Annotated in this window: 101 protein-coding genes and 5 pseudogenes (2 of these 106 only partly in view); 61 read left to right on the forward strand and 45 right to left on the reverse strand. The window is 73.0% G+C overall.

Annotated elements, in window-relative coordinates; genetic code table 11:
* The 10 genes and pseudogenes from EKH77_RS25585 to EKH77_RS25630 all read left to right on the forward strand — a co-directional run.
* On the forward strand, positions 1–353 hold the 3' portion of the coding sequence (locus EKH77_RS25585) for a TetR/AcrR family transcriptional regulator (protein ID WP_126916648.1). Its footprint begins 229 nt before the window's first position; the window shows 353 of its 582 coding nt (coding positions 230–582); its start codon lies off the left edge, out of view; it ends in the stop codon at positions 351–353.
* Positions 354–367: 14 nt separating this feature from the next.
* Positions 368–964, forward strand: a complete 597-nt coding sequence (locus tag EKH77_RS25590; protein WP_126916649.1) for a DUF4865 family protein — start codon at positions 368–370, stop codon at positions 962–964.
* 121 nt (positions 965–1,085) lie between these two features.
* Entirely contained in the window at positions 1,086–2,321 is a 1,236-nt protein-coding gene (locus EKH77_RS25595; RefSeq protein ID WP_126916650.1) for a cytochrome P450 family protein, read from the forward strand.
* Positions 2,322–2,486: 165 nt separating this feature from the next.
* A complete protein-coding gene (locus EKH77_RS25600; protein WP_126916651.1) occupies positions 2,487–3,233 on the forward strand; it encodes a GntR family transcriptional regulator in 747 nt (248 codons plus the stop codon).
* Between the two features lie 323 nt (positions 3,234–3,556).
* Positions 3,557–4,537, forward strand: coding sequence for a sugar ABC transporter substrate-binding protein (locus tag EKH77_RS25605; protein ID WP_206279920.1), 981 nt, complete (start codon positions 3,557–3,559; stop codon positions 4,535–4,537).
* Entirely contained in the window at positions 4,534–5,574 is a 1,041-nt protein-coding gene (locus EKH77_RS25610; protein ID WP_126916653.1) for an ABC transporter permease, read from the forward strand. Before EKH77_RS25605 ends, EKH77_RS25610 begins: the two co-directional genes overlap by 4 nt.
* Positions 5,541–6,430 (forward strand): annotated as a pseudogene (locus EKH77_RS25615) (ATP-binding cassette domain-containing protein). The gene EKH77_RS25610 and the pseudogene EKH77_RS25615 overlap by 34 nt, the downstream one beginning before the upstream one ends.
* Positions 6,431–6,625: 195 nt before the next feature.
* Positions 6,626–7,747, forward strand: coding sequence for an ROK family glucokinase (locus EKH77_RS25620; protein WP_126916654.1), 1,122 nt, complete (start codon positions 6,626–6,628; stop codon positions 7,745–7,747).
* 5 nt (positions 7,748–7,752) lie between these two features.
* Positions 7,753–8,313: a hypothetical protein gene (locus EKH77_RS25625; protein ID WP_126916655.1), complete on the forward strand. Its 561-nt coding sequence runs from the start codon at positions 7,753–7,755 to the stop codon at positions 8,311–8,313.
* Positions 8,314–8,564: 251 nt separating this feature from the next.
* On the forward strand, positions 8,565–8,762 hold the full coding sequence (locus tag EKH77_RS25630; RefSeq protein WP_240667526.1) for a hypothetical protein: 198 nt from the start codon (positions 8,565–8,567) through the stop codon (positions 8,760–8,762).
* A 154-nt stretch (positions 8,763–8,916) separates the two neighbouring features.
* On the opposite strand, the gene EKH77_RS25635 is transcribed toward EKH77_RS25630, so the two are convergent.
* Positions 8,917–9,450, reverse strand: coding sequence for a GNAT family N-acetyltransferase (locus tag EKH77_RS25635; RefSeq protein WP_126916656.1), 534 nt, complete (start codon positions 9,448–9,450; stop codon positions 8,917–8,919).
* Between the two features lie 189 nt (positions 9,451–9,639).
* Between EKH77_RS25635 and EKH77_RS25640 the strand changes: the two are divergent.
* From EKH77_RS25640 to EKH77_RS25655, 4 genes and pseudogenes are all read left to right on the forward strand, one after another.
* Positions 9,640–10,400: pseudogene (locus EKH77_RS25640) on the forward strand (alpha/beta fold hydrolase); the annotation flags it as partial.
* A gap of 138 nt (positions 10,401–10,538) precedes the next feature.
* Positions 10,539–11,606, forward strand: coding sequence for a carboxymuconolactone decarboxylase family protein (locus EKH77_RS34590; protein ID WP_126918287.1), 1,068 nt, complete (start codon positions 10,539–10,541; stop codon positions 11,604–11,606).
* Positions 11,607–11,673: 67 nt separating this feature from the next.
* Positions 11,674–12,321: an MBL fold metallo-hydrolase gene (locus EKH77_RS25650; protein ID WP_126916657.1), complete on the forward strand. Its 648-nt coding sequence runs from the start codon at positions 11,674–11,676 to the stop codon at positions 12,319–12,321.
* Positions 12,322–12,437: 116 nt separating this feature from the next.
* On the forward strand, positions 12,438–13,217 hold the full coding sequence (locus EKH77_RS25655) for an exodeoxyribonuclease III (protein ID WP_126916658.1): 780 nt from the start codon (positions 12,438–12,440) through the stop codon (positions 13,215–13,217).
* A 74-nt stretch (positions 13,218–13,291) separates the two neighbouring features.
* Here EKH77_RS25655 and EKH77_RS25660 read toward each other — a convergent pair whose 3' ends face one another.
* Complete coding sequence (locus EKH77_RS25660; protein ID WP_240667527.1) at positions 13,292–15,274, reverse strand: SGNH/GDSL hydrolase family protein; 1,983 nt, start codon at positions 15,272–15,274, stop codon at positions 13,292–13,294.
* A 153-nt stretch (positions 15,275–15,427) separates the two neighbouring features.
* Here EKH77_RS25660 and EKH77_RS25665 point away from each other — a divergent pair, with 153 nt between their 5' ends.
* Entirely contained in the window at positions 15,428–15,868 is a 441-nt protein-coding gene (locus tag EKH77_RS25665) for a DUF6278 family protein (RefSeq protein ID WP_126916659.1), read from the forward strand.
* A 103-nt stretch (positions 15,869–15,971) separates the two neighbouring features.
* Here the strand turns inward: EKH77_RS25665 and EKH77_RS25670 are convergent, their stop codons facing one another.
* A complete protein-coding gene (locus tag EKH77_RS25670) occupies positions 15,972–16,817 on the reverse strand; it encodes a GntR family transcriptional regulator (RefSeq protein ID WP_126916660.1) in 846 nt (281 codons plus the stop codon).
* A 222-nt stretch (positions 16,818–17,039) separates the two neighbouring features.
* Between EKH77_RS25670 and EKH77_RS25675 the strand changes: the two genes are divergently transcribed.
* The 5 genes from EKH77_RS25675 to EKH77_RS25695 are packed head-to-tail and all read left to right on the forward strand — an operon-like array spanning position 17,040 to position 22,484.
* Entirely contained in the window at positions 17,040–17,819 is a 780-nt protein-coding gene (locus tag EKH77_RS25675; RefSeq protein ID WP_126916661.1) for an amino acid ABC transporter ATP-binding protein, read from the forward strand.
* A 16-nt stretch (positions 17,820–17,835) separates the two neighbouring features.
* Positions 17,836–18,753, forward strand: coding sequence for a glutamate ABC transporter substrate-binding protein (locus EKH77_RS25680; RefSeq protein ID WP_126916662.1), 918 nt, complete (start codon positions 17,836–17,838; stop codon positions 18,751–18,753).
* Between the two features lie 17 nt (positions 18,754–18,770).
* Positions 18,771–19,415 carry an amino acid ABC transporter permease gene (locus EKH77_RS25685; protein WP_126916663.1) on the forward strand — a complete coding sequence of 215 codons (645 nt, stop codon included), beginning with the start codon at positions 18,771–18,773 and terminating at the stop codon, positions 19,413–19,415.
* Positions 19,412–20,290 (forward strand): amino acid ABC transporter permease, encoded by an 879-nt coding sequence (locus EKH77_RS25690; RefSeq protein ID WP_126916664.1) that lies wholly within the window; start codon positions 19,412–19,414, stop codon positions 20,288–20,290. Before EKH77_RS25685 ends, EKH77_RS25690 begins: the two co-directional genes overlap by 4 nt.
* Before the next feature lie 34 nt (positions 20,291–20,324).
* A complete protein-coding gene (locus EKH77_RS25695; RefSeq protein ID WP_126916665.1) occupies positions 20,325–22,484 on the forward strand; it encodes an NB-ARC domain-containing protein in 2,160 nt (719 codons plus the stop codon).
* On the opposite strand, the gene EKH77_RS25700 is transcribed toward EKH77_RS25695, so the two are convergent.
* The 12 genes from EKH77_RS25700 to EKH77_RS25750 form a co-directional block, all read right to left on the reverse strand.
* Entirely contained in the window at positions 22,439–23,629 is a 1,191-nt protein-coding gene (locus EKH77_RS25700) for a globin domain-containing protein (protein ID WP_126916666.1), read from the reverse strand. The two genes, EKH77_RS25695 and EKH77_RS25700, sit on opposite strands and share 46 nt — an antisense overlap.
* 93 nt (positions 23,630–23,722) lie before the next feature.
* Positions 23,723–24,175, reverse strand: a complete 453-nt coding sequence (locus EKH77_RS25705) for an RrF2 family transcriptional regulator (protein ID WP_126916667.1) — start codon at positions 24,173–24,175, stop codon at positions 23,723–23,725.
* A 111-nt stretch (positions 24,176–24,286) separates the two neighbouring features.
* The gene (locus tag EKH77_RS25710) at positions 24,287–24,577 is read right to left on the reverse strand and encodes a hypothetical protein (protein ID WP_126916668.1); all 291 of its coding nucleotides are present in this window, start codon (positions 24,575–24,577) and stop codon (positions 24,287–24,289) included.
* 54 nt (positions 24,578–24,631) lie between these two features.
* A complete protein-coding gene (locus tag EKH77_RS33975) occupies positions 24,632–25,222 on the reverse strand; it encodes an NADPH-dependent FMN reductase (protein WP_240667528.1) in 591 nt (196 codons plus the stop codon).
* Between the two features lie 37 nt (positions 25,223–25,259).
* Positions 25,260–26,471 (reverse strand): FAD-dependent monooxygenase, encoded by a 1,212-nt coding sequence (locus EKH77_RS25715; protein ID WP_240667529.1) that lies wholly within the window; start codon positions 26,469–26,471, stop codon positions 25,260–25,262.
* A gap of 5 nt (positions 26,472–26,476) precedes the next feature.
* Complete coding sequence (locus EKH77_RS25720) at positions 26,477–27,913, reverse strand: dihydroorotase (protein ID WP_126916669.1); 1,437 nt, start codon at positions 27,911–27,913, stop codon at positions 26,477–26,479.
* On the reverse strand, positions 27,901–29,046 hold the full coding sequence (locus EKH77_RS25725) for an acyl-CoA dehydrogenase family protein (RefSeq protein ID WP_240667530.1): 1,146 nt from the start codon (positions 29,044–29,046) through the stop codon (positions 27,901–27,903). The genes EKH77_RS25720 and EKH77_RS25725 overlap by 13 nt, the downstream gene beginning before the upstream one ends.
* Positions 29,016–30,071 (reverse strand): PrpF domain-containing protein, encoded by a 1,056-nt coding sequence (locus EKH77_RS25730; protein WP_126916670.1) that lies wholly within the window; start codon positions 30,069–30,071, stop codon positions 29,016–29,018. Before EKH77_RS25730 ends, EKH77_RS25725 begins: the two co-directional genes overlap by 31 nt.
* Positions 30,068–31,891 (reverse strand): asparagine synthase (glutamine-hydrolyzing), encoded by a 1,824-nt coding sequence (asnB, locus tag EKH77_RS25735; RefSeq protein ID WP_126916671.1) that lies wholly within the window; start codon positions 31,889–31,891, stop codon positions 30,068–30,070. Before asnB ends, EKH77_RS25730 begins: the two co-directional genes overlap by 4 nt.
* A 90-nt stretch (positions 31,892–31,981) precedes the next feature.
* A complete protein-coding gene (locus EKH77_RS25740; RefSeq protein WP_126916672.1) occupies positions 31,982–32,947 on the reverse strand; it encodes a PLP-dependent cysteine synthase family protein in 966 nt (321 codons plus the stop codon).
* Positions 32,948–33,032: 85 nt separating this feature from the next.
* Entirely contained in the window at positions 33,033–33,845 is an 813-nt protein-coding gene (locus tag EKH77_RS25745) for an HpcH/HpaI aldolase family protein (RefSeq protein WP_126916673.1), read from the reverse strand.
* Positions 33,842–34,720 (reverse strand): TauD/TfdA dioxygenase family protein, encoded by an 879-nt coding sequence (locus EKH77_RS25750; protein WP_126916674.1) that lies wholly within the window; start codon positions 34,718–34,720, stop codon positions 33,842–33,844. Before EKH77_RS25750 ends, EKH77_RS25745 begins: the two co-directional genes overlap by 4 nt.
* A 452-nt stretch (positions 34,721–35,172) precedes the next feature.
* On the opposite strand from EKH77_RS25750, the gene EKH77_RS25755 reads away from it, so the two are divergent.
* From EKH77_RS25755 to EKH77_RS25770, 4 genes are read left to right on the forward strand one after another with little or no spacing between them, the layout of a single operon-like run.
* Positions 35,173–36,516, forward strand: a complete 1,344-nt coding sequence (locus tag EKH77_RS25755; RefSeq protein WP_126916675.1) for an MFS transporter — start codon at positions 35,173–35,175, stop codon at positions 36,514–36,516.
* Positions 36,517–36,521: 5 nt separating this feature from the next.
* Positions 36,522–37,130 (forward strand): serine O-acetyltransferase EpsC, encoded by a 609-nt coding sequence (gene epsC / locus EKH77_RS25760; RefSeq protein WP_126916676.1) that lies wholly within the window; start codon positions 36,522–36,524, stop codon positions 37,128–37,130.
* 50 nt (positions 37,131–37,180) lie between these two features.
* Positions 37,181–38,149: a PLP-dependent cysteine synthase family protein gene (locus tag EKH77_RS25765; protein WP_126916677.1), complete on the forward strand. Its 969-nt coding sequence runs from the start codon at positions 37,181–37,183 to the stop codon at positions 38,147–38,149.
* A 39-nt stretch (positions 38,150–38,188) separates the two neighbouring features.
* The gene (locus EKH77_RS25770) at positions 38,189–39,421 is read left to right on the forward strand and encodes a NikS protein (protein ID WP_126916678.1); all 1,233 of its coding nucleotides are present in this window, start codon (positions 38,189–38,191) and stop codon (positions 39,419–39,421) included.
* A gap of 103 nt (positions 39,422–39,524) precedes the next feature.
* On the opposite strand, the gene EKH77_RS25775 is transcribed toward EKH77_RS25770, so the two are convergent.
* On the reverse strand, positions 39,525–40,751 hold the full coding sequence (locus tag EKH77_RS25775) for an IS701 family transposase (RefSeq protein WP_240667531.1): 1,227 nt from the start codon (positions 40,749–40,751) through the stop codon (positions 39,525–39,527).
* Between the two features lie 240 nt (positions 40,752–40,991).
* On the opposite strand from EKH77_RS25775, the gene EKH77_RS25780 reads away from it, so the two are divergent.
* Positions 40,992–41,573: a TetR/AcrR family transcriptional regulator gene (locus EKH77_RS25780; RefSeq protein ID WP_164737859.1), complete on the forward strand. Its 582-nt coding sequence runs from the start codon at positions 40,992–40,994 to the stop codon at positions 41,571–41,573.
* Positions 41,574–41,658: 85 nt separating this feature from the next.
* On the opposite strand, the gene EKH77_RS25785 is transcribed toward EKH77_RS25780, so the two are convergent.
* Both EKH77_RS25785 and EKH77_RS25790 read right to left on the reverse strand, forming a co-directional pair.
* Positions 41,659–42,597 carry an NAD-dependent epimerase/dehydratase family protein gene (locus EKH77_RS25785; RefSeq protein WP_126916680.1) on the reverse strand — a complete coding sequence of 313 codons (939 nt, stop codon included), beginning with the start codon at positions 42,595–42,597 and terminating at the stop codon, positions 41,659–41,661.
* Positions 42,594–43,223, reverse strand: coding sequence for a ScbR family autoregulator-binding transcription factor (locus EKH77_RS25790; RefSeq protein WP_126916681.1), 630 nt, complete (start codon positions 43,221–43,223; stop codon positions 42,594–42,596). Before EKH77_RS25790 ends, EKH77_RS25785 begins: the two co-directional genes overlap by 4 nt.
* A 109-nt stretch (positions 43,224–43,332) precedes the next feature.
* On the opposite strand from EKH77_RS25790, the gene EKH77_RS25795 reads away from it, so the two are divergent.
* The gene (locus EKH77_RS25795) at positions 43,333–44,292 is read left to right on the forward strand and encodes a ScbA/BarX family gamma-butyrolactone biosynthesis protein (protein WP_126916682.1); all 960 of its coding nucleotides are present in this window, start codon (positions 43,333–43,335) and stop codon (positions 44,290–44,292) included.
* A gap of 56 nt (positions 44,293–44,348) precedes the next feature.
* Here the strand turns inward: EKH77_RS25795 and EKH77_RS25800 are convergent, their stop codons facing one another.
* From EKH77_RS25800 to EKH77_RS25820, 5 genes are read right to left on the reverse strand one after another with little or no spacing between them, the layout of a single operon-like run.
* Complete coding sequence (locus tag EKH77_RS25800) at positions 44,349–45,776, reverse strand: MATE family efflux transporter (protein WP_126916683.1); 1,428 nt, start codon at positions 45,774–45,776, stop codon at positions 44,349–44,351.
* Positions 45,776–46,840: a cysteine synthase family protein gene (locus tag EKH77_RS25805; RefSeq protein ID WP_126916684.1), complete on the reverse strand. Its 1,065-nt coding sequence runs from the start codon at positions 46,838–46,840 to the stop codon at positions 45,776–45,778. The genes EKH77_RS25800 and EKH77_RS25805 overlap by 1 nt, the downstream gene beginning before the upstream one ends.
* Positions 46,841–46,884: 44 nt before the next feature.
* Positions 46,885–48,267, reverse strand: coding sequence for a Y4yA family PLP-dependent enzyme (locus EKH77_RS25810; protein WP_240667532.1), 1,383 nt, complete (start codon positions 48,265–48,267; stop codon positions 46,885–46,887).
* Between the two features lie 11 nt (positions 48,268–48,278).
* Entirely contained in the window at positions 48,279–49,310 is a 1,032-nt protein-coding gene (locus EKH77_RS25815) for an ornithine cyclodeaminase family protein (RefSeq protein ID WP_126916685.1), read from the reverse strand.
* A gap of 34 nt (positions 49,311–49,344) precedes the next feature.
* Complete coding sequence (locus tag EKH77_RS25820; protein ID WP_126916686.1) at positions 49,345–50,388, reverse strand: TauD/TfdA family dioxygenase; 1,044 nt, start codon at positions 50,386–50,388, stop codon at positions 49,345–49,347.
* Positions 50,389–50,741: 353 nt separating this feature from the next.
* On the opposite strand from EKH77_RS25820, the gene EKH77_RS25825 reads away from it, so the two are divergent.
* The 9 genes from EKH77_RS25825 (at position 50,742) to EKH77_RS25860 (ending at position 59,880) form a co-directional block, all read left to right on the forward strand.
* Complete coding sequence (locus EKH77_RS25825) at positions 50,742–52,268, forward strand: ABC transporter substrate-binding protein (protein WP_126918291.1); 1,527 nt, start codon at positions 50,742–50,744, stop codon at positions 52,266–52,268.
* On the forward strand, positions 52,265–53,206 hold the full coding sequence (locus tag EKH77_RS25830; RefSeq protein ID WP_240667534.1) for an ABC transporter permease: 942 nt from the start codon (positions 52,265–52,267) through the stop codon (positions 53,204–53,206). The genes EKH77_RS25825 and EKH77_RS25830 overlap by 4 nt, the downstream gene beginning before the upstream one ends.
* The gene (locus EKH77_RS34595) at positions 53,203–53,367 is read left to right on the forward strand and encodes a hypothetical protein (RefSeq protein ID WP_346429072.1); all 165 of its coding nucleotides are present in this window, start codon (positions 53,203–53,205) and stop codon (positions 53,365–53,367) included. The genes EKH77_RS25830 and EKH77_RS34595 overlap by 4 nt, the downstream gene beginning before the upstream one ends.
* Before the next feature lie 47 nt (positions 53,368–53,414).
* Positions 53,415–53,999 carry an ABC transporter permease subunit gene (locus EKH77_RS25835; protein WP_346429073.1) on the forward strand — a complete coding sequence of 195 codons (585 nt, stop codon included), beginning with the start codon at positions 53,415–53,417 and terminating at the stop codon, positions 53,997–53,999.
* Positions 53,996–55,519 (forward strand): ABC transporter ATP-binding protein, encoded by a 1,524-nt coding sequence (locus tag EKH77_RS25840; protein WP_126916687.1) that lies wholly within the window; start codon positions 53,996–53,998, stop codon positions 55,517–55,519. The genes EKH77_RS25835 and EKH77_RS25840 overlap by 4 nt, the downstream gene beginning before the upstream one ends.
* A gap of 98 nt (positions 55,520–55,617) precedes the next feature.
* Positions 55,618–56,532 (forward strand): SGNH/GDSL hydrolase family protein, encoded by a 915-nt coding sequence (locus EKH77_RS25845; protein ID WP_206279922.1) that lies wholly within the window; start codon positions 55,618–55,620, stop codon positions 56,530–56,532.
* Positions 56,533–56,890: 358 nt separating this feature from the next.
* Positions 56,891–58,759 carry a gamma-glutamyltransferase gene (gene ggt, locus EKH77_RS25850; RefSeq protein WP_126916688.1) on the forward strand — a complete coding sequence of 623 codons (1,869 nt, stop codon included), beginning with the start codon at positions 56,891–56,893 and terminating at the stop codon, positions 58,757–58,759.
* 78 nt (positions 58,760–58,837) lie between these two features.
* Positions 58,838–59,485 carry a hypothetical protein gene (locus EKH77_RS25855; RefSeq protein WP_126916689.1) on the forward strand — a complete coding sequence of 216 codons (648 nt, stop codon included), beginning with the start codon at positions 58,838–58,840 and terminating at the stop codon, positions 59,483–59,485.
* The gene (locus EKH77_RS25860) at positions 59,443–59,880 is read left to right on the forward strand and encodes a hypothetical protein (protein ID WP_126916690.1); all 438 of its coding nucleotides are present in this window, start codon (positions 59,443–59,445) and stop codon (positions 59,878–59,880) included. Before EKH77_RS25855 ends, EKH77_RS25860 begins: the two co-directional genes overlap by 43 nt.
* 9 nt (positions 59,881–59,889) lie before the next feature.
* On the opposite strand, the gene EKH77_RS25865 is transcribed toward EKH77_RS25860, so the two are convergent.
* Positions 59,890–60,453, reverse strand: a complete 564-nt coding sequence (locus EKH77_RS25865; protein ID WP_126916691.1) for an isochorismatase family protein — start codon at positions 60,451–60,453, stop codon at positions 59,890–59,892.
* A gap of 171 nt (positions 60,454–60,624) precedes the next feature.
* Here EKH77_RS25865 and EKH77_RS25870 point away from each other — a divergent pair, with 171 nt between their 5' ends.
* The 5 genes and pseudogenes from EKH77_RS25870 (at position 60,625) to EKH77_RS25890 (ending at position 66,461) form a co-directional block, all read left to right on the forward strand.
* Positions 60,625–61,467 (forward strand): nitrilase-related carbon-nitrogen hydrolase, encoded by an 843-nt coding sequence (locus EKH77_RS25870; protein WP_126916692.1) that lies wholly within the window; start codon positions 60,625–60,627, stop codon positions 61,465–61,467.
* Positions 61,464–62,779: pseudogene (locus EKH77_RS25875) on the forward strand (aspartate aminotransferase family protein). The gene EKH77_RS25870 and the pseudogene EKH77_RS25875 overlap by 4 nt, the downstream one beginning before the upstream one ends.
* A complete protein-coding gene (hydA, locus tag EKH77_RS25880; protein ID WP_126916693.1) occupies positions 62,776–64,176 on the forward strand; it encodes a dihydropyrimidinase in 1,401 nt (466 codons plus the stop codon). Before EKH77_RS25875 ends, hydA begins: the two are co-directional and overlap by 4 nt.
* 21 nt (positions 64,177–64,197) lie before the next feature.
* A complete protein-coding gene (locus EKH77_RS25885; RefSeq protein ID WP_126916694.1) occupies positions 64,198–65,199 on the forward strand; it encodes a TIGR03842 family LLM class F420-dependent oxidoreductase in 1,002 nt (333 codons plus the stop codon).
* 176 nt (positions 65,200–65,375) lie between these two features.
* Positions 65,376–66,461 carry an RICIN domain-containing protein gene (locus EKH77_RS25890; RefSeq protein WP_126916695.1) on the forward strand — a complete coding sequence of 362 codons (1,086 nt, stop codon included), beginning with the start codon at positions 65,376–65,378 and terminating at the stop codon, positions 66,459–66,461.
* A gap of 97 nt (positions 66,462–66,558) precedes the next feature.
* Here EKH77_RS25890 and EKH77_RS25895 read toward each other — a convergent pair whose 3' ends face one another.
* Positions 66,559–67,614, reverse strand: coding sequence for a lipoate--protein ligase family protein (locus tag EKH77_RS25895; protein WP_164737971.1), 1,056 nt, complete (start codon positions 67,612–67,614; stop codon positions 66,559–66,561).
* A 159-nt stretch (positions 67,615–67,773) separates the two neighbouring features.
* Between EKH77_RS25895 and EKH77_RS25900 the strand changes: the two genes are divergently transcribed.
* The 3 genes from EKH77_RS25900 to EKH77_RS25910 all read left to right on the forward strand — a co-directional run bounded on the left by EKH77_RS25900 (position 67,774) and on the right by EKH77_RS25910 (position 71,920).
* On the forward strand, positions 67,774–69,519 hold the full coding sequence (locus tag EKH77_RS25900) for a gamma-glutamyltransferase family protein (RefSeq protein WP_126918294.1): 1,746 nt from the start codon (positions 67,774–67,776) through the stop codon (positions 69,517–69,519).
* A gap of 95 nt (positions 69,520–69,614) precedes the next feature.
* Entirely contained in the window at positions 69,615–70,463 is an 849-nt protein-coding gene (locus tag EKH77_RS25905) for an inositol monophosphatase family protein (protein WP_126916697.1), read from the forward strand.
* A 50-nt stretch (positions 70,464–70,513) separates the two neighbouring features.
* The gene (locus tag EKH77_RS25910) at positions 70,514–71,920 is read left to right on the forward strand and encodes a phytoene desaturase family protein (protein WP_126918295.1); all 1,407 of its coding nucleotides are present in this window, start codon (positions 70,514–70,516) and stop codon (positions 71,918–71,920) included.
* A 13-nt stretch (positions 71,921–71,933) separates the two neighbouring features.
* On the opposite strand, the gene EKH77_RS25915 is transcribed toward EKH77_RS25910, so the two are convergent.
* The 7 genes and pseudogenes from EKH77_RS25915 to EKH77_RS25935 all read right to left on the reverse strand — a co-directional run bounded on the left by EKH77_RS25915 (position 71,934) and on the right by EKH77_RS25935 (position 75,873).
* On the reverse strand, positions 71,934–72,788 hold the full coding sequence (locus tag EKH77_RS25915; protein WP_126916698.1) for an SDR family NAD(P)-dependent oxidoreductase: 855 nt from the start codon (positions 72,786–72,788) through the stop codon (positions 71,934–71,936).
* Complete coding sequence (locus EKH77_RS25920) at positions 72,775–74,334, reverse strand: class I adenylate-forming enzyme family protein (RefSeq protein WP_240667801.1); 1,560 nt, start codon at positions 74,332–74,334, stop codon at positions 72,775–72,777. Before EKH77_RS25920 ends, EKH77_RS25915 begins: the two co-directional genes overlap by 14 nt.
* Before the next feature lies 1 nt (position 74,335).
* Positions 74,336–74,878: a hypothetical protein gene (locus EKH77_RS25925; RefSeq protein WP_126916700.1), complete on the reverse strand. Its 543-nt coding sequence runs from the start codon at positions 74,876–74,878 to the stop codon at positions 74,336–74,338.
* 149 nt (positions 74,879–75,027) lie between these two features.
* Positions 75,028–75,135: a hypothetical protein gene (locus EKH77_RS34820; protein WP_430981036.1), complete on the reverse strand. Its 108-nt coding sequence runs from the start codon at positions 75,133–75,135 to the stop codon at positions 75,028–75,030.
* A pseudogene (locus EKH77_RS34825) lies at positions 75,132–75,246 on the reverse strand (Clp protease N-terminal domain-containing protein); the annotation flags it as partial. The gene EKH77_RS34820 and the pseudogene EKH77_RS34825, both read right to left, overlap by 4 nt.
* A gap of 216 nt (positions 75,247–75,462) precedes the next feature.
* A pseudogene (locus EKH77_RS33985) lies at positions 75,463–75,633 on the reverse strand (Clp protease N-terminal domain-containing protein); the annotation flags it as partial.
* Between the two features lie 6 nt (positions 75,634–75,639).
* Positions 75,640–75,873, reverse strand: a complete 234-nt coding sequence (locus EKH77_RS25935; protein ID WP_126916702.1) for a hypothetical protein — start codon at positions 75,871–75,873, stop codon at positions 75,640–75,642.
* A gap of 125 nt (positions 75,874–75,998) precedes the next feature.
* Here EKH77_RS25935 and EKH77_RS25940 point away from each other — a divergent pair, with 125 nt between their 5' ends.
* The gene (locus EKH77_RS25940; protein WP_126916703.1) at positions 75,999–77,480 is read left to right on the forward strand and encodes a DNA-3-methyladenine glycosylase 2 family protein; all 1,482 of its coding nucleotides are present in this window, start codon (positions 75,999–76,001) and stop codon (positions 77,478–77,480) included.
* 37 nt (positions 77,481–77,517) lie between these two features.
* Positions 77,518–78,024, forward strand: a complete 507-nt coding sequence (locus tag EKH77_RS25945; protein ID WP_126916704.1) for a methylated-DNA--[protein]-cysteine S-methyltransferase — start codon at positions 77,518–77,520, stop codon at positions 78,022–78,024.
* 87 nt (positions 78,025–78,111) lie between these two features.
* Here the strand turns inward: EKH77_RS25945 and EKH77_RS25950 are convergent, their stop codons facing one another.
* Positions 78,112–78,852 carry an SIR2 family NAD-dependent protein deacylase gene (locus EKH77_RS25950; RefSeq protein ID WP_126916705.1) on the reverse strand — a complete coding sequence of 247 codons (741 nt, stop codon included), beginning with the start codon at positions 78,850–78,852 and terminating at the stop codon, positions 78,112–78,114.
* Between the two features lie 73 nt (positions 78,853–78,925).
* Positions 78,926–80,611, reverse strand: a complete 1,686-nt coding sequence (locus tag EKH77_RS25955; protein ID WP_126916706.1) for a BCCT family transporter — start codon at positions 80,609–80,611, stop codon at positions 78,926–78,928.
* Positions 80,612–80,866: 255 nt separating this feature from the next.
* Between EKH77_RS25955 and uppS the strand changes: the two genes are divergently transcribed.
* The 4 genes from uppS (at position 80,867) to EKH77_RS25975 (ending at position 85,114) form a co-directional block, all read left to right on the forward strand.
* Positions 80,867–81,601, forward strand: a complete 735-nt coding sequence (gene uppS, locus EKH77_RS25960; RefSeq protein ID WP_126916707.1) for a polyprenyl diphosphate synthase — start codon at positions 80,867–80,869, stop codon at positions 81,599–81,601.
* A gap of 313 nt (positions 81,602–81,914) precedes the next feature.
* On the forward strand, positions 81,915–82,859 hold the full coding sequence (locus tag EKH77_RS25965; RefSeq protein WP_126916708.1) for a terpene synthase family protein: 945 nt from the start codon (positions 81,915–81,917) through the stop codon (positions 82,857–82,859).
* Positions 82,860–82,905: 46 nt separating this feature from the next.
* Positions 82,906–83,925, forward strand: coding sequence for an aromatic ring-hydroxylating oxygenase subunit alpha (locus tag EKH77_RS25970; protein WP_164737860.1), 1,020 nt, complete (start codon positions 82,906–82,908; stop codon positions 83,923–83,925).
* Positions 83,926–83,992: 67 nt separating this feature from the next.
* Entirely contained in the window at positions 83,993–85,114 is a 1,122-nt protein-coding gene (locus tag EKH77_RS25975; RefSeq protein WP_126916710.1) for a glycerate kinase, read from the forward strand.
* 139 nt (positions 85,115–85,253) lie between these two features.
* On the opposite strand, the gene pssA is transcribed toward EKH77_RS25975, so the two are convergent.
* The 9 genes from pssA to EKH77_RS26020 form a co-directional block, all read right to left on the reverse strand.
* Entirely contained in the window at positions 85,254–86,111 is an 858-nt protein-coding gene (gene pssA, locus EKH77_RS25980; protein ID WP_206279923.1) for a CDP-diacylglycerol--serine O-phosphatidyltransferase, read from the reverse strand.
* Entirely contained in the window at positions 86,098–86,754 is a 657-nt protein-coding gene (locus tag EKH77_RS25985) for a phosphatidylserine decarboxylase (protein ID WP_126916711.1), read from the reverse strand. The genes pssA and EKH77_RS25985 overlap by 14 nt, the downstream gene beginning before the upstream one ends.
* 201 nt (positions 86,755–86,955) lie before the next feature.
* Complete coding sequence (locus tag EKH77_RS25990) at positions 86,956–88,161, reverse strand: acyl-CoA dehydrogenase family protein (RefSeq protein ID WP_126916712.1); 1,206 nt, start codon at positions 88,159–88,161, stop codon at positions 86,956–86,958.
* Position 88,162: 1 nt separating this feature from the next.
* Entirely contained in the window at positions 88,163–88,675 is a 513-nt protein-coding gene (locus EKH77_RS25995) for a MaoC family dehydratase (RefSeq protein ID WP_126916713.1), read from the reverse strand.
* 3 nt (positions 88,676–88,678) lie between these two features.
* On the reverse strand, positions 88,679–89,650 hold the full coding sequence (locus tag EKH77_RS26000) for an HpcH/HpaI aldolase/citrate lyase family protein (protein ID WP_126916714.1): 972 nt from the start codon (positions 89,648–89,650) through the stop codon (positions 88,679–88,681).
* The gene (locus EKH77_RS26005) at positions 89,647–91,659 is read right to left on the reverse strand and encodes a protein meaA (RefSeq protein WP_126916715.1); all 2,013 of its coding nucleotides are present in this window, start codon (positions 91,657–91,659) and stop codon (positions 89,647–89,649) included. Before EKH77_RS26005 ends, EKH77_RS26000 begins: the two co-directional genes overlap by 4 nt.
* A 9-nt stretch (positions 91,660–91,668) precedes the next feature.
* Positions 91,669–93,006, reverse strand: coding sequence for a crotonyl-CoA carboxylase/reductase (gene ccrA / locus EKH77_RS26010; RefSeq protein ID WP_126916716.1), 1,338 nt, complete (start codon positions 93,004–93,006; stop codon positions 91,669–91,671).
* A 372-nt stretch (positions 93,007–93,378) separates the two neighbouring features.
* Positions 93,379–94,230: a TetR family transcriptional regulator gene (locus EKH77_RS26015; protein WP_126916717.1), complete on the reverse strand. Its 852-nt coding sequence runs from the start codon at positions 94,228–94,230 to the stop codon at positions 93,379–93,381.
* A 100-nt stretch (positions 94,231–94,330) separates the two neighbouring features.
* Positions 94,331–96,148 (reverse strand): 3-hydroxyacyl-CoA dehydrogenase family protein, encoded by a 1,818-nt coding sequence (locus EKH77_RS26020; RefSeq protein WP_126916718.1) that lies wholly within the window; start codon positions 96,146–96,148, stop codon positions 94,331–94,333.
* Between the two features lie 332 nt (positions 96,149–96,480).
* Between EKH77_RS26020 and EKH77_RS26025 the strand changes: the two genes are divergently transcribed.
* Complete coding sequence (locus EKH77_RS26025; protein ID WP_126916719.1) at positions 96,481–97,116, forward strand: HEAT repeat domain-containing protein; 636 nt, start codon at positions 96,481–96,483, stop codon at positions 97,114–97,116.
* Here EKH77_RS26025 and EKH77_RS26030 read toward each other — a convergent pair.
* Positions 97,086–97,625, reverse strand: coding sequence for a GNAT family N-acetyltransferase (locus EKH77_RS26030; protein WP_126916720.1), 540 nt, complete (start codon positions 97,623–97,625; stop codon positions 97,086–97,088). The two genes, EKH77_RS26025 and EKH77_RS26030, sit on opposite strands and share 31 nt — an antisense overlap.
* A gap of 132 nt (positions 97,626–97,757) precedes the next feature.
* Between EKH77_RS26030 and EKH77_RS26035 the strand changes: the two genes are divergently transcribed.
* The 7 genes from EKH77_RS26035 to EKH77_RS26065 all read left to right on the forward strand — a co-directional run bounded on the left by EKH77_RS26035 (position 97,758) and on the right by EKH77_RS26065 (position 107,993).
* A complete protein-coding gene (locus EKH77_RS26035; RefSeq protein WP_126916721.1) occupies positions 97,758–98,216 on the forward strand; it encodes an SRPBCC family protein in 459 nt (152 codons plus the stop codon).
* A 210-nt stretch (positions 98,217–98,426) separates the two neighbouring features.
* On the forward strand, positions 98,427–100,829 hold the full coding sequence (locus EKH77_RS26040) for an MFS transporter (RefSeq protein ID WP_430981010.1): 2,403 nt from the start codon (positions 98,427–98,429) through the stop codon (positions 100,827–100,829).
* Between the two features lie 226 nt (positions 100,830–101,055).
* Positions 101,056–103,500: an ATP-binding SpoIIE family protein phosphatase gene (locus tag EKH77_RS26045; RefSeq protein ID WP_126916722.1), complete on the forward strand. Its 2,445-nt coding sequence runs from the start codon at positions 101,056–101,058 to the stop codon at positions 103,498–103,500.
* The gene (locus EKH77_RS26050) at positions 103,497–104,240 is read left to right on the forward strand and encodes a class I SAM-dependent methyltransferase (protein WP_126916723.1); all 744 of its coding nucleotides are present in this window, start codon (positions 103,497–103,499) and stop codon (positions 104,238–104,240) included. Before EKH77_RS26045 ends, EKH77_RS26050 begins: the two co-directional genes overlap by 4 nt.
* A 106-nt stretch (positions 104,241–104,346) precedes the next feature.
* On the forward strand, positions 104,347–104,565 hold the full coding sequence (locus tag EKH77_RS26055; RefSeq protein WP_126916724.1) for a hypothetical protein: 219 nt from the start codon (positions 104,347–104,349) through the stop codon (positions 104,563–104,565).
* Positions 104,555–105,913: a M20/M25/M40 family metallo-hydrolase gene (locus EKH77_RS26060; protein WP_126916725.1), complete on the forward strand. Its 1,359-nt coding sequence runs from the start codon at positions 104,555–104,557 to the stop codon at positions 105,911–105,913. The genes EKH77_RS26055 and EKH77_RS26060 overlap by 11 nt, the downstream gene beginning before the upstream one ends.
* 82 nt (positions 105,914–105,995) lie before the next feature.
* Positions 105,996–107,993, forward strand: coding sequence for a prolyl oligopeptidase family serine peptidase (locus EKH77_RS26065; protein WP_126916726.1), 1,998 nt, complete (start codon positions 105,996–105,998; stop codon positions 107,991–107,993).
* Between the two features lie 57 nt (positions 107,994–108,050).
* Here the strand turns inward: EKH77_RS26065 and EKH77_RS26070 are convergent, their stop codons facing one another.
* Positions 108,051–108,857: an ABC transporter ATP-binding protein gene (locus EKH77_RS26070; RefSeq protein WP_126916727.1), complete on the reverse strand. Its 807-nt coding sequence runs from the start codon at positions 108,855–108,857 to the stop codon at positions 108,051–108,053.
* A 161-nt stretch (positions 108,858–109,018) separates the two neighbouring features.
* On the opposite strand from EKH77_RS26070, the gene EKH77_RS26075 reads away from it, so the two are divergent.
* From EKH77_RS26075 to EKH77_RS26090, 4 genes are all read left to right on the forward strand, one after another.
* Entirely contained in the window at positions 109,019–109,813 is a 795-nt protein-coding gene (locus EKH77_RS26075) for a 2,3-dihydro-2,3-dihydroxybenzoate dehydrogenase (RefSeq protein ID WP_206279924.1), read from the forward strand.
* A gap of 211 nt (positions 109,814–110,024) precedes the next feature.
* A complete protein-coding gene (dhbC, locus tag EKH77_RS26080) occupies positions 110,025–111,212 on the forward strand; it encodes an isochorismate synthase DhbC (protein WP_126918298.1) in 1,188 nt (395 codons plus the stop codon).
* Positions 111,209–112,867 carry a (2,3-dihydroxybenzoyl)adenylate synthase gene (locus tag EKH77_RS26085; protein ID WP_126916729.1) on the forward strand — a complete coding sequence of 553 codons (1,659 nt, stop codon included), beginning with the start codon at positions 111,209–111,211 and terminating at the stop codon, positions 112,865–112,867. The genes dhbC and EKH77_RS26085 overlap by 4 nt, the downstream gene beginning before the upstream one ends.
* 53 nt (positions 112,868–112,920) lie before the next feature.
* Positions 112,921–113,065 carry the start of an isochorismatase family protein gene (locus EKH77_RS26090; RefSeq protein ID WP_126916730.1) on the forward strand. The gene runs 488 nt beyond the window's last position, so 145 of the gene's 633 nt are visible here — the first part of the coding sequence; the start codon lies at positions 112,921–112,923; the stop codon falls past the right edge of the window.

A 113,065-nucleotide genomic window follows, 5' to 3' on the forward strand; every position in this document is an offset into this window, starting at 1 on the left:
AGCGCGTCACGGCGTATCTGCGGCGCGAGCGCGAGGTCCTCAAGGGCTGCCCCATCGGCCGGCTCACCCAGGACCCCGACGTCATGGCCGATCCCGTGCTGCGCGCACCGGTCGACGAGACCTTCGCCTGGCTGCGGGCCCGGATCGCGGACGTGCTGGCCGAGGGCCGGGACCGTGGTGAGCTCGACGCCGGGCTCGACCCCGCCGACACCGCCTCGACCGTGGTGGCCGTCCTCCAGGGCGGCTACGTCCTCGCCCGTGCCGCCGGATCGGAGGAGCCCTTCCGGCGAGCCGTCGACGGCGTCCTGGGGCTGCTCGCAGCGCACACCACCACCGGGCACCGAGCCGACTGAGGAGAAGAGCCGCCATGTACGCGATGCAGTACGAGATCACCCTGCCCGCCGACTACGACATGACCATCATCCGGGAGCGGGTGGCGGCCCGGGCCCACGTCCTCGACGACCGGGCGGGGCTGGGGCTGAAGGCCTACGTCATCAGGGAACGCGGGGTCGACGGCTCGCCGGTCAACCAGTACGCCCCCTTCTACCTGTGGGACGGCGTCGGCGCGATGGGGGAGTTCCTGGTCGGCGGCGGGGGATTCCAGGGCATCGTCGCCTCCTTCGGCCGCCCGGCCGTCCACCACTGGACCGGCATCGCCTGCCACGCGGGCCCGGCCCGCTCCGCCGCGCCGCGCGCGGCCTCCCGGCTGCTGACCCCGATGCCCGCCGACGCCGACCCCGAGTCCGTGGTGGCGGACGCGCTCGGCGAGCTGGACGAGCTCGCCGGCCGGGCCGGGGCGCACACCACCGCGCTGGCCTTCGACCCCCGCCACTGGCAGCTGCTGCGCTTCACGCTGTGGGAGCACGCCGTTCCGCCGGGCGAGGACGAGCGCGCCGAGCGCTATGAGGTGCTCCACCTGTCACACCCCCACCTGAAGGAGCTCCCCGAGGGCCGCCACTGGTGACGGTCCGTCGGTTACGCGCCAATCACCGCTGTGACGCCTCGGCTTGACGGTGTGCCGGACTCGTCCGCACGGCCGATGGCGGCCGGCCCTACCCGCGCGTAGGGTGAGTGAGTCGAACAACATGCCGACGCGCCGGGGGGTAGCCGTGACAGCAGTGGCCGAAGAGCGGGACGGGGTAGTCGATCTGGCGGCGATGGGCGCGCAACTGGCCCGGGACCCCTACCGGGTCTACGCCGCCCTGCGCGAGCGGGGCCCGGTCCACCGGGTACGGATGCCGGAGGGGGCGGTCTGCTGGCTCGTCGTCGGCTACGACGAGGTACGCGCCGTCCTCAACGACCCCACCCTCTCCAAGGACTGGAGGAACGCGGCCCCCGACATGGCCCTGCCGCCCGTCGCCGCCGGCCCGCACATGCTCATCGCCGACCAGCCGAACCACACCCGGTTGCGGAAGCTGGTCGCCAAGGAGTTCACCGCGCGCCGCGTCGAGGCCATGGCGCCCCGCGTCCAGCAGCTCACCGACGAGCTCCTCGACGCCATGCTGGCCGCCCCGGACCGCCGCGCCGACCTCGTCGAGGCGCTGTCCTTCCCGCTGCCCATGAGCGTCATCTGCGAGCTGCTCGGCGTGCCCGACCTCGACCGGGCGGCCTTCCGCCACTGGTCGAACACCGCCATCGGCGCCGAGCCGCCCCAGGCGAAGCTCAAGGCCGCCGAGGAGGTCGGGGTCTATCTGAGGGACCTCGTCGCCGCCAAGCGGGAGAAGCCCGGCGACGATCTGCTCAGCGCCCTGATCCGCGCCACCGACGAGGACGGCGACCGGCTCTCGTCCGAGGAGCTCCTCGGCATGGCCTGGATCCTGCTGGTCGCCGGCCACGAGACGACCGTCAACCTCATATCGAACGGCGTCCTCGCCCTGCTGCGCCACCCCGGCCAGCTCGCCGACCTGCGCGCCGACTTCGGGCTCCTCGAAGGCGCCGTCGAGGAGATGCTGCGCTATGACGGCCCCGTCGAGACCTCCACCTTCCGTTTCACCACCGAACCCCTGGACATCGGCGGCACCGTCATACCCGGGGGCGGTGAGCTCGTCCTCGCCGCCCTGTCCGACGCCGACCGCGACCCGGCCCGCTTCGAGGAGTCCGGCCGCTTCGACATCCACCGCGACGCCCGCGGCCACGTCGCCTTCGGCCACGGCATCCACTACTGCGTGGGCGCGCCCCTGGCGAGGCTGGAGGCGAGGGTGGCCATCCGCTCCCTGCTGGAGCGCTGCCCCGACCTGGCCCTCGACACCCACCCCGACGCCCTCACCTGGCGCGAGGGCCTCCTGATGCGAGGCCCGCATCACTTGCCGGTGCGTTTCTGAGGAGGGCTGCGCCCGAAGGGGCGCGGGGAACTGCGCGATCAGCCCTCACCGGCGCGCGGGTGGATCGAAACCCGGGAAGCCCGGAAGCCCGGGGGTGGTCCGGATGTCCGGACATAAAGACCACCGGACTACCGGTCATCAGGCCACCCCGGCTACGCTCCAACCGTGGCGCACCAACCCCTCCAGTTCACCCTCGACCGGGGCAGCCCGGTCCCGCTCTACTTCCAGCTCTCCCAGCAGCTGGAGGCCGCCATCGAGCGGGGCGAGCTCGCCCCCGGCAGCCTGCTCGGCAACGAGATCGAGCTCGCGGGACGGCTGGGCCTGTCCCGGCCCACGGTCCGCCAGGCCATCCAGTCGCTCGTCGACAAGGGCCTGCTCGTCCGCCGCCGGGGCGTGGGCACCCAGGTCGTGCACAGCCAGGTCAAGCGCCCCCTGGAGCTCAGCAGCCTCTACGACGACCTCGAGGAGGCCGGCCAGAAGCCCGCCACCCGGGTGCTGCGCCGCGTCGTCGAGCCCGCCACGGCCCGGGTCGCCGCCGCCCTCGGCGTCGCCGAGGGGGCCGACGTCCTCCTGGTGGAGCGGCTGCGCCTGGCGCACGGCGAGCCGATGGCCGCCCTGCGCAACCACCTGCCCGTCGGGCTGCTCGACCTCGACGACGAGGCGCTGGAGCGCACCGGGCTCTACCGGCTGATGCGCATGGCCGGCATCACCCTCCACAGCGCCCGGCAGACGATCGGGGCGCGCGCCGCGAGCCTCGCCGAGGGCGAGCTGCTGGCCGAGCCGGAGGGGGCGCCGCTGCTGACGATGGAGCGGACGACCTTCGACGACACCGGCCGCGCGGTCGAGTTCGCGTCGCACCTCTACCGGGCGTCACGCTACGCGTTCGACTTCCAGCTCCTGGCGCGCTCATAGCGCCCTCGACCTGTCCTGTCGTAAGAATGTTCTGACAAAGTCTTGACGGGATGTGGCGAACGCCACTAGAACTCCACCCACGTCGTGAGCGACGCACGTGCGGCCGCCGGGCCGCAGATGACGGTCGACCCGCAGGTGCGCCGCACGGGCGGAGAAGCGAACAATGCAACAGGAGACCAGCCCCGGCGCCCCCGCCGACAGCGGTGACGGATGGTGACGGATACTTGGGCGGTTGGGCCCGTGGGATAGGGGTCCGGCCGCACCGTGACAGACAGTGAGAAGGGCAAGTCCTCGTGGCAAGGGTTCGGACAGGCGTACGCGCGGTGAGTGCCGTGCTGGCAGCGGTGCTCGGCGCCACACTCGCTGGATGCAGCAGCACGGGCGGCAAGCGCGCCGAGGAGCGGGCCGCCAAGGCCGCCCAGGGGCGGGCCGCGGTCGACACCCCCCGGTGGACCTTCGCGATGGTCACCCACTCGGGCGATGGCGACACCTTCTGGGACATCGTGCAGAACGGTGCCAAGCAGGCGGCGGCCAAGGACAACATCAAATTCCTCTACGCCCACGACGTCGAGGGCAACAAGCAGGCGCAGAACGTCCAGGCCATGATCGACCAGAAGGTCGACGGCCTGATCGTCACGCTCGCCAAGCCCGACGCCATGAAGGACGTCGTGGCCAAGGCGGTGAAGGCCGGCATCCCGGTGATCACCGTGAACTCGGGCTCCGACAAGTCCAAGGAGTTCGGCGCGCTCACCCACATCGGCCAGGACGAGGTCATCGCCGGCGAGGCCGTCGGCGAGCAGCTCAACCAGCGCGGCAAGAAGAAGGCTGTCTGCGTCCTGCACGAGCAGGGCAACGTCGGTCACGAGCAGCGCTGCGAAGGTGTGAAGAAGGCCTTCAAGGGCGAGGTGCAGAACCTCTACGTCGAGGGCACCAACATGCCCAGCGTGCAGTCCTCCATCGAGGCGAAGCTCCAGTCCGACAAGGACATCGACGCCGTCGTCACCCTCGGCGCCCCCTTCGCCCCCACCGCCGTGAAGGCCGCCCAGCAGGCCGGCGGCAAGGTTGAGGTCGACACCTTCGACCTCAACGCCAAGGTCGCCGAGGCACTCCAGAACGGCTCCCTCGGCTTCGCCGTCGACCAGGACCCCTATCTCCAGGGCTACGAGGCCGTCGACCTGCTCTGGCTCTACCGGTACAACCGCGACATGCTCGGCGGCGGCCGGCCGGTCCTCACCGGCCCGCAGATCGTCACCAAGGACGACGCGAAGACCCTCGCCGAGTACACGAAGCGGGGCACCCGATGAGTACAGCCACAACCGCACGGGCCGACGAGCGGCTCGTCCACCGCGGCGTGCTCCGCCGGATGCTCGGCCGCCCCGAGCTCGGCGCGGTCGTCGGCGCGGCGGCGGTCTTCCTCTTCTTCTCGTTCGTCGCCGACAGCTTCCTGCGCGCGTCCAGCCTCTCCACGGTGCTGTACGCGTCCTCGACGATCGGCATCATGGCCGTCCCCGTCGCCCTGCTGATGATCGGCGGCGAGTTCGACCTGTCGACCGGTGTGATGGTCACGACCTCCGCCCTGGTCTCGTCGATGTTCAGCTACCAGATGACGGCGAACGTCTGGGTCGGCGTCGGGGTCTCCCTCCTGACGACCCTGGCCATCGGCTTCTTCAACGGCTTCATGCTCACCCGCACCAAACTGCCGAGCTTCATCATCACGCTCGGCACGTTCCTCATGCTCACCGGCCTGAATCTGGGCTTCACCAAGCTCATCAGCGGCACCGTCTCCACCAAGACCATCGGTGACATGGAGGGCTTCGGCTCCGCCCACGCCGTCTTCGCCTCCCACCTCACCGTCGGCGGCGTCGACCTGCAGGTGACGATCCTCTGGTGGTTCGCCCTCGTAGCCCTGGCCACCTGGATCCTGCTGCGCACCCGCGTCGGCAACTGGATCTTCGCCGTCGGCGGCGGCTCCGACGCCGCCCGGGCCGTCGGCGTCCCTGTCAACAAGACCAAGATCGGCCTCTATATGGCCGTCGCCTTCTGCGCCTGGATCTCCGGCCAGCACCTCCTGATGTCCTACGACGTGGTGCAGTCCGGCGAGGGCGTCGGCAACGAGTTCCTCTACATCATCGCGGCCGTCATCGGCGGCTGCCTCATGACCGGCGGCTACGGCTCCGCCATCGGCTCGGCGGTCGGCGCCTTCATCTTCGGCATGACCAGCAAGGGCATCGTGTACGCGCAGTGGAACCCGGACTGGTTCAAGTTCTTCCTCGGCGCCATGCTGCTCCTCGCGACCCTGCTCAACGCATGGGTCCGCAAGCGCGCGGAGGCGAGCAAGTGACCGCACTCGTCAAGCTCACCGACGTGAGCAAGTTCTACGGCAACATCCGGGCGCTCGAGGGCGTCTCCCTGGAGGTCCACCCGGGCGAGATCACCTGCGTCCTCGGTGACAACGGCGCCGGCAAGTCGACCCTCATCAAGATCATCGCGGGCCTCCACCAGCACGACACCGGCGCCTTCGAGATCGACGGCGAGGAGACCCGGCTGGCCTCCCCCGCGAGGCCCTCGACCGCGGCATCGCCACGGTCTACCAGGACCTCGCCGTCGTCCCCCTGATGCCGGTCTGGCGCAACTTCTTCCTCGGCTCCGAGCCGACGACGGGCACGGGCCCCTTCAAGCGCCTCGATGTGCGGAAGATGCGCGAGACCACCCGCGCCGAGCTCCTGCGCATGGGCATCGACCTGCGCGACGTCGACCAGCCGATCGGCACCCTCTCCGGCGGCGAGCGCCAGTGCGTGGCCATCGCCCGCGCCGTGTACTTCGGCGCGAAGGTCCTCGTCCTGGACGAGCCCACGGCGGCGCTCGGCGTCAAGCAGTCCGGCGTCGTCCTCAAGTACGTCGCGGCCGCGCGGGACGCCGGCCTCGGCGTGGTCTTGATCACGCACAACCCCCACCACGCCTACCTCGTCGGCGACCGTTTCGTCCTCCTCAAGCGGGGCGCCATGGCGGGCAGCCACTCGAAGTCCGGGATCGCGCTCGACGAGCTCACCCGGCAGATGGCGGGCGGCAGCGAGCTCGACCAGCTCAGCCACGAACTGGAGCGGGCCCCGGGCCCGGACGTGATCGGCGGCAGAAGGATCGAGCCGGAACCGGAGGAGCGGCCGGAGGAGGCGGAGAAGCCGGACAAGGACGGCTGACCCACTCGTGGGACGAAGGGCGGGCGCGGACGGCGGGAACCGTACGCGCCCGCCCTCCGTCCTTACGGGACGATTGCCCACAACCGGGTGACCAGCGCCGTTGTGCGTCGTGACCCGTCAGTGAGGCACAATCGGCCACGACCGCATCCACGAGGCCCACGGCCTCACGAGACCACCGCAGGGGCTACGACCGCGATGAGCATGTACCGCGAGCGGGTACACCGGGGCAGCGCCACAGCGACCGTGCTCCGCACGGTCGGCACACGCGAGCGGCGTTCGCACCTCACCGCCCCGCGCGTCCCCACGGTCGGCATCGACATCGGCGGCACCAAGGTGATGGCGGGCGTCGTGGACGCCGACGGCAACATCCTGGAGAAGCTCCGCACCGAGACTCCGGACAAGTCCAAGAGTCCCAAGGTCGTCGAGGACACCATCGTCGAGCTCGTGCTCGACCTCTCCGACCGCCACGACGTCCACGCCGTGGGCATCGGCGCCGCCGGCTGGGTCGACGCCGACCGCAACCGCGTCCTCTTCGCCCCCCACCTGTCCTGGCGCAACGAACCGCTGCGCGACCGCCTCGCCGGCCGTCTCGCCGTGCCCGTCATGGTCGACAACGACGCCAACACCGCCGCCTGGGCCGAATGGCGCTTCGGCGCCGGCCGGGGCGAGGACCACCTCGTCATGATCACCCTCGGTACGGGCATCGGCGGCGCCATCCTCGAGGACGGCCAGGTCAAGCGCGGCAAGTTCGGGGTCGCCGGCGAGTTCGGCCATATGCAGGTCGTCCCCGGCGGCCACCGCTGCCCCTGCGGCAACCGCGGCTGCTGGGAGCAGTACAGCTCCGGCAACGCGCTCGTCCGCGAGGCCCGGGAGCTCGCCGCGGCCGAGTCCCCGGTGGCGTACGGGATCATGGACCGCGTCGGCGGCAACGTCAAGGAGATCACCGGCCCGCTGATCACCGAGCTGGCCCGCTCCGGGGACGCCATGTGCGTCGAGCTCCTCCAGGACATCGGCCAGTGGCTCGGCGTCGGCATCGCCAACCTCGCCGCCGCCCTCGACCCCTCGTGCTTCGTCATCGGCGGTGGCGTCAGCGCCGCCGACGACCTGCTGATCGGCCCCGCCCGCGACGCCTTCCGCCGCCACCTCACCGGCCGCGGCTACCGCCCCGAGGCCCGCATCGTCAAGGCCCAGCTCGGCCCCGAGGCCGGCATGGTCGGCGCCGCCGACCTCGCCCGCCTCGTCGCCCGCCGCTTCCGCCGCGCCAACCGCCGCCGGGTCGAGCGCTACGAGCGCTACGCACGGGCCGGCCGGGGGTGACCGCCGTGCAGCCCGAACAGCTCACCACCCCCGGCGAACCGCTGGGCCCGCCCCGGCGCGCCCCCCGCTGGGTCAAACCCCTGATCATCTTCCTGCTCGTCGCCATCCCCGCCGGATACCTCTACATCTCCGCGATGCAGAGCCGCGGTGGCAGCGAGTCCAAGCGTGAGGAAGCGGCTCAGACGGGGCTGGAGTCCGGCTGGCCGTCGCGCCTGCAGCGCCGCATCTACGGGATGACGGTGCCGCCGGGCGCCGCGTACGTGGCCCACTACGAGACCAACTCGTGGAAGTCCAGCTCGCTGTACCTCCAGTTCACCACCACCGGCGACAGGCTCGACCACTGGCTGGAGCAGCTCGGCACCTCCTCCGCCGAACTCCAGCCCGGCAAGGTGACCATCGACAAGGACGAGGCGGACGTCGTCGGCTGGAAGTTCGGCCCCGACGACCACCACTGGCGGGGCACGGCCGTCTCCCACGACAAGCCCGAGCCGAACTTCGAGATCGTCGTCAACTGGGACAACCCCAACCGCCCCCGCGCGTATGTGATCTCCACGACGACTCCGTGACGACGAGTCCGTGACGACGGCCCGTCCGGGGCCCTGATGAGCGCGTATGCTGCCGCTGCCGCTGCCGCTGCCGCTGCCGCTGCCGCTGCCGCGAATGGAGATCCGCACAGCCTCTGACGAGGACTGGCCGGGCGTGTACCGGCTCCACTCCGTGATCATGGCCGAGGGCAGGACGTACGCGTTTCCCGAGGGGCAGACCCTCGAGGAGGCGCGGCCGTGGTGGATGGAGCGCCAAGGGCCTCGTGAAACGAGTGCGCGACGGAGAGGACCGGCGCACCGTCAAGATCCACCTCACCGACCACGGGCACGAGGTCACACGGGCCGTCTTCACCGACCACCTGGCGAACTACGCGCGACTGCTCGCCGACGTGGACCGTGACCTGGTCGAGCAGGCCGCCGAGGGCCTCCGGCCGGTGCTGGAAGCCCTCGGGGACACCACCCTCAACTGACGCCCGCCCGGCACACGGCCGACGAGAAGAGGTCTGCGAACGTCAGCGCTCGGCTCGATGCCGAGATCGGGTGTCGCGTCCCGTCGCGATCAACGCACCAGGGGGCGTAGGGACAGTGGCCGGCCGTCTCGCGGTGATCGACGGCTCGGCCGGTTCACGCCTGGAACTCGGTGAGATCGATGGCGTGAACGAGCAGCGGGTAGCCGTACACGGGGTGTGCCGTCTCCCGCTCGGGCACCATGCCGAGCTTGCGGATGACGTTCTCGGAGGCGTCGTCCCCCACCCGGCTGATGCTGATGACGCGGTCCAGGCCGCGCTCCTGGAGCGCGAACTCCAGCGTGGCGTGCGCGGCTTCGGACGCGTATCCCTGCCCCCAGAACTGTGAGCCGAGCCGCCAGCTGATCGCCACGGCGGGCATCACCTCCGGCAGGAACTCGGGCACGGACAGTCCCGTGAAGCCGATCAGCTCCCCCGAGGCCAGCAGCTCGACGGCGAAGAGTCCGAAGCCCTCCTCGTCCCACTCCTCCTCCCACCGCTCGATGTCCTCGGCCGTGTCCTCCAGATCGCGCACCGAGCCGTCGTCGATCCAGTGCATGACCCGAGGGTCCGCGTTGATGTCCGCCATGGGCGCGAGGTCGTCGTCGTGCCAGCTGCGGAGGAGGAGGCGGGGGGTGCGGATCTCGGTCATGGGGTCCATCCTGCCGAAGACGAGCACCTCACCGGTAATCCGGCACCCGCCCACCCGCGCCGCCGCTCCCGTGCCCGCGCCCCCGAAGGCGCGGGCACTGATGGCGCATCGGACTGGTCCGCTATCAGTTCTGGCAGGTGTCCCCACCCCCCACCGTGGCAGCGATGTGAGATGTGGGAGCGTGAGCGGGTGAGCGAGACGATGAACAAAACCCTGCAATACCGCTCTGACGGGCCGGAAGACGCCCCGGTCCTGGTCCTGGGCCCGGCCCTCGGTACTACATGGCACATGTGGGACCGGCAGATACCCGAGCTGACCCGCCGTGGGCGGGTCATTCGCTTCGACCTGCCGGGACACGGTGGCGCCCCGCGCAACCCGCTGCCACGATCGGTGAGCTCACCGACCGGCTGCTGGCGACGCTCGACGCGCTCGGTGTCGACCGCTTCGCGTACGTGGGCTGCTGTGTCTCCGGTGCCATCGGTACCGACCTCGCCCTGCGCCACCCGCGGCGGCTCCTCTCGCTCGCCGTCGTCGGCTCCGCCGCGCACTTCGAGGCCGCGCCGCGCGGCGGGATGCGCGCCGCCGACGTCAGGGCCGGCGGCCTCGAGCCGGTGGCCCGGACGGCACCCGAACGCTGGTTCACCCCCGCGTTCGCGGGCGCCCAGCCGGCGATCGTCGACTGGGCCGTCCAGATGGTCCGGACGACCGACATGGCCTGCTACGAGGCGGCGTGCGAGGCACTCGCCGCGTTCGACGTCCGCGCCGAGCTGGGCCGCATCGACCTGCCGGCGCTGGTCATCGTCGGCGCGGACGACCAGGTGACCCCGGCCGCCGACGCCCGCGTCCTCGTCGCGGGCATCCACGACGCCCGCCTCGCCGTCGTCCCGGGAGCCCGCCACCTCGTCCCGGTGGAACAGCCAACGGCCGTGACGGACCTTTTGGCCCGGCACTTGCCGGGGCCGCAGGGCGGGCAGGGCCCGGCGGGTGGCGCGCAGGGTCCCCAGGGGCCGGTAGCCCGGTCGGCTTCGGGCCCCGCCTCCGCCTCCGCCTCCGTCCCGGCTGCGGCCCCGGCCTCGTCCGAGCCCGCCATGGCGGAGAGCCCGGAGGCGAACCCGTACCGGACAACGGGCCCGACGGAGGCGGCTGGCGCGTCCGGCAGCGGGAATCCGTACGCGGACGGCGGGCGTGGGGTGGACCGCGCTGGCGGAGACAGTCGCTCCGGCGACGGCGCCCTGGCGGGCACCGGAACCCCGATCGGCAGCGCAAGCCCGTACGCGGACGGTGGGCGTGGTGGGGATCGCGCTGGCGGAGTTGGTCGCTCCGGTGATGGGGCCCCCGGTGAGGGGGATACCCACGGTGGCGCGGCTCGTGCGGTCGACAGCGGAAACCCGTACAACGACACCGTCCGGATCACGGAACGCGCTGCCGGAGGCGGCCGGGCCGGGGGCGGTGGGGCGTCGTACGCCGACACCGTGCGCATCGGTGCCCGTGGCGCCGGTGGCGCCGGAGGGCCGGTGCCTGACGAGGGCCGTGTCACCGGCCCTGACGCGGCCCGCCCTTCCGTCGGCGGCGACCCGCAGCACCCCACCACCCCGGACGCGGAACGCGCTGGCGGAGTCGGTCGCTCCGGCGATAGGGCCCCCGGTGAGGGGGATACCCCGGCCGGGCCGCGACGGGTCGTCGACAGCGGGAATCCGCACGCGGACGCCGCGCCGAGCGCGGGCCGCGCCGGCGGAAGCGGCGGGCAGGACCCAGCACGCCATGCCGACCCCGCCGGAGGCGGCGACCCGCACGCGCGTGGTCTGCGGCTGCGCCGCGAGGTGCTCGGCGCGGGCGACGCGCTCGCGCGGCACCTCGACCCCGGCGACTTCTCCGCCGACTACGAGGACCTCGTCACCCGAGTCGCCTGGGGCGACGTCTGGTCGCGGCCCGGGCTCGACCGGCGGACCCGGTTCCTCCTCACGCTCACCGCGCTGACCGCCGGTGGCCACCTCGACGAGCTGGCCACCCACACCCGTGCCGCCCTGCGCGGCGGCGTGAGCCCGGACGAGATAAAGGAAACGTTGCTGCACGCGTCCCTCTACTGCGGTCTGCCCGCCGCCGGCCGGGCCTTCGAGGTCGCCCGCCGCGTCGTCGCCGAGGAAACGGAGGCGTAGACGGAAACGGAGGCGTAGACGGAGGAGTAAAGGGAGGCGTAGTCGGAGACGCGTGCAAGATGAGGTCATGAAGCTGACCAAGCAGAGCCACGCCTGCATCCGGCTGGAGAAGGACGACGGCCGCACCCTCGTCATCGACCCGGGAGGGTTCAGCGAGGCCGACGCCGCCGTCGGGGCGGACGCGATCCTCGTCACCCACGAGCACCCGGACCACTTCGACGAGGGCCGGCTGCGCGCCGCCCTGGACGCCAACCCGGCCGCCGAGCTGTGGACGCTGCGCAGCGTCGCGGAGCAGGTCTCGGCGGCCTTCCCCGGCCGGGTGCACACCGTCGGGGAGGGCGACGCGTTCAGCGCCGCCGGCTTCGACGTCCAGGTGCACGGGCAGCTGCACGCCGTGATCCACCCGGACATCCCGAGGATCACCAACGTCGGCTACCTCGTCGACGGCGCGCTCTTCCACCCCGGCGACGCGCTGACCCTCCCCGGGCAGCCGGTCGAGACGCTGATGGTCCCCGTCATGGCCCCCTGGAACAAGGTCGCCGACGTCATCGACTACATCCGCGAGGTCAAGCCGCGCCGCGCCATCGACATCCACGACGCGCTCCTCACCGACCTCGCCCGGCCGGTGTACGACCGGATGCTCGGCCCCAACGGTCCCGGCGTCGGCGGGGCGGAGCACTCCCGGCTCGCCGCCGGCCAGAGCGTCCGGCTCTGACGAGCCCCTGACGAATCTCTGGCGAATCTCTGGCGAGCGAATCTCCGGCGGCCCTCTGACCTGCGTGGATCCGCTCGCCACCCCGCACTGTCACACCCGGCCGTTAGGGTGGCCGCATGCGCATCGCCACCTGGAACGTGAACTCGATCACCGCCCGACTGCCGAGGCTCCTGGCCTGGCTGGAGAGCAGCGGCACGGACGTGCTGTGCATCCAGGAGACCAAGTGCTCCGCCGAGCAGTTCCCCGCCGACGAGCTGCGCGCCCTGGGCTACGAGTCCGCGGTCAACGCCGACGGCCGGTGGAACGGCGTGGCCCTGCTCTCCCGCGTCGGCCTGGAGGAGGTCGTCTCCGGTCTGCCCGGCGGCCCGGAGTACGACGGCGCGCAGGAGCCCCGCGCGATCTCGGCGACGTGCGGCGGCGTCCGCGTCTGGTCGGTCTACGTGCCCAACGGCCGCGAGGTCGGTCACGACCACTACGCGTACAAGCTCCGCTGGCTGGAGGCCCTGCGCGACGCGGTCGTGGCCGACGCCACGGGGGAGCGGCCGTTCGCCGTCCTCGGCGACTTCAACATCGCCCCGACCGACGACGACGTCTTCGACCCGGCCGTCTTCGAGGGCGCCACGCACGTGACGCCCGCGGAGCGCGCCGCGCTCGCCGCCCTGCGCGACGCGGGCCTGTCGGACGTCGTCCCCCGCCCCCTGAAGTACGACCACCCGTACACCTACTGGGACTACCGCCAGCTCTGCTTCCCGAAGAACCGCGGCATGCGCATCGACCTCGCCTACGCCAACGCGTCCTTCACCGGCGCGGTCAAGGACGCCTACGTCGACCGCGAGGAGCGCAAGGGCAAGGGCGCCTCCGACCACGCCCCGGTCGTCGTCGACCTGGACGTCTGAGGGCTGCCACTACCCGAGGGCCGACCCCCGACGGCCGGGAGCCCCCCCCCGGGTGGGCGCCCCGCCTCCCCCGCTCAGATCAGCTCCCGCAAATCGATCGCCTCGCTGAACGCCCGCATCCCCGCGTCGTTGGGGTGGAGGTGGTCGCCGCCGTCGAAGCGCGGCAGCATGCGGTCGGGCCGGTCCGGGTCGCGGACCGCCGCGTCGAAGTCGAAGACGGCGTCGTAGAGCCCCAGCCCCGCCCGGATGTGCCGGTTGACGGCGACGCGGTACGACTCCGCCTCGTCCGTGCAGTCGAAGAAGCCGCCGCACGGCGCGATGGTGGCCACCGCCACGCGCATGCCCCGTTCGTGGGCGGTCGCCGCGATCCTCTTCAGGGTGGCGATGACCTCGTCGCCCGTCGTCCCGGCGCGGATGTCGTTGACGCCCTCGAAGACCACGACGGTCCGGGCGCCGGTCTGCGCCAGCACGTCGCGCTCCAGCCGGTGCTCCGCGCTCACCCCGCTCAGCACCGAGCTGGCCCCGGTGCCCGGGTAGCGGTCGGTCACGACGCGGTTGCCGGAGATGCCTTGGTTGAGGACGCCGAAGCGGGGCACGTCCCGCTGGTCGCGCAGCCGCCGGGCCAGGAGGTCCGGCCAGCGCCTGTTCGCCCCCGGCGTGGAGCGCTCGCCGTCGGTGATGGAGTCGCCGAGGGCGACCACCGAGCCGGGGCCGCCGGCCACGTCCACCCCCGTCAGCAGGGGCCAGCTCGGCAGCGCGGTGCCGTACGCCTCCCCGCCCCGCTCGCCCGTGCGGTCGCCCGCGCCGTCGGCGCTGAGGTAGGAGGTCTGGCTGGTGTAGCTGTGCACGGGCAGGGCCCGGACGGTCCCCGGCAGGTGGATGCTCACCAGGAGGTCGGTGTCCGGCGGCACCCGGAAGCCCACCGGGTCGCTGAACTGCTGGGCCCCGGCCGGGAGTTCCGTCCCGGACCGGCCCCCGAAGGCCAGCGGCACCGCCCGCCCGGCCGTCGCCGCGCCCTTGCCCCGCAACGCCACCGTCGCGTGCCCGATCCGGACGGGGGCGGGGGAGAAGGTGTTCTCCAGCCGGATCCGGGCGCGCGGCCCGCCCGCGCTGCTGTGCACGACCAGCCGGAGCGTCCGGTCCGTCCACGGGCCCACCGTCGTGTACCCGGACGTGGACGCCGCCCAGGTACCGGTCCACCCGTTCGAGGGACCGCGCAGGGCGAGGGAGAAGACGTGCAGCCCCGCCTCGCGGCCGGCCCTCGGCAGGGTCACGGAGGAGACCTCGCGACCGCGCTCGACGGGCACGGTCACCGCGTACAGCCGGACGGTCCCGGCCCGCCGGCCGTCGGGCGTGTTGCGGTGGGGGAGACCCAGGAGCTTGGTGGGGAGCGGGCCGGTGCGCCAGTCCGGGGCGCGCAGCCGGTACGTGCTCCGGGAGCCGTCCCGGTAGCGGACGAGGCCCGTACCGGCCGCGCCGTCGCGCGTTCGCGCGCCCGGTCCGCCGCCCGCCACCAGGAACGTCAGGGCCTCGCCGCGTCCGCTCAGCCGTACGGCCTGGCCGGCCGCGAGGACGTTGTCGGGGCGGCCCGGTGCCGTGGCGGGCCAGCGCAGCGCGGCGCCGTCCACGGCGATCGTCCGGCCGGGGGTCCAGCCGGCGGCCCTGAGCTCCTGGGCGGAGAAGGAGTCGCCCCGCCCGTCGAAGTCCGCGGCCCCCGGGTGGGCGTCGTCGCTGACGCCCCGGTTGTCGAAGAGCCGCTCCAGGGGGAGCGGCTCTCCGTCCGGCGCGGCGTCGCCAAGGAGGACGGGATCCGGTACCGGGTCCGGTGCGGGATCCGGAGTGGGGTTGTCCGGCCCGGTGACGTCCGCCGCCTCGGCGCGGTCCGGGCCGGGGTCCGCGGTCGCGGGGAGCGCGCCCAGTCCCAGGGCGCAGGCCGCGGCCACCGCGACGACACCCGTCGCGACCGTCCGGCGGGCGGCGGCGACCGGTCTGTGACGTGTCCTGCCGGGCGTCCCGATGGACGCCCCGCGCTTCGATGTCCGGAGCATGCGCGTCATGCCTCCCAGCGTTCCGTCGCTCTGAGTGTGACGGGATCGTGTGGCGGGATGAAGTTAAGGAGACGGCTGGGGAACGTCAAGGAGGCCGCGCGGCCACGTCGTTCACCGCGCGCCGGTGGTGGGGCCATCCGTGCGAGTGAGATCCTGCGCGGTATGAACATTCCCTTCTTGGACGGCTGGCGCAAGCGGCACGGTCAGTCGCACGGTGCGGTGCCGCCCGAGGTCGCGGACAGGGACCCGGAGGGCCTGGCCGAGCTGCTGGCCGAGTGCGAACTGCTGCGCGCCCAAGCGAAGTCGGCGGGTGTCGCGCTCGACGACGCGCCGTCGTCCCTGGAGGCGCTGGACCAGCTCCAGCCGCGCTGGCGCGACGACCCCGAACTGCTGCCCTGGCTGGGCAACGACGCGGGGCTCTACCTGGGCACCGTCGTCGTCCGCACGGTCCGGGGCGCCGGCTGGTGGCTGCGGCAGGACGGCCAGCCGGTGGTGCGGCTGGCCGGCGGCCGGGAGATCGACGTGGTGGAGGCCGGTCAGGCGTGGGCGGCCGAGGGCGCGCCGGAGCTGTCGCAGCTCTACGCGGAGCTCGCCGAGATCTGACGCCCGCCGACGGCGTGCCGGCGAACGTCCGTCTGGACGTTTGCCTGAACGTCCGTCTGAACGTCCGTCTGAACGTCCGTCTGAACGTCCGCCTGCACGTCCGTCAGCTCGTGAACGCGATGGTGTACTCCAGTCGCCAGCGGTCCGCGCGGACCACGATGTCCGACGTCTCCACGGCCCGGTCGTCGCCGTCGAAGTGCGTGCGCTCCACGACGGTGACGCACTGGCCCGCCGCGCACCCCAGGGCCTCCGCCTCCGGCGTGGTGGCCGGTCGGGAGCCCACCAGCTCACGGGCCCTGACGACGCGGACGCCGATGGCGGCGAGCCTGCCGCGCACCCCGCGCCGGGCGTAGGGGCCGCGCTCGGGGAGGGCCACGTCGGTGCCCTCGGTGATGGTCAGCGGCTCCCAGCTGGTGGCGAGCTGTACGGGGTGCCGGTTGGCCAGGTACTCGTACTGGGTGCACAGCACGGGTTCGCCGGTGCCGATGCCCAGCCGTTCGGCGATCGGGGCCGGGGCGGGCGTCTCGCTGGAGGTGGCCTCCCACGTCAGCGTGGTGTCCCGGGCCGGCGTGGCGTCCCGGGACAGGGCGGCGTCCTCGCCCGCCCCCGGGACGGACGCACCCGGCGCACCCGGCCCACCCGGCGCGCCCCTGCCGCCGTAGCAGCGGATCTGCGCCGCGAAGGGCGAGTCCACCGCCCCGGTCGAGCGCAGCAGCGTGCCCAGGGGCGCCCGGTCGGTGACGAACACCCCCCGCCCGAACTGGCCCTCCGCGTAGCCGGCCGCCTTCAGTACCCGTACCGCCCGGTCCACGGTCTGATCGCTGGCCTCGTACGCGCGTTTGAGCTCGGAGCGGGACGGGATGCGGTCGCCTACGGCGAGCCCACCCTCGTCGATCCGCCGCCGCAGGTCGTCCGCGATGCGCAGATATACGGGCCTGCTGTCGCCCACGTGGGGCTCCCTTCCCCCTCGGTTCCCCCGTCCGGACCCCACAGGCTAGGTACCCAGGCTGGGTCTGTGTACCTAGGGGGAACCTAGGGCAAATGGCGGCTCGCGCCGACCCGTTCCGGTGCCATCCCCGCCCCGGCCGTGTGTCACCGCCGGGGCGCCGATTCTCGGCGGACTACGGTGCGGCGACCGCCGGAGCGCCGAGAGCGAGTGGGTAGGACTGGTATGGCCGTCGAGCCATTGAACGAGCCATTGAACGAGCCACTGCATGAGCCATTGATCGAGCTGCGTGGCGTCAACAAGCACTACGGGAAACTGCACGTGCTGAAGGACGTCAACCTCACCGTCGGCCGCGGCGAGGTGGTGGTGGTCATCGGCCCCTCGGGCTCGGGGAAGTCCACCCTGTGCCGGACCATCAACCGGCTCGAACCGGTGGAGTCCGGCACCATCACCCTCGACGGGCAGCCGCTGCCGGAGGAGGGCCGGGATCTCGCCCGGCTCCGCGCCGAGGTCGGCATGGTCTTCCAGTCCTTCAACCTCTTCGCGCACAAGACCGTCCTCGCCAATGTCTCCCTCGCCCAGGTCAAGGTACGCAAGCGCGGCAAGGAGGAGGCCGACCGGCGCTCGCGCGAACTCCTGGAGAGGGTGGGGCTGCTGGCCCACGCCGAGAAGTACCCCGCCCAGCTCTCCGGCGGCCAGCAGCAGCGCGTCGCCATCGCCCGCGCGCTGGCCATGGACCCCAAGGCGCTCCTCTTCGACGAGCCGACCTCGGCCCTGGACCCGGAGATGATCAACGAGGTGCTGGAGGTCATGCGGCAGCTCGCCAGGGAGGGCCGGACGATGGTCGTCGTCACCCATGAGATGGGCTTCGCCCGCTACGCCGCCAACCGCGTCGTCTTCATGGCGGACGGCCGCATCGTCGAGGACCGCACGCCCGAGGAGTTCTTCACCGCGCCCGAGAGCGAGCGCGCCAAGGACTTCCTGTCCAAGATCCTCAAGCACTGAGGGGGGCGGACCGACCATGGGACGTCGCCTCACCGCCTTCGCCGCCCTCGCCGTCACGGGCCTCGCCGCCCTCCTCGCCGCCGCCTGCGGCAAGGAGGGCAGCCCGCCCGTCAAGGGGCCCAAGCCGGCGGCGCTGCCCGTCTACCAGGTCGCGCAGGGGTTCCGGCTGCCGGACTCCGCCACCTGGCGGGCCGCCGAGCGCCGCGGCCACCTCGTCGCCGGCGTCAAGGAGGACCAGCCCTACCTGGGCCAGAAGGACCCCTCGTCCGGCGTCTACTCCGGCTTCGACATCGAGATCGCGAAGATGATGTCCGCCTCCCTCGGCTTCGACCCGAAGACCCTCGCCTTCCGGACCATCGCCTCCGCCAACCGCGAGACCGCCCTCCAGAACGGTCAGATCGACTACTACGTCGGCACCTACACCATCAACGCGCTGCGCAAGAAGCAGGTCGGCTTCGCCGGGCCGTACTTCATCGCCGGGCAGGACCTGCTGATCCGCAAGAACGAGAAGGGCATCGACGGCCCCCAGGACCTGGCCGGCAAACGCGTCTGCTCGGCGGCCGGCTCCACCCCGCTCCGGCGCATCGAGAGCGACTACCCCAAGGCCCACGCCGTCGCCTACGACACGTACTCCATCTGCGTGGACAACCTCCTCAGCCTCCAGGTGGACGCCGTCACCACCGACAACACCATCCTCCTGGGGTACGCCGCCAAGGCCCCCGAGGAGCTGAAGGTCGTGGGCCGGCCCTTCTCCCAGGAGCCCTACGGCATCGGCGTCCCCCACAACGACACGGCCCTGCGCCTCGCCCTCGACGACGCCATCACGGCCCACGAGAAGAACGGCGACTGGACGAAGGCCTACGACGCCACCCTCGGCCTGTCCGGGCACCCCGCCCCGAGGCCGCCCGCCGTCGACCGCTACCCGGCGGGCTGAGGAGGACGAGAACCCGCATGAACGTGCTCACCGACAACTTCGCCCTCTACGGCAAGGGCTTCCTCGGCACCGTCGAACTCACCGTCTACGCCTCGCTGCTCGCGCTCGTCCTCGGCTTCCTCATGGCCTCCTTCCGCGTCGCCCCCGTCGGCTCGCTGCGCGTCTTCGGCACGGTGTGGGTGACGGTGCTGCGCAACACCCCGCTCACCCTGCTCTTCTTCGCCGTCCTGCTGGGCCTGCCGCGCTTCGGGATCGTCCTGCCCTTCCAGCTCTTCGCGGTCCTCGCCCTGGGCTGCTACACCTCCGCCTTCATCTGCGAGGCGCTGCGCTCCGGCATCAACACCGTGCCGACCGGTCAGGGCGAGGCGGCCCGCAGCCTCGGCATGACCTTCGGCCAGACCCTCGGCGCCGTCGTCCTGCCCCAGGCCTTCCGCTCGGTCATCCCGCCGGTCGGCTCCACGCTCATCGCCCTCGCCAAGAACTCCGCGATCGCCGGCTCGTTCAGCGTCACCGAGCTCCTCGGCACCTACAAGACGCTCAACGAGCTCGGCTACAGCATCGTCTGGTCGTTCATCTGGATCGCCGTCGGCTACCTGATCGTGACCCTGTCCATCAGCGCGCTGTTCAACGTGCTGGAGAAGCGCTGGGGAGTCGCCCGATGACCGCGCACGCGCCGGCCGCCACCGCCCTCTACGACGTCCCCGGCCCCCACGCCCGCCGCCGTCACCTGCTCTACGGGCTGGCCGCCACCGCCGTCATCGCCGGCATCGTCGCCTGGGTCGTCGTCCTCCTCGTCGACACCCACCAGTTCACGGCCGCGAAGTGGTCCCCCTTCGAGTACAAGGGCGTCCAGGAACTCCTGCTGCGCGGCCTCGCCAACACCCTGCGCGCCTTCGGCTACGCCGCCGTCCTCTCCCTCGCCCTCGGCGGCCTCCTGGCCTGCGGCCGGCTCTCCGAGCACCGGCCGCTGCGCTGGGCCGCCACGCTCGTCGTGGAGTTCTTCCGGGCGATGCCCGTCCTGGTGATGATCTTCTTCGTCTTCGTCGCCCTCAAGGTCCAGCCCCTGCCCGCCCTGGTCACCGGCCTGACCCTCTACAACGGCTCGGTCCTCGCCGAGGTCTTCCGCACCGGCGTCAACGCGGTCGACCGCGGCCAGCGGGAGGCCGCGTACTCCCTGGGCATGTACAAGACCCAGGTGATGACCCACATCCTCGTCCCCCAGGCGCTGCGCGCCATGCTGCCCACCATCATCAGCCAGCTCGTCGTCGCCCTGAAGGACACCTCGCTGGGCTTCCTCATCACCTACGAGGAGTTCCTCCACGCCGGCAAGCTGATCGCCAGCAATCTCGACTACGACCTGCCGTTCATCCCCGTCGTGATGATCATCTGCCCGATCTACATCGGGATGTGCATGCTGCTCTCCTGGCTCGCCACCTGGGCGGCCAAGCGCCAGCGCCGCAGCCCCAAGACGGAGGCCGTCGAGGTCGCCCCCGCGGAACCGGTCACCATGATGCCGGGCACGGGGACGCACCCCTAACGTAGGGGAGCCGATGTGAAGGAGGGGGCCGCGGATGTCGGATCCGGACGCGAAGCGGGTCTGGAAGTTCAGCAACCGGATACGGGGTGGTCGCGCGGGTGTCATCGTGCAGGCCATGCACGCGCGCGTGCTGATACCCGCACCCTGTTGCATCCCGCACATGCTGCCGGCCGAGCCGGACGACTTCGTCGATCGCGTCGAGATCCGCAAACAGCTGGCCAGGTTGCTCGGTGATCTGAAACAGCGGAGGTCCGCAGCCGTCATCGTCCTGCACGGCCCCCCGGGCGTGGGCAAGACGGCGATGGCCCTGCATTGCGCGCATGCCCAGCTCGCGGACTTCCCTGGCGGGCATTTCTACGCGGACATGAACCCTCTCGGCACGCGCAAGGGGAGGAATTCCGGCGATGTACTCGCCGATTTCCTGGCCGAGCTCGGGCTGCCGACCGATGAGCTGCCCTCGGACCCTTCAGCGCGTGCCTCTCGCTTCAGGTCGTACACCAGCGGTGCGCCGTGCCTGGTCCTGCTGGACAACGTCGTCGACGAGGAGCAGGTACGACCTTTCATCCCCAGCCATCCGGCGAGCCTGGTGCTGGTGACCAGCCGAAAGAGCCTGGCCGGGCTTCGTGCCGAGGGCCCGAAGGCGAACTACATCCCCCTCAAGGGGCTCGACGACGAGGCGTGCACCGAGCTCTTCCTCCTCGCGGCCGATGAGATCGCCGACCTGGACCGCGAGGTGTTGCGCCGTGTGATTCCCGCCTGCGGCGGCCTGCCTGGCGCAGTGAGGATCGCCAGGGCATGCTCGGCGGACAGTTTGCGAGGAGGCTTCCGGGCCTTTGTCGATCGTCTGGAGGCCGCGGATCCATCGGTGGACGCATTCTCGCTCTCGGACGTGTCGATGCGCCGGGTCTTCGATCCCTCCTACCAGTTTCTCGACCCTGTCACCGCCAAGGCCTTCCGTGCCCTGGGGGCGCATCCCACGCCTGAGTTCGGTCACGAACTGGTGGTGGCACTGGGAGGCGGGGCCGGCGCCGGTGAGCGGGCTCTGCACCGGTTGCTGGACGCTCACCTCCTCGAGCGTTCCACAGCAGGCCGGTACGGGATGAGCACGATGCTCCACGGGTACGCCCGGACCCTGGCGAGCCGGCCCGAGCACGAAGCCGAAATCGAGGAGGCCGTGCGGACGATGACCGACTGGTACCTCCTGAGGGCCTCAGCCGTGGAAGCACTGCTCTTGGACCGCTGGAGATGCGGACCGCTCTTCGCCGACCCGGCACGGTTGGCGGCGGTGTTCGGGAACAGCGAGGACGCTCCGAGGGCCTTCGCCGGGGAGCTGCGAAGTGTACTCGCCGTTGTCGCCACCGCCCGCGAGCGGAACCAGCACGCCGTCGTCTGCCAATTCGCCGAAGCCTTGCACGGAGTGTTCTTCCGGGGCGCGCCGTACGAGGAATGGCCGATCATGTGCGAGTGGGCTGTCGAAGCGGCCCTCGGCCTGGGCGATGACCTGCTGCTGGCCCGGATGCGCTACGAGGCGGCTTTCGCCTTCTTGAGCCGTTCCCGACCCGGTGACCTCGATGCCGCGCGTACGCACTACAAGGAATCGTTGAGAGCCGCGCGTACCGTCGGGCACCCGCGCACCGTCTCGTCGGCCCTCGAGGGACTCGGGCAAGTGGAAGCCCGAAGAGGCCGCCCTCTTGTCGCCTCCTGGTACTTCCGGCAGGCATTCGAGGCCCTCGAAGGAGTCGATCACCCACGTGGCCGGGCCTTGCTCGAGTACCACATGGGTCGCGCCTCCTCCGCCGCCGGCAAATACGAGGATGCCGCTCATCGCTTGCTTCTCGCTGACAGTCTCTTCCGTGCCCTGCCCGTTCCCGATCGCTTCAACGCGGCCAAATCGCTGACTCGTTACGCGGAGATGTGCCTGGAAACGGGCAGGGCCGAAGAGGCGCTGACCTCATTGGAAAGAGCATTCGAGACGCTGTCCCGTGAACACGCTCCGAAGGAACGGGCTCGTGTCCTGCTCGTCCGGGGCGACGCGAAGGCCATGTTTGGGCGACGGGAAGCGGCGCTGGCCGACTGGCGGGAGGCTCTCGACGCCTTCATCGGACTCGGCAGCCTCGAGGTCGACGAGGTGCGCCGACGGCTGTCGCCTTACGCGTCCGCTCCCAGCCACAGGTCCGGGCCGAAGACCTCGTAGTGGATGTCGGCCGGGGCCACGCCCGCCGTGAGGAGCTGGGCGCGGGCCGTCTTCAGGAAGGGGAGGGGGCCGCAGAGGTAGGCGATGGTGCCGGTGGGGATGTCGAGGGTGGTGAGGTCCGCGCGGCCCGTGCGGTCGGCGGGGTGGGCGGCCTCCGGGTTCTCGTACCAGACGTGGGCGGCGGCGTCCGGGAGCTTGGCGACGAGCTGGTGGAGGTCGGCGCGGAAGGCGTGGGTGGACTCGCCGCGGTCGGCGTGGACGGCCAGGATGCGCCGGGTGGCGCCGGTGGCGGCCAGGTGGGAGAGCATGCCGATCACCGGGGTGCAGCCGATGCCCGCCGAGGCCAGCAGGACGGGGGAGTCGCCCTCGGCCAGGGTGACGTCGCCGAAGGGGACGCTGACGGTCAGGGTGTCGCCCACGGCGACGTGGTCGTGGAGGTACGTGGAGACCTCGCCCGCGGGGTCGCCGGTCACCCGCTTGACGGAGAACTGGAGGGCGTTGTCCGGGTGGCCGGAGAGGCTGTACTGGCGTATCTGCCGGGCGCCGTCGGGGAGCGTCACCTGGACGGAGACGTACTGGCCGGGGCGCGCGACCGGGAGCGGGCGGTCGTCGGACGGGCGGACGAGGAAGGTGGTGACCTCGGCCGTCTCCTCCCGGCGGGCGACCACGTGGCAGGGGACGAAGACGTCGGCGTCCGGGGTGCCGGCCTGCCTGTAGAGACGGGCCTCCAGGGCGATGAGGGCGTTCGCCATCAGCCAGTAGACCTCGTCCCAGGCGGCGGCGACCTCCGCGGTGACCGCGTCGCCCAGGACCTCGGCGATGGCGGCGAAGAGGTGCTGCTGGACGATCGGGTACTGGTCCGGGGTGATGCCCAGGGAGGCGTGCTTGTGGGCGATGCGGGAGAGCATCGCGTCGGGGCGGACGTCCGGGCGCTCGACCAGGGCCGTGGCGAAGGCGGCGACGGCGCCCGCGAGGGCCTGCTGCTGGCTGCCCTCGGCCTGGTTGCCGCGGTTGAACAGGTCGCGCAGGAGGGCCGGGTGGGCGGCGAAGAGCTTGTCGTAGAAGAGCGTGGTGATGTCACCGATCGCGCCGCCGACGGCGGGCAGGGTGGCACGGACGATCTCGGTCGACGTCGGGGACAGCATCTGGGGCTCCTCCTGCGATCTCTTGATCTCTTAATTGGTATCTGAGATTCGTATTTTTGGGTGTGAGGGAGTGGTGGTGCGGGGCTCGGGGCTCTAGTGCTCCGGGCGGGTGGTGAGGGAGAGGAGGAGCGGGCCCGTCGGCGGGACCGTCAGCTCCTCGATGGTCAGGGGGTCCAGCGTCGCGAAGAACGCCTCCTGGGCCTCGCGCAGCGCTCCGCGCAGCCGGCAGGCGCCGCGCAGCGGGCACGGCGGGTCGTCCTCGCAGCCGACGACGTCGCCCGTGCCCTCCAGCTCGCGCAGCAGGCGGCCGACCGACCACCCGCGCCCGGCGGGGGTGAGGGCGAGCCCGCCGCCGCGGCCCCGGCGGGCCTCGACGACGCCCAGGTGCTGGAGGCGGCTGACCACCTTGGCGGCGTGGGTGTACGGCACGCCGACGGCCCCGGCCACCTCGCGGGTGGTGGGCGCCGCGGAGTCCCCCGCGTCGTCCGTCACGGCCAGGCGCATGGCGATGCGCAGGGCGATGTCGGTGCTCTTGGTCAGTCGCACATCACTCACCCTAGTTAATGCGATTATGAGAGTCCAATTAAAGGGTGGCGGGACGCGTGCTGCCGCGCACGGGGGTGGCGCGGCAGCACGCGTGGCCGGACGGTCGGCGCCTCAGTGGCCCGCGACGACCCGGGCGACGGTCTCCTGGTCGAAGTTCACGGCGCTGCACCAGCCGCCCATCGCGAGCTCGAACCAGATGTCGCTGATGATCACGCCCTTGGGGTTCTCGCCCTCGACGACCTCGTCGCCCGTCACCCAGCCGAGCGCGTCGTAGCTCACGCCGTCATCCGGCAGCAGCAGCTTCTGGACCGGGCTCTCCAGCGACGGGCCGGAGCGGACGTTCGAGTCGCGCCAGATCGGGCCGATGGAGAAGGGCTGTGCGGGGGCGTCCGCTGCGGACATGTTCTGTCTCCCTGAATCTCAAGTGGTAGGTGAGTAAAAGGTGGTGAAGTGCTGTCAGGCCGCGGCCGGTGCCGGGAATCGGTCCTGCTCCAGCGCCCGGGCCCGGCTCACCGTCAGCACCTGGGAGATCATTTCGATCATCTTCTCCCGGTGGTGCGGCTCGCCCGGGGTGCCCTCGGCGCTCAGCGAGCCCGCGTTCGGCAGGACCACCCCGAGCGGGGTCGGCCAGGCGCGCAGCGAGTGGCCGATGGTGCGCAGCGTCTCCAGGGTGGTCACCGCGCCCTGGGTGCCGGCGCCGACGGCGACGCAGCCGATGGCGCGGCCGTCGAGGAACGGCCGGGGCCCGGCGAGGTCGTTGACGAAGTCCAGGGCGTTCTTCAGCAGGCCCGACAGCGTGCCGTGATAGGTCGGCGAGACCAGGATCACGCCGTCGGCCCGGCCGAGCTCGTCGAGGAACTCGGTGATCCCCGCGTGGTCCCCGGAGATCCCCGGCCGGTAGAACGGGAAGTCGATCTCCCCGCCGGTGAACGTCCGGGCCGTGGCGCCCTGCTCCCGGCACTCCCGCGCGCACCAGTCGGCGATGCGGTCGGAGGTCGACCCGGCCCGGAGCGACCCGCTGATCAGTACGATGTGTGGCGTCTGCACGCTGCGGCAACCTTCCATGAAGTGTGAGCTGTGTCCCTCAGCCGGCTGCCGGCAGGGGCTGGCCGGCTTCGAGCCGGATGTCCTCGGGACGCCAGGCGACGACGTCGAAGATCGCCTCGTCCTTGCGGCCGTGGGACCGCATGAAGTCGTTCCGCGCGCGCTCCTCGTCCCGGCTGGCGCCCTGGTCGAGGGCGCCCTGGCGGCGCGAGTGGAGCACGACGGCGGAGGTCCGCTCCAGGCGCTGCTCCTGGTAGACGCGCAGGGCGGTGTCCACGTCCTGGTGGGCGCCGAGCGCGGCGGCGAGGGTGACCGCGTCCTCCAGGGCCATGTTGGCGCCCTGGCCCATGGCCGGGACCATGGGGTGCGCGGCGTCGCCGAGGAGGGCGACCCGGCCACAGGTCCAGTACGGGGCCGGGTCGCGGTCGTGGATGTCGGTGACCGCGACGTCCTGCGGGTCGGCGTCCAGGATCAGCCGCCTGAACGGCTCGTGCCAGCCGTCGAGGGCCGCCACCAGTTCCTTCAGGGCCACGTCGCGGCCCTTCGCGGGCCACACCCCCGGCTCGGCGGTGATCTTCGCCGCCCAGTACATCGTGTCGGCGCCGACGGGGGCGACGAAGAGCTGGATGCCCCGCCCGTTGGCCACGAACGGCCGCGGGTAGAGCGGCGATCCGGTGGTCCGGCCCCGGACGGAGGTGTAGCCGCGGTACGTCGGGGCGCCGTCGCCCAGCATCGCCTGCCGGATGACGGACTTGATGCCGTCGGCCGCCACCAGGAGGTCCGCCTCCAGGGTGTTGCCGTCCGACAGCCGTACGCTCACCCCGTCCGCGCGGCCGGTGTGGCCCTCGACGGTGGTGCCGAGCCGCACTACCGCGCCGGCGGCGAGCGCCTCGTCGAGCAGGGCCGTCTGGAGGGCCGTGCGCAGGATCGGGATCTGCGGGGCGCCCAGGCGCTCGCCCATGTCGCCGATGGGCTCCTCGGAGAGGGTGTTCCCGGCGGAGTCCATCAGCAGGCGGACGTCGCCGGGGACGGTCGGGTGACCGGTCGCGCGGACGCGCTCGCCCAGCAGGGGGCTTATCGCGTCGAGCGCCCGGACGCCGTTGGCGTAGACCATCAGGCCGGAGCCGACGTCGCCGATGTGCGCGGCGCGCTCGATGACGGTGACGTCCAGGCCGGCGCCCGCCAGGGCCGCGGCGGCGGCGAGGCCGCCGATGCCGCCGCCGGCGACGATCGCTGTGCGCTTGCGCTCCATGCTCGTCACACCCCTTCCGTCTCGACGGCGGCGGGGGCGCAGGACAGCCAGCGGCCGTCGTAGTCGCCGAACTCGCCGGTGGCGGCGTCCCACACGACCTTGCCGGCGCGCAGGGTGCGCTCGACGCGGCCGGTCATCGTCCAGCCCTCGTACGCGGACCAGCCGCACTTGGCGCGGACGTCGTGGGCGGAGAGCATCCAGGTGGCGTCCGGCGCGAAGAACACCAGGTCGGCGTCGGCGCCCGGGACGATCCGGCCCTTGCCCGGGAGGCGGAACAGGTCCGCCGGGCCCTCGGCGAGGTGCCGCACGAGGCGGGCGACCGCCACGTCGGGGTTCTCGTCCGGCCAGCGGCGGCGCATGCCCGTCCACACGCCGACGGCCAGCTCCTGCACACCCGGCAGGCCGGGCGGCGACTTCTGGACCGTCTGGGTCTTCTCCTCGACGGTGTGCGGGGCGTGGTCGCTGCCGATCGTGGCGGAGTGACCGGAGCGCAGCGCCTCCCACAGCCGGTCCTGGTCCGCCTGCTGACGGATGGACGGCGACAGCCGGGTGCGGGCGCCGAGCCGCTTGGTGTCCTCGTCGGTGAACGACAGGTGGTGGCCGGTGACCTCGAAGCTGACCGGCAGCCCGGCCGCCCGGGCGGCGCTCACCAGGTCGGCCTCCTCCGCGCTGGACAGGTGGAGGATGTGCGCCTTCGTGCCGTGGCGGCGGACGAGCTCGATGACGCGGGCCACGGCGGCGATGCCGCCGCTGCGCGGCCGGCGGGCCTCGTACTCGCGGTAGTTCTCCGGGTCGCCCCACCAGCCGTCGAGCAGCTGGAAGAGCAGGTCGTCCTCGGCGTGGAGGACCAGCTGCACCCCGCCCTCGGCGGCGGCGACGAACGCCTTCTCCAGGGCGACGGGGTCGCGGACCACGGTCGGGGCGGTGTGGTGCCCGGCCATGAACACCTTGGCGCTCGTGGCGACCTCGGGGTCCAGCGTGGCCAGCAGCTCGGGGCGCTCGGGGTCGAGGCCGATGTGGAAGCGGTGGTCGACCAGCGAGTGGCCCGCGATCATCGCGGCCTTCTCGCGGACGGCCTCCTCGGTCAGCGTCGGCGGGACCGTGTTGGGCATGTCCATCACGGTGGTGAAGCCGCCGGCGACGGCGGCCCGGCTGCCGTGCTCCCAGTCCTCCTTGTGCGTCAGACCGGGGGTGCGGAAGTGCACGTGGGAGTCGATGAGGCCGGGCAGGACGTAGTGGTCCCCGGCGTCCATCCGGGGCACGGACGCCGGCACGGTGTCCGCGTCGTCCACGTCTTCGACGGCCAGGACGCGGCCACCCGCGATCAGCACCCGGCCCGGGCGGACGCCCTCCGGGGTGACCAGCCGGCGAGCGGTGACGACCAGGTCCAGGTTTTCGTTCAGTTCAGCCTTGTTCAGCTCTGTCTCGTTCAGTTCTGCCATGACACAGCCACCAGCTCTCGGGCGAGGTCGTTCGTCGGTCCCATCAGCGCCACCGCGCGCGCGTCGGCCAGCAGCCGGTTCAGCCGCGAGCCGGTGACGTAGCCGGCGGAGCTGAGCATCCGGGCCACCTCCAGGCAGATCTCCTCCGCCTCGGTGGACGCGTGGAGCTTGCTGTGGAGCGTCGTCAGGCCCGGGGCCTCCGACGTCCGGGCGCCGGCGCGCTCGACGATGGCGCGCGCCGACTCCAGCCGGGTGGCCAGGCCCACCAGCCGGTGCCGCACGGTCGCCTTCTCCAGCAGGCCGCGCCGCTCCACGTGGTCGACGACCAGGTCGAGGGCGGCCCGGGCGGTGCCCACGGCCACGGCGCCCAGGGTGGCCCCGGACTCCCGCACCCCGGCGATGATCTCCGGCGCCCGGCCCTCCGGGCCCAGCATGTCCGTCGCACCGACCACGCAGTCCACCAGCGACACGAAGCCCGTCGCCGAGCCGCGCATGCCCACCAGGTCCAGGCTCAGGTCCGGCACCAAGCCCGGGTTCTCGCCCATGACGAGGAAGAAGGTCTGGCCCACCGAGCCGTACACCCGGGTGGTGTCCGCCTCCGGCTCCTCGGTCTGGACCAGGACGAGGTAGATGTCGGCGACGGAGGCGCCGGTGGTGAAGGACTTCGCGCCGTTCAGCACCCACGTGCCGTCCGGGCGGCGGGTGCCGGTGCTCGCGAGCTTCTGCTTCGCGGCGCCCGCGCCCGTCTCGCTCCACGCGGAGGCGGCCAGGTACGTGCCGTCGGCGAGCCGCGGCAGCAGCTCCCGCTTCTGCTCCTCGGTGCCCCACTCGGCGATCCGGGCGCTCACCGCGAAGTGCTGGAAGGCGATGATGGACACCGAGGGGTTGACGGTCGCGATCTCCTCGACGACCCGGTTGATCTGCCGGGCGTCGCCGCCCGCGCCGCCGTACTCGGCGGGGACCGCCGTGGCCAGCAGGCCCGAGGCCCGCAGCTCGGCGAGCACCTCGTGGTCGGGGGCCCCGCTCAGCGCGGTCTGCTCCGCGGACTCGCGAAGCCGCGCCCGCAGGGCGGGGGTGATCTCCGTCCTCGTGCGGATGTCCGTCATGCGGACGTCGCTGACAGTGCCAGGCATTGGGCAATCTCCTCGAATTGCAGATGGGCGAGAGGTTCGAGCACGAACGAGCCTTGGAAGACGACCCGCTTGCGTCCCACGCCCACCCAGGTGAGCGCCGGCTCCCCGGCGGTCTCGAGCGTGGTGGCGGTGACCGCCGTGTCACCGCCGGGTGTGGTGATGTCGATCAGACCGTCGGCGCGGCCCTGCTCCCGGGCCATGGCCCAGGGGATCGTGCCGGGCACCCGGGTGGCGGCGCCGAGACAGACCGCCCCGGTCAGGGCGATCGTCGGATGCCAGGACGGCACCGAGATGGCGCGCGCCGCGAGCCGGCCCGGCTCCATCGGCACGATCGCCGCGATCTTGGGGAACGCGCCCTCGGGGGACCAGCCCAGATGGGCGGCGGCCGCCGCTCGGATCCGCGCCATCCGGTCGAACAGCTCGCTCCCGGCGGAGAACAGCGCGGTGTGGTCGGCGATCCCCAACTGCCGTGCGTCCACGAACGCGTAGGCGTTGCCGGAGGACACCAGGGACACCGTGACGTTCCCCTCGTCCACCGCGAGCTCGGTGCGGGCCTCGCCGGTGAGCAGCAGCCGCGAGACCGCGACCCCGCCCGGCTGGACGAAGTAGACGGTGAAGCGGACCTCGTCCCGGTCGACGGCGTCCACCTCGCACACCACGCTGTCGCCGTTGTTGAGGACGTTCACCCGCACCCGGCCGCCCGGCGTCAGCTTCGGCAGCATCCCCGACCGGGCGGCCGCCACGACCGCCGAGAGGATCGAATGCCCGCAGGAGCCGCGGAAGTCGAAGCGGTCCGGGCCGCCGGGCAGCGCCTGCACGAAGCGGTAGTCCAGGTCGAACATCGGGTGCTCGGAGGGCCGGACGAGCGCTATCTTCAGGACGTGGGAGCCGCCCGCCTCCGTCAGATAGCGCCGGACCGCGGTGAGGTCCCGCCGCATGGCCTCCTCGTCCGGGCCCAGCAGGCCCGCGTCGAGGACGACCGTCGGGCAGGGGCTGCCCGAGGCGTAGGCGAGATGGCCGATCATGCGGGGACCGCCGTGCGCCCGGCCGCCGCCACCGGCCCCAGGGCCGCGCGGCGGAACAGCTCGCGCCACACCTCGTGCACCAGCAGCGCCCACAGGGTCAGCGACGTGGTGTCGTCCGGCCGCTCCGCCTGGACGGCGAACAGCCGCTCGACGGCCTGGACGTCCAGCTGGCCCGCGTCCTTGAGCCGGCCCGGGTTCAGCATGTCCCGCGCGTACTCCCACAGCGCCGAACCCGGCGCCAGCATCGCCGTGATGGGGAGGGTGAAGGGCTGCTTCGGGCGGTTGAGGACGTCGTCGGGGACGAGACCGGCCGCCGCCGCGTACAGGGACCGCTTGACCTTGCCGTCGCGGATGCGCAGCGCGTCCGGCAGGGCCCGGCCCGGCGCGATGACACCGCGCTGGCAGAACGGCAGCCGGGCCTCGACGGAGCTGGCCATGCTCAGGTGGTCGACGCGGCGCAGGTGGTAGGCGGGCAGCCGGTGTCCGAGCTCGAACTCGGTGATGCGCTCCAGCACCGTGCCCTCGCCCGAGCGGAGTTGGGTGAGCGCGTCGGCCGGGATGGCGTCGGTGCCCGCGATCAGCGACCGGTACTCGTCGGTGTAGAGCGAGGCGCGGCGGTGGGCGGGCAGGACGCCGAGCTCGTCGACGTACTCCTGGTACCACTCGGCGCCCGTCGCCGCGGCCTGGGCGGCGGCGCGCATCCGGGAGTAGCCGCCGAAGATCTCGTCGGCCGCGTCACCGGTGAGCGCCACCTTGAAGCCGGCGTCGCGCACGGCGCGGAAGAGGGAGAACGTGCTCAGCGTGATGGGGTCGGCGTTGGGCTGACCCAGGTGCCAGACGACGTCCTCCAGCAGCGAGGGGAAGCTCGCCGGGTCGATCTCCACCTGATGGTAGGTGGCGTTCGCGCGCTCGGCCGCCTGGCGGGCGAAGTGCCGCTCGTCGAACGGCCAGTCGCCCTTGTAGGCGATGTTGAAGGAGTCCACCGGGCCGTGCTCGGCGGCCAGCGCGGTGACCAGGCTGGAGTCCAGGCCGCCGGAGGTGATCACGGCGACGGGGACGTCGGCGTTGAGGAGGCTCTTCACCTCGGTGCGCAGCCGGCCCTGGATCAGCTCGCCGGCGGCCGACTCGTCGTCCTGCCGGGTGGTCTCGGCGCGCTGCGGGCGGTGGATGACGCGCGGGGTCTCGCCGGCCTCGATCACCATCGTGGTGGACGGCGGCAGCACGTGGATCCCGGCGAACATCGTCTCCTCGCCGAAGGGCGTCTTGGTCGCCAGGTAGGCGTCCAGGCCCTCGGAGCGCAGGCCGGCGGGGACGCCGGAGAAGCCCAGGAGCGCGGGGAGTTCGGAGGAGAAGTGGATCGAGCGCTCGGCCGCGTCCCAGCGGTAGTACAGCGGCTTCATGCCGATGTGGTCGGTGGCCAGGATCAGCTTGGGCCGCTCGCCGCGCTCGTCGACCAGGGCGAGGGCGTACATGCCGTCGAGGTGGTCGGTGAAGTCCAGGCCGTACTCGCGGTACAGGGCCGGGATGATGCTGCCGTCGCAGCGGTCGGCGAAGGTGTGGCCCATCGCCTCCAGGCGGGCGCGCAGCTCGTTGTGGTTGTAGATCTCGCCGTTGAAGACGACCTGGTAGCGGCCGGGCCGTCCGTAGGGCTGGACGCCGCCGTCGAGGTCGACGATGGCCAGCCGGTTGTTGCCGATGCCCCAGCCGGCGTCCCGGGCCGAGCCGCTGCTGTCCGGGCCTCCGTGCCGCTGGAGCGCGGCGACCGTTCTCAGTTCGTGGGGGGACGCGATCGCGTTGAAGTAGCCGTAGATGCGGCACATAAGAGGTGTCCGTTCCGGGGTGGAGCCAAGAGGATGTGCGCGGCCGGGCGAGGCGCGGGGGCCGCCCGGCCGCCGGGTGCCGTACGGGCGTCAGGCCTGGTCGCGGGCCATCGAGAGGTAGCGCTCCCCGGTGTCGGGGAAGACGGTGACGATGGTCGAGCCCGCCCAGCGCTCCCGCTGGGCGAGGAGCCGGGCCGCGTACGCGGCGGCGCCCGAGGAGATGCCGGCCAGCAGGCCGGTGGCCCTGTTGACCTCGTGGGTGGTGTCGGCGGCGGCGTCGTCCGGCACCGCGACGACCTCGTCGATCAGTTCGAGGTCCATGATGTCGGAGACGTAGCCGGCCCCGATGCCGGGAATGCCGTGGGGCCCGGCCTCCCCGCCGGAGAGGATCGCCGAACGGGCCGGCTCCACGGCCACCACGTGGACGTCGCGGCGCTCCTTGAGGTAGCGGGCCACGCCCATCAGGGTGCCGCCGGTGCCGACGCCGCACACCAGCACGTCGACGTCGCCACCGGTGGCCTCCCAGATCTCCGGGCCCGTGGTCTCGTAGTGGGCGCGGAGGTTGGCCGGGTTCTCGTCCTGGTGGGCCAGCCAGGAGCCGGGGATGGAGCGCTGGAGCTCCTCGGCGTACCGCCAGGCGGGCAGCAGCCCGTCCTGGTGGGGGACGAGGACGATCTCCGCGCCGAACTCCCGGAGGATCTGGCGGCGTTCCTCGGTGGCGTTGTCCGGCATCACGATGATGCAGCGATGGCCGCGCTGGGCGCTGAGCGCCGCGATCGAGATGCCCGTGCTGCCGGAGGAGCACTCGATGACCGTGCCGCCCTCGGGGGCCAGCACGCCCGACCGCTCGGCCTCGCGCATCATGTAGAGGGCGGGGCGGTCCTTGACGTTGGACAGCGGGTTGAACATCTCCAGCTTCGCCAGGAGCCGGGCGGACTCCGGCACGCCCGGGAGGCGGACCTCCATCAGCGGGGTGTCGCCGACGAGCTCCTCCGCCGACCGGACGATCCGGCGCGCGGCCCGGGCGGGGGCGGGGGAGGGCGCGTTCCCTGTCATCAAAGCTCCAGCTTTCATCGCAGTGTCATCGCTGTGGTTCGGTGGCTCGGCGGCTCGGCCCGTGGGCCGCCCTGCCGGGGGTCCGTCAGGCCTCGCCGCGGGCGGCGGCGAGGTGGGTGACGGCGGCCTCCTGGAGGTGGGTGATGTCGCTGGAGACCGTGGCGAAGGTGAAGCCCTCGGCCAGCCGGCGCTTGGCGTCGGCGCCCTTGAGGACGTGGATGCCGCAGGCGATGCCCGCGCGCTCGGCGGCGTCGGTGATCCGCTTCAGCGCGTCCTCCAGGGCCTCCGCGACGTCCGGGTCGCCGAAGAACCTGGCGCCCAGGGCCACGGACAGGTCGGCGGGGCCGACGTAGACCGCGTCCAGCTCGGGCGTCGCGCAGATCGCCTCGAGGTTCTCCAGCGCGGCGGCCGTCTCGATCATCACGATGCAGGCGACGGCCTCGTCGACCTCGGCGGGCACCGAGCCCATCCGCAGCTCGCCGCGGACCGGGCCGCCCAGGCTGCGGGTGCCCCGGGGGTGGTGCCGGCAGGCGCGGGCCGCGATCGACGCCTCCTCGGCGGTGTTCACCATCGGCACCACCACGCCGCGCGCCCCCGAGTCCAGGGCCGTGCCGATGGCGATCGGGTCGACAGAGGGGACGCGCAGGACGCCGGCGGAGACCTGCCGGGCGTCCACGGCGAGCATGGCCGTCTGCCAGCCCGCCCGGTGCATCACACCGTGCTGGCCGTCGACGCCGATGTAGTCGTAACCGACGCCGGCGATGCGCTCGGTACCGGCCGGGTTGTCACAGGCGATCCAGTAGCCCAGCAGGCGCTCGCGGCGGCGCAGCCGCGCGGCGAACGTGGCCGGGTCGTGACGCCCGTCGGTGTGCGAGGTGGTGTGCGCGGTGGTGGTCACTCGCCCTCACCGTCCTCGACGCCGTTCTCGATGACGTAGCTGGTGCGGCCGTCGAGGCCCACGGGCACGTCGCCGGTGATGGACACGCGGTGCAGGACGCGCTTGTGGTCGTCGTAGTCGTTGATCGCGTAGTGCTGCGTGGCGCGGTTGTCGAAGATCAGGACGTCGCCGACGCGCCAGGTCCAGCGGGCGGTGTTCTCCGGGCGGCGGACGTAGCCCTGCAGGACGTCGATGAGGCCCTGGGACTCGCGCTGGGTCATGCCGACGAAGCGCTGGGCGAAGCCGCCCAGGAACAGGCTCGGTTCACCGGACTCGGGGTGGACGCGGACCACCGGGTGCGCGGCCTCGAAGCGCTTGGCCATGAACGCCTTGCGCACCTCCTCGCCGCGCTCGGTGCCCAGCTTCGGCTGCTCGGCGCGGTTGGTGTGCACCGCCCACAGCTTGTCGGCGATGTCCCGGAGCTCCTTGGGCAGGTCCTTGTAGCCGGCCGCGCCGTTGGCGACCATCGTGTCGCCGCCGTAGGGCGGGAGCACCATGGCGCGCAGGGTGGTGCCCAGCGACGGGGCCTGCGTGAAGCTGATGTCCGTGTGCCAGTGGTTGGCGCGCTGGTCCTCGCCGTCGATCGGGATGACCTGGGGGGCGCCGTCGACCGTCCGCATCATGGGGTGCTTCTGGGTGAGCGGGCCGAAGCGGCCGGCGAACTCCAGCTGCGCCTCGTCGGTGATGTCCTGGTCCCGGAAGAAGAGGACCTTGTGCTCCAGGAAGGCCTCGTGGATCCGGGCGAACACCGAGTCCGTCAGGCCGGTGCCGAGGTCGACGCCGAGGACCTCGGCGCCGATCCGGCCGCCGACCTTGCGGATTTCAAAGCTGGACACCATTCATTCCTTTCGGGGGCGCGACGGCACTGCTGACCGGCGCCACTGGGAGGCAGGAATTCGACTGTCACCGCCGGACGCCTTCCGGGGAATTCGGATCCCAACAGCGGCCCGTGGCTTCACGAAATACCGGGACCGCCGTGTTCCGCGGTGAAAGCGGCTCCGCTCGCAATGCGGGCCGTCCCTGGCGAGTTGGAGCCAACCATGCCGGTCGGAGGGGCGGCAAGGGCTCGGGGCGGGCTCGATGCGACTTCAGCGACTTGCCGAAGTGGGGCCGCTACTTGGGCAAGTCCGCGACTTCGGCAAGTCGCTGAAGTCGTCATGGGCAGCTATCCGGATGTTGCCGCTCTGGGCCCCGCGTGGTTGGCTCCATTCGCCCAAGCGAGAATTGCCCTCTGTTCGGCAAGCAGCGCGCGGAGTCGGTGAACTCCGCCGGCAACCAAGGAGTTCCCGTGAGCCCCACGAGCCCAGGCAAGGGCACGTTCCCCCGCTACCGTTATCTGGCCGCCGTGTCGGCCGAGGCCGTCGGCGGCGGCATGTACGTCCCGGTGTCCCTGCTGTACTTCCACCGGGTCGCGGGGCTGCCGTTGGGACAGGTGGGCGGCGCCCTGACCGTCGCCGCCCTGGTGGGGCTGGCCGTGAGCCCGTTCTTCGGGGCGCTGGTCGACCGGCTGGGGGCCCGTACGGTGGTGGCGGTCGGATTCGCCGTGCGCGCCGTGGGGTTCGTCTGCTATCCGTTCGTCCACCAGTGGTGGCAACTGCTGGCCGCCGCCACCCTCGTCGCCGTCGGGGACCGTTCGTTCCAGGCGTCCATCCAGGCCCTGATATCCGAACTCGCCCAGGGCGCCGAGCGGCAGCGGATGATCGCCACCCAGTCGAGCCTGCGCAACGCCGGCTTCGGCGTGGGAGGCCTGCTGGCCAGCCTCGCGCTGGCCGCCGACGCGGACTGGGCGTACCACGCGGTCGTCCTGGGCAGCGGCGCGGGTCTCGCGCTGGCGGCCGTGCTGATCGCCGGCCTGCCCTCCGGGCGCGTCCCGGCCGCCACCACCAACACCACGGAGGCGGACGGAAAGGCCTCCGGGGGATACGGTGCCGTCCTGCGCGACCGGCCCTACCTGGGGCTGACGCTGGCGACCGTGCCGCTGGCGTTCTGCTACTCCTCACTCAGCGTCATCCTGCCCGTCTACACCACCCAGACGCTCCACGCGTCGGCGTCCCTGCCCGGCCTGCTGTTCACCGTGAACACCGTGCTGGTGGCGCTGGCGCAGGTGCCGGTCAACTCCTGGACGTCCAAGTGGCGGCGCACCCGCGTCTCCGCGATGGGCGGTGTGGTCTTCGCCGCGTCCTTCCTGGGCTTCGCGGTGCTGTCCGCCCTGGACGGCGGCGTCGTCCTGGTGTCCGGGCTGCTGCTGACCACCGTGCTCTACACCGGAGGCGAGCTGCTGCACAGCCCGTCCTCCGGCGCCCTGTCCACCGATGCCGCGCCGGACGCCCTGCGGGGCCGTTACCTGGCCGTCTACTACCTGTCCTGGTCGGTCGCCAAGGCGGCCGCCCCGGCCCTGTTCACCACCCTGCTGGCCGTCTCCGCGAACCTGACCTGGCTGCTGCTCGCCGGCGGGGTGCTGCTCGGCAGCCTCGCCATGCTGCGGCTGGAGCCGCGCCTGCCCGCCCACGCCGTCCGGCCCGCCCCCGAAGCGGGGAGCGCGGAGCCGGGGAACGCGGAGACCCCCGGCGAGCCCACGGGGACGGTGTCCGGCGCGGCCGCATCGCCCACCCGTCGTACCAGGAGGAGTTGAGTCCCATGCCCACCGAGCCCGGACTGCTGCGGACGCTGCGCGAGGACCTCGACGTCGTCGTCGAGCGCGATCCGTCCATCCGCAACCGCCGGGAGGGCGTACTGCACGCGGCGCTGCCCGCGCTGTGGGCCCACCGGGTCGCCCACCGGCTCCACCGGCGCGGGCTGCGCCTGGCCGCCCGGCTCGTCGCCCACGGCGCCCGCCGGCACACCGGGGTGGAGATCCACCCCGGTGCCGTCCTCGGCCGCCGGGTCTTCATCGACCACGGCTGCGGCGTCGTCATCGGCGAGACCGCCGTCATCGGCGACGACGTGACCATCTTCCACCAGGTCACCCTGGGGGCCGTCGGCTGGTGGAACGACAACGCCCGCCCCGACGGCGAGCGCCGGCACCCCGTCGTCGGCGACGGCGTCATCCTCGGCGCCAACGCCACCGTGCTCGGCCCGGTGACCGTCGGCGACGGCGCGCTGATCGGCGCGATGGCCACCGTCACCAAGGACATCCCGGCCGACGCCCGCGTCTACGCGCCCCCGTCCGTGATCCGCACCCCGGGCGGCGACGTCACCCCGGCCACCGACCCCGTACGCCTGCTCGCCTCGGCCGGCTCCTGGTGAACCGCGCCGCCGACCCCCCACCCACCACGCCTCGAGTAGGAGACCCACCCATGGCCGCTGCCGCCACCACCCAGCCCGGCCCCACGACGACCGGCACCCGCCGGATCGCCGACGGCCTGGAGGACCTCATCGGGGGCACCCCCCTCGTCCGGCTGTACCCGGAGGGCGCCGACCCGTCCGTCGAGGTCCTCGCCAAGCTGGAGTCCGTCAACCCCTTCTCCAGCAGCAAGGACCGGCCCGCGCTGCGCATGATCCTCGGCGCCGAGGAGCGCGGCGAGCTCCTCCCGGGTGGCACGGTCCTGGAGTCCACCTCCGGCAACACCGGCATCGCGCTGGCCGCCCTCGCCGCCGCCCGCGGCTACCGCTGCGTCGTCGTCCTGCCCGACAGCGCCACCCCCGAACGGGTGGGCCTGCTCAAGGCGCTGGGCGCCGAGGTCGTGCAGACGCCCAGCGAGGACGGCTTCCCCGGCGCCATCGCCAAGGCCGAGGAGATCCACGCGGAGACGCCCGGCTGCTGGTACTCCCGCCAGCACGAGAACGACGACAACGTCCTGGCCCACTACGAGACCACCGGCCCGGAGATCTGGGCCGACACCGCCGGCAAGGTGGACGTGCTCGTCGCCGGCGTCGGCACCGGCGGCACCATCACCGGCTGCGCCCGCTACCTCAAGGAGCGCAACCCCGGCATCGAGGTCGTCGCCGTGGAGCCGGAGGGCTCGCCCGTCCTCTCCCGGGGCTTCGGCGGGCAGCACCGTATCCCCGGCCTCAACGGCGGCTTCGTCGCGCCCACCACCGACGAATCGCTCATCGACCACGTACTGACCTGCGGCGACGACGACGCGCTGGCCGCGGCGAAGGCCCTGGCCACCCGGCAGGGCCTCTTCGTCGGCGTCTCCTCCGGCGCCGCCGTGGACGCCGCCGCCCGGCTGGCCCGGCTCCCCAAGTACGCGGGGAAGACCATCGTCACCGTGCTGCCCGACACCGGCGAGCGCTACGTCAGCCTCTGGAACGAGTCCTGAGCCCCACCGTCCGTTTTCCGCCCCCGACGAGGTGACCGTATGACCGCCCTGGTCCTCCACCGCGGATCGTTCCGCGCCAACCCCTACGAGCAGTGGCTGGAGGGCTACGACGCAGGCGTCGTCGTCCTCGCCTCCAGCGAACAACTGGCCGTGCACGGCGAGGAACTGCCCACCGCCGCGCCCTTCACCCACGCCGAGGCGCTGCCCGGCTACGACACCAGCCCCCGCGTCGCCGAGCGGGCCGCCGAGCTCGTCGAGCGCTTCGGCGTGACCGACATCGTCGCCTGCCAGGAGAACGACCTGGAGCGCGCCGCCCGGCTGCGCGTGCGCTACGGCCTGCCCGGCCCGCGCCCCGAGGACGTCGTGCCCTACCGCGACAAGTGGGAGATGAAGCGCGCCGCCGTCCGCGCCGGCATCCCCGTCGCCGACCACGCGCTCCTGGCCGCCCCCGAGGACCTCACGGACTTCGTCGCCGTCCACGGCCTGCCCGTGGTCGTCAAGCCCCGGCGCGGCGCCGGCTCCATCGACCTGGCCGTGCTGCGCACCGCCGACGAGGTCACCGGCTGGCTCGCGGGCGACCACCTCGCCGCGCCGGGCGAGGAACCCACCTGGCTGGTGGAGGCGTTCGTCGAGGGCGGCATGTGCCACATCGACGGCGTGGTCCTCGACGGTCGCGTCGTCACCATGTGGCCCTCGCGCTACACCTACGTCCTGGCCGACTACACCCAGCGCGAGGGGCGCATGGACATCGCCCTGGACGCCGACGACCCGCTGCGCCACCGGCTGACGGCCTTCGGCGAGCGGCTGCTGGCGGAGTTCGGGGGCAGCGAGCACTTCGCCTTCCACATCGAGGTGTTCCACACCCCGGACGACGAGCTGGTGCTGTGCGAGGCGGCCTGCCGCGCCGGCGGCGCGGGCGTCCGGGACGTCCACCGCGCGATGTTCGGCTTCGACCCGGCCGAGCCGCCGGTCCGCCGTCAGCTGGGGCTGGACTTCCCCTACGAGGGCGGCGGGAAGCCGGAGCGCGTCGGCGGTCAGCTGCTGTTCACGCGGCGGCCCGGCACGGTCCACCGGTTGCCCGACCCGGCGGGGATGCCCGAAGGGGTGGTGAAGCACCAGTACTTCGCGGCGCCGGGGGACCGGATGGAGGAGGCCTGGCACTCCGGGGACTTCCTGGCCGCCTTCGTGGTGGCGGGCGCGGACCGCGCGGAGTGCGAAGCGCGGATACGGGCGCTGGAGGAGTGGTTCCTCGCGGGGCTCGACGTCCGCTGAGCGGGCGGGGCGTGGGCGTGGCACGTACGGTCCGGCGCGGTCGGTCGCTCGGGACCGGCGGCCGGGCCCGGGCGGTGGTCCGCCGGGGCCGCGCGGCGGGTCGTCAGGCCGACCGGACGACGGCCAGCGGCCGGTCCACGCGCGCGGCGGCCGCGGCGGCCGCGTCGGCCAGCCGGCTGTAGGCGAAGGCGGCGGAGACCAGCGTCATGTGGTGGTGCCAGCCGGGGAAGGACCGGCCCTCGAAGTCCCGCAGCCCGAAGTCGTCCTCCAGGGTCCGCAGGGCGCCGGTCGTCCGGGCGTGGTGCCCGGTGAGGGCCACGAGTTCCTCGGCGGAGTGCCGGGTGAGGTTGGTGACCCACACGGGCTCGTCGGCCTGCCGGCCGGGGACGCGGCGGGCGAACGCCCGGTACGCCGGGGGCGTCGTCGTGCCCGTCCGGGCGCCGGGCCGCTCCGGCAGCCGGACCAGGGCGTTGAGCAGCCGTCGCGGCTGCCCGGCCGGGGCCGCGCCGGGGGCGCCCAGGGGGGCGGGGACCTCGCCGAAGCCGTCGCCCTGGTAGACCAGCCGCCGCACGGGGACGGGCGCGTCCTGGCCGTCGCCGCGCGGGCGTCCGCCGGGCAGCACGGCCAGGGCGGGGGGCACGGCGACGACGAAGTCGCAGCCGGCGCGGTCGAGTCCGCGGATCAGTGAGGCCGCCTCCGTGCAGGAGCTCATGTCGGCGACGACGGGCAGCGGGGTGGCGGCGGTCCGGGAGTGGAGCGTGTGGACCAGGTCGAGCACCTGCGCCGAGGCGGGCCGGTCGCCCACGCTGGACTCCGGTATGCGGGCCCGCTCGCGCAGGGTGTCGTCGTCGGTCCAGCGGGAGGGCAGCAGGATCCGCCAGCCGAGCGGCACCGGCTCGGTGTCGGTGGACAGGAAGATCCCCACGCCGAACTGGCAGTTGACGGTGCGGCCCGAGGCGGGGTCGAAGCGGCGGTGGACGCCCACCGAGCTCTCGCCGCGCTTGGGGACGACCACCGTGCCGATCGTCCAGGCCCGGGGGACGGTCCGCCGCAGGGTCCAGTGGGCGAGCGAGCGCAGGGCCGGTCCCCAGTCCCACGGGCTGGCGTTGACGAACTGGTGGAGCGACTGCGAGGCCGTGGGCGAGGCGGAGACGGCGGCCGCCAGGCGGCGGACCGTCTTCTTGCCCGGGGTGGTGAGCAGCCCCTCCAGATAGGCGTGGGCCCAGCGCCGCTGGTCGGCGCGGGGCAGGTAGCCGAAGACCTCTTCGGCGAAGGAGACGAGTGAAGCGGTGCCCGGGGTGAACGGGCGGGTCGAATGGTGCACAGCCATCGCACGGTCCCTTCTGACGCGGACGGCAGAGCCCGGCCGCGAGCGAAAGAATAGAGAACGATCGCTTTGTTTTCAAAACCCCCGGGGTGTGACCTTCGAAACCGGGAAGGAGTGCCGAGCCCGACGATCATGGCCGTAAGGTGGTTGAACGCCGGTCTTCCACCGGCAAGTTGAAGCCGTCGTTCCGCAATGGCGCGGTCCCATGGCCCATGGCGGTGAATGTCTGGAGGGAGCATGGTCATGCAGGAGCGCGCCGTACGGACCCGTTCGGCGCTCGTCCGGGCCGCGGCCCGCGCCTTCGACCGCAACGGCTACGACGGCACGTCCCTGTCCCAGATTCGCGCGGCGGCCGAGATGTCCATGGGGGCGCTGACCTTCCACTTCGCCACCAAGGGCGAACTCGCCGACGCCGTGCAGGACGAGGGCTGGATCCTGACGGAGGCCCGGGTGCGCGACGCGCTGACGCCGGCGGGCGACCCGGTGGACGGCCTGGTGGCGCTCACCCTGGCGCTGGCCGCGCTGATGGAGGAGGAGCCGATGGTCCGCTCGGCGGCCCGGCTCACCCGTGAGCGCGCCGGGGGCCGGGCCTGGACCTCCGCGTGGCGGCCGGCCGCGCACGCGCTGATCGAGCGCGCCCGGGCGTCCGGCGTGCTGCCGCCGGTGGCGCGGCCGGAGGTGGTCGCCGACCTGGTCAGCCATCTGATCGTGGGCGCGGAGGCGCAGATACGCGCCTCGGCCGCGGATGCCGGGCGCCCGGCGGTGGACGTCGGCGGGCAGCTCGCCCGGATCTGGGACCTGGTGCTCCTCCCGGTCCGCGGCTGACCGCGCCCCGAAGGGGCGCGGGGAACTGCGCGACCAGCCACGACGCACCGGCAGATGCGTACCGGACCGGTCGGTCGGCCTGCGTTCACGCCGTAGGCGCCACGTGCCGCCGGTACCAGGGTGCCGCCTCCTCCAGCCGGGCGAGGACGCCCGGCCCCGGCGCGCAGGCCGCCGCCCGCCACACCTCCGTGCTCGCGTACCAGTGGTCGCGGGCGAGGAGCGCGAACTGACGCTCGCTCATGCGCCCGGGGTTCAACCGCAGGCTCTCCAGGCAGCGTTGCCACGGCCAGTCGGCCTCGGCGCGCGGCAGGACGGCGTGCTCGGCGAGGGCGTCCATCAGGCCGCCGTTGCGCACCGGGACCGGGTGGCTGGCGTGGTGGACGCCCGCCGGCACGGCGTGCGGCCCGCACGCCAGGTCGGCGACGAGCCGCGCCAGATCGGTGACGTCCACGGCCGACAGCAGGCCGCGCCCGCCGTCCCAGCGCGCGGGCACCCGGCGCAGCAGCTCGGCCAGGGCCGGTACCACCCAGCGGTCGCCCGCGCCCAGCACCAGCCCCGGGCGCAGGACCACGGCCCCGCACTCGAGCATCGGGGCCTCGCCCGCCAGCCGGGTGCGGCTCGCGGGCGATATGGGCGCGGGCCGGATCGCGTCGACGTCCGGCCCGGAGTGCGGACCCGGTCCGTAGACGGCCGCGGTCGACAGGGCGACGACGCGGGGCACCGCCGCCCGGCGGGCCTCGGCGGCCAGCGCGACGGCGCCCCGGTGGTTGACCGCCTCGCACAGGCTCTCGTCCGGGGAGACGCAGGAGGCCAGGTGGAGCAGGGCGTCGGCCCCCTCGCACAGCCCCCGCAGCGAGCCGGGGTCGGTCAGGTCGCCGGTGAACCGCTCGACGAGCGGGTCCGTGTCCGGGCCGGGGTGGCGCGTCAACGCGCGCACGCGCACGCCCCGTCGGCCGAGTTCGCGCAGCGCGGCGGAGCCGATGAACCCCGTGGCGCCGGTCAGCGCGACCAGCGGCCCGCTCACCGGCGGGCCGTCCCGGCCGCGCCGGGGCCGGTGACGAGCCGCGCGCGGGCCTCCGGCGTGGCGACGCCGGGCAGCAGGTAGCGCCACAGCAGGGCCACGCGCTCGGGCAGGTCGGCGCGGTTGGTGGAGACCTGGGAGAAGAGCTGGGTGCCGGTGTAGCAGCTCACCAGGACCCAGGCCAGCTCCCGTTCGTTCACCTCGGGCAGGAGCTCGCCGCGGTCCCGGGCGGCGACCAGCTGCTCGTGGAAGCGGGCGGCCCATTCCTGGTAGGCGGTGTCGTCCTGGACGCCGAACTCTCCCTGCTCGACGGCGAGTCGGACGCCGGCGCGCAGCAGCACATTGCTCTGGAGCTCGGTCGCCAGGTGGAGGGTGATGTCGATCAGGTGCTGGAGGCCGGGTTCGCCCTCGGGCATCACGATGCCCTCGCCCTGCTCGTTCATGACCGCCCGGGCGAGGTCCTCCTTGGACTTGAAGTGGAAGTACATCGCGCCCTGGGTGGCGTCCGCCCGAGCGATGATCTTGCTGACGCTGGCGCCGCTGAACCCGAGCTCGTCGAAGACCTCCGCGGCCGCGTGGAGGATGGCCGCGCGGGTCCTCACCGCGCGGTCCTGTCTGGGCCTCGCCATGAGGTGACTCCCTGTGATCTCTCGACAAACAAAACGAACACCCTTTATCTTACGGCTCCAGCGTCAGAGACAGAGCAGCAGCAGCTTTAGAGCGTCCGGGAAGTCGGTTATGCACGATCTGGTTCAGCAAGCCCCTGTTTTGAGCTCCATCCCCTCCACGCCGCACGGCCTGACCACCTGTGTGCCCCGGCAGTACGTCCACAAGGCGGCCATGGCCGAGGTCCTCCTCACCGGATGGGAGCGCGTCGCCGACGACACCTTCACGATCGGCGCCCAGTGGCCGCGGACCCACAGCTTCTACACCCCGGTCGACGGCCGCTACGACCCGCTCCTCTTCGCCGAGACCGTACGGCAGACCATCCCCCTGCTGTCCCACCTGGCCTACGACACCCCGTTCGGCCACCACCTGATCTGGGACCACTTCCGCTACGAGCTCGACCCCGCCGCGACGGCCGTGGCCGCCACCCCGGCCGAGATAGAGCTGCGCATCACGTGCAGCGACGTCAAACGCCGTCAGGGCCGCTTCTCCGCGCTGGTGATGGACGTCACCGCCCTCCGCGACGGCGCGCCCCTGGGCATCGCCCGGGCCCGTTTCACCAGCCACGCCCCGGCCGTCTACCGACGGCTGCGCGGCGAGTACGGCGACCCGTCCGTCGTCTCCCGGGCCGTGCCGCTGGCCCCGCCCCTGGCCCCGGTGCGCGTCGGCCGCGACCGCTTCCACGACGTGGTCCTCTCGCCCACCGACGCCGACGGCGTCTGGCAACTGCGCGTGGACCCCAGCCACCCCGTGCTCTTCGACCACCCCGTCGACCACGCCCCCGGCATGCTGCTGCTCGAAGCCGCCCGCCAGGCCGCGCTCGCCGCCACGGGCCCGGACCACGGCGCCGTCCTGGGCCTGGAGACCGTCTTCAGCCAGTACGTGGAGTTCGACAGCCCCTGCTGGATCGAGGCGACCGTCCTCCCGCAGGACGACGGCGCCCTCACCCGCACCCGGGTCACGGCACGCCAGAACGACCGCGAGGCGTTCTCCGCGGTCGTCACCAGCACGGCCGGCCGGTCCGGCGTCTGAGGCACGGTCCCGGTAAGGGCGGACGTGAACCGCCCTCACCGGGACCGGGGGTGTGGTCAGCCCGTGGCCACCGCCTCCGCGACCGCGCCGCTCCGGGCGCGCAGGCCCGCCGCGTAGCGGCGCAGCAGCAGCGCCGCCGTCGTGGCGAGGCCCGCCAGCAGCCCGAGCCACAGGCCGAGGGTGCGCAGGTCCGCCGCGTACCCGAGGAGGAGCGAGGCGGGCAGCCCCACGAGCCAGTAGCCGACGAGCGTGGCGCGGAAGCCGCCCTTGGTGTCGTCCAGGCCGCGCAGCAGGCCGACGCCGATGTTCTGCGCGCAGTCGAAGAACTGCAGGACGGCGACGACCGCGAGCAGCCCGGTCGCGATGGACAGCGCGTCGCCGTCCCCCGCCGCGCCGGAGTCGAGGAACGGCCGCAACACCGCCCCGGGGAAGGCCAGATAGCAGCCGCCGACCACCGCCATGACGGCGGCGGCGCAGGCCAGCGCGGTGGTCCTCAGCCGCCGTGCCGCGGCGACGTCCCCCAGGGCCAGCTCGCGGCTGACGTTGATCGAGGCGGCGTGGGAGAGCCCCACGGCGACCTGGAAGACGATGTAGACGAGCTGGTTGACGGCCGTGTGCGCGGCGAGCGCCGCACTGCCGAAGGAACCGGCCATCAGCGCCGTCAGCGAGAAGAACCCCGCCTCCGAGCCGTAGGTGGCCGCGATCGGCACGCCCAGCCCGATCAGCCGCCGCACGGTGGCGCGGTCCGCGCCCAGGACCCGGGCGCTCAGGCACGGGCCGAGCACCGGGTCCCGGCGCGTCGAGGCGTACAGGGCGAGGAAGGACAGCAGGTGCACCAGCGACGTCGCCACGCCGATGCCGGTCAGCCCCAGCCGTGGCAGCCCCCAGGTGCCGTGGACGAACACCCAGTTGAGCCCCGCGTTGACGGCCACGGACGCCAGCGTGATCCGCAGCAGCGCCTGCGGCCGCCGCATCCCGACCGTGAACTGGCGCACCGCCTGGAACCACAGGCACGGCAGCAGCCCCGGCGCGAGGGCCACCAGCATCGCCCGGGCCCGGTGGGCGACCTCCGCGTCCTGGCCCAGCAGGGACAGGCACTGGCCGATGACGACCATCAGGACGGCCCCGGCGACACCGGCGAGCGTCGCCACCGCCAGACCGGCCCGGGCGACGGCGGCGACCTCGTCGTCCGGCCCCGGAGCGGCGGCCCGCTCGGGGGACGTCCCGGCGCGCGCGGCCGCCGCCGCGACGCGGTTGCCGACGGAGGTCACCAGGCCGACGCCCATGGTGCGCACCTGGTTGAAGACGACGATCGCGAGGCCGCCCGCCGCCAGCTCCCCGGTGCCGAGCAGGCCCATCATCACGGTGTCGGTCGTGGTGAGCGCGACCTGGGCGAGCTGGGTGAGGACGAGCGGGACGGCGAGCACGGCCAGGGCCCGGCTGTCGCGCAGCAGCCGGGGCAGGGCGGCGGGCACCGAGGGCATCAGTGGCCGCGCAGGGTGCCGAGGAGGTCGCCGACCTCGCGTTCCACGACCGGGTCGAGGAGGTCGCGGGCGGCCATCCAGCCGTCGTCGAAGACGGTGTCCAGGTACTTCTCGCCACCGTCGTTGACCAGCGCGACCATCGTGCTGCCCGGCGGCAGCGAGGGCAGCCGCCGCAGCGCCTCGTGGACGACGCCGCCGGCGGAGCCGCCGATGAGCAGTCCGGTGCGGGCCACCGCGCGGCAGGTGGCGAACGCCTCGACGTCACCGACCTTGACGCCCTCGTCGATGAGCGAGAAGTCCACGAGCGCGCCGATCTCGGCGCCCTCGGGCGTGCCGGTGCCCGACTGGTGGTAGTCGTGCGCGGGCCCGCCGAAGGCGATGGACCCCTTGGGCTCCACCCCGACCGTCCGTACTTCCGGGACGAGCCGGCGCAGCTCGCGGGCGGTGCCGCACAGGGCCCCGCCGGTGCCGACGGCGGCGACGAGCACGTCCACGCGGCCCTCCAGGGCATCGTGGAGCTCATGGGCGACGGCCGCGTAACCGACGCCGTTGCTGGGGTTGTTGTGCTGCTCGGTGAAGATCGTGTTGTCGCGTCCCCGGGCGAGGCTCTCGGCGAGCTCCTCCCGGGCGGCGGTGGCCAGCTCGTCCGTGCCGTCGTCGGTGACGTACACGAGCTCGGTGCCCAGCGCGCGCATCGCGCGCAGTTTGTCGGCGCTGGCGTGGTGGTCGACGACGGCGGTGAAGGCGTAGCCGCGCTCGGCGGCCATGACGGCCAGGCCGAGCCCGGTGTTGCCGGAGGTGGACTCGACGATCCGGCCGCCCGGGCGCAGTTCGCCCCGGGCCTCGGCGTCCAGCACCATCTGCCGGGCCATCCGGATCTTGGCGGTGCCCATGGGGTTGAACATCTCCAGCTTCAGCAGCAGCCGGCTGCCGTCCGCGGTGCGGCAGAGCTCCAGGAGCGGGGTGTGGCCGATGAGTTCGGAGACACGGGTGACCACGGCGGGCCGGGCGGGCGCGGCGGACGGGGGAACCGGCGCGGGGCGGGCGGTGAGTGCCGCGTTCATGGATCAGGGGCTCCTGTCGGGCTTGTACGTGACGGGCGGAGGGGTCAGGCGTGGCGGTCGAGGCGCCAGCGCGGCCGTCCCGCCGGACGGTCGACGACGACCTTGGGGGGCAGCGGAAGGTCGTGGAAGGGCGACTCGTTGGAGTCCATCTGGTAGCCGGCCGTATTCGGGTAGACCAGCAGATCGCCTTCCCGGGGCCGGGCGGGCAGGGGCACCTTGCGCCAGGTGACCATGTCGGACTCCAGGCACGTCGCCCCGCCCACGCACGCCGCGACGACGGCGGGGCCCCGGGCCGGGCCGGCCTCGGTGAGCAGCACGGGATCCGGCAAATACTCGCTGTTGAACCACTGTTCCGAGAGGCTGAGGCTGCTGCCGTCCACGGTGAGGACGGCGTAGCCGTCCCGCTCCTTGACGCCCAGCACCCGGAAGACGGTCGCGCCCGCCCGGTCCAGCAGGGCGCGGCCCGGCTCCAGCATCAGGGTCACGCCCGCGTCGCGGAGCAGCCGGGCGAGGCTCGCGGAGTGCCCCTCGGGGGTGGTGGCCAGCACGGCCCGCAGGACGCCCGCCCCGGCGAGCGGGGAGTGGTAGGGGTAGAAGTCGCCCGCCGTGAACGCCTTGCCCGCGTGGTAGTGCTCGGGCCGCTGCTCGGCGAGGAAGCCGTGCCAGTCGTCGGCGGCGGCGTAGTCGACGGCGAAGCCGCCGCCGACGCTGATCCGGTCGGCGCGCAGGCCCAGGGCCCGCGCCGCCCGGCACTCGTCGACGAGCCGGCCGGCCAGGTCGGCGCGGGGCCGCAGGGCGTAACCGGACAGATGGAAGCTGAAGCCCTCCATGCTCACGGCCGGGCCGGCGGCCGCGCAGCGGCGCAGGGCGGCGGCCGTCTCCTCGTCGTCGAGCCCGAAGCGGCTGTGCGGCTGGTCCGGCGGCAGCCGGCGCAGCAGCACCCGGGCCGGGCGGGTCGTCCCGCCGGTCAGGGCCAGGACGCGGTCCAGCTCACCGGGGGAGTCGACGGCGATGAGGGCGCCCTGGAGCACGGCGACGCGCAGCAACTGCTCGTGCTTGGCGGGGCCGGTGACCGTGATGTCCTCGCCGCGCACCCCGTGGGCGAGGGCCTCGCGCAACTCCCCGGCGGAGGCGACATCCACGCCCGCGCCCGTCGCCGCGCAGCGCTCGACCCACACGGCCGCCTTGTTGGCCTTCTTCGCGTAGTACACCCGGCCCGCCACGCCGGCCTCGGCGAGGGCGGCGCGGAAGGCGGCGAGGTTGGTGTCGAAGCGGTCGGGGAGGAGGAAGTGGAACGGTCCGTCGAAGGCGTAGGAGAGCTCCTGGAGCAGCCCGCTCTCCAGTACCGCCGACGCCTCGGGATCCGGGTGGGCGGGCAGCGGAGGGGCGGCCGCCGCCCGGGTCGTCGTCACTGCGGTGGCTGTCACCGCGGTGGTTGTCACTGCCACAGCGGCACCCGCGTTCCCAGGCCCTGGGTGAGGGCGAGTTGGGCGAACCGGTGGCCGAGCGCGATGTCGGTGACGACCAGGCCGCTGTTGTAGGCGAAGACCCGCTGGTCCGGCGCGGTGCGCCCGAGGGCGTCCCCGGCGAGGACGGCCGGGAACTCGGCGTCGACAGCCGGGAGTTCGCCGTCGGCGTCGGCCATGTCGGTGCCGGTGACGCGCATCTGGGCCTCGCTGGTGGCCACCACGCGGTCGGCCTCGTGGAGGGTGGAGGGTGCCAGGCCGTGGCCGACGAGGACGGCCAGGGCGCCGGGCCGCAGCCAGGACGCCTCCACGGCGGCGGGGGTGTGGGGTCCGGCCGTGGCGACGACGATGTCGGCGGCCCCGGCGGCCTCCCGCAGGTCGGTGACGATCTCCACGTCCCGGCCGGGGAAATACGCGCGCAACTGGCGGCGGACGGCGGTGATGCCGTCGGGGTGGGTGCCGTGGAGCATCAGCCGCTCCAGGCCCGGCAGCGCCGTCAGCAGGAACGGCAGGGCCAGCCGGCCCTGGGTGCCGGTGCCGATCACCAGCGCGGCCCGCGCCCCGGGCGGCGCGCACTCGCGGGCCAGCAGCGCGGAGACGGCGGGGGTGCGCAGGGCGCCGATCCGGCCGCAGTCCATCATCGCCAGGGGCAGCCCGGTGACGTCGTCGTAGAGGGTGAGGGTGGTGTAGTAGTGCTGCGCGTCGCGGGGGCTGTGGAGGCCGTGCTTGTACGAGGTCTTGACGGCGACGACGTCGCGGGAGCCGTCGCGGCCGAGCATCGCGTAGGCGACGGAGTGGCCGTCGCCGGGCTTGACGGTGAGCTTGCGCGGGTTGTCGGAGCGGCCGGCGGCGAGGGTGCGGTAGGCGTTCTCCACGGTGGCGAGGACGTCGGCGGGCGTGATGTCGATGCCCGCGACGTCGCTGGTGGACAGGACGGTCAGGGCCTTGTCGTCGCGTATTCGGTGGGAGTCGTGGGCCGGGGCGGCGGGGGAGGTGTCCGTCATGGGCGGTTCCCTTCGGATCCGTGTGGGGGCCTGGTCAGGCGGCGGGGGCCTCGGCGGCGTGCGCTTCGATCGCGGCCTGTCCGTAGCCGTGCTCGCCGGCCTCGGCGGCGGGGCGGGTGCGGCGGCCGGGGACGCGGACCGAGGCGCGCTTGAGCCAGCGGTCGGTACCGTCGTAGCGGGCGGTGAAGGGCACCCGGCCGTGGACGACGAGGTCGTTGTCGACGACGAGGACCTCGCCGGGGGAGAGGCTCACGGCCACGGAGACGCGGGCGAGTTCGTCCTCCAGCCGCCGGTAGGCGGCCCGGTACTCGGGGGTGGCCTCGGCCAGCGGGGTGTAGGCCGGGTCGAAGCGCAGGGTGAGGCCGTCCGGGGCGCGCCACAGGGCGGGGACGCGGGGTGGCTCCCCGGCGAAGCCCTGGGCCTCGGCGTAGGCGTCGTCGGGCAGGATCGGCAGCACCGGCCGGGTGAGCTCCTCGACGGTGGCGTCGTCCAGCCGTGTCCGGCGGACACTGGCCGCGGTGGTGGCGATGGCGTCGTGGTTGCGCATGCAGGTGAGCATCAGCAGATGGGCGCGGCCGGGGTGGAAGGCGTCCTCGGTGTGCGGGCTGAGGAGCACGCTGCTGCTGGCGCCGGTCTGTTCCCGCTCGTGCCCGGGGGCCGGGACGATGTTGTGGACGAAGCGGCCCTCCTGCTGGCCCTCCCAGGCGATGGGGTCGCCCATGACGGTGGCCAGCAGGAGCAGGGCGATGTCGTGGTGGGCGCCGGCGTCGCCGGCGGTGCGCCAGCTCTCCGGCGTGGCACCGATCCGGGCGTCGTCCACGCGCAGGCCGCGCAGGACGAACAGGCCGGCGTCGGTGTCCACGGGCCGGCACTGGTGCCGGATGGACGGGCCGAGGGCGGCGGCGGACCCCCGGACGCGCCGCAGGAGCGCGGGGGAGGTGGCGGAGGTGCCGAAGGCGGTGAGGATCTCGTCGGCGGCGCGGTGCAGTTCGTCGACCGAGGCGTCGTCGAGCAGGCGGACGGGGGCGGGAGTGGGGGAGGGTGCGGCGGCGGGGACGGGTGCGGTTCCCGTGCTCATGGCGCGATCTTCCGTTCCGTAGCGGGGTGTGGGAGTCCGAAGGGGCGACGCGGGCGTACGGGCATGGGGGAGAGGGGCGGAGGGTGGGGGCCGCCGGCCCGTGGCGTCGGGGACTGGCCAGAACGTACCGTTAGAAGTTAGGTAAGGCAAACCTAACTCGCGGGTTATCCGTTTGGTCCGCCTTCCGGGTGATGAGCCCTGGAATCAAGGGGGTTGAGGTCCTGGCCGAAATCCATGCATCGACCAGACGGGTTTGCGATGCCGGGTGTGGTTAGGGTAGGCAAACCTAAGTAGCTCGGAAGTGACCCCCCATCTGCCGGATCGAGGACGACGTGGACTTCACCAGGCGCCAGATGCTGCTGGCCGGAGCGGCCCTGGGCTCCGCCGCACTGCTCACCGCCTGCCAGGACGGCGGCGGTACGGCCTCCGCCGGCGCCGGAAACCAGCCGCGCCCCGGCGGCACCCTGCGCGTCGGCGCGCTGGGCCGGGCGTCCGCCATCACCCGCGACCCGCACGGAAATCAGGGCAACGAGAGCGACTATCTCGTCATCGCCCTCGTGTACGACACGCTCACCGCCCCCGGTGCGAAGGCCAACACGGTCGGCCGCCTCGCCGCCTCCTGGACCCCCTCCGACGATCTGAGGACCTGGCGCTTTACCCTCGCCAAGGGCGCCGTCTTCCACGACGGCACCCCCGTCACCGCCGACGACGTCGTCTGGTCCCTGCGCAGACTGCGGGGCACCCCCGCCGGCGCCGCCCGGCTCCCCGGCATCACGGCGGAGAACATCACGGCCGACGGCAAGGACACCGTCGTCCTCGTCTCCGGCTACGCCAACGCCGAACTCCCCCTGCTCACCCGGCTCTCCACCTTCGTCCTGAAGAAGGACACCGCCGAGGCGGACCTGCCCAAGGCGCCCGGCACCGGCCCGTTCGTCCTCGACTGGTACCGCAACGGCAACGCCCGCCTCGTGCGCAACGAGCACTGGCACGGCGGCACGGTCCTCCTCGACGCCATCGAGGTGACCATGTTCGAGAGCCCCCAGGCCTTGGCCAACGCCGTGCTGGCGGGCCAGATCGACCTCGCCTCCAACGCCGGCGCCGTCGCCGGCCGCACGGCCGCCGCCCGCAAGGACATCCAGGTCGTCCGCCGCCCCGACGACATGGCCATGCCCATCGTCATGCGCACCTCCGAGGGCAGCCCCTTCGCCGATCCCAGGGTCCGTGAGGCGTTCAAGCTCGTCGTGGACCGCCCGGCCATGGTCAAGCAGACGCTCTCCGGCTACGGCACCGTCGCCAACGACGTCCTCGGCACCGCCGACCCCGCCTACGCCAAGGACATCCCCCAGCGCGCCCGCGATCTGGACAAGGCGAAACGGCTGCTGAAGGAGGCGAACTTCGACCTCGGCAGGACCTACGAGCTCGTCACCACCGAGGACGTCGCCGGCCTCGCCGAGTCCGCCACCCTCTTCGCCGCCCAGGCCCGCGAGGCCGGGATCAAGGTCGAGGTCGTCAAGCAGGAGTCCGGCACCTTCTACGACCGGACCTGGCTCAAGGGCGACTTCTACACCAACTACTGGGGCACCAACGACTCCGTCGTCTTCTTCGCCTCCAAGACCCTCGTCACCGGCGCCGGACAGAACGAGGCGAACTTCTCCGACAAGGACTTCGACGCCGCCTACCGCGAGGTCCTCGCCACCAAGGACGCGGGCGAGCGCGGGCGGAAGCTGCGCGAGCTCCAGCGGATCGAGCACGAGCGCTCCGGGTATCTGCTGTGGGGCATGGCCGACGGCATCGACCTGGCAGCCGCGAAGGTACGCGGCCTGCCCAGGCTGCCGGGCTACGGGCGTGTCCAGCTCGAGAACGCCTGGCTCGCCCGGTGACACCCGGCATACCGAGGGCGGCCGCTCTTCTGGGGCGCCGACTGCTGCTGCTCGTCGTTCTCCTGGCCGGAGTCTTCGCCGCGATCGAACTGCTGCCGGGCGACGCGGCGTCGGCCGCGTCCGACCGCGGCGAGACCGCCGCCGGCCTCGCCGCGCGGCGGCACCTGCTCGGCCTGGACCGGCCCCTCCCCGAACGCTTCTGGGACTGGATCACCGCCCTGCCCACCGGCGACCTCGGCACCTCCGCGCGCGGACAGCACGTCACCGACCTGCTGTCCGCGCCCTTCCCCAACACCCTCCTGCTGGGCGGCGCCGCGCTCGTCCTCACGGTCCTGCTGTCGCTGACCCTCGGCTGCCTGGCCGCCGCCCGGCCCGGCGGACCCGTCGACCGGATCGTCGACGTCACCGCCACCGCCGCCTTCGCGCTCCCCGAATTCGTCGTCTCCGTCGGCCTGCTGCTCGTGTTCTCGCTGTGGACGGGCTGGCTCCCCGCCGCCACCCTCACCGGCGCGGACGGCGGACCCGCCGACTGGACGATGCTCGTCATGCCCGTCCTCGCCCTCACCCTGCCCCAGACCGGCTGGAACACCCGCGTCGTCCGCGCGGCCCTCGCCGACCAGGCCGCCACCCCCCACGTCGAGGCCGCCGCCCTCGACGGGCTGCCCGCCCACCGGGTGCTGCTGCGCCACGCGCTGCCCGGCGCCCTGCCCGCCGTCGCCACGGGCTTCGCCACGTCCACCGGGATGCTGCTCGGCGGGGCCGTCGTCGTCGAGACCCTCTTCAACTACCCGGGCATCGGCACCGTCCTGGCCGGAGCCGTCGCCGACCGCGACACGCCCGTCATCGCCGGGGTCGTCGCCTGCGCCGCCGCCGTCATCACCGTCGTGCTCCTCCTCGCCGACCTCGTCCGCGCCCGCACCGTAGGAACCCGCCCATGAGCGCCCCCGGGCTCCGTGCCCTGCCCGCCGCCCTGGCCCTACTGGCCCTGAGTGGCCCACTCCTGGCCCCGCACCCCGTCGACACCCCCGTCACCGCCCCTACGCGGGGCCCGGCGACGGCGCGGCCCTCGGCGGCGACCAACTGGGCCGGGACGTCCTGAGCCGACTCCTCCACGGCGGCGACGCCCTCATCGCCGGCGCGCTCGCCGTGGCCGTGACCGTCACCCTCCTCGCGGCCGCGCTGGGCTGCCTCGCGGTGCTCAGCCCCCGCGTGGGCGCGGTCGTCGAACGCACCGCCGACCTGGTCATCCTCGTGCCCCCGGTCCTCGGCCTCATGCTCCTCGCCCTCGCCTGGCCCGGCGGCCGGCGCCTGGCCGTCACGACCGCCGCCGTGGTGCTGGGCACCCCCTACGCCGTGCGGGTCGTCGCCGCGGCGGCCGCGCCGCTGGCCGGCGCGGGATTCGTCGAGGCGTCCGTCGCGAGCGGCGAGCGGCTGTGGCGCGTCGCGTTCCACGAGATCCTGCCCAACCTGCGGGCCACGATCCTGGCGTTGTTCGGCCTGCGCTTCGTCGAGGCGGTCTACGTCATCTCCATGGCCGGCTTCCTCCAACTCGGCCCACAACCACCGGAAGCCGACTGGGCCTTGATGATCCGCGAGAACGCGCCGGGGATCCTGCTGAACCCTTGGGCCACGATCGCTCCCGCGATCGCGATCGCGGCGGTGGCGATAGCCACGAGCCTCGCCACGGAGGCCCTCGCCCCGCGGCGCGGCGGGGAGGTGGCGGCACGATGACGACGCACTCGCGGGGGAAGGGGCCGGGGTCTGGTGGGCCTGGCGGGTCGGGTGCGGGCGGCGGTGAAGCCCCGCTCGTCACCGTCGCCGGGCTCGAAGTGGGCATCCCCGGCGGACCGTTGTTGCTGGCTTCCGCCGGGCTCACCCTGCGGCGGGGGCGGATCACCGTGCTGACCGGGCCTTCCGGGTCCGGTAAGACGACCCTGCTCCGGGCCGTTCTCGGCGACTTGCCGTCGGGGGCGCGCGTGGCGCGCGGGGGCGTGCGCGTCCTGGGGGAGGACGTGTTCGCCCTGCCGCCCGCCCGGCTGCGTGAACTGCGGCGTCACCGCCTCGCGTTCGTCGGTCAGGACCCCGGCTCCGGGCTCAACCCCCGGATGCGGGTCCGCGACCTCGTCGCCGAGCTCGCCACCGGCGCGCGCCCCGCCGACGTGAGGGAACTGCTGGCGGAATGCCGGCTGCCGCTCGACGACGGGCTGCCCGACCGCCGGCCCACCGCCCTCTCCGGCGGCCAGCAGCGCCGCGTCGCCCTCGCGCGCGCCCTCGCCCGCACCCCCGACGTCCTGCTCCTGGACGAACCCACCGCCGGGCTCGACCCCGCGCTCCGCGACGAGATCGCCGACCTCCTGCGGCACGTCGCCGCCCACCGCCGCATCGCCGTCGCCCTCGCCTGCCACGACCCCGAACTCGTCGCGCGCTGCGCCGACGACGTCGTCGACCTCGGCACGGACACCCTTACCGCCCCGCGCGCGCTCGCGCGTACGCCCGTGCCCCCATCGGCGCCCGCGCCCGCGCCCGCGCCGGCGCCCGGGCGCGGGCTCGCCGCGCGGGGCGTCCGGGTGACCTTCGCCGCATCCGCCCCCACCCCTGCGCGCGACAGCGCAACCCCGCACCGACACGCCCTCGACAGCGTGGATTTCGCTGTCGCACCCGGCACCGTCGCCGCCATCGTCGGCCCCTCCGGATCCGGCAAGACCACCCTGCTGCGCGTCCTCGCGGGCCTGCGGCCCGCCGACGCCGGGGAGCTCACCCTCGACGGCGCGCCCCTGTCCACCGGCGTCCGCGCGCGCGGCCGCGACCAGCGCCGCCGGATCCAGCTCGTGCCGCAGAACCCGCTCGGCGCCCTCAACCCCGCCCGGACCATCGGCGCGTCGCTCGCCCGCCCGCTGCGGTTGCACGGCATCGTCCCCCGGAAGGAGACCACCGAGCGCGTGGCCGAGCTCCTGCGGGACGTCGGCCTGCCGCCCGAGTACGCGCGGCGCCACCCCCACGAGCTCTCCGGTGGGCAGCGCCAGCGCGCGTCCATCGCACGCGCCCTGGCCGCGCGCCCCGACGTGCTCCTGTGCGACGAGGTCACCTCCGCCCTGGACCCCGCCACGGCCGTCGCGGTCATGGATCTGCTCGCCCGGCTCCGGGCCGAGCGCGGGCTGGCCCTCGCCCTGGTCAGCCATGAACCGCACCTCGTCGCCGCGTACGCCGACACCGTCCTTTCCCTGAAGGACGGACGCGTCTCGCCGGATTGACAGACGGTAACCGGATCGGGAATCTTGCTCGCACTGATCAGTTACTGACTGGTCGGTCAGTAGGAAATCGGCCCCTTCACACCCTTTTTGGAGTACTCGTGGCACAGGTGCGAGAACGAGGCGCGCGGTACGGAAAGGCGCTCGCGGCGCTCGGCGCGGCCTCGGTCCTGACGGCCGGGGCGGCCGTGGCGGCCGGCCCCGCGGCGGCGGCCACCACGGCCGCCCCGGCCGCGCAGGCCGACGGCGCGCGCTACGTCGCGCTCGGCGACTCGTACACCTCGGGCCCCGGCATCCCCGAGCAGACCGGCGGGGACTGCGCGCGCTCCAGCGTCAACTACCCCGCGCTGACCGCCGCCAAGCTGGGCCAGAAGTCCTTCCAGGACGTCAGCTGCAGCGGTGCGACGACCAACGACATGTGGAACACCCAGGCGGGGGCGGCCGGGCCCCAGCTGGACGCCCTCGGCAAGCAGACCCGCCTCGTGACCGTCGGCATCGGCGGCAACGACATCGGTTTCGGCACCATCATCGGCAGCTGCGCCGCCCTGTCCCCCACCGACCCCGCCGGCGCGCCCTGCAAGAAGCAGTACACCGCCGCCGACGGCTCGGACCTGCTCGCCCAGCGGATCAACGATGCCGCGCCGAAGATCGCCAAGGTGCTGAAGGCCGTTCACGAGCGCGCCCCCTACGCCAAGGTCGCGCTCGTCGGCTACCCGTCGATCATGCCGGACAACGGCACGAGCTGCTTCCCGTCCGTGCCGATCGCCGCCGGTGACGCGCCCTACCTGCGGGACACCGAGAAGAGCCTGAACACGATGCTCCAGCAGCAGGCGCGCGCGGCGCACGTCCGCTACGTCGACACCTACGGTCCGACCGTCGGCCACGACGTGTGCGTCCCGGCCGCGGACCGCTGGATCGAGGGCGCCACGCCCGAGAGCCCGGCCGCGCCGTTCCACCCCAACGCCAAGGGCGAGGCGGCCATGGCGGGTGCCGTCTACGGGATCGTACGCGGCTAGCGCCTTTGCGGCCGTCGGATCATGCGGCGCCCCGTAAGGGGCGCGGGGAACTGCGCGATCGGCCACCGGCGGCCCGCAGTCGACGCACGGCACTCCATCCGCGGGCGCGTCGTGGCTTGTCGCGCAGTTCCCCGCGCCCCTTACGGGGCACCGTGGTGCCGCCTGACGAAGATCCGCCGGACAGGCCCTGGTCCGGGCCGTGTCCGCCTGCCCGGGCCGCGCCCGCCCCGGGCGGGAGCCAGCCCCGCTCCGGGGCGGCTCCCGCTCCGGTCAGTGGTGCTGACAGGCCAAGTGCCCTGTCGGCGGCCGCGCTCCGCGAGTAGGCTCCGGGGCCCGTTCGTCCGTCACGGAGGCACTTATGGCCCTCGCCAGACCGAACCCCCGCCGGAGTCTGCCCGTTCTAGCGGCCACCGCCGCGCTCGTCGCCGGGGCCCTGGCGACGCCCGCCGCGTCCGCCGCGTCCGGTACGTCCGCCACCTTCGCCGCCCCCGCCGGCGAGGCGACCCGCACCCCCGCCAAGACCCCCGTCGCCGTCGGCTACGGCGGCGCCGTGGCCAGCGTCGACGCCGACGCCTCCGCCGCCGGCGTCGAGGTGCTGCGCAACGGCGGCAACGCCGTCGACGCGGCGGTGGCCACGGCCGCCGCGCTCGGCGTCACCGAGCCCTACTCCGCCGGCATCGGCGGAGGCGGCTACTTCGTCTACTACGACGCCAAGTCCCACGAGGTCCGCACCATAGACGGCCGCGAGCGCGCCCCGCTCAGCGCGACCAAGGACCTGTTCCTCGAGAAGGGCCACCCGCTGCCCTTCGCCGACGCCGTCACCAGCGGCCTGAGCGTCGGCACCCCCGGCACCCCCGCCACCTGGGACACGGCCCTGCGCTCCTGGGGCAGCCGGAGCCTCGGGCAGGTCCTCGCGCCCGCCCGGCGGCTGGCCCGGGACGGTTTCACCGTCGACGAGACGTTCCGCAAGCAGACCGCCGACAACTACGACCGCTTCAAGGACTTCCCCGCCACCGCCAAGATCTTCCTGCCCGGCGGCAAGCCCCCGGCCGTCGGCTCGACGCTGCGCAACCCCGACCTCGCCCGCACCTACGGCCTGCTGGCCGACCAGGGCGTGGCCGCCCTCTACCGGGGCGCGCTGGGGCGCGACCTGGTGCGGACCGTGCGCAAGCCGCCCGTCGACCCGGCCTCCGGACGCGTCGCGCGGCCCGGCGACCTGACGGAGCGGGACCTCCGCGCGTACGGCGCGCGCAAGCAGGAGCCCACCCGTGTCTCCTACCGGGGTCTGGACGTCTACAGCATCGCCCCCTCCTCCTCCGGCGGGACGACGGTCGGCGAGGCCCTCAACATCCTGGAGAACTCCGAGCTGAAGCGGCTCGACCAGCAGACGTACCTCCACCGCTACATCGAGGCGAGCCGGATCGCCTTCGCCGACCGCAACCGCTGGGTCGGCGACCCCGCCTTCGAGTCGGTGCCCGTCCAGGGCCTGCTCTCCCAGCGCTTCGCCGACTCGCGCGCCTGCCTGATCAAGGACGACGCCGTGCTCACCAGCCCGCTGGCGCCCGGCGACCCCCGCCGCCCGGGCCGGGCCTGCGCGACGGGCGGCCGGGCCGCGCCCACACCGTACGAGGGGGAGAACACCTCCCACCTGACGGTCGCCGACAAGTGGGGCAACGTCGTCGCCTACACCCTGACGCTGGAGCAGACGGGCGGCAGCGGCATCACCGTGCCGGGGCGCGGCTTCCTGCTGAACAACGAGCTGACCGACTTCTCCTTCGTCCCCGTCAGCCCGGGCGTCCACGACCCCAACCTGCCCGGTCCGGGCAAGCGTCCGCGCTCGTCCCTGTCGCCCACGATCGTCCTGGAGCACGGCAGGCCCGCCTTCGCCCTCGGCTCGCCCGGCGGCGCCACCATCATCACGACCGTCCTCCAGACGCTCCTCAACCACGTGGACCGCGGCATGCCGCTCGGTGACGCCATCGCCGCGCCCCGCGCCAGCCAGCGCAACGCGGCGGCGACCGAGCTGGAGCCCGGGCTGTGGGACAGCCCGCTGCGGGGCCAGCTGGAGGCCAAGGGCCATGTGTTCAAGCTGAATCCGGAGATCGGCGCCGCCACCGGCGTCCAGCGGCTGCCCGACGGGCGCTGGCTGGCCGCGGCCGAGAAGACCCGGCGCGGTGGCGGCTCGGCGCTGGTGGTGAGGCCGACGGGGAAGCCGCCGGTGCGCTGACGACCCCTCCGCGCGCGGGGACCGTGCGTTCCCGCGCCGGATTGGGGCGGCCGCCTCCGGGCCACGATCACTGATGTCATGAGTGGACGACGGCGGTTGACACGGGTCCTGGCGGTACTGATCGGCGCGTTCGCGGTGTGGCTGTCGGCAGCCGGCACCGCGGACGCGGCCCCGGAGAGCACGGCTTCGGCGAAGGAGGCCCCGACCTGCCGGGTCGGCGCCTATCTCAGCGACCTCTACGATCTCGATCCGGCCAAGAACGCCTTCTCGGCGCGGCTGACGGTGTGGAGCGTCTGCCCCAAGCGCGAGCTGGACCCGCTGCCCGATGTGGCGTTCACCAACTCCACCAACGCCGAGAAGAGCGATCCCGCGGTGACGGAGGAGGGCGGCATGTTCCGGGACCTGGTGCGGATCCAGGGCGTCTTCCGGCAGGACTGGGATCTGCGCGCCTTCCCCTTCGACCGGCACCGGATCACGATCAACATCACGTCCCGCAAGACGATCGACAAGTTCCGTTTCACCCCGACAACGCGGACTCGGGCGCGAACGAGGGGATCGCCCCCGACGGATGGAAGCTCACCGGCCTCCATCTGGCCTCCGTCGAGCAGCACTTCCCCACGAACTTCGGGGACACCACGCTTCCTCGGGGCCAGGGCAGCACCCGCAGCAGGCTGGTCGTCGAGATGGATCTGCTGCGCGACGACCCCACGGCCTTCTGGCGGCTGACCGGGCCCCTTTACCTCATGGTGCTCCTCGCGACCGCCGCGTTCCTGCTGCCCACGCACGGCAAGGAGCTGGGCATGGCCGAGCGGCTGGATTCGATGCAGAGCAGGCTGGCGCTGTTGGGCGGCGGTCTCTTCGTGGTGATGCTGAACCTCCAGCAGGTCAGCACGGTCGTCACGAGCACGGTCGGGCTGACGCTCATCGACGCGCTGCACCTGCTGACGCTCGTCTACGTACTGCTGGCGGTGGTGGCCACCGTGCTGTCCTGGCGCTGGACGGTCCGGGGCGGCGACCCGGTGCGGGCCGAGCGGAACCACCACCGCGGTGCCTGGATCGGGCTGGCGGGGTACGCCCTCGTCGCCGCCGCGCTGGTGCTGTACGCCGCGCGCGTGGGCTGACGCGCGCGGTCAACCGCCCAGCAGGGCGAGGATGTTGTCCGTGGTGTCCGTCTCGGCCAGGCGCGGGAGGACCTTCGCCACGGAGAAGCGGTGGATCTCGGGGTCCGGGTCGGTGACGGCGTCCGTCGCGACGGTCACGTGGTAGCCGTGCTCGTGGGCCGCGCGGGCGGTGGACTCGACGCCCGCGCCCGTGGCGATGCCCGCGAGCACGACCTGGGTGACGCCCCTGCGGCGCAGCTGGAGGTCCAGGTCGGTGGCGTGGAAGGCGCCCCAGGTGTGCTTGGTGACGACGATGTCAGTCTCCTGGCGGCCGATCCCGGGCACGAGTTCGGCGAAGTCGGCCGGGGGCCGGCCGGAGCGCAGCGGGGCCTCGGAGCGGCCGGGCGCGGCGCCGACGACCCGCACGAGGACGACCGGCAGCCCGCGCTCGCGGAAGGCGGTGGCGAGGCGCGCGGCGCGTTCGACGACGGCCTCGGCCGTGGGGGCGGGGTCGGTGGTGGGCAGGGCCACGATGCCCTTCTGGAGGTCGACGAGGACGAGGGCGGTCGTGGGGTCGAGCGTGGTGGCTGTCATGCGGCCACCCTAAAGAAAGAAAGGAAGCCTTGCAAGGATTCCTTTTTATATGTGTGGGTGCGGGACATGCGCGATGGTCTTGCCACGGGGAGTGACGGCACCTACGGTCGCATGCACACGCGGATCTTCCGCGTACGCAGCCTGTTCGAAGCCCCGGCTGAGGAGCAGCTCATGGCCAACGTTGTCCGTGCGGCACTGGTCCAGGCCACCTGGACCGGCGATACCGAGTCGATGATCGCCAAGCACGAGGAGCACGCCCGCGCCGCCGCCGCGCAGGGCGCCAAGGTGATCGGTTTCCAGGAAGTCTTCAACGCCCCCTACTTCTGCCAGGTGCAGGAGAGCGAGCACTACCGCTGGGCCGAGCCCGTCCCGGACGGCCCCACCGTCCGCCGGATGAGCGATCTCGCCCGCGAGACCGGCATGGTGATCGTCGTGCCGGTCTTCGAAGTCGAGGATTCCGGCTTCTACTACAACACCGCCGCCGTCATCGACGCCGACGGCACCTATCTCGGCAAGTACCGCAAGCACCACATCCCCCAGCTCAAGGGCTTCTGGGAGAAGTACTACTTCCGGCCCGGCAACCTCGGCTGGCCCGTCTTCGACACGGCCGTCGGCCGCGTCGGCGTCTACATCTGCTACGACCGGCACTTCCCCGAGGGCTGGCGCGCCCTCGGGCTCGCCGGCGCGCAGCTCGTCTACAACCCCTCCGCCACCTCCCGGGGCCTCTCCGGCCACCTGTGGCGGCTCGAACAGCCCGCGGCGGCCGTCGCCAACGAGTACTTCGTCGCCGCGATCAACCGCGTGGGCCAGGAGGAGTACGGGGACAACGACTTCTACGGCACCTCCTACTTCGTCGACCCGCGCGGGCAGTTCGTCGGCGAGCCGGCCAGCGACACCAAGGAGGAACTGCTCGTCCGCGACCTGGACTTCGACGTGATCGACCAGGTGCGCCGGCAGTGGGCGTTCTACCGGGACCGCCGCCCCGACGCCTACGACGGGCTGGTGCGCCCATGAGCCCTGCCGCCCCCCTCCGCGACCGCCACCGGGCCGTGATGCCCTCCTGGCTCGCCCTCTACTACGACGAGCCGCTGGAACTCACCCACGGCGAGGGCCGGCACGTCTGGGACGCCTCCGGGAAGCGCTACCTCGACTTCTTCGGCGGCATCCTCACCACCATGACCGCGCACGCCCTCCCCGAGGTCACCAAGGCCGTGAGCGAGCAGGCCGGCCGCATCCTCCACACCTCCACCCTCTACCTCGACCGGCACATGGTCGAGCTCGCCGAGCGCGTCGCGAGCCTGTCGGGCATCCCCGACGCCCGGGTCTTCTTCACCACCTCCGGCACCGAGGCGAACGACGCCGCGCTGCTGCTGGCCACCACGTACCGCGGCTCCAACCAGATCCTGGCGATGCGCAACAGCTACCACGGCCGTTCCTTCTCCACGGTCGGCGTCACCGGCAACACCAGCTGGTCGCCCACCAGCCTCTCGCCCCTCCAGACGCTCTACGTCCACGGCGGCGTCCGCGGTCGCGGGCCCTACGCCCACCTCGACGACCGGCGGTTCATCGAGGCGTGCGCGGCGGACCTGGAGGACATGCTGGGCCAGGCGCACGGCACCGTCGCCGCGCTCATCGCCGAACCCGTCCAGGGCGTCGGCGGCTTCACCGCGCCGCCCGACGGGCTCTACGCGGCCTTCCGCGAGGTCCTCGAGCGGCACGGCATCCTGTGGATCACCGACGAGGTGCAGACCGGCTGGGGCCGCACCGGCGACCACTTCTGGGGCTGGCAGGCCCACGCCGCGAGCGGCCCGCCCGACCTCCTCACCTTCGCCAAGGGCATCGGCAACGGCATGTCCATCGGCGGCGTCGTCGCCCGCGCCGACGTCATGAACTGCCTGGAGGCCAACTCCATCTCCACCTTCGGCGGCAGTCCCGTCACCATGGCCGCCGGCCTCGCCAACCTCACCTATCTGATCGAGCACGACCTCCAGGGCAACGCCCGCCGCGTCGGCGGCCTCCTCCTGGAACGGCTGCGCGCCATCGGCGCCGGCCTGACGGTCGTCCACGAGGTGCGCGGCCGGGGGCTGATGGCCGGCGTCGAACTCGCCGGGCGCGACGGCTCGCCGTCCCCCGCGCCGCCGCCCGCACCCTCGAACACGCCCGGGAACTCGGCCTGTTGATCGGCAAGGGCGGCCGCGAGGGCAACACCCTGCGCGTCGCCCCGCCCATGACGCTCACCGTCGCCGAGGCCGAGGAGGGCGCCGCGATCCTCGAGGAGGCGCTGCGGCGCGCCCAACAGGACCTCGCCGCCGAGGAGACGTCATGACCACCACGATCGTCAGCGGCGGACTCGTGATCACCGCCGCCGACGAGATCACCGCGGACGTCCTGATCGAGGACGGCAAGGTCGCCGCGCTGGCCGCCCCGGACAGCGCGTACGCCCGGGGTTGGAGAGCCGACCGGGTCATCGACGCCACGGGGAAGTACGTCATCCCCGGCGGCGTCGACGCCCACACCCACTTCGAGCTCCCCTTCGGCGGCACCTCCTCCTCGGACACCTTCGAGACCGGCACCCGCGCCGCCGCCTGGGGCGGCACGACGACGGTCGTCGACTTCGCCGTCCAGTCGAAGGGGCAGGCCCTGCGCGCCGGACTGGACGCCTGGCACGCCAAGGCGGAGGGCCGGTGCGCCATCGACTACGCCTTCCACATGATCCTCTCCGATGTGCACGAGAGCTCGCTCAAGGAGATGGACCTGCTGGTGGGGGAGGGCGTGACGTCCTTCAAGCTGTTCATGGCCTACCCGGGCGTCTTCTACAGCGACGACGGGCAGATCCTGCGCGCGATGCAGCGGGCCGCCGGCAACGGCGGGCTGATCATGATGCACGCCGAGAACGGCATCGCCATCGACGTCCTCGTCGAACAGGCCCTGGCGGCGGGGAAGACCGACCCGCGCTACCACGGGGAAGTCCGCAGGGCCCTGCTGGAGGCCGAGGCCACCCACCGGGCGATCCAGCTCGCCCGGGTCGCCGGCAGCCCCCTGTACGTCGTGCACGTCTCGGCCGAGGAGGCCGTCGCCGAGCTCGCCCAGGCCCGCGACAAGGGCCTCCCGGTCTTCGGCGAGACCTGCCCGCAGTACCTGTTCCTCTCCACCGACAACCTCGCCGAACCCGGCTTCGAGGGCGCCAAGTACGTCTGCTCCACGCCCCTGCGGCCGCGCGAGCACCAGGCCGCGCTCTGGCGCGGGCTGCGCACCGACGACCTCCAGGTCGTCTCCACCGACCACTGCCCCTTCTGCTTCTCCGGCCAGAAGGAGCTGGGCCGGGGCGACTTCTCGAAGATCCCCAACGGGCTGCCCGGCGTGGAGAACCGCATGGACCTCCTCCATCAGGCCGTCGTCGACGGGCACATCTCCCGCCGCCGCTGGATCGAGATCGCCTGCGCCGCGCCCGCCCGGATGTTCGGCCTCGCCCCGCACAAGGGCACCATCGCCCCCGGCGGTGACGCCGACATCGTCGTCTACGACCCCCACGCGCGGCAGACGCTCTCCGCGTCCACCCACCACATGAACGTCGACTACTCGGCCTACGAGGGCAAACAGATCACCGGGCAGGTGGAGACCGTCCTCTCGCGCGGCGAAACCGTCATCGACAAAAGGAAGTTCACCGGCCGGGCGGGCCACGGCCGCTACGTCCCCCGCACCACCTGCCAGTACCTCCCGTAACGCGTAAGGAGCACCCCGCACGTGGACTTCGGCCTCGTCCTCCAGACCGACCCGCCCGCCACCGCCGTCGTCGACCTCATGAGACGCGCCGAAGGCGCGGGCTTCCGCTACGGCTGGACGTTCGACTCCGCCGTGCTCTGGCAGGAGCCCTTCGTCATCTACAGCCGGATCCTGGAACACACCGACAGCCTCGTCGTCGGTCCCATGGTCACCAACCCCTCCACCCGCACCCCGGAGGTGACCGCCTCCACCTTCGCCACCCTCAACGACATGTACGGCAACCGCACCGTCTGCGGCATCGGCCGGGGCGACTCCGCGATGCGGGTGGCCGGGCGCAAGCCCAACACCCTCGCCACGCTCGGCGAGTCGATGCGCGTCATCCGCGACCTGGCGGAGGGCCGCGAGGCCGACGTCGGCGGCGGGAAGACGCTGCGGATCCCCTGGATCCGCGACGGCCGGCTGCCCGTGTGGATGGCCGCCTACGGGCCCAAGGCCCTCGCCCTGGCGGGCCGCGAGGCCGACGGCTTCATCCTCCAGCTCGCCGACCCCTTCCTCACCGAATGGATGGTCAAGGCCGTCCGTGCCGCGGCCGCCGACGCGGGCCGCGACCCGGCCTCCGTCACCGTCTGCGTCGCCGCCCCCGCCTACGTCGGCGACGACCTCGCCCACGCCCGGGAACAGTGCCGCTGGTTCGGCGGCATGGTCGGCAACCACGTCGCCGACCTCGTCACCCGCTACGGCACCCACTCCGGCGCCGTCCCCGACGCCCTCACCGACTACATCGAGCGCCGCTCCGGCTACGACTACAGCCACCACGGCCGCGCCGGGAACCCCTCGACGGACTTCGTCCCCGACGAGATCGTCGACCGCTTCTGCGTCCTCGGCCCGGTGGCCGCCCACCGCGAACGCCTGGAACACCTCCGGGAGCTGGGCGTCGACCAGTTCGCCCTCTACGCGATGCACGACGCGAAGGAGGCGACGATCGACGCGTACGGGGAGCATCTGATCCCGGCGCTGGGGTAGCCGGCCCCCGCCCCGCCCGCCCCGACGGACACCTCTCTCGCAGGTGAGGGAGGTGTCCTAGATCACTGAGCCGAGTTCTGACAGGAATCCGTCATTCCGGCCTGTTTCCACCTACGCTCACCGAACGCGACAGGAGCGCCACAGAAACGACACAGAAACCACCACGGAAAGCGATCATGAACCGAGCCCTGAAGAGAGCCGCGAGACTTCTCACCGCGCCGGCCGCCGCCCTGACCCTCCTCGTGCCCGTCCTCGCCGTGACCGCGACTCCCGCGGCCGCCGCGACCGACGCCTACACCTTCACCAACACCGACGGCACCCTCAACGCGACGGGCAACAACGACGGAAACCAGATATCCGTCACCCCCGGCGGCACCAACTACACGAACTGGCGGCTGATCAAGCTCGGCGACCCCGGCCAGTTCAACCTCGCCAGCACCTCCTCCGGGAAGTGCGTCCACTCCACCCAGCCCGCCGTTCAGCAGTCCTGCGGCAAGGACGGCGAGCAGTGGCACTTCCGCCCTGTCGACGGGAAGCCCAACGCGTTCGGCATCGTCCGCCGCGACGACAAGAGCGGCACCGAGTGGTGCATGGACAACCGCGGCGGCCTCCACCTGTGGGGCATCCTCGCCCAGCCCAACGTCTGCAACGGCGGCGCGAGCCAGGAGTGGACGGTGCCGGCGGCGAAGGCGGCCGAGGCGAGGCAGCTCGCCCTCGACTACTACGCCGACCTGTGCTCCAAGAAGACCTCCACCTGTTCGTGGACGCAGAAGTCCGAAGGAAAGCCCGAGGTCCTGCCCCGTCAGCCCGCCTCGTCCGTCTGGTACAACGACACCAGCGGCACCATGAAGCAGGTCTTCACCACGATCCACCACTCCGGCTGGGCACAGTCGTTCTCCGCCGGCGTGTCGACCTCCGTCGGCGTCTCCGGTGGTGTCTCCGTCCCGGTCCAGGCGCTGATCAGCAACCAGCTCACCGCGACGCAGACCTACCAGTCCGACGAGTCCACCGTGAACGGCATCGCGATCGACGTCCCGGCCAAGAACTACGGCTGGGTCGACTTCGCCGCCGTCGGCAAGAAGGTCACCGGCACGTGGACCTTCGACACCGACAACCAGCCGTGGACCGCCGACGCGACGGTGACCGTTCCCGTCATCAACTCGGCGGCCGGCTCCACGATGTACGTCGCCCGCACCAGCGCGGACGCGCCCGGTGCCGCGACCGGCGGCAGCGACGTCAAGCCCGCCGCTCCGGGTCGGTGACGCCAACGGCGGCACGATCTCGCCCCCGACCTTCTCAGGGCGTCATAGCGTGCTGACCGTGGGCCCCCGCCGTCACCGGCGGGGGCTCGCAGCACCCCTACGGCACGCGCGCCGTCCACTCCTCCGAGGAGAACTTCGTCGCGGCCAGCTCCTCCGCCCGCGCCATCTCCTCCGGCGTGACGGCCCCGTCGGCGAGCCCGTACCGGCCCCGGAACGAGGCCACCATGCGCTCGATCACGGCGTCCCGCGCCAGCCCCGTCTGCCGCCGCAGCGGATCCACCCGCTTCTTCGCGGACTTCGTCCCCTTGTCGGAGAGCTTCTCCTTGCCGATGCGCAGCACGTCGAGCATCTTGTCCGCGTCGATGTCGTACGCCATCGTCACGTGGTGGAGCACCGCGCCGTCGCCGGACACCACCCGCTTCTGCGCGGCACCCGCGATCTTGCCCGCCTCGGTGGCGATGTCGTTGAGGGGCTGGTACCAGGCCTTGACGCCCATGCCCTCCAGCGCGCCGAGGACCCAGTCGTCGAGGTAGGCGTAGCTGTCGGCGAAGGACAGGCCCTGCACGAGCGCGTCCGGCACGCACAGCGAGTACGTGATGGTGTTGCCGGGCTCGACGAACATGGCGCCGCCGCCGCTGATCCGGCGCACCACCGTCATCCCGTGACGCTTGGCCCCCTCCGGGTCCACCTCGTTGCGCAGCGACTGGAAGCTGCCGATGATCACGGCGGGGGACGCCCACTCCCACACCCGCAGCGTCGGCGGCCGCCGGCCCGCCGCGACCTCGGCGGTCAGGACCTCGTCCAGCGCCATGTGGAGGGCCGGGGACTGGGGGCCGTCGTGGATGAGCTGCCAGTCGTAGTGGTGCCAGTCGGTGGCCTGGGCCAGCGCCCGCCGCACCGCCACGCCCACGGCCTCGGAGGAGAAGCCGAACATCACCGTGCCCTCGGGCAGCGCCGCGTCGATGCGGGCGGCGAGCTCCGGGGCGGGAGCGTCGGCCGGCGCGCCCTCCAGGGCGCGGTTGATGTCGAGCAGCGCCTCGTCGGGCTCCAGGAAGAAGTCACCGGCCACCCGGACGTCGCGCAGCGAGCCGTCCTCGACCGTCAGGTCCACGACGACGAGTTTTCCGCCCGGAACCTTGTATTCGCCGTGCACGGCCGCGTCCTCCCGCTCGTTCTCGGCCATCGGCCACCCGGCCGACGGCGGAATCAACCGTAACTCTTGTGCGCCCGTCCGCCGTCTGCCTTGCTGGGGGCCGTGACTCCCACGTTTCCGGCGTTCACCACCCGGCCCACCCTCCAGGGCACCTTCGGCATGGTGTCCTCCACCCACTGGCTGGCCTCCCAGTGCGCGATGGCCGTCCTGGAGGGCGGCGGCAACGCGTTCGACGCCGCCGTGGCCGCCGGGTTTGTCCTCCACGTCGTCGAGCCGCACCTCAACGGCCCGGCCGGCGAGGTGCCCGCGCTGCTCGCCCCCGCCGGGGGACCTGTGCGGGTGCTGTGCGGCCAGGGGCCGGCCCCCGCCGGGGCGAGCGTGGCGCACTACACCTCGCTCGGCCTGGAACTCGTCCCCGGCACCGGCCCCCTCGCGGCGGCCGTCCCCGGCGCCTTCGACGCCTGGATGCTGCTCCTGCGCGACCACGGCACCAAGTCCCTCCGCGACGTGCTCGGCTACGCGATCGGCTACGCCGAGCACGGCCACGCGCCCGTCGAACGGGTCGGGGCGACCGTCGCCACCGTACGGAAGCTGTTCGAGACCGAACCGGAGTGGGCGTCCTCCGCGGCCCTCTACCTGCCCGGCGGCAGGCCCCCGGCCCCCGGCGTCCTCTTCCGCAACCCCGCCCTCGCCGCCACCTGGCGCCGGCTCCTCGCCGAGGCGGAGGCGGCCGGGCCCGGTCGCGAGACACGGATCGACGCCGCCCGCCGGATCTGGCGCGAGGGCTTCATCGCCGAGGCGCTCGTCCGGGCCGCCGCCCGTCCCACCCTGGACACCTCCGGGGAACGCCACGCGGGCACCCTCACCGGCGACGACCTCGCCCGCCACCACGCCACCTACGAGGACCCCGTCACCTTCGACTGGCGGGGCTGGACCGTCTGCAAGGCCGGCCCCTGGTCGCAGGGCCCCGTCCTCCTCCAGCAACTCGCCCTCCTCCCCGAGGACCTCCCCGCCTACGGGACGCCCGATTACGTCCACACCCTCATCGAGGGCGGCAAGCTCGCCATGGCCGACCGCGAGGCCTGGTACGGCGACGCCACCGGCGACGTACCGGTGGACGCGCTGCTGTCGGACGCCTACAACGCCGGGCGCCGGAAGCTCATCGGCGCCACCGCCTCGTACGAGCTGCGCCCCGGCAGCCCCGGCGGACGCGTGCCGCGGCTGGCCCGGCTCCCCGAGGGCGAGGCCCCGGCCGTCCACGCGGGCGGCGGGGAGCCCACCGTCGGCGCCGACGGCGCCACCTCCGGGGACACCTGCCACCTCGACGTCGTCGACCGCTGGGGCAACATGATCTCCGCGACGCCCAGCGGCGGCTGGCTCCAGTCCAACCCCGTCGTGCCCGGGCTCGGCTTCCCCCTCGGCACCCGGCTCCAGATGACCTGGCTGGAGGAGGGCCTGCCCAACAGCCTCACGCCCGGCCGCCGGCCGCGCACCACGCTCACCCCGTCGCTGGCCCTGCGCGGCGGCGAGGCCGTCCTGGCCTTCGGCACCCCCGGCGGCGACCAGCAGGACCAGTGGCAGCTGCACTTCCTCCTCGCCCTCGCCCTGCGCCCCGAGGTGCGCGGCGGGCCGGACCTCCAGGGCGCCATCGACGCCCCCAACTGGCACCAGGAGAGCTTCCCCGGCTCCTTCCACCCCCGGACGGCCCGCCCCGGCGCCGTCACCGTCGAGTCGCGGCTCGGGGAGAGCCTCGTCACAGAGCTGCGCCGCCGGGGGCACGCGGTCACGGTCGGCGGGCCGTGGTCGGAGGGCCGGCTGTGCGCGGTCGCGCGCGACCCGGAGACGGGCGTGCTGTCGGCGGCCGCCAATCCGCGCGGGATGCAGGGGTACGCGGTGGGACGCTGACCGGGCGGGGGACGCCGACCAGGCGTTCACGGGAACGTCATGGTGAGGCCATCGCCACACCACCGGTCGTCGGCGCCGCATGGTTCGATGTTCATATGGTTCAGACGATCGAAAAGTCCCTCGCCACGTTCCTCGAAGGCGACCTCGGCGAGGTCGAGGAGGCGATACGCAAGGCGGCCGCCACCGAGATCCTGCCGCGCTTCCGGCAGCTCGCCGCGGACGAGATCGTGGAGAAGAACGGCCCGCACGACCTCGTCACCGTCGCCGACCGGCTCGCCGAGGAACAGCTCACCCACGCCCTCACCGCTCTGCTGCCCGGCTCGGTGGTCGTCGGCGAGGAGGCCGTGCACGCCGACCCGTCCGTGCTCGGCGCCCTCGGCGGGGACGCGCCCGTGTGGATCGTCGACCCGGTCGACGGCACCCGGCAGTTCGTCCACGGCGACCCCGGCTTCGCCACCCTCGTCTGCCTCGCCCACCGCGGCGAGCTGCTGGCCTCCTGGACGTACGCCCCCGCGCTCGACGAGCTGGCCGTCGCCCGGCGCGGCGGGGGAGCGGTCCTCAACGGCGTACCGCTGCGCTCCGGTTCCCCCGAGCCGGGCCGTGAGCTGACCGTGGCGATCTCGCACTACGACTTCACCACCGACGAGGAGAAGCGCGTCCTCGCGACGCTGCTCACCGACGGCGTCGCCCCCCGCCCCTGCGGCTCGGCGGGCCTGGAGTACCTGGCGGTGGCCCGCGGCACCCTGGACGCGCTGGCTTTTTCGTGGGAGAACGCCTGGGACCACGCGGCCGGGCTGCTGCTGGTCGCCGAGGCGAGCGGGGCGAGCGCCACGGTCGCGGGCGAGCCGTTCCGGATCACCGGTGGCAACGCGCTTCCCTTCAGCGCCGCGCGGGACGAGAAGACGCTGGGGCATATCCTGGGCCTGCTGGCGTCCGCCGGCTGACGGGCAGACCCTGTCGGCGGGCACGACTTGAGGGGAGTCCGGTGGCCACCATGCTCGACGCGGTCGTCGTGGGGGCGGGGCCCAACGGGCTGACCGCCGCCGTGGAACTCGCCCGGCGGGGCCTCGCCGTCGAGGTCTTCGAGGCCGCCGACGCCATCGGGGGCGGTGCCCGCACCGAGGAGCTGACCCTCCCGGGCTTCCGGCACGACCCGTGCTCCGCCGTGCACCCCCTCGCCGTCCGCTCGCCCGCCTTCGCCGGCATGCCGCTGGACCTCCACGGCCTGGAGTGGATCCACCCCGAGCTGCCGCTGGCGCACCCCTTCCCCGACGGGACGGCCGCCGTGCTCTCCCGGAGCGTCGGCGAGACCGCCGCCTCGCTCGGCCCGCGCGACGCCGGCCGCTACCGACGGCTCATGGCGCCCTTCCGCGGCCGCTGGGACACGGTGGCCGCCGACTTCCTGCGCACCCAGTGGGACGGGCTGCCCCGCGACCCGGTCACCTACGCCCGCTTCGGGCTGGTCGCCGGGCAGTCCGCCGGGCTGCTGGCCAGGACCCGCTTCCACGACGAGAAGGCCCGGGGCCTCCTCGCGGGGCTCGCCGCCCACGGCATCGCCCCGCTCAGCGGCTTCGGCACCGGCGGCATGGCCCTGATCTTCGCGCTCGCCGCCCACGAGGGCGGCTGGCCCGTGCCGCGCGGCGGCTCGCAGTCCATCGCCGACGCCCTCGGCTCGTACCTGCGCGAGCTGGGCGGCGTCATCCACACCAGCTTCGAGGTCAAGCACCTCGACGACCTGCCGCCCGCCCGGGCGTTCGTCTTCGACACCTCGCCGACCGCGCTCGCCCGGATCGCGGGACTCGGCGACGCCTACCGGAAGTTCCGCTACGGCCCCAGCGTCTTCAAGATCGACTACGCGCTGGACGCGCCCGTGCCCTGGACGGCCGAGCCCGCCCGGCGGGCTGGGACCGTCCATGTCGGCCCCACGTTCGGCGAGATCGGGGAGGCGCTGCGGGCCGCCGTCGAGGGCGACGACCCGTCCGTCCCCTTCCTCATCACCGCCCAGCCCAGCATCATCGACCCCACGCGCGCGCCCGAGGGCAAGCACACCTTCTGGGCGTACGGGCACGTGCCCAACGGCTGGGAGGGCGACGCCACGGAGGTGATAGAGCGACAGATCGAGCGCTTCGCCCCCGGATTCCGCGACCGCGTCCTCGCCCGCGCCACGGCCGGCCCGCCCGAGCTCGCGGCGCGCAACGCCAACTACGTCGGCGGCGACATCGCCACGGGCTCGGTCGCGGGCCTGCGACTGCTGCTGCGCCCCCGGCTCGCGCGCGTCCCCTACGCCACCGCGCACCCGGCCGTCTTCCTGTGCTCCTCGGCCACCCCGCCGGGCCCGGGCGTCCACGGCATGTCCGGCCACCACGCGGCGCGGGCGGTCTGGCGCAGGCTCTTCGCGTGACGGAGCCCTCGCCTCAACGCTGCCGGACAGGCTCCTCCGCCCGCTCCGTCGGGGGCGGGCCCACGGCGGCGTGGACGTCCTCGACGGTCAGGTAGCGGCCGGACAGCGCCGCGGCCGGGCCCGTGGCCAGTCCGAGGAGGGCGTCGACCGCCCGGGGGAGCGGAACGGATCGTCCGGCCTCGATCTGCTCACGGATCCAGCGGGCGCGGCGCCGGCGCCAGGGGTCGGCGGAGTCGATCTCGTCCAGCGCGCTCAGGGTGAGTCCGGTCGCCACGATCCCCGGGTGGAGGCTGAAGGCCAGGACGTCGTGGGGGCGGGCCTCGCTGGCGATGTTCTCGATGAACGTGATGCCGGCGGCCTTGGCGACGGAGTAGGAGGACAACGTGGGCCAGCGGTGCCGTCCCGCGGCGCTGCTGATGCTGATGACACGCCCGCCGCCCTGACCGATCATCAGCGGGAGCACGGCGTGCACGGTGGCGATGGTGCTCAGGGTGTTGACGCGCACCGCCTCCCACCACTGTTCGACGGGGATCTCCCAGGTGAGGCCGATGGGGCCTTCCACGCCGGCGTTGTCGACGAGGACGTCGATACGGCCGAGCTCGGCATGGATCCGCCGCATGGCGTCGGCCGCCGCCGCCATGTCGCTGACATCGGCGCACACCGGGGTGACCGGAACGCCCGGCCGTGTGGGCAGCGCCGCGGCGAGGCGCTCGAGCGCCGGGCGGGTGCGCGCGACGAGAGCCAGCGGGAAACCCCGTTCGGCACAGGCGGTGGCGATGGCCGCACCGAGCCCGCCGGTGGCGCCGGTGATGACGACGACGGGCGGGTCTCCGGCGACGCGCCCACCGGTTCCGTCAGACGTCGGCATGGGGCATGTCCTCCCGCTCGGGTACGCCGTAGCGGACGCGCAGTGCGGCACGGTCGAGTTTTCCGGTGGCCGAGAGCGGCAGCCGCTCGGCGAAGTCGACGGAGCGGGGCACCTTGTACCGGGCGAGCAGGCCGCGGCAGTGGCCGAGCAGTTCCTCGGCGTCCGGCCGGCCGCCCGGCCGGGGGACGATCACGGCGTGCGGGACCTCGCCCCGCCGGTGATCGGCCCGGCCGATCACGGCGGCGTCCTCGACCCGGGGGTGCGCGCGCAGCACGTCCTCGATCTCGGCGGGCTGCACGCTGTACCCGCCGGTCATGATGGTGTCCTTGGAGCGCCCGACGACGCGGACGCAGCCGTGCTCGTCGCGGAGCACCAGATCGCCGGTGCGCAGCCAGCCGTCGTCGTCCGTGACCGGGGTCGGCTGCCGGGATCCGGTCCGGCAGCCGGGGGTGACCTGCGGGCCCCGCACCCACAGCTCGCCGGCCGTGCCGGCCGGCGCCGGGCGGCCGGGGGCCTGTCGGTCGACGACGCGAACCTCCAGGCCCGGGACCGGGACGCCGGCGCTGTCCCGGCAGGAGTCGGCGGTGGGGCTCAGCCCCGCGCCGGCGAGTTCGGTCATCCCCCAGCTCTGCAGCAACTCCACGCCGGTGCGTCGGTGCCAGTCGCGGCGCAGGCCGGCGGGCGTCCCCTGCCCCGCGCTCAGGCAGCGCCGCAGAGCGGCCGGCCGCCATCGCGGGCCGGCGGCCTCCAGCAGCCCGCGGTAGACGGTCGGCACCGCTTCGACGACGGTGACGTCGCGCGTGGCGAGCTCCTCCAGCCACCGGGCGGGCTCGAAGGCACGGGAGGAGATCAGCAGCGTCGCCCCGGCCAGGAGGGTGGAGATCGCCGCGAGATGGCCGTAGGTGTGCGCGAGGGGGATGGGAACGGCCACCACGTCATCGGGCTCGCGGTGCCGGCTGTGCCAGAAGCCGGTCGAGAGGTGGAGCGCCCGCCCCGTCTGGACCATGGGACGGCAGGCGCCCGTCGAACCCGACGTATGCGTGATCAGGCAAGGGGCGTCCGCTCCGGACCGCCGCTCCACGGCCCCCGCCGCCGCGCGCGCACCGCTCGCGAGCCGTGGCTCCGGCGGCACCGCGATCACGTCCACGCGCAGCCCCCGCCGGGCGCACAGCTCCGTGATGTCGTCCGACCGTTCGGGGCCGGTCAGCACCGCCCGGGGGCGGACGTGTTCCAGCACGCGGGCGATCTCGTGGTCGGTGAGCACGGCGTTCACCGGCGCCACCGCCATGCCCGCCTTGTGGACGGCGAGATACGCGGCGAGCCAGGAGCCGCCGTTGGGCAGGAGGATCGCGGCGCAGTCGCCCGGGGTGTCGCGGTCCTCCGGGGCGTCGCGGTCCTCCGGAGCGTCCGGCGGCGGGCGCAACGTGGCGGCCAGCGAGGAGGACCAGTGGTCCAGCTCGGCGTAGGAATGGGCGGCGGTCCCGTCGAGGACGGCGACGCGGGAGCCGCCCGTGGCGAGCGCGTCGAGCAGGGCGTCGGGGAACATCTCAGACACGCTCCCAGGCCCCCGTCGCCGCAGCGGCTTCCTCGGTGTGCGTCTCGGGTGGCACGACCCAGGGGCTGAACAGTTCGCGGATGTAGGCCCACGGCCGGTCGGCGGCGTTCAGTGTGTAGTCCTTGAACGCGCAACGCGTGGCCGGTTCCTGGGGCCAGGGTGTCAGGCCGGTCCGGCTGATCCGGCGGTTCATCGGCAGGCCCGCCGCGGTGAACGCGAACCCGATGGGGCGCGTACGGTCCCGCATCGCCGCGTCGACCCGTCCGTCCGTACCGGCCCGCGCCACCACGACGTTGACCGACACCACCTCACCGGCGCGGGTGACCAGCCGGGTGCGGCGCACCAGGCACTCGTCGTCCGCCGCCAGGGCCAGCAACCCGCGTGCGGCCGGCTCCACATGCCGCCCCGGCGTCGTCTCGACGCCGTCCACCCAGGGGGTGAGGTGCGCTTGTGTGAGCGCCTGGAGCAGGACGGTGGTCAGACCGTCGCTGGCCAGCAGTATGCGGGTGACGGGCGACCGGAAAACCGGGGCCACGTGCGAAGTACGCTCCGGGAACAACGGATCGGGGCGCGCGGCCTGCCGCGCGTCGGTCATCGGCACGCCCAGCCCAACGACCGACTGATCCGAACGCAACTACCCGGACCGTAAAGCCGGTGCCCCGCCGTCGCCCGTCCCGGCGCGTGCTACGCGGCCCGTCCCAGGTCGGCCAGCACCCCGGCGCGCAGCGCCGCGGGCTCCACGCCGAGGCGCCGGAAGTAGTCCGCCGTCGTCTCGTCGTCGCAGCCGAGCACGCCCAGCAGGACGTGTTCGAGGCCTATGTGATTGCTTTTCAGGGTCCGCGCCTCACGCAGTGACCTCTCCAGGGCCTTCTTGGCGCGGGGCGCGAAGGGGATGTGGCCCACGAGTCCGGCGGGGTTGCGGCCCAGCCCGAGCAGCCGCCGTCCCGCCGGTTCGAGTGCCGGCGGCGGCGCGTCCAGCGCGCCGGGGCCGAACGCCCGCTCCGCCTGGTCGCGCACCGCGTCGAGATCGATGCCGAAGGCGCGCAGCGCCTCCGCGTCGTCCTCGTCGAAGTGGCCGTCCGAGGCCGCCGGTGCCGGGTCGAAGGCGGCACGGCAGCCCTCGGCGGTGACGCCGAAGCGGGCCAGGGTGGCGGCGGCCGGCGCGCCGGTGCGGCCGGCGACCGCCACCAGCAGGTGTTCCGTGCCGATCCGCGCGTGCCCCAGCGCGCGTGCCTCCTCCTGGGAGTCGACGACCGCGGTGCGCGCGTCCTTGGTGAATCGTTCGAACATGCCTGTCTACCTCCTGGCGTGCTTCTTGTGGACCGCCTGCCTGCTGACCCCGAGGGCGCCCCCGATCTCCTCCCAGGACCAGCCCTGCCGCCGCGCGCTGTCGACCTGGAGCGCCTCCAGCCGCTCGACCAGCCGCCGCAGCGCGGCGACGGCCCGCAGCCCCACCCGGGGGTCCGGGCTCATCGCGGCTTCGGTGGTGCCCACCGCGTCGTTGGATTCCGTCGCTTCGGTTCCGGCCATGCTGTCAACCTAGGATGACACGAGGTGGCTGTCAACCACTATTGACAGAAGGGTCCGGCGGCCCGGCGACCTTGATGTCGGATTTCCGCGAGCGCCGGGGCCCTTGAAAGATCGACCCTGGAGGCATGCACACCGACTTCGACCGCTGCGTACGGGCCGTCCACTCCAAGGACGCGCGCTTCGACGGCTGGTTCTTCACCGCCGTCCTCACCACACGCGTCTACTGCCGCCCCAGCTGCCCCGTAGTGCCGCCGAAGGAACGGAACATGACCTTCTACCCCAGCGCGGCCGCCGCCCAGCAGGCCGGCTTCCGAGCCTGCAAACGCTGCCGGCCCGACGCCGCCCCCGGCTCGCCCCAGTGGAACGAACGCGCCGACCTCGTCGCCCGCGCCATGCGCCTCATCGCCGACGGCACGGTCGACCGCGAAGGCGTCGGCGGCCTCGCCGGCCGCCTCGGCTACAGCACCCGCCAGATAGAACGCCGGCTGCTCGCCGAGCTCGGCGCCGGACCCCTCGCCCTCGCCCGGGCCCAGCGCGCCCAGACCGCCCGCGTCCTGATCGAGACCAGCGACCTGCCCATGGCCGACGTCGCCTTCGCCGCCGGCTTCTCCGCCCTGCGCACCTTCAACGAGACCGTCCGCGAGGTCTTCGCGCTCACCCCCACCGACCTGCGCGCCCGCGCCGCGCGCGGCAGGGGCCCCGCCACCCCCGGCACCCTGGCGCTGCGCCTGCCCTTCCGGGCACCCCTGTGCCCCGAGAACCTCTTCGGGATGCTCGCCGCCACCGCCGTCCCCGGCGTGGAGGAGTGGCGCGACGGCGCGTACCACCGCACCCTGCGCCTCCCCCACGGGCAGGGCACGGTCGCGCTCGCCCCCCGGCCCGGCCACATCGACTGCCGGCTCGCCCTCACCGACCTGCGCGACCTGGCCGGCGCCATCAGCCGCTGCCGCGGACTCCTCGACCTCGACGCCGACCCCGAGGCCGTCGACGAACGGCTGCGCGCCGACCCCGCGCTCGCGCCCCTCGTCGACGCCGCCCCCGGCCGCCGCGTCCCGCGCACGGTGGACGGCGAGGAGTTCGCCATCCGGGCCGTGCTGGGCCAGCAGGTGTCGACCGCCGCCGCCCGCACCCTCGCCGCACGGCTCGTCGCCGCGCACGGCGAACCCGTCACCCCGCCCGAGGGCGGCCCCGGCGCCGGGCTCACCCACCTCTTCCCCTCCACCGAGGCGCTCGCCGCCCTCGACCCCGCCGCCCTGGCCATGCCCGCCGGCCGCCGGGCCACGCTCGTCCGCACCGTCCAGGAGCTCGCGAGAGGCGAACTCGCCCTCGGCGTCGGCAGCGACCGCTCGCGCGCCCGCGCGCGGCTCGCCGCGCTGCCCGGCATCGGGCCCTGGACGGCCGAGATCATCGCGATGCGCGCCCTCGGCGACCCCGACGCCTTCCCCGCCACCGACCTCGGCGTACGCCGCGCGGCCGCCCGGACCGGACTGCCCGCGACCCCCGCCGCGCTGACCCGGCACGCCGCGGCCTGGCGGCCCTGGCGCGCGTACGCCGTGCAGTACCTGTGGTCGGCCGACGACCACGCCACCACCCGCATGCCCGCCTGACGCCCCGCCCGCGCGAGGAGACCTCACCATGCCCACCATGAACCGCGTTCACACCGTCGTCGACAGCCCCTACGGCCCCCTCACGCTCGTCGCCACCGACGGCGTCCTCTCCGGCCTCTACATGACCGGCCAGCGGCACCGGCCTCCCCAGGAGAGCTTCGGCGGCCGGGCGGACGAACCCCTCGACCCCGACGGGCCGTTCCCCGAGGCGATCCGCCAGCTGACCGCGTACTTCGCGGGCGAACGCACCGGATTCGACCTCCCTCTGCGCCTGGAGGGCACCCCCTTCCAGCGCCGCGTCTGGGAGGAGCTCCGGCGGATCCCCTACGGGCGGACCGTCTCCTACGGCGAGCTCGCCGAGCGCCTCGGCGCCCCGGGCGCCGCGCGGGCCGTCGGCCTCGCCAACGGGAAGAACCCCGTGGGAATCATCGTCCCCTGCCATCGGGTCGTCGGTGCCGGTGGTGATCTGACGGGGTATGGCGGTGGGCTGGAGCGCAAGCGGCGGCTGCTGGCGCACGAGAGCGGTCCGGAGCGGCTGTTCTGAGCGGTCCGCCGGAATCGCGGTCCGGTCACCCGCGGGCCGGTGGAGGCTTGTCGCGCAGTTCCCCGCGCCCCTTACGGGGCGCCCGGCTTACGGGGCGGTACCGCCCAGCCGGGCCAGTAGCGCCGGCAACGCGGTGCCGATCGGTTCGCGCACGATCTCGTCGGCGCGGTCGTCGTACGGCGTGGGCTCGGCGTTGACGATGATCAGCCGGGCGCCGTGGTCGGCCGCGAGACCGGCGAGGGAGGCGGCGGGGTGCACCTTGAGGGTCGTACCGACCGCGATGAACACCTCGCAGGCCTTGGCGACGGCCACCGCCTGGCCCAGCACCGCCGGGTCCAGGCCCTCGCCGAACATGACCGTCGCCGACTTCAGGATCCCGCCGCACGCCTCGCACGCCGGGTCGGGGTCGCCGGCCGCGACCCGCGCCAGCGCCTCCGTCATGCCGGACCGCGCGTGGCACCGCGTGCACACCACCGCCCGCGCCGTGCCGTGCAGTTCGAGGACCTTGCGCTCCGGCATGCCCGCCATCTGGTGCAGTCCGTCGACGTTCTGGGTGATGACGCGCACGGGGGTGCCGGACCGTTCCAGGCGGACCACCGCCTCGTGCGCGGCGTTCGGCCGGGCGGTCAGTGTCGGCGCGTCCCGCCGCATCCGCCAGGACCGGCGACGGATCTCGGGATCCGCCATGTAGTACTCGTACGTCACGAGCTTCTCGGCCTCCGGGTCCCGCCGCCACAGGCCGCCCGGACCCCGGTAGTCGGGGATGCCGGAGTCGGTGGAGATGCCGGCGCCGCTGAGGATCGCCACGAGAGGCCGTGCGTCTGTCATGGCGTGAGCGTACGTGCGCCGGGGCGCGGCGGCACGCGGGTTTTCCCGGCGTCGCGGCGCCCCGACGCCCCGGTCAGGAGGGCCCGGCGGTCCCGCCCGGTCCCTCCTCGTCCCGGTCCCGTGTGCTCTCCGCGAGCCGGCGCAGCCGGTGGTGGCGTACCGGGCCGTGCTCGGTGACGGCCTCGCCGACCATCGTCCGCAGGGCGTCCCGCAGCCCGTGGAGGGCGTGGTGCGGCGCGGGGCCGGCGCCCGGGTCCGTCCGCAGCTCGGACAGCAGCGCCCAGCACACGGCCAGCATCACCACCACGAAGGGCAGCGCCACCAGGATCGTCGCCGACTGGAGGGACTTCAGCCCGCCCGCCACCAGCAGCACCGCCGCCACCGCGGCCATCAGCACGCCCCACACCACCACCAGCCAGGTGCGCGGATGGAGGGCGCCCCGGCTGGAGAGCGAGCCCATCACCAGGGACGCGGAGTCCGCGCTGGTGATGAAGTACGTCATCACCAGCGCCATCGCGATCCACGAGGTGAGCGTGGCCAGCGGGAGGGTGTCCAGCAGGGCGAACAGGGAGGCCTCCGCGCCCTCCTTGACGGTGCCCGCCATGTCGGCGGTCCCGGTGAGGTCCAGGCGCAGCGCGCTGCCGCCCATGACGCAGAACCACACCACCGTCGCCCCGCTGGGCACCAGCAGTACTCCGACGAGGAACTGGCGGACCGTCCGGCCGTGGGAGATCCGGGCGATGAACGTGCCGACGAACGGCGCCCACGACAGCCACCACGCCCAGTAGAAGATCGTCCACGCGCCCAGCCACTGGGAGTCGGTGAAGGCGCCGGTGCGGGTGGCGAGCGTGAGCAGGTCGTGGAGATAGCCGCCCGTGGCGGCCGGGATCGTGTTGAGGATGAACACGGTCGGCCCGAGCAGGAAGACGAACAGCATCAGGACGGCCGCGAGCACGATGTTGAGCGTGCTGAGCCATTTGACGCCCTTGTGGAGCCCGGAGAAGGCGGAGAGGACGAAGGCGGCCGACAGCACCGCGATGATGACGAGTTCGAGGGCGGTGGTGTCCTTCACCCCGGCCGTGATGTTCAGGCCCTTGGACACCTGGAGGGCGCCCAGGCCCAGGCTGGTCGCCGTGCCGAAGACGGTCGCGAAGACCGCGAGGAGGTCGACGACCCGCCCCGGCCAGCCGTCCGCCCGCTCCTTGCCGAGCAGGGGGACGAACACCGAACTGAGCCGGTTCCCCCGGCCCTTGCGGAAGCCGGCGTAGGCGAGCGCGAGCCCGGCCGTGCCGTAGATGGCCCACGGGTGGAGCGTCCAGTGGAAGAACGAGTACTCCAGGGCCGTGCGCGCGGCGGCGGGGGAGTCCGTCGCCACCCCGCTGCCCGGGGGCGGGGAGACGAAGTGCTGGAGCGGCTCGCCGACGCCGTAGAACATCAGCCCGATGCCCATGCCGGCGCTGAACATCATCGCGATCCACGCCAGATTGCCGAACTCGGGCGTCGAGTCGTCCGCGCCCAGCCGGATCCGGCCGTACCGGCTGAAGGCGATCACCACGCACAGCGCGAGGAACACATCGGCCGCGATCACGAACAGCCAGGCGAAATTGGACAGCACCCAGCCCAGGGCCGACGTCGAGACCCGGTCGAAGGACTTCCCGGCCAGCGCGGCCCAGGCCACGACGGCCAGGACCGCGGCCATGCCGATGGCGACGAGGGGCGCGTCCGGGGCCTCCGCGCGCTCCGTGTGCTCGGTGCTCATGACGCCCCACTATGGCCGGGAACGCCCCGGTCGGTGGCGCTGGCACGCCGCCCGGGCCCGGGGGGAGTGCGGCGGTTCCCCCAAGAGCGTGTGCGACGCGCGTGAGCCCCCCGGCCCTTACGGGTTCCCCATGGGGTGTGCGGTACGCCGGTCCTGCGTCCGTGCGCCCTCCTGCCGCGCCCTGGCGCCCTGTTCGTGCGATGTCAGGATGAAAGGAGAAATAAGCCATCCGATGTTCGAGCTGGGGGAGCGGTCATGCTGCCCGAAACGCATCCTTGGTCTTCCCGCCCGCACGGCCACGTGGGCAAGGTGCCCCGGCATCTGGCGGTCATCCTCGACGGCAACCGCCGCTGGGCGGAACGGCACGGCCTGCCTCTGGCCGACGCCTACCGGGCGGGGGCCGACCGGGTCCGCGAGCTGCTGGGCTGGTGCGATGATCTGGGCATTCCCTTCGTGACGGTCTGGGCGCTGTCCCGGGACAACCTCTGCCGGGAGCCCAAGGTGGTCGACCAGATCGTGGAGGCGATCACGGAGGGGCTGCGCGGGATGGCCGCGGAGGCCCGCTGGCCGATCAGGGTCGTCGGATCCCTTGAGTACCTCCCGCACCAGGAGCAGGCGGCGGCGCTCCGGGCCGTGGAGCGGGATTCCGCCATGGCGCCGGGAGCCCGGCTGACGGTGGCGGTCGCGTACGACGGACGGCGGGAAATCGTCGCTGCGGCTCAGGCGCTCATCAGCGCCTACGCCGAGGGCTCGCTCGTCGGGGAGTTCACTGAGCAGCGGCTGGCGGACTTCCTGTGCACCGCGGGACAGCCGGATGTCGATCTTTTGATCCGGACGTCGGGGGAGAGCCGGCTGTCCGGATTCATGCCATGGCAGACGGCATATGCGGAGTTCTACTTCACGCCGGTCTATTGGCCGGATTTCGACCATCATCATTTCGGCGAGGCAATCGCGGCCTATGCGGACCGGGACCGACGGCGCGGGTTGTGAGGTCCCGCCACGGTGGACGGCGCAAAGGCGCCTGAGCGATGTGAGGGGGCGCGTCCCCGGCCATTGATCTTTGCTGGTCCGTCACGGATGCGCTCCGCGCCCCAGTGCGCGCTCGGACGTGACCGCCCGTCGTTTGTGGGGCGTGAGGTGAGGGCAGCAAAGAATCATGTGCCAAGCCGGTCAACGGAGTTCGGGTTTCGGTCGGAAGGGGAGACGCTTGAGCAAGTCCCTACTGTTTTCCGAATCGTTTGAGAGCGATCAACTGGCCCTCAAGGAATATCGGGTTCCCCGATACGAGATCCCATTTCCCGTCGTGCTCAACCCTCATCACGAGTACGCGGAAAAGGCTGCCGTCCACTGGGCGCACGAGTACGGTCTGGACCGTACGCCGGCGGCTGTCCAGCGCCTCACCGACATGCAGTGCGGCATGTTCTCCGCGCTCTGGTGCCCGCGCTCGGACCGCGAAGGAGCGGTCATCCTGGCGAAATGGATCATTTGGCTGTTCCTCTGGGACGACATCTTCGACGACGGCCCGCTCGGCCGCGACCCGGCCGCGTTCGCCGACGCCCTCGACCAGGTCGACCGTGCTGTGGTGGACAGCCCCGGACGCCTCGACGACACCCTCACCTTCCCGCTGGCCCGGGCGCTGGCGGATCTCTGGCGCGACTTCCACGCCTGTGCCTCCGACAACGTGCGACGTCGCTTCCCGGTGTCATTCCGGATGTACCTGCGAGCCATGGCTGCCGAGACGCGGAACCGGGCCGCCGAAGCCGTCCCCGACCTGGACTCGTATTTGCGGCTGCGCCGGGTGTGCGGGGCGACGCGCTCTTCCATCGACATGATCGAGGGGCTCCAGGGAGTGGACGTCCCCGACATGTTGCGGCACAGCCTCTACGGTGAACTGCGCGCCTTCGCCAGCGAATTGTGGCTGTGGTCCAACGACACCTTCACCGTCCGTAAGGACCTGCACTACCGAAACCCCCACAATCTGGTCCTCGTGCTGCGTGAGACCCGCGGCCTGTCCTTGCAGGACGCCGCGGACCAGGCAGGACACATGGTGGAGCAGCGCCTGCGGGACTTCGTGAGAGTCGCGGAACGCCTGCGGGAGCTGGTGGACCTGCCGGAGGACCCGCACTGCCGGGCCAAGGAGCCCGTGCTGCGGGGCGTACGGATGTTGGAGGAAGGCATCTCCGGATATTTCCGCTGGCAGGAGACCACCCTCCGCTACCGGCGCACCTCCGGTTTTCTCACCCCCTGAACCGTCAGCGCCGACAACCGCCGACATCGAGTGGACGGAGATGACCATGCGTGCGCGCGAATACAAGTCCAATTTCTCGGCGACCGCAGCGAACGAGAACCACCTGGAATCCCTCCCGTACCCCACGGGGTGGTTCTGTGTGGGATTCTCCAAGGAATGGCGGACGGGGCAGGTCCGCGCCGTTCCCTTCATGGGGTCCGACATCGTCGTCTACCGGACCCGCAGGGGAAGGCTGAAGGTCACGCGGCCTTACTGCCCCCATCTCGGCGCTCATTTGGGCGCCGGTGGCCGAATCGACGGAGAACTGCTGGTCTGCCCATTTCACGGGTTTTCCTTCGACACCGACGGTTCGTGTGTGCGCACACCTTATGGGACGCCGCCGAAAGTCTCGCTGGACCTTCTCCCGGTGCGCGAGAAGCATGGCATCGTGTGGGTGTGGCACTCTGCCGACGGTATGTCTCCGACCTGGCAGGTGCCCGACTTCCCGGAGACGGCTCGGCCGAGTGCGTTCCGGATGACGGAGCTGGCTGGGCATCCACAGGAAGTCGTGGAGAACCTCGTCGACTACCGGCACGCTGTCGAGATTCACGGTCTCCAATACGTCGATGTGCTGGAGCAGCCCTGTGGAGACGGGCCGTTCTATTCCATGAAGTACCGAGTGGGCCGCGGCCTCCTCTCCTTCGTCATCGCACAGGAGATCGTTCTTCATTTTGTCGGGCTCGGCGCCGCGCTCATCGTGTTCGACACCTTGCCTCTGCGGATGAAGGCCGCGCAATGGTTGCTCGCCACCCCCACAGGTCCGGGGCGCATGCGGTACTGGTGCGCCGCGCACGTCGTCACCGGGCCTGGTTCCCGCGTCCCCGCGCCGTTGCGCCGCGGCATCGAGCGTGCCTTGGGCTTCGGGATGAACAGTTGGACGATGCACGACGCACAGACTGATCTGCCTATCTGGCATCACAAGGCATATCTGCCCCATCCGGGCCTCAACGACGCCGACGGCCCCATAGGCCCCTTCCGCCACTGGGCGCGCCAGTTCTATCCCCAGGAGATTCCCGCCACCTCCTGACCCCGGTAGGGTCGCCGCGGCGCGACGACCCGTACGGCCTCCGGGCCGGGGAAGCGAGGACGGCACGGTGGCGGAACCGACACGCGTACTGATCGCCGCGGACAAGTTCAAGGGATCGCTGACCGCCGTGGAGGTGGCCCGGCACGTGGCCGCCGGGCTGCGGCGGGCGGCGCCGGGGGTGGTGCCCGTGGCGCTGCCGGTCGCGGACGGCGGCGACGGGACGGTCGCCGCCGCCCTGGCGGCCGGCTACGGGCGCCGTGAGGCGACGGTGACCGGGCCCTCGGGGCGGCCGGTCACGGCCGCGTACGCCCTGAGCGGCGACGGCGGCACCGCCGTGGTCGAGATGGCCGAGGCGTCCGGGCTGCGGCTGCTGCCGCCCGGACGCCTCGCGCCGCTCACCGCGACCACGTACGGCACGGGCGAGCTCGTCCGCGCCGCCCTCGACGCGGGCGCCCGCACCGTCGTGCTCGGGGTCGGCGGCAGCGCCACCACCGACGGCGGGGCGGGCATGCTCGCCGCGCTCGGGGCGCGCTTCCTCGACGCGGACGGGCGCCCCCTCGGCCCCGGGGGCGGCGCCCTGGCCGCGCTCGACCGCGCCGACCTGTCCGGGCTGGATCCCCGCCTGGCCGCGACCCGGATCGTGCTGGCGAGCGACGTCGACAACCCGCTCACCGGCCCGCGCGGGGCGGCGGCGGTGTACGGGCCCCAGAAGGGGGCGAGCGCGGCGGACGTGGCCGCGCTGGACGCGGCCCTCGCCCGCTACGCGTGGCTGCTGGACGGCGGCCGCCACGCGGCCGCGCCGGGCGCCGGCGCGGCCGGCGGGCTCGGCTACGGCGCCCTGGCCGGGCTGGGGGCGGCCTTCCGGCCCGGCATCGAGGTGATGCTCGACGTGCTGGGGTTCCGCGCGGCCGTGGCGGAAGCGGACCTCGTCATCACGGGGGAGGGCTCGCTCGACGAGCAGACCCTCCACGGCAAGGCGCCCGTGGGGGTGGCGCGGGCGGCGGGCGGTACGGCGGTGGTGGCCGTGTGCGGGCGGCTCTCCTTGGATGCCGCCACCCTCGCGGGTGTGGGCATCCAGCGGGCCTATGCCCTCACGGAGCTGGAGCCGGATCTGGAGCGGTGCGTGGCCCATGCGGGGCCGTTGCTGGAGCGTCTCGCCGCTCGTATCGCCCGCGACTACCTCGGCTGAGGTCAGAGCCTCTCCCACCCGCCCACCCGTTGCCCAGCATCGCTTTGCGGGGCAATCGGGTGGGCGGGTGGGAGAACGCCAAACGGCGGTGGGGCCGGGCAGATCGCCCGGCCCCACCGCCGTCGTACGAGGAAACGCGCTACCGCGCGGCGGTCTCCGCCTCCCGCGCCTCGCGCCGGTTGTCGCGGAACGTGTTCACCCGCCGCGCCGTCGCGAACAGCGGGATCACCGCCCCCAGGACCACCTGGAGCGCGCAGCCCGTCTGGAGGAGGAGCTCACCGCCGGGCGCGTCGAACGCCCACGCGGCCAGCAGGCCCATGCTGAGCACGATCCAGCTGAGCATGGCCACCGCCAGCGGCCCGCGCGGCTTGGGGTACTCGACCCGGCTGACCATCAGCCACGCCACACCCATGATCGCGAGCAGCGTCGGCACGAAGGGCAGCTCCAGCAGCACGATCGAGACGACCGTGAGCGCCCCGAAGGGGCTCGGCATGCCCTGGAAGATGCCGTCCCGCATCGGCACGCACGAGAAGCGCGCCAGCCGCAGGACGACCGCGAGCAGCACCACGATCGCGGCGACCGCCGAGACCCGCTGGTGGGCGTCGTCGGCGACCATGCCCCAGACGACCACGAAGTACGCGGGCGCCAGGCCGAAGCTGATCAGGTCGGACAGGTTGTCCAGCTCCGCGCCCATCGCCGAGCTGCGCAGCTTGCGTGCCACGAGCCCGTCGAAGAGGTCGAAGACGGACGCCAGCAGCATCAGTATCACGGCCGTGGCCGCGCTGTGGCGGGCCATGCCGCCGTCCTCGTTCCCTGTGAGGTGGGGGATGAGGACGCCGGTGGTGGTGAAATAGACCGCCATGAAGCCGCAGATCGCGTTGCCCAGGGTGAGGGTGTCCGCTATCGACAGCCGGGTGGACAGCGGCATGGGGTCCGTGTCCTCGGCCTCCGCCTCGGGAACCCAGGCGGCCTGTGTGTCCGGATCAATCACGGTCAAGACGTGTCACCCCTGCCGTGGTCGCCTGGCCGACCTCGACCGCGACCTCGACGCCCTCGGGGAGGTAGACGTCGACGCGCGAGCCGAAGCGGATCAGGCCGATCCGATCGCCCTGCTCCACCTTGGTGTCCGCCCCCACGTAGGGGACGATGCGGCGGGCCACGGCACCGGCGATCTGGACCATCTCGATGTCACCGAGCTCCGTGTCGAAGTGCCAGACGACACGCTCGTTGTTCTCGCTCTCCTTGTTGAAGGCCGGCACGAATCCGCCAGGAATGTGCTCGACCGACGTCACCGTGCCGGCCAGCGGCGCGCGGTTGACGTGGACGTTGAGCGGGCTCATGAAGATCGCGACGCGGGTTCGTCCGTCCTTCCAGGGCATGATGCTCTGCACCACGCCGTCGGCCGGGGAGATCACCCGGCCCTGGCCGATCTCACGATCGGGGTCGCGGAAGAACCACAGCATGCCGGCCGCGAGAGCGGTGGTGGGTACGGCCAGCGCAGCCCAGCGTCCGGAGCGGCGGGCCTTGGTGAGGCTGACGGCCGCCGTGGCGACGGTCGGCAGGAGCCACGGCGATGCTCCGCGCGCGAGGCGAACACCGCGGAGGCTGTCGCGAGGTGCAGAGGAAGAGCTGTGGGGCATGGGTGACCTTCGTAGCGGAGGGTGCCGCATAACGATCGGGGGACGGCGGCTTTCCGGGGATGCTATCGGTTGCGGGCGGCAACTGGCTAAGCGCCAGGGCCAGTCGATGGCCGAACCGCGACTACAGGGTGTGATCTTCTTCTCTGCACCATCACCGCCATCTCACCGTAAATGGGACTTAATCCCCGGTCAACCCCCGTCTCAGCCCTGAATCCGGTACTCCTCCAGCAGCCGGCGGCCGATGATCATTTTCTGGATCTCGGCCGTGCCCTCGCCGATCAGGAGCATCGGGGCCTCCCGGTAGAGCCGCTCGATCTCGTACTCCTTGGAGAATCCGTAACCGCCGTGGATGCGGAACGCGTCCTCGACGACCTCCTTGCAGTACTCGGAGGCCAGATACTTCGCCATGCCGGCCTCGAGATCGTTGCGCTGCCCCGAGTCCTTCTTCCGGGCGGCATTGACCATCATCGCATGGGCCGCTTCGACCTTTGTCCCCATTTCGGCAAGCTTGAACTGAATTGCCTGATGCTGCGCGATGGGTTTTCCAAAGGTGTGACGTTGCTGTGCGTACGAAACGCCCAGCTCGAAGGCGCGCTGTGCGACGCCGCAACCACGGGCCGCCACATTCACCCGGCCGACCTCGACGCCGTCCATCATCTGGTAGAAGCCGCGGCCGGTGGCCCCGCCCAGCACCCGGTCCGCCGGGACGCGCAGCCCGTCCATGATCAGCTCGGTGGTGTCGACCCCCTTGTAGCCCATCTTCTCGATCTTGCCGGGGATGGTCAGTCCCGGCTTGACCTGGCCGAAACCGGGCTCCTTCTCGATCAGGAAGGTGGTCATCGAGCGGTGCGGGGCCGTGCCCTCGGGGTGCCCCTCGTCCGTCCGGCACAGGACCGCCACCAGCGTCGACGAGCCGCCGTTGGTCAGCCACATCTTCTGGCCGGTCAGTACGTACTCGTCGCCGTCGCGCACCCCCTTGGATGTGATCGCCGACACATCCGAGCCCAGCCCGGGCTCCGACATCGAGAACGCGCCCCGCACCTCGCCCGTCGCCATGCGCGGCAGGAAGTGGTCCTTCTGCTCCTGGGTGCCGTGCTGCTTGAGCATGTAGGCGACGATGAAATGCGTATTGATGATCCCCGACACGCTCATCCAGCCCCGGGCGATCTCCTCGACGCACAGGGCGTATGTGAGAAGGGACTCACCCAGGCCCCCGTACTCCTCCGGGATCATCAGCCCGAAGAGCCCGAGTTCCTTGAGCCCCTCCACGATGCGGGTGGGGTACTCGTCCCGGTGCTCCAGCTCGGTCGCGACCGGAATGATCTCTTTGTCGACGAATTCCCGGACCGTGGCGAGAATCTCCCGCTGGACGTCCGTCAGCCCTTCGGTGCGCGCCAGGCGGCCCATCTCACTTCTCCCGGATGATCGGCTCGGGGCGGCCGGGCTGCTCCCCGCCGCGCTTCTCGATGTACTCGGCGGTGGGCACCATCACCTTGCGCCGGAAGGTACAGACGACGGTGCCGTCCTGCTTGTAGCCGATCGTCTCGACGTGGACGATCCCGCGGTCGCTCTTCGACTTCGACGGGGTCTTGCCGAGCACCCTGGTCTCGCCGTAGAGGGTGTCGCCGTGGAAGGTCGGCGCTATGTGCCGGAGCGACTCGATCTCCAGATTGGCGATCGCCTTGCCCGAGACATCGGGCACCGACATGCCCAGCAGCAGGGAGTAGACGTAATTCCCCACCACCACGTTCTTCCCGAAATCCGTGGTCTCCCCGGCGTAATGGGAGTCCAGGTGCAGCGGGTGGTGGTTCATGGTCAGCAGGCAGAAAAGGTGGTCGTCGTATTCCGTGACCGTTTTCCCGGGCCAGTGCTTGTAGACATCACCGACCGTGAATTCCTCATAGGTGCGGCCGAACTGCATCGCTCACGCCTCCGGGATCTCGAACGCGGAGGTGCGGACCATTCCGGCGGCGCGGCCCTTGCCGGCGACGACGAGCGCCATCTTCCGGCTCGCCTCGTCGATCATCTCGTCGCCGAGCATCGCCGAGCCCTTCTTGCCGCCCGCCTCGGAGGTGCACCAGTCGTAGGCGTCCAGGATCAGCTCGGCGTGGTCGTAGTCCTCCTGGGAGGGGGAGAAGACCTCGTTGGCGGCGTCGACCTGGCCGGGGTGGAGGACCCACTTGCCGTCGAAGCCCAGGGCGGCCGCGCGGCCGGCCACCTCGCGGAAGCCGTCCACGTTCTTGATCTGGAGGTAGGGGCCGTCGATCGCCTGGAGGTCGTTGGCGCGGGCGGCCATCAGGATGCGCATGAGGATGTAGTGGTAGGCGTCCGCCGGGTAGCCGGGCGGCTGCTCGCCGACCACGAGCGACTTCATGTTGATGGACGCCATGAAGTCCGCCGGCCCGAAGACGATCGTCTCCAGGCGGGGCGAGGCGGCGGCGATCGCGTCCACGTTCACCAGGCCCCTGGCGTTCTCGATCTGCGCTTCGATGCCGATGCGCCCGACCTCGAAGCCCATCGTCTTCTCGATCTGGGTGAGCAGCAGGTCCAGGGCGACGATCTGCTGGGCGTCCTGCACCTTGGGCAGCATGATGCAGTCGAGGTTGGGCCCGGCCCCCTCGACGACCGTGATCACATCGCGGTACGTCCAGTGGGTGGTCCAGTCGTTGACCCGCACGACCCGGGTCTTGCCCGTCCAGTCGCCCTTGTTCAGCGCGTCGACGACCGTGTGCCGGGCGCCTTCCTTGGCCAGCGGGGCGCAGGCGTCCTCCAGGTCCAGGAACACCTGGTCGACGGGGAGGCCCTGGGCCTTCTCCAGGAAGCGCGGGTTGCTGCCGGGGACGGCGAGGCAGGAGCGGCGCGGGCGGAGACGGCTGGCGGGGGTGGTGCCGGTCATGCGGTGACCTCCAGGGGGTCGAGGCTGTTCGCTGTGCGGATCTCGTCGACGATACGGCCGATGATCTCCGTGATGCCGAAGTCCTTCGGGGTGAAGACGGCCGCGACACCGGCCGCCTTGAGGGCGGTGGCGTCCGCGGACGGGATGATGCCACCGACGATCACGGGTATGTCGTCCGACCCCGCGTCGCGCAGCCGCGCCAGCACGTCGGGGACGAGCTCGGTGTGCGAGCCGGAGAGGATCGACAGACCCACGCAGTGGACGTCCTCGGCGACGGCCGCCGAGACGATCTGTTCCGGGGTGAGCCGGATGCCCTGGTAGACCACCTCGAAGCCCGCGTCGCGGGCCCGTACGGCGATCTGCTCGGCGCCGTTGGAGTGGCCGTCGAGGCCGGGCTTGCCGACCAGCAGCCGCAGCTTGCCGACGCCCAGTTCGTCCGCCGTGCGCCGGGCCTTCTCACGGACGGCCGCGAGCGGGCTGCCGGCCTCGGCGGCCACGGCCAGGGGAGCGCCGCCGACGCCCGTGGGGGCGCGGAACTCGCCGAAGACGTCCCGCAGGGCCCAGGACCACTCGCCGGTGGTGACGCCGGCCCGGACGCACTCCAGGGTGGCGGCCATCAGGTTCTCCGTGCCGGCGGCGGCCTTCTTCAGCGCCGAGAGGGCCTCCTGGGCGCGGACCTCGTCGCGGTCGTCGCGCCAGGCGTGGAGGGCGGCGACCACGCGGGCCTCGTTGGCCGGGTCGACGGTCATGATGGCGGTGTCGAGATCGGCGGTCAGGGGGCTGGGCTCGGTCGCCTCGTAGCAGTTGACTCCGACGATCTTCTCCTCGCCGGACTCGATGCGGGCCCGCCGCTCGGCGTGCGAGGAGACCAGCCGCGCCTTGAGGTAGCCGGACTCCACGGCGGCCATCGCGCCGCCCATCCCCTGGATCCGCTCGATCTCGGCCAGGCACTCGGTGACCAGCGCCTCGACCCTGGCCTCGATCACATGCGAGCCGGCGAAGATGTCCTCGTACTCCAGCAGGTCGCTCTCGTGGGCGAGGACCTGCTGGATGCGCAGCGACCACTGCTGGTCCCAGGGGCGGGGCAGGCCCAACGCCTCGTTCCAGGCGGGCAGTTGCACGGCGCGGGCGCGGGCGTCCTTGGAGAGGGTGACGGCGAGCATTTCCAGCACGATGCGCTGGACGTTGTTCTCCGGCTGGGCCTCGGTCAGCCCGAGGGAGTTGACCTGGACGCCGTAGCGGAAGCGGCGCTGCTTGGGGTTCTCGATGCCGTAGCGCTCCCGGGTGACGCGGTCCCAGATGCGGCCGAAGGCGCGCATCTTGCACATCTCCTCGATGAAGCGGACGCCCGCGTTGACGAAGAAGGAGATGCGGGCGACGACGTCGCCGAAGCGCTCGGCCGGCACCTGGCCGGAGTCCCGGACCGCGTCCAGGACGGCGATCGCCGTGGACATCGCGTAGGCGATCTCCTGGACGGGGGTGGCCCCCGCCTCCTGGAGGTGGTAGCTGCAGATGTTGATCGGGTTCCACTTGGGGACGCGGCCCACCGTGTAGGCGATCATGTCGGTGGTGAGCCGCAGGGAGGGCCCGGGCGGGAAGACGTGCGTCCCGCGCGAGAGGTACTCCTTGACGATGTCGTTCTGCGTCGTCCCCTGCAGCTGGGCGATGTCGGCACCCTGCTCCTCCGCGACCACCTGGTACAGCGCCAGCAGCCACATGGCGGTGGCGTTGATGGTCATGGAGGTGTTCATCCGCTCCAGCGGGATGTCCTTCAGCAGCCGCCGCATGTCGCCGAGGTGGGCGACGGGGACCCCGACCCGCCCGACCTCGCCGCGGGCGAGGACGTGGTCGGGGTCGTAGCCGGTCTGCGTCGGGAGGTCGAACGCGACCGAGAGGCCGGTCTGGCCCTTGGCGAGGTTGCGCCGGTAGAGCTCGTTGGACGCCTCGGCCGTGGAGTGCCCGGCGTACGTCCGCATCAGCCACGGACGATCCTTCTGACGCTGAGTCATGTGGTCTGCTCACACATTCCGGAAGCGGTTGATGGCCTCGATGTGCCGGGCGCGCATCTCCTCGTCGCGCACGCCCATGCCCTCCTCCGGGGCGAGGCACAGCACGCCGACCTTGCCCTGGTGGACGTTGCGGTGGACGTCGTGGGCGGCCTGGCCGGTCTCGGCGAGCGTGTAGGTCTTCGACAGGGTCGGGTGGATCTTCCCCTTGGCGATGAGCCGGTTGGCCTCCCACGCCTCGCGGTAGTTGGCGAAGTGCGAGCCGACGATCCGCTTCAGCGACATCCACAGATAGCGGTTGTCGTACTGGTGGTTGTAGCCGGAGGTGGAGGCGCAGGTGACGATGGTGCCGCCCTTGCGCGTGACGTAGACGGAGGCGCCGAACGTCTCGCGGCCGGGGTGCTCGAAGACGATGTCCACGTCCTCGCCGCCGGTGAGCTCGCGGATGCGTTTGCCGAACCGCTTCCACTCGCGCGGGTCCTGCTCGTGCTCGTCCTTCCAGAAGCGGTAGCCCTCGGCGCTGCGGTCGATGACCGCCTCGGCGCCCATCCGCCGGCAGATCTCCGCCTTCTGCTCGCTGGAGACGACACAGATGGGGTTGGCGCCGCCAGCGAGCGCGAACTGGGTGGCGTAGGAACCGAGTCCGCCGCTCGCGCCCCAGATCAGGACGTTGTCGCCCTGCTTCATCCCGGCGCCGTTGCGGGAGACCAGCTGACGGTAGGCGGTGGAGTTCACCAGCCCGGGGGCGGCCGCCTCCTCCCAGCTCAGGTGCCGCGGCTTGGGCATCAGCTGGTTGGACTTCACCAGGGCGATCTCGGCCAGTCCGCCGAAGTTGGTCTCGAAGCCCCAGATGCGCTGCTCCGGGTCGAGCATGGTGTCGTTGTGCCCGTCGGCGGACTCCAGCTCCACGGAGAGGCAGTGGGCGACGACCTCGTCGCCGGGCCGCCAGGCGTTGACGCCGGGCCCGGTGCGCAGCACGACGCCGGCGAGGTCGGAGCCGATCACGTGGTACGGCAGGTCGTGCCGCTTGCCGAGGGGGGAGAGCTTTCCGTAACGCTCCAGGAAGGCGAACGTGGACACGGGCTCGAAGATCGAGGTCCACACCGAGTTGTAGTTCACGGAGCTGGCCATGACGGCCACCAGGGCCTCGCCGGGCCCGAGTTCGGGCACCGGGACCTCGTCGATGTGGAGGGACTTGCGCGGGTCCTTCTCCCGGGTGGCGAGCCCGGCGAACATGTCCGCCTCGTCCTTGTGCACGGTCACCGCGCGGTAGGAGTCGGGCAGGGGGAGCGCGGCGAAGTCCTCGGCGCGGCTGTCGGGCGCGAGGATCGCGTCCAGGATCTGGTTCACGGTTTGCCTCCGGCGAAGCACGTCGTGGAAACGGGCTTGAGGGAACGTCGGGGGTGGAGCGGCGACTGCGGGTGGAGCGAGGGGTGGTGCCGTCGGTCCGGCGGGTGGTGCTCCCGCGCGGGGTGGCGCGGAGAAAGCGATGCCTGGTGACGCAGGCGTCCGGGCGCGCACGACAGGGTCTGCGGGGACAGTCGGCGCTCGACGGTGGTCGGTGCGCCGGCCGCCCGGACACCGACAAGGTATGGCACCGCGTGCCACTCGACAAGACACTGCGTGCCAACAATTTCTCTCAGATGTCATCCGGAGGGCACGGATGAGCAACAATGGCCACCCCAAAGGGGTGGCCATTGTGATGAGTTGTCGGGATTTGCCCTAGGTCTTCTTGAGCGCCTTCTCGATCGCCCGCATGACCTCGTCCAGCGGCGCGTCCGTCCGGGCCACCGTCACCAGCACCTCGCCCTGGGCCCGCGCCGAGGCGGCCGGGGGCTCCTCCCGGTCGGCGCGCCCGGCGCCGATGCCCGTGCCGAACGTCTCCCGCACGATGGCGAAGGCGTGGTCGAGCTGGGCCTCCAGATCGCCCTGGGCGCCCCCGCGCAGCCAGCGGCGCAGCACGTGGTTGTGCGCGGTGACCACGGCCGAGGCGGCGACCTCCGCCAGCAGCGGGTCGTCGTCGCCGGCGTGGTGCGCGGCCTCGTCGAAGTGACCCAGCAGATAGCGGGTGAACAGCCGCTCGTAGCGGGCCACCGAGGCGATCTCGCGCTCGCGCAGCGCGGGCACCTCACGGGTCAGCCGGTAGCGCTCGACGGAGACGGCGGGAGAGGCCGCGTACATCCGCATCACCTCCTTGATCCCCCGGCAGACGGTGTCCAGCGGGTTCTCGTGCGGTGGTGCGGCGTCCAGCACGCCGGAGGCCCGGACGAGCGTGTCGTCGTGGTCGGGGAAGATCGCCTCTTCCTTGGAGCGGAAATGGCGGAAGAACGTGCGCCGGGCCACTCCGGCCGTGGCCGCGATCTCGTCGACGGTCGTCGCCTCGTAGCCCTTGGTCGCGAACAACTCCATCGCCGCCGTGGCCAGTTTGCGGCGCATGGTGAGCCGCTGGGCGGCGGCGCGGCGGGCGCCGGCGCCGGTCTCTCGGTGTTCCTTGGCGGCCTTCGGGCCCGGGGCTCCTCCTGACTCGACGGTGGCCCCGCGCGGTACGCGGGCGGACTTGGCGGGCTGGGACATGTGGGGAACGTAACACGCGTCCGTGCAGGCGTGGCGGGACGGACCTGTCCGGGGTTCCAGCAGTCCGCCCCACCCCGCCCCTTCAGCGGGCACGGGCCGGTCAGGCCTTCGCGTACTCGCGGAAGCCGCGGCCGGTCTTGCGGCCCAGGCAGCCCGCCGCCACCAGGTGCTCCAGCAGCGGCGCGGGTGCCAGCCCCGGATCCCGGAACTCGCGGTGCAGCACCTTCTCGATGGCCAGGGAGACGTCCAGGCCCACGACGTCGAGCAGTTCGAACGGGCCCATCGGATAGCCGCCGCCGAGCCGCATCGCCGCGTCGATCTCGTCCAGCGAGGCGTAGTGCTCCTGGACCATCTTGACCGCGTTGTTCAGATACGGGAACAACAGGGCGTTGACGATGAACCCGGCCCGGTCCCCGCAGTCCACCGGGTGCTTGCGGATCCGGGCGCACACCGCGCGGACGGTGGCGTGGACGTCGTCGGCGGTCAGCACCGTGCGCACCACCTCGACCAGCTTCATCGCCGGCGCCGGGTTGAAGAAGTGCATCCCGACGACGTCCCCCGGCCGCGAGGTGGCCCGGGCGATGGCGACGACCGGCAGCGAGGAGGTGGTGGTGGCCAGCACCGCGCCCGGCTTGACGACCTTGTCCAGCGCGGCGAACAGCTCCCGCTTGACGTCCAGGTCCTCCGCCACCGCCTCCACGGCCAGGTCCACCTCGGCCAGCGCGTCCGGCGAGCCCGCCGGGGTCACGGCCGCGAGCGCGGCGTCCCGCTCCTTGGCCGTCAGCCGCCCCTTGTCCACCGCGCGCGCCAGCGACTTCGCGATCCGCCCCTTGGCCGCCTCCGCCTTCTCGGGCGTCCGCGCCACCAGCACCACCGGCAGGCCCGCCTTGGCGAAGACCTCGGCGATGCCGCTCGCCATCGTCCCCGAGCCCACCACGCCGACGCGGTCCACCACGCGCCCCCCGGCCCGGGCGGCCGGCGGGGGCGGGGTCAGGGCGTCCGGCACGATCGCGGAGGAGCCGGGGGACTCGTAGGTGTAGAAGCCGCGCCCCGCCTTGCGGCCGGTCAGCCCGGCCGCCGCCAGCTGCCCCAGGATGGGCGCGGGCGCGTGCAGCCGGTCCCGCGAGGCGGCGTACATCGCCTCCAGGACCGTCCGGGCCGTGTCCACACCGATCAGGTCCAGCAGCGCGAGCGGCCCCATCGGCAGCCCGCAGCCCAGCCGCATCGCCGCGTCGATGTCCTCGCGGGTGGCGTAGCGCGCCTCGTACATGGCGGCGGCCTGGTTGAGATAGCCGAACAGCAGCCCGTCGGCGACGAATCCGGGCCGGTCGCCCACCGCGACCGGCTCCTTGCCCAGCTCGTGGGCCAGCTCGGTGACGGCGGCCACGGCGCCCGGGTCGGTGAGCACCGAGGAGACGATCTCCACCAGCTTCATCGCCGGCGCCGGGTTGAAGAAGTGGAGGCCCAGGACCCGCTCCGGGCGCGCCGAGTCGGCGGCCAGCCGGGTCACCGACAGGGCGTTGGTGCCGGTCGCCAGGATCGCGTCGGGGCGCACGACCGCGTCGAGGGCCGTGAACACCTCGTGCTTGAGGTCGTAGTCCTCCGGCACGACCTCGATCACCAGATCGGCGTCGGCGACCGCCGTCAGGTCGGTGGCGGTCCGGAAGCGGGCGAGCGCGGCCCGGCGCTCGGGCTCGGTGATCCGGCCGCGCTCCACCGCCCGGGCGGTGGCGGCCTCCAGCGCCGCGCCGGCCCGCAGGGCCGCCGCGTCGCTGACATCGACACCGACGACCTCGCGGCCGGCCAGCGTGAGCACTTCGGCGATGCCGGTACCCATCGTGCCGAGCCCGATCACGGCGACGGTCCTGAGAGACTTCGGGCTGAGGGAGGACGGCTCAGGGGTGGACGTACGGTCCATCGCGAGACTCCAGAAGGTGTTCCCCCGCGTCGAGGGGGAGCGGACGGCGGTCGGCGGCCCCGCGCGAGGGCGGCGGCCTGGCTTCCGGGACGGACGAAGGGAGGTCCGCGAAGTCCACGGAAGGGAGTTGTACGACCGGCGGCCCCTGTCCCGGGGCGCGCCGTACTCGGGAAACACCGAACCGACGTCAACGCTCTCGGCGGCCGCGTCACCGGGCGCCGGAGCTGGGTACTGCTCTTGCCGGGAGATTAACTCACCGGTAACCAAGAGCGCCAGGGGTCGTACGCGCGACTTACGATGTGGTCCAGGCCACTCGGGGAGGAGAGCGGGACATGGACGAGGAATTCCGCGCGCTGCTGCGCCGGGTCCGGGCCGAACTGGTCTCCCCGGCCGAATTCACGGCCTACGAACGGCTGCTCGCGCTCGTACGGGACGACGACGAGAGCGCGCGCGACGAACTCGCCGAGGTCCTGGTGGCCCCCGAACGCCCCCTGTGGGCCCGGGAGATCGCCGCCTTCGCCCTCGGCGTCAAGGGCGACCGCCGCGCCTTCGAGACGCTCGTCCTCCTCCTCAACTACCGCGAGCCCGTGCGCTGCGCCACCGCCGCCCACGCCCTCGCCCGGCTGCGCGACCCCCGCACCGCCCGCGCCGCCGCCGCCCTCGTCACCAACCCCCTGCGCACCGCCTACGCCCTCCACCCCGTCCGGCTCCTCACCGAGCTGCGCGCCCCCGAGTCCGTGCCCGCCCTGCTCACCACTCTGGAGCGGCTGCTGGCGGCCCGCGACCACTGCTGGCCCATCGCCCGCGCCTGTGTCGAGGGCCTCGGCGCCCTCGGCGACCGCCGCGCCGAGGCCACGCTCGTCGCCGCCCGCGAGCACGAACGGCTGCGCCCGGCCGCCGTCGCCGCCCTGGCCCGGCTGGCCGGGCGCGGCGGGGCTCAGGGGGCGCGGAGCGGATCCAGCACGTAGCGGACCTCCGGCACGGCCGTCCCGGCGTACTCCTCCGACCGCTCGGCGCCGTCGGGCCGGCAGCCGGCGCGCTCGTAGAAACGGCGGGCGCGCGTGTTGTCCTTGGCGACCCACAGCACCACGCGCGCCCCCTCATGCCCTGCGAGCTTTCGCAGTCCCTCCAGCGCCGCGATCCACAGGGCCCGGCCGACGCCGGTGCCGATCAGCTCGGGGCGGACGTAGAGCGCGTACAACTCGCCCGTGCCGGGAGGCCGGTCGCGGCCGGCGTCGCGGCAGGGCCCGTAACACGCCCAGCCGACCACGGCCCCCGCCGCCTCGGCCACCGCGTCCACCACCGGGCCGGCCCCCGAGGCGAGCCGCTCGCGGTGCGCCGCCGCGTTCGCCACCGGGTCCATCGCGTCCAGATACCCCTGCGGCACGATCCCCGTGTACGCCGCCCGCCAGCCGCTCACCCGGATCTCCGCCACCGCGGCCGCGTCGGCGGCGGTCATGGTCCGTATGGTCACCATGTGCGGAGGTTAGTGCGGGCCGCCGTCGGCCGCCCCCGGATTTTGGGTGGTCGCGCCGATGGTGATTGGCTTTGCGCGCACCCGCGGTAAGCGGCAAGACAGCACTTCTTTCAACGTCCCGGAGGACTAGCCATGGGCCAGGTCGAGGCCACGACGGAGCGGATCATCGCGGCGGGCGCGGAGGACGTGTTCGACGCCCTCGCCGACTACAGCGGCACGCGCGCCAAGCTGCTGCCCGAGCACTTCAGCGAATACGAGGTGCGCGAGGGCGGCGACGGCAAGGGCACGCTCGTGCACTGGAAGCTCCAGGCCACCAGCAAGCGGGTGCGCGACTGCCTCCTGGAGGTCGACGAGCCCACCGACGGACAGCTCGTGGAGAAGGACCGCAACTCCTCCATGGTCACCACCTGGACCGTCACCCCGGCCGGCGAGGGCAGCTCCAAGGTCGTCGTCACCACCACCTGGCAGGGCGCCGGCGGCATCGGCGGCTTCTTCGAGCGCGCCTTCGCCCCCAAGGGCCTCGGCCGCATCTACGACGCCGTGCTCGCCCGCCTCGCCGCCGAGGTGGAGGGCGGGCCCAGCGCGGGCTGAGCGCGGGCCAACGGGACCGCCCGGACCGGACCGGTCCGGGCTCACCGGTTCGAGTGGTTTTCCCGGCCCGGCCCCGCTGTGCCCAAACCGCCTCCGACCGGCAGAAAGTGCCGTGCCCGGCGCTCCCCGGCAAATCGTCGCGCTTGCTGGCCGTTGTCGCGTAATGCGAGAAATGGGCGGCAACGCAGGCGCGACGAGGGGAGAAGTTACGTGGGCGGGTCCACCTTCGAGGCCACCTTGGAGAAGAGCGACAGGACGCTCACCCTGCCCCCCTCGCCACCGGCCCCGGCCGAACCGGCCGACCCGCTCCCCGAACCCGGCCGGGCCCGGACGCGGCTGGTCTTCGCCGCCCTGATGCTCACGCTGCTGCTCGCGGCGCTGGACCAGACCGTCGTCGCCACCGCCCTGCCGAAAATCGCCGGGGAGCTCCACGGCCTCGACCGGATGTCCTGGGCGGTCACCGCCCATCTGCTGACCGCCACCGTCACCCTCCCCCTCTACGGCAAGCTGGGCGACCTCCGGGGCCGCAAGACCGTCTTCCTCTTCGCGCTCGCCGTCTTCGTCGTCGGCTCCGCCCTCGCCGGCTGGTCGCACACCATGGACCAGCTCATCGCCTTCCGCGCCGTCCAGGGCGTCGGCGCCGGAGGGCTCCTCATCGGCGTCCAGGCCCTCGTCGCCGACCTCGTCCCGCCCCGGGAGCGCGGCCACTACATGGGCGCCATCGGCGCCGCCTACGGACTCGCCTCCGTCGCCGGCCCCCTCCTCGGCGGCTTCCTCACCGACCGGGCCTCCTGGCGCTGGTGCTTCTACGTCAACGTCCCCTTCGGGCTGCTCACCCTCGCCGTCGTGGCCGGCGTCCTCCGCCTGCCCCGCCCCACGCGCCGGGCCCGCTTCGACGTCCTGGGGGCGCTGCTGCTGACGGCCTGCTCGACCTGCGCCGTACTGCTCACCACCTGGGGCGGCACCACCTACGACTGGACCTCCCGGACCGTCCTCGGCCTTGCCGCCGGCGCGCTCGGCACCGCCCTGCTCTTCGTCATGGTCGAGCACTTCGCCGCCGAACCCATCATCCCCCCGCGGCTCTTCCGCGACTCCGTCTTCATCGTCACCACGCTCCTCGGCGTGATCGCCGGGGTGGCCCTCTTCGGCGCGGCCGACTGCCTGCCCACCTTCCTCCGGATGGTCGACGGCGTGGGGGCCACCGAGTCCGGGCTGCTGATGCTGCCCATGATGGGCGGCATCGTCGCCGCCTCGCTCGTCGCCGGCCACCTCGTCAGCCGAACGGGCCACTACAAGCTCCTGCCCGTCCTCGGCGGCGCGCTCTCCGCAGAGGGCATGTACCTGCTGTCCCACCTGGACGCCCAGACCGGCCGGCTCGTCTACAGCCTCTGGATGGCCATCCTCGGCGTCGGCATCGGCCTCGCCCTGCCCGTCCTCGTCCTGGCCGTGCAGAACTCCGCGCACCCCGCCGACGTCGGCACCGCCACCGGCGCCCACGACCACGTCCGGCAGCTCGGCGGCTCGCTGGGCGCGGCCGTCCTCGGCACCCTCTTCGCCCGCCGCCTCGAGCACGCCCTCGCCGCCGAACTGCCGCCCCGCACCGCGCTCCCGGCCCCGGACTCCCTCACCCCCCAGCTGGTGCACGCCCTGCCCGCCCCCCTGCGCGACGGCTACATCCGGGCCTACGCCGACGCCATGCCGCGGATCTTCCTCTACCTCGTACCGGTGCTCATCGTGGGCTTTTTGCTCGCCTTCCTGCTGAAAGAGAAACCACTGGTGTCCCACAACGCAGCCGAAGCCGCCATCCCCTCCGCGCGCACCGTCCTCCCCCCGACCGAGCCCCCGCACTTCGTCGCCGGCATCCCCGTGACCGGCGCCGTCCAGCACCACGACGGGACGACCGTGCCGCGCGCCGCGCTCACCCTCATCGACATCCAGGGCCGGCAGATCGGCCGCGGCGCCAGCGGGGAGGACGGCCGGTACGCGCTGAGCACACCCGGCACCGGCAGCTACGTCCTGATCGCCGCCGCGGGCGGCCACCAGCCGCAGGCCGTCACCGTCACCGTCGGGGAACGGCCCGTCGAGCTCGACGTCGTCCTCGGCGGCGCCGGACGGCTGGCCGGCACCGTCACCACCGCCGACGGCACCCCGGTGCGCGAGGCCCTCGTCACCCTGACCAACGTCCACGGCGAGGTCGTCGCCTCCACCCGCACCGGCCCCGACGGCGGCTACGTCATCGACGAACTCGTCGCGGGCGAGTACACCCTCGCGTGCAGCGCCCCCGCCTTCCGGCCCGCCGCCCTGCCCGTGAGCGTCCAGTCCGCCCGGGAGACCCGCCAGGACATCGAACTCGCGGGCGGCGCCGTCCTGCGCGGCACCGTACGGGCCAGCGGCGGCCGGCCGGTCGAGGACGCCCGCGTCACCCTGCTGGACGCCGCGGGCAACGTCGTGGACTCCGCCATCACCGGCGCCGACGGCACGTTCCGCTTCGTGGACCTCTCGGCGGGCGAGTACACGGTCGTCGCCGCGGGCTACCCGCCCGTCGCAACCGTCCTCCAGGTCGCGGGCGGTGGCCGCACCGAACGGGACCTCCTGCTGGGACACGCCGACTGACCGCGCGGACGCCGGATCTCTCAGGCACCCGAAGCGGATACCTGAAGTCGTGCCGGAAACGACGGATTGAGCGCACCGGTTCCTGGGAAGGTGCGCCACCGGCGGGGGTGAACGCGCCCCGGCGCGCGGCCTCTTCGCCGAATACCGCACCCCTCGTCCCTGCCGGGGCCTACGGTGGAGGACGGTGGCGAAGATCTGGGGTACGTGTACGAAGGAGCGACCGCCCATGGAGCCTGGTTCGCCGGAGTCCGCCCCCGCGTGGCGACGGCCCGCCCCGGGGCGGATCCCGCTCGCGGTGGCCGTGGTCGGCGCCACGGGGCTGGTGACCCACTGGAGCTCGGGAGCGAGCCGGCTGTTCGGCCACGGCAAAGAGGCGGCCCTCGGGCGCCCCGCCGGCGATCTCATGCCCATATGCGGCGCGTTCTCCGGGCTGCCCGGCCACCCCAGCGCCGGCCGGGCCCGCTGCGACGTCCCCGGGCGTGGCCGGATCGACGTGCTCTGGTGGGCCTACCCCCTCGTGGGCTGCGGCCCCGCACGGCTCCTCGTACTCGCCGCCGAGGGCGGCACCGGCGGGGCGGGCCTGGACGGAGCGGCGGACGGTGGAGCGGCGGACGGCCTGGTGGCGGGCGGCCCGGCGGAGTACGGCCGAGCGGCGGGCGGCCATGTCGGCCGGGAACTGGCCGCGCCCGGATTCGCCCCGCACACCGCCTTCCCCGACGCCGAGGAGCTCGCCCGGCGCCTCCCCGACATCCTGCCCGCCATGGGCCCCGCGACCAGCGGGCGCGTCGTCTCCCAGATACTGGAACTGGGCTACCCGGTCCTGGAGTTCAACCGGCTCCGCCAGGTGCCCGTCACCCCGGACTGGGGCGTGCCCCGGCGCGCCGAGCGCCGGTACGGCCGCGCCCGGGCGGCGCGGGCGGCCACGGCCGGGGAGCCCGGCAGAGACACCGTCGGCGCGCCCGCCGCCGGCACCGACGCCGCGCCCGACCTCGAACACGCGGCCGTACGCGAGCGCCTGGAGTTCCTCAACGAGGTCAGCGGCGGCATCGGCACCTCCCTGGACCTCGAGCGCACCATCCGCGAGGTCACCAGCGCGGCCGTGCCCCGCTTCGCGGACTTCGCCGGGACGCACCTGCGCGCCGCCGTCCTCGCCGGCGAGGGCTTCCCCGACGGCCCGCCCGACGTCACCACCGTCTGGCACCGCGTCTGGGTCGAGCACAACGACGAGCCGGGCCGCTGGGACGACACCGTCCCCGTCGGCGAGGCCATCTCCTTCCCCGAGCACACCCCGTTCTTCCGGTGCATGGTCACCGGCGAGCCCGTCCTCATCCCCCGCATCGGCGAGGAGCTCGGGGACCGGATCTCCGCCCAGTTCGAGAAGCGGGACCTGCGGCCCCTCATCAACGAGCGCTCCCTGCTCGTCGTGCCCCTCAAGGCCCGGAACGTCGTCCTCGGCTTCATGGTGCTCCTGCGCCGCGCCGACCGCGCGCCCTTCGACGACATGGACCGCACCACCGGCGCCGAACTCGCCGCCCGCGCCGGGCTCGTCCTCGACAACGCCCGGATGTACACCCACCAGGAGAACGTCGCCGACACCCTCCAGGACAGCATGCTGCCGCAGCTCACCCCGCGCATGCCGGGCTGCGACACCGCCACCCGCTATCTGCCCGGCACCCGCCTCGGCCGGGTCGGCGGCGACTGGTTCGACAGCATCAAGCTCCCCGGCTCCCGCACCGCCCTCGTCGTCGGCGACGTCATGGGCCACGGCCTCCACTCCGCCGCCATGATGGGCCAGCTGCGCACCGCCGTGCAGACCATGGCGGCCCTCGACCTGCCGCCCGGTCAACTGCTGCGCCGCCTCGACGACCTCGCCCAGCGGCTCGGCGAGCACTATCTGGCCACCTGCCTCTACGCGATCTACGACCCCATCCGCTCCGAGCTCACCATCGGCAACGCCGGGCACATCCCGCCGGTGCTCGTCCGGGCCGAGGACGGGCGCAGCCGGCTGCTGGAACTTCCCACCGGAGCGCCCATAGGCGTGGGCGGGGTGCCCTTCGAGACGGTGACGGTCCGCGTGGCTCCCGGGGACCGGCTGGTGCTGTGCACCGACGGTCTGGTGGAGGTGCGCGGGCAGGACATAGGCGCGGGCCTGGCCGCGCTGTGCGAGTCCGCCGCCCACCCCGCCGCGTCCATGGACGACGCCTGCGACACCATCATCCGCGCCCTCAACACCCGTGGCGGCCGCGACGACGACGTGGCCCTGCTCATGGCCCGCCTCAACGGCATCCCGGCCGCCCATGTGGCCGAGTGGGAGCTGGCACCCGAGCTCCACGAGGCGCCCCGCGCCCGGCGGCTGGTGCGCGCGCAACTGGCCGCCTGGGGCCTGGACGAGGCGACGGCGACGGCGGAGATCCTCGCCGGCGAGGTCGTCGGCAACGCCGTGCGGCACGCCCGCACCGGCCGGGTGGGGCTGCGGCTGGTGCGCACGGACGTGCTGCTGTGCGAGGTCACGGACGACGACCACACGCTGCCGGCGCTGATGGGTACCGGAGAGGAGGACGAATACGGGCGCGGGCTGCGGGTAGTGAGTGCTCTGGCGCGCGAATGGGGCGCCAGTCACTCGGGACGGGGAAAGACGGTGTGGTTCGAGATGCCGCTGGTGCGCCCATGAGTGTGACGGAACGTTACTTGAACGCGTGGGAGGGCTTCTGGGGCGCGTCCTCCGGCGCGCCGGGCGAGGTGATCTGGGACTCCGCCCCGGAATCCGCCGCAGAGGCGCATCCGGCGCTGCTCGCGCTCCCCGGGGAACTCCCGCTGCCCGTCGTCGACCTGGGCTGCGGCAACGGCACCCGGACCCGCTGGCTGGCCGGGCACTTCCCGCGCGCGATCGGCGTCGACCTGTCCCGGGCGGCGGTGGAGCACGCCCGCCGCGCGGACCCGGAGGGGCTCGCCGCGTACGAGCGGCTGGACCTGGTGGACACGGCGGCGGTCCGGGCCCTCCACGAGCGCCTGGGCGACAGCCATGTGTATCTGCGGGCGGTCATCCACCAGAGCGATCCCGAGGACCGGCCGGCCGTCGCGGCGGCGGTCGCGGAGCTCGTGGGCGCGCGGGGCCGCGCCTTCGTGGTGGAGCTCGAACCGGCCGCGAAGGACGTCATCGCGGAGGCGGCCGGGTCCTCCGGCGGCACGGCGGAGAAGTTCCGGCGCGTCTTCGCCCACGACCTGCGGCCGGCCGCCGCGTGCGGCGGCGAGGTGGCCGGGCTGCTGCGCGGGGCCGGGCTCGCGATCCTCGCCGAGGGGGAGACGGAGCTGGCCATGACCGGCTTCCACACGGACGGCAGGCGGATCATGCTGCCGTCCCACTGGTTCGTGGTGGGCCGCGCGGACGCGCCGGCCGGGGGAGACGGCTGAGTGGCCCGTGCCGGCTGAGCTGCCCGCGTCGGCTGTGCCGGTACGGGCGGCCGGAGTTATCCACAGGCCTGGTCGGGGTGTTCGCGGACGCGTAACGTGACGAGGCATGAAGATCCTGATCTCGGCGGGCACGGCGGCGGCCACCGGCGTCCGGGTGAACGGGGCGCGGGCGGGCGAGGGCCTGCCCGATTCCCCGGCCACCGGCGCATACGGTGTGCTGATAGTGCCGGTGGCCGGTGACGATCGTCATGGACGGGGCAATCCGCCGCTCCAGGGTGTCACGGCCCTCGCGCCGGTCGCGGTGGAGGAGCGGAATGGCTGCTGAGGAGACGCGCGGGGTCGACAGGGTCGACAGAATCGACGAGCGGGCGCTGGCCGAGGTGGTGCGCTTCACCTCCGACCTCATCCGTATCGACACCACCAACCGGGGCGGTGGCGACTGCCGGGAGCGGCCGGCCGCCGATTACGTCGCCCAGCGGCTGGCCGAAGTGGGCATCGAGCCGGTGCTGCTGGAGAAGGATCCCGGCCGCACCAATGTGGTCGCGCGCGTGCCCGGCCGCGACCCGGGCGCGGAGGCCCTGCTGGTCCACGGCCATCTGGACGTGGTCCCGGCGGAGCCCGCCGACTGGACCGTCCACCCCTTCTCGGGGGAGGTCCGGGACGGGGTGGTGTGGGGCCGGGGCGCCATAGACATGAAGAACATGGACGCGATGGTCCTGGCCGTCGTCCGCGCCTGGGCCCGGGCCGGGGTGCGCCCGCCGCGTGACATCGTGCTGGCCTTCACCGCCGACGAGGAGGACAGCGGGGTGCCCGGCGCGGGCTTCCTCGCCGATGAGCACGCCGTGCTCTTCGAGGGCTGCACGACAGGGATCAGCGAGTCCGGCGGGTACACCTTCCACGCCGACGGGGGGCTGCGGCTGTATCCGGTGGGCGCGGGGGAGCGCGGCTCCGCCTGGCTGAAGCTGACCGCGCGGGGCACCGCCGGGCACGGCTCGAAGATCAACCCGCGGAACGCGGTGGTCAATCTGTCCGCGGCGATCGCCCGGATCGGGGAGTACCGCTGGCCGGTGCGGCTCACGCCGACGGTCCGGGCCGCGCTGCGGGAGATCGCGGCCGTGCAGGGCATCAGCGTCGACGTGGACGCCCCCGGCCTGGACCTGGACGAGTTGCTGGGCAAGCTCGGCAAGGCGGCCGCGCTGGTGGCCGCGACGGTCCGCAACAGCGCCAACCCGACCATGCTGGACGCCGGTTACAAGGTCAACGTCATCCCCGGGATCGCCGTCGGCTTCGTCGACGGGCGGACGGTGCCGGGCGGCGCCGAGGAGTTCCGCGCCACCATGGACCGGCTCACCGGCCCTGATGTGGAGTGGGAGCACTACCACGGGGAGGTCGCCCTGCAGGCGCCGGTGGACGCCCCGGTGTTCGAGCGGATGCGCGCGGCGATCGAGGCGTTCGACCCGGAAGGGCATGTGGTGCCCTTCTGCATGTCGGGTGGCACGGACGCCAAGCAGTTCTCCCGCCTGGGCATCGTCGGCTACGGCTTCTCACCGGTCCGGCTGCCGGCGGGCTTCGACTACCAGGCGATGTTCCACGGCGTCGACGAGCGGGTGCCCGTCGAGGCGCTGCACTTCGGCGTCCGGGTGCTCGACCATTTCTTGATGAGCACAGCTTGATGAGCACGGCTTGATGAGCACGGCTTGATGAGCACATGAGTACAGCGAGTACGGGTCACTTTACTTGGGAGGCGTAGCAATCATGGTGTCCACGGCGCCCTACGGAGCCTGGCGGTCCCCGATCGACGCCGCGCTCGCCGCGGCGCACGACGGCCGGCCGGAGTTCGTGGGCACGGTCGGTGACGAAGTGTGGTGGGTGACCTCCTGTCCGGCGGAGGGCGGCCGGTCGACCCTGGTGCGCCGGCGCTCCGGCGGCGAGGAGGGCTCGGCCCTGGCCGCGCCGTGGAACGTCCGCAGCCGGGTCATGGAGTACGGCGGCCGCCCCTGGGCGGCCGTGCCCCGCCGGTCCGGCGGGCCGCTGGTGGTCTTCGTCCACTTCGCGGACCAGCGGCTGTACGTGTGGGAGCCGGACGACCCGGCGGGCGGCGGGCCCCGGCCGCTGACGCCCGTGTCGTCCGTGGGCGGCGGTCTGCGCTGGGCGGATCCGGTGCTGCTGCCGGAGCGCGGGGAAGTGTGGTGCGTGCTGGAGGAGTTCACCGGGGAGGGGCCGGACCGGTTGCGGCGGCTGATAGCCGCCGTGCCGCTGGACGGCTCGGCCGCCGGGGACCGCGCGGCGGTGCGCGAACTCACCGGTGACGACAGCCGTTTCGTCACCGGGCCCCGGCTCTCGCCGGACGGCCGGCGGGCGGCGTGGCTGGCCTGGGACCACCCCCGGATGCCCTGGGAGGGCACGGAGCTGAAGGTCGCCGAGGTCACGGAGGGCGCGGGCGGCGCCCTGCTGACGGGCGCGCGGACGGTGCTGGGCGGTGCGACGGAGGCCGTCGCCCAGGTGGAGTGGGCGCACGACGGGTCGCTGCTGGCGGTGACCGACCGGACGGGGTGGTGGAATCCGTACCGGGTGGATCCGGAGACGGGGGAGGGCGTCAACCTCTGCCCGCGCGAGGAGGAGTTCGCGGGGGCGCTGTGGCGGGCGGGGCTGAGCTGGTTCGTCCCGCTGGCCGGGGGGCTGGTGGCCGTCGTCCACGGACGGGGCGCCCAGCGGCTGGGGATCCTCGACCCCGACACCGGGGAGCTGGTGGACGCCGCCGGGCCGTGGACGGAGTGGGCCGCGACCCTGGCGGCCGACGGCTCGCGGGTCGTGGGGGTGGCCGCCAGCCCGCGCAGCGGCTACGAGGTGGTGGAGCTCGACATCCGTACGGGCAGGGCCCGCGCGATCGGCGCCCGGCACCGGGACGCGGTGGACCCGGCCTACTACCCCGAGCCCCTCATCCGCACCTTCACCGGGCCGGACGGGCGGGACGTCCACGCCCATGTCTATCCGCCGCACAGCCCCGATTACACGGCCCCCGCCGATCAGGAGCCGCCGTTCGTGGTGTGGGCGCACGGCGGGCCCACCGGCCGGGCGCCGCTGGTCCTCGACCTGGAGATCGCCTACTTCACCTCGCGGGGCATCGGCGTCGTCCAGGTCAACTACGGCGGGTCCACCGGTTACGGGCGGGCCTACCGCGACCGGATCAGGGAGCGGTGGGGCGTGGTGGACGTGGAGGACTGCGCGGCCGTCGCGGAGGCGCTGGCCGAGGAGGGCGGCGCCGACCGGGCCCGGCTGGCGATACGCGGCGGCAGCGCGGGCGGCTGGACGACGGCCGCCTCGCTGGTGTCCTCGGACCTCTACGCCTGCGGGGCCATCTGCTTCCCGGTGCTGGATCTGCCTGCCATGGCGGCGGGTGGCACCCATGACCTGGAGTCGCGCTATCCGGAGTACCTGGTCGGCCCGTTCGCCGAGGTCCCCGAGCGCTACCGGGAGCGCTCGCCGATATCCCGGGCGGACCGGCTCACCGCGGCCTTCCTGCTGCTCCAGGGCATGGAGGACCCGGTCTGCCCGCCCGAGCAGGGGGAGCGGTTCCTGGCGGCGGTCGAGGGCAGGGGCGTGCCGCACGCGTACCTCGCGTTCGAGGGCGAGGGCCACGGTCTCCGTGAGCAGCGCAACATCGTGCGCGCGCTGGAGGCGGAACTCTCCCTCTACGCCCAGACCTTCGGGATGGAGGTGCCGGGCATACCCGTCCTGGAGCTCGTCAAGTGACGGGCCCGTGGCCGTAGTCGTGGGGGTGGCCGGGATGACGCACGCCGCCGGAGCGACTCACGCCGCCCGGACCGCCTGGGCGGCGGCGGGCCGGCGCGGCGCGGGGACGACGACGGGGGAGCCGTCGCCGGGGGCGGCCAGGATGTCGGACTCGACCCCGTAGAGCTCGCGGACGAGGGCGGCGTCCACGACCTCACGGGAGGGGCCGTGGGCGACGACGCGCCCGTCCCGCATGGCCACGATCACATCGGCGTAGCGGGCGGCGCTCGCCAGGTCGTGGAGGACCATCATGACCGTGCGGCCCGCCGCGGCGACCTCGCGGACGAGTTCCAGGACGTCGACGGCGTGCCCCAGGTCGAGGGCGCTCGTCGGCTCGTCCAGCAGGACGACGGGCGTCTCCTGGGCGAGGACCATGGCCAGCCAGCACCGCTGGCGCTGACCGCCGGAGAGCTGGTCGAGCCGGCGCCCGGCCAGCGCGGTGGTGCCGGTGGCCTCCAGCGCCGCTTCGACGGCCCGTTCGTCCTCGCGCGACCACTGGCGGAACAGGCCCTGGTGGGGGTGGCGTCCGTAGCGGACGAGCCCGGCGACGGTCACGGCCTCGGGCGCCTGCGGCGACTGGGGGAGCAGCGCGATGCGGTGCGCCGCCCTGCGGGGGGCGAGCCGCCAGATGTCGGCGTCGCCGATCCGGACCGTGCCGGATTCCGGCTGGTGCAGCCGGGCGATGGAGCGCAACAGGGTGGACTTGCCGCAGCCGTTGGGCCCCACGACGGCGACGACCTGTCCCTCGGGGACGGTCAGGTCCACACCGTGGACGACCGGGTGGCCGGGGTATCCGGCGGTGAGCTGTTCGACGACGAGTCGCATGAGGTTAGCCTAACCTAATGGTCGACATCTGTTTCCCCCGGGTTTTTCGTCGCCCTCTTGGCCTCCTTGGTTTTTGACGGGGCGCCCGATTGTCCGGTCGCACGTCAATTCCCCCTGGTGGAGATGTTGTGTAAGGTAAGGCTTACCTTAATTCGAGTGGAATGGGGGAAACCGCTGTGGAGCAGTCCGCACTGGCCGGCCGGATCGCGCTGGTCACCGGCGCCGGGCAGGGCATAGGCGAGGCCGTGACCCGCGCCCTGGTCGCCCAGGGAGCGCGCGTCGCGGCCGTCGACGCGACGGAGGACGGCGTCAAGGCGCTCGAGACGGAATACGGCACCGAAAAGGTGACCCACTACACCGCCGACGTCTCCGACAGCCGGGCCGTCGAGGCCGTCTTCGAGGAAGTGGAACGCACCGCCGGGCCGCTCGACATCCTCGTCAATGTCGCGGGGGTGCTGCGGACTTCGCCCGTCGTCGAGATCACCGACGAGGACTGGAAGCGCACCTTCGACGTCAACTCCACCGGTGTCTTCAACACCTCCCGCGCCGCCGCCCGCCGGATGAGCGAGCGCCGCTCCGGATGCATCGTCACCGTCGGCTCCAACGCCGCCGGAGTGCCGCGCACCAGCATGGCCGCGTACGCCGCCTCGAAGGCCGCCGCCACCATGTTCACCAAGTGCCTCGGGCTGGAGCTGGCCCGCAGCGGGGTCCGCTGCAACGTCGTCTCGCCCGGCTCCACGGACACCGCGATGCAGCGCTCCCTGTGGTCCGGCGACGAGCCGCCCGCGGGCGTCATCGACGGCGACCCCGGGTCGTACCGCGTCGGCATCCCCCTCGGCCGGATCGCCGAGCCCTCCGACATCGCCGACGCCGTCCTCTTCCTGGTCTCCGACCGCGCCCGGCACATCACGATGCACGACCTCTACGTCGACGGCGGCGCGACCCTCCGCGCCTAGCGGTTCCGACCCGTTCGCGGGCAGGCGTTCCGCAGGGCGGAACGGGTGGGCGCGAACGCACCCACCGGGCCGCACCCGCCCCCCCCACACACCTCGGCCCCACCCGGGCCCCTCAACACCCCCATACCCGGTGCGACCCACCGGGGGAACGGAGCAGCAGGTGACCACGGTTCACCCCGTAGCCGACCGGCCGAGCGAGCGCGGGCCAGGCATCCGCCCGGACGGGCGGCTCGTGGACCCGGCGGCCACCGTCGGCGCCGCCACCTCGCTGCTCGACGCCTACGAACCCGGCCGCGCCCGGTTCTTCGCCTCGCCCACCCGCACCCTGCTCGCCCACGGCACCCGCGCCGAGGTCCCGCACGGCACGGCCCCGCTGCACCGGCGGGTCACCGAGACCCTCGAAGCCGAACTCCTCGCGGGCAACCCCGCGCCCGTCGTCGTCGGCGCCGTGCCCTTCGACCACACCGCCCCCGCCGCGCTCGCCGTGCCCGAGGCCGTCCGCTGGGCGCCGCCGCTCGCCGAGGACCCGCTCGTCGCGCTGCCCGCCGCCGCCCCGGCCGCGGCCGACTGGGACATCCGGCCCGTCCCCGAGCCGGCGGCCTACGGCAGAGCCGTCGCCGAGGCCGTACGGCGCATGAAGCGCGGCGACTTCAGCAAGGTCGTCCTCGCCCGCACCCTCGAACTGCGCTCCTCGCGCGACCTCGACCTGCCCGCGCTCCTCCAGCGCCTCGCCCGTCGCGACCCCGCCGGCTACACCTTCGCCGTCCCCTCCGGCCCCGGCCGCACCCTGCTCGGCGCCAGCCCCGAACTCCTCGTCTCCCGGCGCGGCGGCCGCCTCGTGGCCAACCCGCTCGCCGGCTCCATACCCCGCAGCGCCGACCTCGCCGAGGACGTCCGCCGCGCCGCCGCGCTGCTGGAGTCGGAGAAGGACCTCCACGAGCACGCCGTCGTCGTCGACGCCGTCCGCGAGGCCCTCGCCCCCTACTGCCGCACCCTCGACGTGCCCGCGCGCCCCACCCTGGTGCGCACCGCCGCCATGTGGCACCTGTCCACCACCGTCGTCGGTGAGCCGGCCGACCCCGCCGTCTCCGCCCTGGAACTGGCCTGCGCCCTCCACCCGACGCCCGCCGTGTGCGGCACCCCCACCGACACCGCCCGCCGGGTCATCGGGGAGCTCGAGCCCTTCGACCGGGGCGCCTACACCGGCATGGTCGGGTGGGGCGACGCGAGCGGCGACGGCGAATGGGTCGTCACCATCCGCTGCGCCGAGGCCGAGGAGCGCACGCTGCGCCTCTTCGCGGGCGCGGGCGTCGTCGAGCAGTCCTCGCCGGAGGCGGAGACCGCCGAGACCGGCGCCAAGTTCCAGACGTTCCTGCAGGCAGTGGGGGTTGACCAGTGACGGGCACCAAGGACTTCGACGACGCGCCCGGCTATCCGGCCGAGTTCGCCGAGCGCTACCGGGCCAAGGGCTACTGGCGTGGCGAAACGTTCGGCCAGATGCTCCGCGACCGCGCCGAGAAGCACCCCGACCGGATCGCGGTCGTCGACCCGGCCGGCGAGGGACGCCGCTGGACCTACGCCGAACTCGACCTCCGCGCCGACCGGCTGGCCGCCGGCCTGCTCGCCCGCGGCATCGGCAAGGGCGACCGCGTGGTCCTCCAGCTGCCGAACGTCGCCGAGTTCTTCGAGGTCGTCTTCGCCCTCTTCCGCATCGGCGCCCTGCCCGTCTTCGCCCTCCCGGCGCACCGCGAGACCGAGATCCGCCACTTCTGCGCCTTCACCGAAGCGGCCGCCTACGTCATCGCCGACGTCGCCGAGGGCTACGACTACCGTGAGCTCGCCACCAAGGTGCGGGCCGAAGTCCCCACCCTGAAGCACGTCCTCGTCGTCGGCGACCCCGGCGAGCACACCGCCCTCGCCGACGTCCCGGCCGAGCCGGTCGCCATCGCCGACGCGCCCCGACCCCACGAGCTGGCCTTCCTCCAGCTCTCCGGCGGCTCCACCGGCGTGCCCAAGCTCATCCCGCGCACCCACGACGACTACATCTACTCGCTGTGGGGCTCCAACGAGATCTGCGGCGTCGACGAGCACAGCGTCTTCCTCTGCGCCCTGCCCGCCGCCCACAACTTCCCCCTCAGCTCGCCCGGCACCCTCGGCGCCCTGTACGCCGGCGCCCGGGTCGTGCTCGCCCCCCGCCCCAGCCCCGACGTGGCCTTCCCGCTCATCGAGGCCGAGGGCGTCACCCTCACCGGCCTCGTCCCGCCGCTGGCCCTGGTCTGGACCGAGGCGGCCGCCGCCACCCCGCACGACCTCTCCAGCCTGGAGGTGCTGCTCGTCGGCGGCGCCAAGTTCAGCGAGGAGGCCGCCCGGCGCGTCCGCCCCGCCCTCGGCTGCACCCTCCAGCAGGTCTTCGGCATGGCGGAGGGCCTGGTGAACTACACCCGCCTCGACGACCCCGAGGACACCATCGTCACCACCCAGGGCCGCCCCATCTCGCCCGACGACGAGATCCGCGTCGTGGACGACGAGGACAACGACCTGCCCCAGGGCGCGACCGGACACCTCCTCACCCGCGGCCCCTACACCATCCGCGGCTACTGGCGGGCCCCCGAGCACAACGCAGGCGCCTTCACGGCCGACGGCTTCTACCGCACCGGCGACGTCGTACGGCTCACGGAGACGGGCCACCTCGTCGTCGAGGGCCGGGCCAAGGACCAGATCAACCGGGGCGGCGAGAAGGTCGCGGCCGAGGAGATCGAGAACCACATCCTCGCCCACCCGTCCGTCCACGACGTCGCCGTCGTCTCCATGCCCGACGCCTACCTCGGCGAGCGCACCTGCGCCTACGTCGTGCTGCGCGAGGGCGCCGAGCCGGTGAAGTCGATCGCCGTCAAGAAGTTCGTGCGCGAGCGCGGGCTCGCCGCCTTCAAGGTGCCCGACCGCGTCGAGTTCGTCGAGGCGTTCCCGCAGACCGGCATCGGCAAGGTCTCCAAGAAGGACCTCCGCGCCGCCATCGCCGCGCGGCTGCGCGAGACGGCCGCCGCCCGCGACTGAGCCCCGGCCACCCCGCCGCACGCATCCCCGAACCACGAAAGGCCACCGTCACCATGGCGCTCCCCGCCATCGCCCCCTACCCCATGCCCACCGCCGCGGACCTCCCCGCGAACAAGGTGGCCTGGACGGTCGACCCCCGCCGCGCCGTGCTGCTCGTCCACGACCTGCAGAACTACTTCCTGGACGCCTTCGAGACCG

Source organism: Streptomyces luteoverticillatus, from assembly GCF_003970715.1.
Taxonomy (GTDB): Bacteria; Actinomycetota; Actinomycetes; order Streptomycetales; family Streptomycetaceae; genus Streptomyces; species Streptomyces abikoensis.

Bases quoted from the DNA above. Each gene is read 5' to 3' on its own strand.
- EKH77_RS26030 (WP_126916720.1), bottom strand. From the start codon at position 97,625: ATGGTGACCATACGGACCATGACCGCCGCCGACGCGGCCGCGGTGGCG.
- EKH77_RS26060 (WP_126916725.1), top strand. From the start codon at position 104,555: ATGGCTGCTGAGGAGACGCGCGGGGTCGACAGGGTCGACAGAATCGAC.
- EKH77_RS26005 (WP_126916715.1), bottom strand. From the start codon at position 91,659: ATGACTCAGCGTCAGAAGGATCGTCCGTGGCTGATGCGGACGTACGCC.
- EKH77_RS25860 (WP_126916690.1), top strand. From the start codon at position 59,443: ATGGATCTGCTGCGCGACGACCCCACGGCCTTCTGGCGGCTGACCGGG.
- EKH77_RS25720 (WP_126916669.1), bottom strand. From the start codon at position 27,913: ATGGCAGAACTGAACGAGACAGAGCTGAACAAGGCTGAACTGAACGAA.
- EKH77_RS26035 (WP_126916721.1), top strand. From the start codon at position 97,758: ATGGGCCAGGTCGAGGCCACGACGGAGCGGATCATCGCGGCGGGCGCG.
- EKH77_RS25650 (WP_126916657.1), top strand. From the start codon at position 11,674: ATGAAGCTGACCAAGCAGAGCCACGCCTGCATCCGGCTGGAGAAGGAC.
- EKH77_RS25765 (WP_126916677.1), top strand. From the start codon at position 37,181: ATGGCCGCTGCCGCCACCACCCAGCCCGGCCCCACGACGACCGGCACC.
- EKH77_RS26065 (WP_126916726.1), top strand. From the start codon at position 105,996: ATGGTGTCCACGGCGCCCTACGGAGCCTGGCGGTCCCCGATCGACGCC.
- EKH77_RS26050 (WP_126916723.1), top strand. From the start codon at position 103,497: ATGAGTGTGACGGAACGTTACTTGAACGCGTGGGAGGGCTTCTGGGGC.
- EKH77_RS34595 (WP_346429072.1), top strand. From the start codon at position 53,203: ATGAGCGCCCCCGGGCTCCGTGCCCTGCCCGCCGCCCTGGCCCTACTG.
- EKH77_RS25820 (WP_126916686.1), bottom strand. From the start codon at position 50,388: ATGAGCACGGGAACCGCACCCGTCCCCGCCGCCGCACCCTCCCCCACT.
- uppS (WP_126916707.1), top strand. From the start codon at position 80,867: ATGCTGCCCGAAACGCATCCTTGGTCTTCCCGCCCGCACGGCCACGTG.
- EKH77_RS25730 (WP_126916670.1), bottom strand. From the start codon at position 30,071: ATGATCGGCCATCTCGCCTACGCCTCGGGCAGCCCCTGCCCGACGGTC.
- EKH77_RS25655 (WP_126916658.1), top strand. From the start codon at position 12,438: ATGCGCATCGCCACCTGGAACGTGAACTCGATCACCGCCCGACTGCCG.
- EKH77_RS26025 (WP_126916719.1), top strand. From the start codon at position 96,481: ATGGACGAGGAATTCCGCGCGCTGCTGCGCCGGGTCCGGGCCGAACTG.
- ggt (WP_126916688.1), top strand. From the start codon at position 56,891: ATGGCCCTCGCCAGACCGAACCCCCGCCGGAGTCTGCCCGTTCTAGCG.
- EKH77_RS26070 (WP_126916727.1), bottom strand. From the start codon at position 108,857: ATGCGACTCGTCGTCGAACAGCTCACCGCCGGATACCCCGGCCACCCG.
- EKH77_RS25840 (WP_126916687.1), top strand. From the start codon at position 53,996: ATGACGACGCACTCGCGGGGGAAGGGGCCGGGGTCTGGTGGGCCTGGC.
- EKH77_RS25890 (WP_126916695.1), top strand. From the start codon at position 65,376: ATGAACCGAGCCCTGAAGAGAGCCGCGAGACTTCTCACCGCGCCGGCC.
- EKH77_RS25680 (WP_126916662.1), top strand. From the start codon at position 17,836: ATGGGACGTCGCCTCACCGCCTTCGCCGCCCTCGCCGTCACGGGCCTC.
- EKH77_RS25700 (WP_126916666.1), bottom strand. From the start codon at position 23,629: ATGCTGTCCCCGACGTCGACCGAGATCGTCCGTGCCACCCTGCCCGCC.
- EKH77_RS25910 (WP_126918295.1), top strand. From the start codon at position 70,514: ATGCTCGACGCGGTCGTCGTGGGGGCGGGGCCCAACGGGCTGACCGCC.
- EKH77_RS25815 (WP_126916685.1), bottom strand. From the start codon at position 49,310: ATGACGGACACCTCCCCCGCCGCCCCGGCCCACGACTCCCACCGAATA.
- EKH77_RS25775 (WP_240667531.1), bottom strand. From the start codon at position 40,751: ATGGCTGTGCACCATTCGACCCGCCCGTTCACCCCGGGCACCGCTTCA.
- EKH77_RS25935 (WP_126916702.1), bottom strand. From the start codon at position 75,873: ATGGCCGGAACCGAAGCGACGGAATCCAACGACGCGGTGGGCACCACC.
- EKH77_RS25945 (WP_126916704.1), top strand. From the start codon at position 77,518: ATGAACCGCGTTCACACCGTCGTCGACAGCCCCTACGGCCCCCTCACG.
- EKH77_RS34590 (WP_126918287.1), top strand. From the start codon at position 10,539: ATGGCGGAGAGCCCGGAGGCGAACCCGTACCGGACAACGGGCCCGACG.
- EKH77_RS25970 (WP_164737860.1), top strand. From the start codon at position 82,906: ATGCGTGCGCGCGAATACAAGTCCAATTTCTCGGCGACCGCAGCGAAC.
- EKH77_RS25900 (WP_126918294.1), top strand. From the start codon at position 67,774: ATGGTGTCCTCCACCCACTGGCTGGCCTCCCAGTGCGCGATGGCCGTC.
- EKH77_RS25740 (WP_126916672.1), bottom strand. From the start codon at position 32,947: ATGACAGGGAACGCGCCCTCCCCCGCCCCCGCCCGGGCCGCGCGCCGG.
- EKH77_RS25660 (WP_240667527.1), bottom strand. From the start codon at position 15,274: ATGACGCGCATGCTCCGGACATCGAAGCGCGGGGCGTCCATCGGGACG.
- EKH77_RS25955 (WP_126916706.1), bottom strand. From the start codon at position 80,611: ATGAGCACCGAGCACACGGAGCGCGCGGAGGCCCCGGACGCGCCCCTC.
- EKH77_RS25790 (WP_126916681.1), bottom strand. From the start codon at position 43,223: ATGGCGAGGCCCAGACAGGACCGCGCGGTGAGGACCCGCGCGGCCATC.
- EKH77_RS25595 (WP_126916650.1), top strand. From the start codon at position 1,086: ATGCCGACGCGCCGGGGGGTAGCCGTGACAGCAGTGGCCGAAGAGCGG.
- EKH77_RS26015 (WP_126916717.1), bottom strand. From the start codon at position 94,230: ATGTCCCAGCCCGCCAAGTCCGCCCGCGTACCGCGCGGGGCCACCGTC.
- EKH77_RS25990 (WP_126916712.1), bottom strand. From the start codon at position 88,161: ATGGGCCGCCTGGCGCGCACCGAAGGGCTGACGGACGTCCAGCGGGAG.
- EKH77_RS25590 (WP_126916649.1), top strand. From the start codon at position 368: ATGTACGCGATGCAGTACGAGATCACCCTGCCCGCCGACTACGACATG.
- epsC (WP_126916676.1), top strand. From the start codon at position 36,522: ATGCCCACCGAGCCCGGACTGCTGCGGACGCTGCGCGAGGACCTCGAC.
- EKH77_RS25620 (WP_126916654.1), top strand. From the start codon at position 6,626: ATGAGCATGTACCGCGAGCGGGTACACCGGGGCAGCGCCACAGCGACC.
- EKH77_RS26055 (WP_126916724.1), top strand. From the start codon at position 104,347: ATGAAGATCCTGATCTCGGCGGGCACGGCGGCGGCCACCGGCGTCCGG.
- EKH77_RS25915 (WP_126916698.1), bottom strand. From the start codon at position 72,788: ATGCCGACGTCTGACGGAACCGGTGGGCGCGTCGCCGGAGACCCGCCC.
- EKH77_RS25920 (WP_240667801.1), bottom strand. From the start codon at position 74,334: ATGTTCCCCGACGCCCTGCTCGACGCGCTCGCCACGGGCGGCTCCCGC.
- EKH77_RS25695 (WP_126916665.1), top strand. From the start codon at position 20,325: ATGTCGGATCCGGACGCGAAGCGGGTCTGGAAGTTCAGCAACCGGATA.
- EKH77_RS25685 (WP_126916663.1), top strand. From the start codon at position 18,771: ATGAACGTGCTCACCGACAACTTCGCCCTCTACGGCAAGGGCTTCCTC.
- EKH77_RS25690 (WP_126916664.1), top strand. From the start codon at position 19,412: ATGACCGCGCACGCGCCGGCCGCCACCGCCCTCTACGACGTCCCCGGC.
- EKH77_RS25985 (WP_126916711.1), bottom strand. From the start codon at position 86,754: ATGCCCCACAGCTCTTCCTCTGCACCTCGCGACAGCCTCCGCGGTGTT.
- EKH77_RS25675 (WP_126916661.1), top strand. From the start codon at position 17,040: ATGGCCGTCGAGCCATTGAACGAGCCATTGAACGAGCCACTGCATGAG.
- EKH77_RS25780 (WP_164737859.1), top strand. From the start codon at position 40,992: ATGCAGGAGCGCGCCGTACGGACCCGTTCGGCGCTCGTCCGGGCCGCG.
- EKH77_RS25855 (WP_126916689.1), top strand. From the start codon at position 58,838: ATGAGTGGACGACGGCGGTTGACACGGGTCCTGGCGGTACTGATCGGC.
- EKH77_RS25710 (WP_126916668.1), bottom strand. From the start codon at position 24,577: ATGTCCGCAGCGGACGCCCCCGCACAGCCCTTCTCCATCGGCCCGATC.
- EKH77_RS25795 (WP_126916682.1), top strand. From the start codon at position 43,333: ATGCACGATCTGGTTCAGCAAGCCCCTGTTTTGAGCTCCATCCCCTCC.
- EKH77_RS26075 (WP_206279924.1), top strand. From the start codon at position 109,019: ATGGGGGAAACCGCTGTGGAGCAGTCCGCACTGGCCGGCCGGATCGCG.
- hydA (WP_126916693.1), top strand. From the start codon at position 62,776: ATGACCACCACGATCGTCAGCGGCGGACTCGTGATCACCGCCGCCGAC.
- EKH77_RS25665 (WP_126916659.1), top strand. From the start codon at position 15,428: ATGAACATTCCCTTCTTGGACGGCTGGCGCAAGCGGCACGGTCAGTCG.
- EKH77_RS25635 (WP_126916656.1), bottom strand. From the start codon at position 9,450: ATGACCGAGATCCGCACCCCCCGCCTCCTCCTCCGCAGCTGGCACGAC.
- EKH77_RS25905 (WP_126916697.1), top strand. From the start codon at position 69,615: ATGGTTCAGACGATCGAAAAGTCCCTCGCCACGTTCCTCGAAGGCGAC.
- EKH77_RS25725 (WP_240667530.1), bottom strand. From the start codon at position 29,046: ATGCCTGGCACTGTCAGCGACGTCCGCATGACGGACATCCGCACGAGG.
- EKH77_RS25995 (WP_126916713.1), bottom strand. From the start codon at position 88,675: ATGCAGTTCGGCCGCACCTATGAGGAATTCACGGTCGGTGATGTCTAC.
- EKH77_RS25865 (WP_126916691.1), bottom strand. From the start codon at position 60,453: ATGACAGCCACCACGCTCGACCCCACGACCGCCCTCGTCCTCGTCGAC.
- asnB (WP_126916671.1), bottom strand. From the start codon at position 31,891: ATGTGCCGCATCTACGGCTACTTCAACGCGATCGCGTCCCCCCACGAA.
- EKH77_RS25825 (WP_126918291.1), top strand. From the start codon at position 50,742: ATGCTGCTGGCCGGAGCGGCCCTGGGCTCCGCCGCACTGCTCACCGCC.
- EKH77_RS25800 (WP_126916683.1), bottom strand. From the start codon at position 45,776: ATGCCCTCGGTGCCCGCCGCCCTGCCCCGGCTGCTGCGCGACAGCCGG.
- EKH77_RS25715 (WP_240667529.1), bottom strand. From the start codon at position 26,471: ATGGAGCGCAAGCGCACAGCGATCGTCGCCGGCGGCGGCATCGGCGGC.
- EKH77_RS26000 (WP_126916714.1), bottom strand. From the start codon at position 89,650: ATGACCGGCACCACCCCCGCCAGCCGTCTCCGCCCGCGCCGCTCCTGC.
- EKH77_RS26020 (WP_126916718.1), bottom strand. From the start codon at position 96,148: ATGGACCGTACGTCCACCCCTGAGCCGTCCTCCCTCAGCCCGAAGTCT.
- EKH77_RS26045 (WP_126916722.1), top strand. From the start codon at position 101,056: ATGGAGCCTGGTTCGCCGGAGTCCGCCCCCGCGTGGCGACGGCCCGCC.
- EKH77_RS25940 (WP_126916703.1), top strand. From the start codon at position 75,999: ATGCACACCGACTTCGACCGCTGCGTACGGGCCGTCCACTCCAAGGAC.
- EKH77_RS25805 (WP_126916684.1), bottom strand. From the start codon at position 46,840: ATGAACGCGGCACTCACCGCCCGCCCCGCGCCGGTTCCCCCGTCCGCC.
- EKH77_RS25870 (WP_126916692.1), top strand. From the start codon at position 60,625: ATGGCCAACGTTGTCCGTGCGGCACTGGTCCAGGCCACCTGGACCGGC.
- EKH77_RS25950 (WP_126916705.1), bottom strand. From the start codon at position 78,852: ATGACAGACGCACGGCCTCTCGTGGCGATCCTCAGCGGCGCCGGCATC.
- EKH77_RS25770 (WP_126916678.1), top strand. From the start codon at position 38,189: ATGACCGCCCTGGTCCTCCACCGCGGATCGTTCCGCGCCAACCCCTAC.
- EKH77_RS25610 (WP_126916653.1), top strand. From the start codon at position 4,534: ATGAGTACAGCCACAACCGCACGGGCCGACGAGCGGCTCGTCCACCGC.